Source organism: Pseudomonas sp. MWU12-2345, assembly GCF_023242385.1.
Lineage (GTDB): Bacteria > Pseudomonadota > Gammaproteobacteria > Pseudomonadales > Pseudomonadaceae > Aquipseudomonas > Aquipseudomonas gingeri_D.
The window spans coordinates 229152-344494 of the sequence record NZ_JALLJA010000006.1 but is presented as its reverse complement, the minus strand read 5'-3'; the positions used below and the strand labels follow the sequence as shown (position 1 = coordinate 344494).

Here is a 115343-nt window from a genome sequence, read left to right as displayed (position 1 = left end):
CAAAGGCTTGAACGAATGTCAGTTGACAGCTTCTTTCAGTGCTTTGCCGGCTTTGAAACCTGGCTTTTTGGCAGCAGCGATTTCCAGCGTCTTACCGGTCTGAGGGTTGCGACCGATGCGAGCAGGACGGTCGGTCACGGAGAAGGTGCCGAAACCTACCAGTACAACGGAGTCGCCAGCCTTCAGAGCGCCAGTGACGGATTCGATGACTGCATCCAGCGCACGGCCAGCAGCAGCTTTCGGGATATCAGCGGATGCAGCGATAGCATCAATCAGTTCCGACTTGTTCACTCTAAGTCCCCTTATATCTATTGAGTATATTTCTAAGTTTTTGGGTGAAAGCTAAACCTGTGCTGAATGGCCTACAGACACTTAAGAGCCGCTTTATAACAAGGGCTCTAAAAAGCTGTCAAGGAAGCCACCCAGGCTTGATCCGTACTTAATGCGTGCTGATTCTTTCCTTAGAATCGGAGTCGCGCTTCTCATCTTTCGCGACGATCTCCGGAACCACATCTGGCAAGGGCTCCGGCGCGTATTGCAGCGCAATTTGCAGGACCTCGTCAATCCATTTAACCGGTTTAATCTGAAGATCCTGCTTGATATTGTCAGGAATTTCCTTCAGATCGCGCACATTCTCTTCTGGAATGATGACGGTCTTGATCCCACCACGATGTGCCGCCAGCAATTTTTCCTTCAAACCACCAATGGCCAGCACCTGACCGCGCAAGGTAATTTCACCGGTCATGGCCACGTCGGCACGCACAGGAATGCCAGTCAAGGCTGACACCAGGGCCGTACACATTCCTACACCAGCGCTAGGGCCGTCTTTCGGCGTCGCCCCTTCCGGCATATGGATATGGGTGTCGCGCTTCTCATGGAAGTCCAGGGGGATCCCCAGGCTCTTGGCGCGGCTGCGCACCACGGTCAACGCGGCGGTGATCGACTCGACCATGACATCGCCCAGGGAACCGGTCTTGATCAACTGGCCCTTGCCCGGCACCACGGCGGCTTCGATGGTCAACAACTCGCCACCGACCTGGGTCCAGGCCAGGCCCGTGACCTGACCGATCTGATCCTGTTGCTCGGCCAGGCCGTAGCGGAATTTACGCACGCCGAGGAAATGCTCCAGCAGGTCGGAGGTAACCTTGACCGAGAAGCGTTTTTCCAGGGAGTGCTCTTTCACCGCCTTGCGGCAGACCTTGGCGATTTGCCGCTCCAGCCCCCGCACACCGGCTTCGCGGGTGTAGTAGCGAATGATGTCGCGAATCGCCTCGACCTCGAATTCCAGCTCGCCCTTCTTCAGGCCATTGGCCTGGATCTGCTTGGGCGACAGGTACTTGGTGGCGATGTTGATCTTCTCGTCCTCGGTGTAACCCGGCAGGCGGATCACTTCCATCCGGTCGAGCAGCGCCGGCGGGATGTTCATCGAGTTGGAGGTGCAGAGGAACATGACATCGGACAGGTCGTAGTCAACTTCCAGGTAGTGGTCGTTGAAATTGTGGTTCTGTTCCGGGTCCAGCACCTCGAGCAGCGCCGAGGCCGGATCGCCACGCATGTCGCTGCCCATCTTGTCGATTTCATCGAGCAGGAACAGCGGGTTGCGCACGCCAACCTTTGTCATCTTTTGTATCAATCTTCCTGGCATCGAACCGATATAAGTCCGTCGATGACCACGAATTTCCGCTTCGTCACGCACGCCACCGAGGGCCATGCGTACGAATTTTCGATTGGTCGCGTGAGCAATCGACTCAGCCAGGGAAGTTTTACCCACGCCCGGAGGCCCGACGAGGCACAGTACCGGCCCCCGAATTTTCTTCACGCGCTTCTGCACGGCGAGGTATTCGAGGATACGCTCCTTGACTTCGTCCAGGCCATAATGGTCCGCGTCGAGAATATCTTCGGCCCGCGCCAGGTCCAGGCGCACCTTGCTCTGGGCCTTCCACGGCACCTGCACCAACCAGTCGAGGTAGGAGCGCACCACGGTCGCTTCCGCGGACATCGGCGACATCTGCTTGAGCTTGTTCAACTCGGCCAGGGCCTTGGTCATGGCATCTTTCGGCAGACCGGCGGCATCGATGCGCTTTTTCAGCTCTTCGACTTCATTATGGCCTTCGTCGCTGTCGCCCAGTTCCTTCTGAATGGCTTTCATTTGCTCATTCAGGTAGTACTCGCGCTGACTGCGCTCCATCTGCTTCTTGACGCGACCACGGATGCGTTTCTCGACCTGCAGCAGGTCGATTTCGGCGTCGAGCAGGGCCAGCACGTGCTCGACACGGGCCGACAGGTCGACGATTTCGAGAATTTCCTGCTTCTGTTCGATCTTCAAGGCCATGTGCGCGGCCATGGTATCGACCAGGCGGCTCGGCTCGTCGATGCTGTTCAACGACGACAGCACTTCAGCCGGGACTTTCTTGCCCAACTGCACATATTGTTCGAACTGTGCCAGCAGGCTGCGGACAAAGACTTCGGACTCACGGTCCGGGGCATCGACCTCGTCGATCAGCGCCACTTCGGCGCGGCAGTAGCCGTCAACCTCGCTGAAACGCTCGACGGTGCCGCGCTGCTCGCCCTCGACCAGCACCTTGACGGTGCCATCAGGCAATTTCAGCAACTGCAATACGGTGGCGACTGTACCTACGCGATACAGCGCATCTTCGCCCGGGTCATCATCGGCAGGATTACGTTGGGCCAGCAGCAGGATCTGCTTGTCGCCCGTCATCGCGGCCTCGAGGGCTTCGATAGATTTCTCGCGCCCCACGAACAGCGGGATCACCATGTGCGGATACACCACGACATCACGCAATGGCAGGAGAGGCAATTCGATGGTTGTCTTCATGATTTCGCCTCTACGGCGGCCGTACGGCCGGAAACAGATGGATAAGCTTGAAACCAAGATGGGGGCTTGTTCGGAAAAAAACAAGCGCCAAAAGAAAAGGGGCCCGAAGGCCCCTTGTCAGGTCACAGTCTGCCGCACTCAGGCGTCAGGCGCGGCCTTTGCCTGCAGCTCACTGTTCTCGTAGATGTACAGCGGCTTGGATTTACCCTCGATCACGCTTTCATCGATCACCACTTTGCTCACCTCGGACTGCGAGGGGATTTCATACATGGTGTCGAGCAGGACGCCTTCGAGGATCGAACGAAGGCCACGGGCACCGGTTTTACGCTCCAGGGCACGCTTGGCAACGGATTTCAGTGCATCGGCACGGAATTCCAGGTCAACCCCTTCCATTTCGAACAACTTGGCATACTGCTTGGTCAAGGCGTTCTTCGGCTCGGTGAGAATCTGCATCAACGCAGCCTCATCCAGCTCGTCAAGCGTGGCCAGGACCGGCAGGCGACCGACGAATTCCGGGATCAGACCGAACTTGACCAGATCGTCAGGTTCGACTTCACGCAGGGATTCACCGACCTTCTTGCCTTCTTCCTTGCTACGCACTTCGGCGCTGAAACCGATGCCACCACGGGTGGAACGGTTCTGAATAACCTTTTCCAGACCTGAGAACGCACCACCACAGATAAACAGGATGTTGCGGGTGTCCACTTGCAGGAATTCCTGCTGTGGGTGCTTGCGACCGCCCTGGGGCGGAACGGAGGCCACCGTGCCTTCGATCAACTTCAGCAAGGCCTGTTGCACGCCTTCACCGGAAACGTCCCGGGTGATCGACGGGTTATCGGACTTGCGGGAAATCTTGTCGATTTCATCGATGTAGACAATGCCCATCTGGGCCTTTTCCACATCGTAGTCGCACTTCTGCAACAGTTTCTGAATAATGTTTTCCACGTCTTCGCCCACATAACCCGCCTCGGTGAGGGTGGTTGCGTCAGCGATGGTGAACGGCACATTCAGCAGGCGAGCGAGGGTTTCAGCCAGCAAGGTCTTACCCGAGCCGGTCGGACCGATCAGCAGGATGTTGCTTTTGCCGAGCTCGACGTCGTCACTTTTCTTGTCACGCTGGTTCAGACGCTTGTAGTGGTTGTAGACCGCTACCGCCAGAACCTTTTTCGCACGCTCCTGACCAATCACATACTGATCAAGGATGCCGCTGATTTCTTTAGGCGAAGGCAATTTATGCGCGCTGCTTTCAGCCTGTGCTTCCTGCACCTCCTCACGGATGATGTCATTGCACAGGTCGACGCACTCGTCGCAGATAAAGACCGAGGGGCCGGCGATCAACTTGCGTACTTCATGCTGGCTTTTGCCGCAGAAGGAGCAATAGAGCAGCTTGCCGTTGTCCTCGCCGTTGCGGGTGTCAGTCATTCGTTCGATCCAAATCCGATAGGCTTGCAACACAAGATGAAGGCTATTGCGGGCTTTTTCAAGCCCGCTGGTGATCGGAACAGCCGACCAGCCCTATTTTGCGCTGCTTAATGTTAAGCGGGGCGCTTGTCGATCACTGCATCGATCAACCCGTAGTCACGCGCGGCTTCTGCGCTCATGAAGTTGTCACGGTTGGTATCGCGCTCGATTTCTTCCAGCGTGCGCCCGCTATGCTTGGCCATCAGCGTGTTGAGACGCTCGCGAATGAAGAGGATTTCCTTGGCATGGATTTCGATATCCGACGCCTGGCCCTGGAAACCGCCCAGTGGCTGGTGAATCATCACACGCGAGTTCGGCAGGCAGAAACGCTTGCCTTCGGCACCGGCCGTCAGCAGGAACGCGCCCATGCTGCACGCCTGGCCGATACAGGTGGTCGACACGTTTGGCTTGATGAACTGCATGGTGTCGTAGATCGACATGCCCGCTGTCACCGAACCGCCCGGGGAGTTGATATAGAGATGGATGTCCTTGTCCGGGTTTTCCGCTTCAAGGAACAGCAGCTGCGCACAGATCAGGTTGGCCATGTAGTCCTCTACCGGGCCCACCAGAAAAATCACCCGCTCCTTGAGAAGGCGCGAGTAGATGTCATAGGCGCGCTCGCCACGAGCGGACTGCTCGACAACCATCGGGACCAGGCCGCCTGCGGCCTGGATATCAGAGTTCTGCTGAATATAAGAATTACGGAACATGCTCTGCAGTCACTCCCAAATAGTCATGTCTTGAATACGCATAAGCCAGCGCGAGGCTGGCTTATGGTGTGTATTTCCAACGAGTCAGAAAATCAGTCGGCTTGTGGAGCTTCCACCGGCCTGACTGCTTCTTCGTAGGAGACCGATTTATCGGTCACATTCGCCTTCTGCAGAACAGTATCCACAACTTGTTCTTCCAGCACAACCGAACGAACTTCGTTCAGTTGCTGGTCGTTCTTGTAGTACCACGACACAACCTGCTCTGGCTCCTGGTAGGCCGAGGCCATTTCCTGGATCAGCTCACGCACGCGGGTTTCGTCAGGCTTGAGCTCGAACTGCTTGACCACCTCAGCCACGATCAGGCCCAGCACGACGCGGCGCTTGGCTTGTTCTTCGAACAGCTCGGCCGGCAGTTGGTCAGGCTTGATGTTGCCGCCGAACTGCTGAACGGCCTGCACGCGCAGACGATCCACTTCGTTGGACAGCAGGGCCTTCGGCACTTCGATCGGGTTGGCGGCCAGCAGACCGTCCATGACCTGGTTCTTGACCTTGGATTTGATCGCCTGGCGCAGCTCACGCTCCATGTTCTTGCGAACTTCGGTGCGGAAGCCGTCAATGCCGCTTTCCTTGATGCCGAACTGGGCGAAGAAGGCTTCGTTCAGCTCAGGCAGGGTCGGTGCGGACACAGTATTGACGGTCACGGTGAACTCGGCAGCTTTGCCAGCCAGGTCCAGGTTCTGGTAGTCAGCAGGGAAAGTCAGGCTCAGAACGCGTTCTTCACCGGCTTTAGCGCCTACCAGGCCATCTTCGAAGCCCGGGATCATGCGATTGGAGCCCAGCACCAGTTGGGTGCCCTTGGCGGAACCACCGGCGAAGACTTCACCGTCGACCTTGCCGACGAAATCGATGTTCAGCTGGTCTTCGTTCTGGGCGGCGCGATCGGCCACTTCGAAACGGGTGTTCTGCTTGCGCAGGATTTCCAGCATGTTGTCCAGATCCGAGTCCGCCACGTCGGCGCTCAGGCGCTCGACAGCGATGGAGTCGAAACCGGCAACGGTGAACTCAGGGAACACTTCGAACGTAGCAACGTATTCCAGGTCTTTGCCCTTCTCCAGCACTTTCGGCTCGACAGAAGGCTGACCAGCCGGGTTCAGCTTCTGCTCAACCACGGCTTCGTAGAAGGAGGACTGGATCACATCGCCCACGGCTTCCTGACGGGCATCCGCCTCGTAACGCTGGCGAATCACGCTCATTGGCACCTTGCCAGGGCGGAAGCCTGCAATCTTGGCCTTTTGGGCAGTCTGCTGCAGACGCTTGTTGACCTGGGTCTCGATGCGCTCAGCTGGCACGGTGATGCTCATGCGGCGCTCAAGAGCCGATGTATTTTCAACAGAAACTTGCATGGATATTCCTCGTTGCACAGACATTAGCCGGCCGTTTCCGACCTCAGAAGCAAGGGCAAGCATTCTAGAGGGTCAGACCCAAGAAGTCACCCTACTGAAAAGGGCTAAAAACAGCAGGTAATCATTGGGCATAGGCCACCCTTGAGCCAGGCGTCTCGGACAGGCGGTCACTCAATCACCTTTCTACTATATAGAAGAGCCGCGGGAGAGCATTGCGCCAGCACACCGACAGGCCCCGCAGGTCGGCGATCCGCCTTTTGCCTTGGCGGGTTAACAGTCAACCTGCGCCGCTTTATCATGCAAGCCAAGCACTGGAGCAACTGGCAACGATGACCTCACCAGGACGTTCGCCGCCACAGAAGCATGCCGCCAGTCATTCGCCTATTGCGTATCGCCAGGACATCGATGGCCTTCGTACCATCGCCATTATCGCCGTCGTTATATCCCGCACCTTGACTCGGCAAGACCAACCACGCCGCCAGGCAACCCTCTCCACCCGATAAAAGGACTGGAAGACTGCAGCCAAGTAAATTCCGATCGAGGCACAGAGACACCTTCACGAACAAGCTGGAAATGTGCCCAAGGCAACGAGGAATGGCGAAATTCGAGGCAATAAAAAAGCCGCTCAAGGCGGCTTCTTTACTGGGCCTTGCAAAAGTCAGCGGACCTTGGCGAAACCTGATGAAAAAAAACGCCAGATAATTAATCTGGCGTTTTTATTCGAATATGGGGTGGACGATGGGGATCGAACCCACGACAACAGGAGTCACAATCCTGTGCTCTACCAACTGAGCTACGCCCACCATATTGCCTGTTCAAAAAGACCGATCAGATCGACCTCCTTGTTAAGCCTCACCAACACCCAGCGGCCTTGATGAAACTTTATTTGGTGCGGATGAAGAGACTCGAACTCTTACGCCTCGCGGCGCTGGAACCTAAATCCAGTGTGTCTACCAATTCCACCACATCCGCGCATGAAGCCTTTAAAGCAAAAACGCCAGACTGTTAATCTAGCGCTTTTCGAAATATGGGGTGGACGATGGGGATCGAACCCACGACAACAGGAGTCACAATCCTGTGCTCTACCAACTGAGCTACGCCCACCATATTGCGTTACTTGTGCCAAAGCTGCCTAATGGCGCACCCGGCAGGACTCGAACCTGCGACCATCCGCTTAGAAGGCGGATGCTCTATCCAGCTGAGCTACGGGCGCCTTATTAATCTGTACTCGGTGACGACTACAAACCAAGTGCTTCAATCTTGCTGAGCCAGACATCAACTCTGCTCGACCTTCTCAACCAGTGCTAGGCTATGCCCGACAAGCGCGACAAATGTTATAGACGAGCCGAAAGATCGTCAACTCTTTTCTAAAAAAAATTCAGATATATAAAGGGCTTAGGGGAATATCCGGACCAAGCGCCTTTGCCCTCGCGCCACGACATGCGAGAATGCGCACTCTTTTTCAACCCCTCTCGATGGTTAATCACGCGTCATGACTGCACAACTAATCGACGGCAAAGCGATCGCCGCCCGTCTGCGCCAGCAGATCGCCCAACGTGTCGCCGAGCGTCGCCAGCAGGGCCTGCGTACGCCAGGCCTCGCGGTGATTCTGGTCGGCAGCGATCCTGCCTCTCAGGTTTATGTTTCGCACAAGCGTAAAGACTGCGAAGAGGTCGGCTTCATTTCACAAGCCTACGACTTGCCTAGCGACACCACCCAACAGGCGCTCACCGACCTGATCGATCGCCTCAATGACGATCCGCAGATCGACGGCGTGCTGCTGCAATTGCCGCTGCCCGAACATCTGGACGCCTCCAAGCTGCTGGAACGCATTCGCCCGGACAAGGACGTCGACGGCTTCCACCCTTATAATGTCGGTCGCCTGGCCCAGCGCATTCCGTTGCTGCGTCCGTGCACCCCGAAAGGCATCATGACCCTGCTGGAAAGCACCGGGGTCGATCTGTACGGGATGGATGCGGTGATTGTCGGCGCCTCCAATATCGTCGGTCGGCCGATGGCCATGGAGCTGCTGTTGGCCGGCTGCACCGTGACCGTCACCCACCGCTTCACCCGGGACCTGGCCGGCCACGTCGGCCGTGCCGATCTGGTGGTGGTGGCCGCCGGCAAGCCGGGCCTGGTCAAGGGCGAGTGGATCAAGGAAGGCGCCATCGTCATCGACGTCGGCATCAACCGCCAGGAAGACGGCAAGCTGGTGGGTGACGTGGTCTACGAGACCGCCCTGCCCCGTGCCGGCTGGATCACTCCGGTTCCGGGTGGCGTCGGCCCGATGACCCGCGCCTGCCTGCTGGAAAACACCTTGTATGCCGCCGAAACGCTGCATGCCTGAGGCGATGGAGCCCTCAGCGTTGCCACAACGCTGAAGGCCTTCACCCAACAAAAAACCGCCAATCGGCGGTTTTCTGTTGCCACAGGAACCCGACTCAGTCAGCCAGACGCCAGGTGGTCCCGCCCTTGCCGTCTTCCAGCACCACGCCCATGGCGGTGATCTGGTCGCGGATACGGTCGGATTCCGCCCAGTCCTTGTTGGCCCGTGCCGCCAGACGTGCCTGGATCAGCGCGTCGACTTCAGCCCCATCGACCCGCCCTTCGGCACCCGCCTGCAGGAAGTCGTCGGCTTGCAACTGCAAGACGCCGAGCACGCTGGCCAGCTCTTTCAGACGCGCCGCCAGACCGGCCGCCGCAGCCAGATCACTCTCGCGCAGACGGTTGATCTCACGCACCATCTCGAACAGCACCGCACAGGCTTCCGGCGTGCCGAAGTCATCGTTCATCACCCGGGTGAAACGCTCGACGAACGCCTCGCCACCGGCTGCCGGCACATTCGGCAGGCCTTTCAGCGCATGGTAGAAACGCTCCAGGGCGCCCTTGGCATCCTTGAGGTTGTCTTCCGAGTAGTTGATGGCGCTGCGGTAGTGGCTCGACACCAGCAGGTAACGCACGACTTCCGGGTGGTACTTGTCCAGCACATCGCGAATGGTGAAGAAGTTGTTCAAGGACTTGGACATCTTCTCGCCATTGATGCGGATCATGCCGCAGTGCATCCAGGCATTGGCGTAGGTCTTGCCGGTGGCCGCCTCGCTCTGGGCGATTTCGTTTTCATGGTGCGGGAACTCGAGGTCGCTGCCGCCGCCATGAATATCGAAGGTCTCGCCCAGGCAGCAGGTGGACATCACCGAGCACTCGATATGCCAGCCCGGACGCCCGGCGCCCCACGGCGACTCCCAGCTCGGCTCGCCGGGCTTGGTGCCTTTCCACAGGACGAAGTCCAGCGGATCCTGCTTGGCTTCGTCGACTTCGATCCGCGCCCCGATGCGCAGATCTTCGATTTTCTTGCGCGACAACTTGCCGTAGCCCATGAACTTGGCAACGCGGTAATACACGTCGCCATTGCCCGGGGCGTAGGCGTAACCCTTGTCGATCAGGGTCTGGATCATGGTCAGCATGCCCGGGATATGATCCGTGGCGCGCGGCTCCATGTCCGGCTTGAGAATGTTGAGGCGCGCCTCGTCCTCGTGCATCGCGGTGATCATGCGCTCGGTCAGCGCGTCGAACGACTCGCCGTTTTCGTTGGCCCGATTGATGATCTTGTCGTCGATATCGGTGATGTTGCGCACATACGTCAGGTCATACCCGCTGAAACGCAACCAGCGAGTGACCAGATCGAAGGCCACCATGCTGCGGCCATGGCCCAGGTGGCAGTAGTCATACACGGTCATCCCGCAGACATACATGCGCACCTTGTTGCCATCCAGGGGCTTGAAGACTTCTTTGCTCTTGGTGAGCGTGTTGTAGATCGTTAGCACAACGGCGTCCTTAAAGAATCACTGGCCCCACGAATCACGCAAGGTCACGGTACGGTTGAATACCGGAGCACCGGGTTTCGAGTCCTTGATATCCGCGCAGAAGTAACCTTCGCGCTCGAACTGGAAACGGTCTTCCGGCTGTGCATTGCCCAGCGAGGGTTCAGCACGACAACCCGTGAGAACTTGCAGTGAGTCAGGGTTGATGTTGTCCAGGAAACTGGCGCTGTCTTCGGCTTTCTCGGGGTTGGCCGAACGGAACAGGCGATCGTACAGGCGCACTTCGCACTCGACGCTGGCCGCCGCCGGCACCCAGTGGATCACACCCTTGACCTTGCGCCCTTCGGGGTTCTTGCCCAGGGTTTCAGGATCGTAGGAGCAGCGCAGCTCGACGATATTGCCGTCGGCATCCTTGATTGCTTCGTCGGCACGGATCACGTAGCTGCCGCGCAGGCGCACTTCACCGGTCGGCTCCAGGCGCTTGTAGCCCTTGGGCGGCTCTTCCATGAAGTCGTCGCGATCAATGTAGATCTCACGGGCGAACGGCAATGCCCGTACGCCCATGTCTTCTTTCGGGTGGCGCGGCAGTTCGAGATTCTCGACCTGGCCTTCCGGGTAGTTGGTGATCACGACTTTCAGCGGACGCAGCACGCACATGGCCCGTGGCGCGCTGTGGTCGAGGTCGTCGCGGATGCTGAATTCCAGCATGCCGAAGTCCACCACGCCGTCGGAACGGTTGGTGCCGACCATTTCGCAGAAGTTGCGGATGGATTTAGGCGTGTAGCCACGGCGCCGGAAGCCCGAGAGCGTCGACATGCGCGGGTCGTCCCAGCCGTTGACGTGCTTCTCGTCCACCAACTGCTTGAGCTTGCGCTTGCTGGTGATGGTGTAGTTCAGGTTCAGGCGGCTGAACTCATACTGCCGCGGATGCGCCGGCACGGGCAGGTTTTCCAGAAACCACTCGTACAACGGACGGTGGCTTTCGAACTCCAGGGTGCAGATCGAGTGGGTAATGCCTTCAATGGCATCCGATTGACCGTGGGTGAAGTCGTAGTTCGGGTAGATGCACCACTTGTCGCCGGTCTGGTGGTGATGAGCGTGGCGGATGCGATACATGATCGGGTCGCGCAGGTTCATGTTCGGCGAAGCCATGTCAATCTTGGCCCGCAGCACGCGGGCGCCGTCCGGGAATTCTCCGGCTCGCATGCGCGCGAACCAGTCGAGGTTCTCTTCTACCGAACGCTCGCGGAACGGGCTGTTCTTGCCCGGCTCGGTCAGGCTGCCACGGTATTCCTTGGCCTGCTCGGGGGTCAGGTCGTCGACGTAGGCCTTGCCGGCCTTGATCAGCTCCACCGCCCAGTCGTGCAACTGATCGAAATACTGCGAGGCATAGCGCACTTCACCGGACCATTCGAAGCCCAGCCACTTGACGTCGCTTTCGATGGCGTCGATGTATTCCTGGTCTTCCTTGGCCGGGTTGGTGTCGTCGAAACGCAGGTGCGTGACGCCGCCGAACTCCTGGGCCAGGCCGAAGTTCACGCAGATCGACTTGGCGTGGCCGATGTGCAGGTAGCCGTTGGGCTCAGGCGGGAAACGCGTCACGATCTGAGTGTGCTTGCCCGAGTCCAGGTCGGCCTGAATGATCGGGCGCAGGAAGTTGACCGGGACAGCCGGTCCGGTCTTGACGTTCGAGGTAGGGTCGACAGTGGGCTTGCTCATAGGATCCTTGGGCTTGCGGTTGCGCGGCCGGGGGCGGCCTGATCAATCAAAACGGCTATCATAGCCGATGCGATCAGGCAGCTGACAGTGGCGCGCCGAAAACGGCGGCTATTAATAGTGCCGGGATGAAAAAACCGCCTCGAAATTCCCGCGCCTCACGCTAAACTGCGCAACCTGGTCGTTTTATGCCAGATCGGTTCGGCCCCGCGAGCGGTACCCGCATGCCGAAACCCACGAATTCCTTCAAAGAGTAGCCAAGATGACCCAAGTCAAACTGACCACCAACCACGGCGAAATCGTCCTGGAACTGAACGCCGAGAAAGCCCCGATCACCGTGGCCAACTTCATCGAGTACGTTAACGCCGGCCACTACGAAAACACCGTTTTCCACCGTGTGATCGGCAACTTCATGATCCAGGGCGGCGGTTTCGAGCCTGGCATGAAAGAAAAGAAAGACAAGCGCCCAAGCATCCAGAACGAAGCCGACAACGGCCTGCCGAACGAGAAGTACAGCGTTGCCATGGCCCGTACCATGGAGCCGCATTCGGCCTCCGCGCAGTTCTTCATCAACGTCACCGACAACAGCTTCCTGAACCACAGCGCCAAGACCGTCCAGGGCTGGGGCTACGCGGTATTCGCCAAAGTGGTTTCCGGCACTGAAGTGGTCGACAAGATCAAAGGCGTGGCCACCACCATGAAGGCCGGCCACCAGGACGTACCCGCAGAAGACGTGATCATCGAGAAAGCAGAGATCGTTGAGTGATACTGCTGATTTCAGATTTGCATCTGGAAGAGGAGCGCCCGGACATTACCCGGGCGTTTCTGGATTTCCTCGCCGGACGCGCCCGTTCGGCACAAGCGCTGTACATCCTGGGCGATTTTTTCGAAGTCTGGATCGGCGACGATGCCATGACCCCCTTTCAAGACTCGATCTGCGCAGCCTTGCGCGCATTGAGCGACAGTGGCACGCAGGTTTTCCTGATGCACGGCAATCGTGACTTCCTGCTGGGCAACGCCTTTTGCAAAGCGGCCGGCGCGACCCTGCTCAAGGACCCGAGCGTGGTGCGGATGAATGACGAGCCGGTGCTGTTGATGCACGGCGACAGCCTGTGCACGCGGGACGAGGCCTATATGCGCCTGCGTCGTTATCTGCGCAACCCCATCACCTTGTTCATCCTCCGGCATCTGCCGCTGCGCACCCGCCACAAGCTGGCGCGCAAATTGCGCAGCGAGAGTCGTGCGCAGACGCGGATGAAAGCCAATGACATTGTCGATGTGACGCCGGATGAGGTGGTGCAGGTCATGCAGCAGCATGGCGTGCAGACCCTGATCCACGGCCACACCCATCGACCGGCCATTCACAAGCTGCAACTCGGCGCGCAGGCGGCAAAACGGATTGTGCTGGGGGATTGGGATCGCCAGGGCTGGGCCTTGCAGGTGGACGAGCAGGGTTTCCAACTGGCGGCGTTTGATTTCGTGCCGCCAGCCTGAACACTGACCTGTAGGGGCGTCGCTTGCCCGCGAATAGGCCCGCAAGGCTCCTACAGGTTTTGTGCCGTGCGTATTATCGTCAGTGCCCCGCGGCCGCCGGCCCGGCCTTCGCCGCGAACGGTGGCTTGGCCAGCCACACCAGCAACATCAAGCCCATGAAGCCCCAGCCCAGCAACGTAAAGTAATCCACGGTCGAGAGCATGTACGCCTGACTGGTGAGCACCTGATCCAACTGGGCATAAGCCCGGGTGCCCGCCCCACCGAGATTGCTCAGGGTGTCGCGCGTCGCGGGATCGAAGGGGGTAATGCTTTCACTGAGATAAGCATGGTGCTGGTCCGCCCGGCGAATCCAGATCCAGGTGGTCAGCGATGCGGCAAAGCTGCCCCCCAACGTACGCAGGAAAGTCGCCAGGCCGGCACCGTCGGCAATCTGGCTCGGCGGCAGGTCCGACATCAGGATGCTCAGGGTCGGCATGAAGAACAACGCCACACCGATCCCCATGAACAGTTGCACCATGGCGATATGCCCGAAGTCCACCTCGTTGGTAAAACCGGCGCGCATAAAGCAGCTCAGGCCGATTGCCAGGAACGCCAGGCCGGCGAGCAGGCGCAGATCGACCTTATTGGCGTATTTACCGACAAAAGGCGACATCAGTACCGGCAGGATCCCGATCGGCGCCACCGCGAGGCCGGCCCAGGTCGCGGTGTAGCCCATCTGGGTCTGCAACCACTGCGGCAGGATCAGGTTGATGCCGAAGAACCCGGCGTAGCCGAGGATCAGCACAATGGTCCCGATACGGAAATTGCGGTAGGCGAACAGCCGCAGATTGACCACCGGATGCTTGTCCGTCATCTCCCAGATCACGAACACCGACAGGGCAATCGCCGAGATGACCGCACCGATCACGATGAAGTTCGACTCGAACCAGTCCAGGTCATTGCCCTTGTCGAGGATCACCTGCAAGGCCCCGACACCAATGATCAAGGTCAGCAAACCGACATAGTCCATCGGCTGGCGACTGATCTCCACCGGCCGGGCCCTGAGTTGCTGGCGGACCACCATCGCGGCGAATACGCCGATGGGCACGTTGATAAAGAAGATCCACGGCCAGCTGTAGCTGTCGGTAATCCAGCCGCCGAGAATCGGCCCGGCAATCGGCGCGACCACCGTGACCATTGCCAATAGCGCCAGGGCCATGCCGCGCTTGGCCGGCGGATAGACCGCAATCAGCAGCGTCTGGGTCATCGGGTACAGCGGCCCGGCGACCAGCCCTTGCAGCACGCGAAAGCCCACCAGTTCAGGCATCGAGGTGGAAATACCGCAGAGGAACGACGCCATGACAAAAAGGATCGTCGCCCAGATAAACAGTTTCACCTCGCCAAAGCGCCGGCTCAGCCAGCCGGTCAGCGGCAAGGCGATAGCGTTGCTCACGGCAAAGGAGGTGATGACCCAGGTGCCCTGCTCCGAACTCACCCCCAGGTTGCCGGAAATGGTCGGCAAGGCCACGTTGGCGATGGTGGTGTCGAGCACCTGCATGAAGGTCGCCAGCGACAGGCCGATGGTACTGAGCAACAGGCTGGGGGGAGTGAAAGATGCGTTCGAGCTCATCGCGAATCCTTGGAAACGAGGCAGGTGCCGCGACGCTCGGGTCGCGGCTGGATTGGCGACTCAGCGTTGCGCGGTTTTCGTCGCGGTGGCGCTGTTTTCATGGATCAGCCGGGTAATTTCCGCATCGGCATCGGCCAGTTGCTGCCCATACACATCGGTGCTGAACGAAGCCTTCTGCGGCGGCTGCTGGGCCAGCACCGGGCCGCTCTGGTCATGCAGGTTGACCTCGACCTGGGTCGACAGGCCGACCCGCAGCGGGTGCTTGGCCAGCTCTTCGGCGTTGATGTGAATGCGCACCGGCACCCGCTGGACAATCTTGATCCAGTTGCCGGTGGCGTTCTGCGCCGGTAGCAAGGCAAAGGCACTGCCGGTGCCGGCGCCGAGGCTGTCGATGGTGCCGCTGAATTTCACCGAACTGCCATACAGGTCGGCCTCGATGTCCACGGGCTGACCGATGCGCATATCACGCAGCTGGGTTTCCTTGAAGTTGGCGTCGATCCACAGCTGATCCAGGGGAATCACCGCCATCAGCGCGGTACCCGGCTGAACCCGCTGGCCCAATTGCACGGTGCGCTTGGCGACATAGCCGGTGACCGGGGCAATCAGGGTGGTCCGCGCATTGGCCAGATAAGCCTGGCGCAGTTGCGCGGCCGCGGCTTTGACATCCGGGTGATTGGATACCACGGTGTCATCCACCAGGGCGTTGCTGCTGTTGAGTTGATGCTGGACGTTGTTCAGCGCGCTCTGGGCGGAGGTCAGGTCGTCACGGGCGTGGGACAGCTCTTCCTGGGAAATCGCGCCACCGGCCGCCAGGTTCTTGCGACGGGTAAAGTTTTCCTGGGCCTTCTGCACCGCTGTCTTCTGCTCGGCGACCTGGGCGCGTATGCCGTCGACATTGCTGTACAGACCGCGGACCTGGCGCACGGCCTTGGCCAGGTTGGCCTCGGCGCTTTGCAGACCGATCTTGGCGTCACTCGGATCGAAGTTCACCAGCACCTGCCCGGCATGCACCAGATCGCCGTCATCGGCACCGATGCTGACCACGGTGCCGGTCGCCAGCGGGGTGACTTCCACCACGTTGCCGTTGACATAGGCGTCGTCGGTGCTTTCGTTCCAGCGTCCGTAGACTTCATGCCAACCCCAGACACCGAGGCCGCCAAGGATCACCAGCAGGGTGAGACCGGTCAGCATGACCTTGCGCTTGCGGGAATTGCCAGCATCCTGGGTTGTTTCAGTAGTGTTCGTTGCAATGGCCATGGCAGGTACCTTGAATTAATAAGTCTGAGCCGAGGGGCGGGTGGCGTTCGAGGCGATGTTGTCAGCCTGGAAACCACCTCCCAGGGCCTGCATCAGTTCAATGGAGAGGTCGATCTGCTGGGCATTCAGGTCCGCCAGCTGACGCTGGGCCTGCAACAGGGTCTGCTCGATGGTGAGTACGTCCAGGTAGTTGCCGATGCCCGCGCCATAGCGCTGCAACACCGTGTTATAGGAGTCCTGGGCGATATCCGCCGCATGTTGCTGGGCCACGATCTGCTGGCCAAGGGCGCGCAGTTGCTGGAGGGTGTCGCTGACATCACCCAGGGCCTGGACCAGGCTCTTGTTGTATTGCGCCACCGCCAGGTCGTAGTCGGCGTCCTTGGCGTCGAGGCCGGCGCGCAGGCGACCGCCATCGAAGATCGGCAACGAGACGGTCGGCGCGATGCTGAAGAAGCGACTGGGGGAACCGAACATCGCATCTCCCAGCAACGACTCGCCACCGGCGGCGGCACTCAGGTTGAGGTTGGGATAGAAACGCGTCTTGCCGGCAGCGATATCCTTGCTCGCGGCCTCGACACGCCAGCGCGCGGCCACCAGGTCCGGACGCCGCCCCAGCAGTTCCGCCGGCAGCACCGAAGGCAAGGCCACGGCGCTCGGCTGGAGGATTTTCGGCCGGGCGATCTCATTGCCGCGATCCGGGCCCTTGCCCAGCAACACGGCCAGGGCGACCTTGGCGCTTTGCAGCTTTTTCCCGGCGTCGATCACCTGCTCTTCAGCCGTGGCGGCCAGGCTTTCGGTCTGCTGGTACTGGTAGTGGCTGTCGATGCCGGAACTCAGCCGACGCTTGCCCAGGTCCAGCAGCTTGTGGGTGCGCTGCAGGTCATCGTTGGCCAGGTCATAGACGATATGCGCCTGCCCCAGGTTGCTGTAGGCCCGTGCCACGTCGGCGGCCAGGGTCAGTTGCGCGGCCTGGCGGTCGACTTCGGCGGCGCGCGCCTGGCCCAACGCGGCTTCCCAGGCGTCACGCTGGCCGCCCCAGAGATCGAAGCTGTAGTTGAAGGTGACACCCGCCTTGCGCACGGTCTCGTAGAGGCCGCCGCGACCGGTGGGGTCCTGGTCCCGTGGCAGGCGCGAACGGGTGATACCGCCACTGGCATCGAGGGTCGGCGTCCGCGCCGCATCGGCGGCATCGGCCGCTGCGCTGGCCTGATGCGCCCGCGCGCTGGCGACCTGCATATCGGGGCTGTCGCGCAGGGCTTCGCGGATCAGGCCATCGAGTTGCGGATCGCCGAGGCTTTTCCACCAGTCGCTTTTCGGCCAGGCCGCCGGCGACAGGGTCACGCCCTTGAGGGATTGAGCGGCCTTGAGGTCTTTCGCCTCGAGGCTGACGCCTTCGGTGTTCAGGCCGCTGTAGCTGGCGCAACCGGCCAGGACCATCGACACGAACACCAGGCTGAAGCCGGTACGCAGGGTTTTACTGCTCATTTTTTTCACCCACCCGCAGCAGGGTGATCGAGTCCCCGGCCGCCAGCAAAATTTTCTTCAGGATCTCTTCCAGGCTCCGCAGCTCTTGCGGGGTGACAGCCCCTGCCAGTTCGTTCATCGCATCGGCACCGATTTCCGGCAAACGGTCGGCAAGGACCTGCCCCTGCGCCGTGAGCACCAGTTGCACCTGGCGCCGATCACCTTCGGAGCGCCGACGGGCGAGCAGATCTTTCTGCTCCAGGCGATCAAGCATGCGAGTCATCGAACCGCTGTCCAGGGACAGGTGGCGGCACAGCTCGGCCGGAGTATCGACCCCGAACTGGGCCATGATGATCAACACCTTGAACTGCGCGGCGGTGATGCCGTACGGCACCATATGGGCGTCGATGATCCGGTCCTTGAGCAACGCGGCACGGCCCAGGAGCAAGCCGAGATGGCAGTTGTGAAAGTCGTCCGGGGTGAAATGTTTCATTAGGCCACCAAAAGCTGCTTAGGCAGAGAGTTGGTGAGATATTACTGCTTAGGCAGCTAATATCAAAGCATTAGTTAGCAAGCTTTTTATTTACCCGATAAAAGGCCGAGGAAGGAATAGATAACTCTAGACACACCTTTGAATTCGATGTTTGATAACGGCACGGCTAGGCTTCCCTGACATACCTGACAAGGAGTCACAGGTGAAAAGCAGGGATTTGATCGCCGAACTGGAAGCCGCTGGCTGGATGCTGCAACGAATAAGGGGCAGTCATCATGTTTTTGTCCACCCCAGCAGCCCCCACTCGATCCCCGTGCCGCATCCGAAGAAGGATCTGCCGCTCGGGACCATCAGAAGCATCAGAAGCATCAGAAAACGGGCGGGCTTGTCATGAGCCCGTTCAGTCAGGAGACCATCATGCAATATCCCATCGCCATCGAATGGGGTGATGAACACACCGCCATCGGCATCCAGATTCCGGATATTCCGGGGGCCGTGACCGCCGGCGATACGTTCGAAGAGGCTTATAACGCCGCCCTGGAAATCGCCCACATCATGCTCGAGGAGATCGTTTCGAACGGCCAGCCCGTGCCGACACCCTCGCCCTCCTTCACCCATCGGAAAAATCCCGAGTTCGCGGACATGGGCTGGGGCATGCTGGAAATCGATATCTCGCCCTACCTGGGCAAGACCGAGAAGGTCAACGTGACCCTTCCCGGCTTTGTGATCCAGCGTATCGATCGTTACGTGCGCGACCACCGGATCAAGAGCCGCTCATCGTTCCTGGCGGACGCGGCGCTGGAAAAGCTGGTGCGCACTTAAACGCTGGCAACGGCCGGGACACCGCTGTGGAAGCGGAATTCGCTGTCGGGCGACTCGATCAGGTCCTGCTCGACCGCCCGCACCCGCTCGATGACCCGGCCGATGTCCTCGGCGTCGCCGTATTGGTAGGCCAGTTTCAGGTAACCCTGGAAATGCCGGGCCTCGCTCTTGAGCAGGCCGAAGTAGAATTTGCCCAGTTCTTCGTCCAGATGCGGCACCAGGGCCTCGAAGCGCTCGCAACTGCGGGCTTCGATAAAGGCGCCGACCACCAGGGTGTCCACCAGTTTGACCGGTTCGTGGCTACGGACCGCCTTGCGCAACCCCGAGGCATAACGACCGGCGGACAACTGCCGCAACTCGATCTTGCGCCGCTTCATCAGCCGCATGACCTGTTCGTGGTGCACCAACTCTTCCCGGGCCAGACGCGACATCAGGTTGATCAGATCGACATGGGAGTGGTACTTGGCGATCAGGCTCAAGGCGGTGCTGGCCGCCTTGAACTCGCAGTTCTTGTGATCGATCAGCAGCGTTTCCTGATCCGCCAGCGCCGCCTGCACCCAGCCTTGCGGGGTCGGGCAACCGAGGAATTCATGGATTTCCGGCAGATTCACAGGAAAACTCCCGTCACAGGAGAGGCTTGGCAAGGGCGCAACGCGGGAATAGTCGACATGGGGCTCACAAAAACCGGGGGGATCAGGCAGAACAAGGTCGCCGATTATACGGCGGCCGGAGCAGATCGCCAGTCGCCCTGCTTGATATGCATCAAGGTCGCAGTCGGCAGACTGCAACTATAGTTGTATCAAGTCGCCTTCAGACTTTCTCGGAGCACCCCGACCATGCAAGCCATCCGCAGCATTCTGGTGATACTCGACCCCGACCACGCCCACAGCCTGGCCCTCAACCGCGCCAAGCTGATCGCTGGCGTCACGGATGCGCACCTGCACCTGCTGATGTGTGATCCCAAGCACGACCACAGCGCCCTGCTCAGCCTGCTCAAGAGCCAGTTGCATGACGACGGCTACAGCGCCACGGCCGAACAAGCCTGGGACAAGACCATGCACGAGACCATCATCGGCGTGCAACAGGCCGAAGGCTGTGGCCTGGTGATCAAGCAGCACCGCCCCGACAGCCCGCTGAAGAAGGCCCTGCTGACCCCTTCCGACTGGAAGCTGCTGCGCTACTGCCCCTGCGCCGTATTGATGGTCAAGACCGAGACGCCCTGGTCAGGAGGCGTCGTTCTGGCGGCCGTGGACGTGGGCAATGCCGATGATGAACACCGACACCTGCACGCCAGCATCATTGATCACGGCTATGACATCGCCAGCCTGGCCAAGGGCAGCTTGCACGTGATCAGCGCCCACCCCTCGCCCATGCTGTCGGCCGCCGACCCGGTATACCAGCTCAGGGAAACCATCGAAGGCCGTTATCGCGACCAATGCCGGGATTTCCAGGGCCAATTCGATGTGGATGACGAACACCTGCATATCAAGGAAGGCCCCGCCGATGTGCTGATTCCCCATATGGCCCGCACGCTCGGGGCGGCGGTGACGGTGATCGGCACGGTGGCGCGCACCGGGATTTCCGGGGCACTGATCGGCAATACCGCGGAAGTGGTGCTCGATGCCCTGGAAAGCGATGTGCTGGTGCTCAAGCCCCAGGAAATCATCGATCACCTGGTGGAGACGGCGCCACGGCCCTGATCAGCCGCCCATGGCCTCCTTGAGGAAACCCGGGGCGATATAGCGCTGGTAATGCGCCTCGGACAGCAGGAAAAATTCCCGATCGATGGCGTCGCGCAGCTCAGGCAGGCCCCAGTCGCGAAACTCCGGCAGCAACACCATGCCATAGGCCTCCAACTGGCTGATCACCCGGGCGCCACGGGCAATCAACTGGTACGCCCAGCAATATTCCGACTGATGGGGCACGAAGCGGATCTTGCGGGCCTCCAGTTGCTGGCGCAGCCTGGACGGATCGAATACCTCGATCTTGGCCACCATGACCTGGACCAGCAATTGTTCCAGGCGCAACCAGACCGCACGCTTTTCTTCCTCGTTGTAGCCGTTCCAATGGATGACTTCATGGTGGAAGCGCTTGCAGCCGCGGCACACCAGATCACCGTAAACAGTGGAGCAGAGGCCGACGCAGGGGGTCTTGATGGTCTGATTGGACATGGGCAGGGGTCACGCGGAAAAGCAGAACAGGTCCGCATGTTAGCCCTTTGTCTAACAAGGGTCACCCCCGAACCTGTAGGGCCTAACTTACCTTTCTTTGGAATATGCCGTAGAATCGGCCTGCCTTTTTAGGCGCCAATGTCCGTTGGAAGCTGTTTTCAAAGCGTCACGAGCACAGTTCACCCTAGAGAACGGCGTTGGCGCAGGAATTCCCCCCGGAAGCCCCTGCGCCGACCCTCATCAGCCCCGTTCCGCAGGCGTAAAACTTTGAAAACAGCTTCTGTTGGAAATCGTGGAAACTCTGGCTAAGCGGCTCAAAAAGCCCCGCAGCGCATGAGTGCCGTGCATTTCTGGATGAGCGTCCCGGACACCCATTTGGGACCACTGATGAGGGTAATAACTGTGCTTGAAGCCTACCGCAAACATATCGAAGAGCGTGCAGCCCTGGGTATCGTGCCCCAGCCGCTTAACGCCGAACAAACCGCAGGCCTGGTCGAGCTGCTGAAAAATCCCCCGGCTGGCGAAGAAGCTTTCCTCGTTGACTTGATCACCAACCGCGTTCCGCCTGGCGTGGACGAAGCGGCCTACGTCAAGGCCGGTTTCCTTTCCGCCCTGGCCAAGGGTGAAGTCAAATCCCCCCTGATCGACAAGAAGCGCGCGGTAGAACTGCTCGGCACCATGCAGGGCGGCTACAACATCGTGACCCTGGTCGATCTGCTGGACGACGCCGAGCTGGCAGCCGTTGCCGCCGCGCAACTCAAGCACACCCTGCTGATGTTCGACGCCTTCCACGACGTCGCGGAAAAAGCCAGGAACGGCAACGCTCACGCCAAGGAAGTGATCCAGTCCTGGGCTGACGGCGAGTGGTTCAAGAACCGCCCGGTGCTGGCCGACAAGATCAGCCTGCGCGTATTCAAGGTCACCGGCGAAACCAACACCGACGACCTGTCGCCGGCTCCGGACGCCTGGTCGCGCCCTGACATCCCGCTGCACGCCCTGGCCATGCTGAAAATGGCCCGTGACGGCATCGTGCCTGACCAGCAAGGCGCCATCGGCCCGATGAAACAGATCGAGCAGATGCGCAACGACGGCTTCCCGATCGCCTACGTCGGTGACGTGGTCGGTACCGGTTCGTCGCGTAAATCGGCCACCAACTCGGTGCTGTGGTTCTTCGGCGACGACGTCCCTTACGTGCCGAACAAGCGCGCAGGTGGCTTCTGCTTCGGCAGCAAGATCGCCCCGATCTTCTACAACACCATGGAAGATGCCGGCGCACTGCCGATCGAGTTCGACGTTACCAACATGAACATGGGCGACGTGATCGACCTGTACCCCCATGCTGGCAAGGTCACCAAGCACAACAGCGATGAAGTCCTGACCACCTTCGAAATGAAGACCCCGGTCCTGCTCGACGAAGTCCGTGCCGGCGGTCGTATTCCGCTGATCATCGGCCGCGGCCTGACCGAGAAGGCGCGCGCTGAACTGGGCCTGCCACCTTCGACCCTGTTCAAGCTGCCGGAAGCTCCCGCTGAAAGCACCAAGGGCTACACCCTGGCGCAGAAAATGGTCGGCAAGGCCTGTGGCGTGACGGGCGTTCGTCCTGGCACCTACTGCGAGCCGAAGATGACCACCGTCGGCTCCCAGGACACCACTGGTCCGATGACCCGCGACGAGCTGAAAGACCTGGCCTGCCTGGGCTTCTCCACCGACCTGGTCATGCAGTCGTTCTGCCACACTGCGGCCTATCCGAAGCCGATCGACGTCACCACGCACCACACCCTGCCGGACTTCATCATGACCCGCGGCGGTGTTTCCCTGCGTCCGGGCGACGGCATCATCCACAGCTGGCTGAACCGCATGCTGCTGCCGGACACCGTCGGCACCGGTGGTGACTCCCACACCCGTTTCCCGATCGGCATCTCGTTCCCGGCCGGCTCCGGCCTGGTGGCTTTCGCCGCCGCCACAGGCGTTATGCCATTGGACATGCCGGAATCGATCCTGGTGCGTTTCAAGGGCAAGCTGCAACCCGGCGTCACCCTGCGTGACCTGGTTCATGCCATCCCTTACTACGCCATCCAGAAAGGCCTGCTGACCGTCGAGAAGAAAGGCAAGAAAAACGCCTTCTCCGGCCGCATCCTGGAAATCGAAGGCCTGGAAACCCTGACCGTCGAACAGGCTTTCGAGCTGTCCGACGCCTCGGCCGAACGCTCCGCCGCCGGTTGCACCATCAAGCTGTCGAAAGAGTCGATCGCCGAGTACCTGAAGTCGAACATCACCCTGCTGCGCTGGATGATCGGCGAAGGCTACGGCGATGCCCGCACCCTGGAGCGTCGTGCTCAGGCGATGGAAGCCTGGGTTGCCAACCCGGAGCTGCTGGAAGCCGACAAGGACGCCGAGTACGCGGAAATCATCGAAATCGACCTGGCCGACGTCAAGGAGCCTGTGCTCTGCGCGCCGAACGACCCGGACGACGCCCGTCTGCTCTCCAGCGTTGCTGGCGAGAAGATCGATGAAGTGTTCATCGGTTCCTGCATGACCAACATCGGCCACTTCCGCGCTGCGGGCAAGTTGCTGGAACAGGTCAAAGGCCAGTTGCCAACCCGTCTGTGGCTGTCGCCGCCGACCAAGATGGACGCTCACCAGCTGACCGAAGAAGGCTACTACGGCATCTACGGCAAAGCTGGCGCACGCATGGAAATGCCGGGCTGCTCGCTGTGCATGGGTAACCAGGCACGGGTAGAACCGAACTCCACCGTGGTCTCGACTTCGACCCGTAACTTCCCGAACCGTCTGGGCGACGGCGCGAACGTCTACCTGGCTTCGGCTGAGCTGGCGTCCGTGGCTTCGATCCTGGGTCGCCTGCCGACCGTCGAGGAATATATGGAGTACGCCGGTAAGATCGACAGCATGGCTGCCGACGTTTACCGCTACCTCAGCTTCGACCAGATCGCCGAGTTCCGTGAAGCCGCGGCGAACGCCAAGATTCCGGTCGTTCAAGCCTAAGCTGTACGCGCAATAGAAAAAGCCCCGACTAGTCGGGGCTTTTTTATGCCTGTCGGTTTTATACCTGCCGTTACTGACGCACCAGGCGCTGGTTCTGGAACGCAGCCGCTTCGGTACTGCGATACGGATTGATATCCAACCCGCCCCGTCGCACGTAACGCGCATACACCGTCAATTTTTCCGGTTTCAACAGGCGTTGCAGGTCGAGGAAGATCCGCTCCACACACTGCTCGTGGAAGTCCGAGTGCTGACGGAAACTCACCAGATACGCCAGCAGGCTCGCGTGATCCAGCGCCGCGCCGCGATACTCCACCACCACACTGCCCCAGTCCGGCTGGCTGGTCACCGGGCAATTGGACTTGAGCAAATGGCTGTGCACGCTCTCCTCGACAATCCGCGACGCATCGCAACGCAACAGTTCCGGACGCGGATGGGCGTAGTCACTGACACTGATCTCCAGGTCGTCGATGCACACACCCGGCAAAGCGACCACACCCTCGGCCTGCACCTCGCTCAAATGGCGGACCCGCACCCCCACCGGCTTGCCGGCAGCGGCCGACAGATCGGCACGCAGTACCGCTTCCAGACTGGCGGTATCAACGAACGGCGTCTGGTTCAGGGAGTTGAGGTACAGCTTGAAGGACTTGGATTCGATGATATTCGGCGAATCCGCCGGGATGCTGAACTCACCGATCGCCACCACCGGCTTGCCGGACGGCAACAACCAGGACAACTCGAAGCAGTTCCAGAAGTCCACGCCGACATACGGCAGGGTCTCGGCGCTCAGGCCCAGCTCGGCCCATTTGGCCGCCCGTGGAATCGGAAACAGCAAAGACGGGGTGTAGGTGGCGATGTACTCACTGGACTTGCCCAGTGGCGAATGTTCGGCGGCGGGATGCATGACAAAAACCTGACTGAATAAACCCCGCCAGTCTATCGCAATTCACCCGCACGCACGAAAACCCTGGGCCCGGCCGGGCCACTTCAAGGCGCAACCTTCACCGTCCCGACCATCCCCGCCTGGTAATGCCCGGGAATATTGCAGGCAAATTGCAGGTTCCTGGCCTGGCTGAAGGTCCAAGTCAGTTCGGCGGTCTTGCCCGGCTCCACCAGCACACTGTTGGGGTCGTCATGCTTCATCCCGTGCCCCATGGCCCCGTGATCCATGCCCGTCATATTCATGCCGGTGGCGGTCAACTGGCCGCCCTGCTGCATCTTGAGCATCTCCTGCTGGTGCTCGGCATGGGCCGCCGCATGGCCCAGGTTGAATTCATGCAGCAGATGACCTTTATTGATCAGCACGAAACGCACGGTTTCACCCGCCTTCACATCCAGTTCCTTGGCACTAAAGGCAATGTCGGTCATGGTCAATTCAACCGTACGGGTGGCCTTGCTCGGCGGCGCCGGCTGGCCGAAGTCGTAGCTCTCCGCGGGCGAGGCCAGGGCAGGCAGACTCAGGGCCAGCAAACCGGCCAGCAGCAAGCTGTTACGCAAAAACATAATCACACTCCAAGGGGATGGGCTCCAGGCTGTGTGAAACTGTAAGGCCCGCTCGCTGGCATTGAGCTGACCTTCAGATTACAACTTTGTCAGCTTGCCCCCCGGCCAGCGAGTGCGCGGTATAACGTTCCTGTGTCATTAGCCATGAGTCATCCATGAAACTGCTGATCGTCGAAGACCAACCGAAAACCGGCCATTACTTGCGCCAGGGCCTGAACGAGGCCGGCTTCAACACCGAACTGGTGGCCGACGGCACCACCGGCCAGCATTTGGCGCTGACCGGCGACTACGCGCTGCTGATACTCGATGTCATGCTGCCCGGTCGCGATGGCTGGCAAATCCTCCAGGCCGTGCGCAGCGCCGGCCTGGATATTCCGGTGCTGTTCCTGACCGCCCGCGATGCCGTCGAGGACCGCGTCCACGGCCTGGAGCTGGGTGCCGACGACTACCTGGTCAAGCCGTTCGCCTTTTCCGAACTGCTGGCCCGGGTCCGCAGCCTGCTACGCCGGGGCAGCGCGGCCACCCAGGAAACCCACCTGCAACTGGCCGACCTGCGCCTGGACCTGATTCGTCGTCGGGTTGAACGGGCCGGACAGCGCATCGACCTGACCGCCAAGGAGTTCGCCCTGCTGGAACTGCTGCTGCGGCGCCAGGGCGAGGTCCTGCCCAAATCCCTGATCGCGTCCCAGGTCTGGGACATGAATTTCGACAGCGACACCAATGTCATCGAAGTGGCGATCCGCCGTCTGCGCCTAAAGGTCGACGACGCCCATCCGCACAAGCTGATCCATACCGTGCGCGGCATGGGTTATGTCCTTGAAGAGCGCAACGCCTGATGCGCCGCCTGTCCCTGGGCAGTCGCCTGGCCCTGTTGTTCGCCGCTTGCACCGCCGTGGTTTCGCTGAGCGCGGGCGTACTGTTCAACCGTGCCAGCGAGTCGCACTTCATCGAACTCGACCAGCAACTGCTCGACGCGCGCCTGGCGGCCTTGCGTGGCAGCCTGGCGGGCGTCGGGAACCGCGACGACTTTCAGCAGCGCCGCGAACGGCTGCCGGCCGAACTCAACCTGAGTCCGGACCTGGCCTTGCGGGTCAGCGGCGCCGATGGCCAGCGCTGGTTCAATGCCGCGAATGCCCTGCCCGGCGACCTGCCGACGCAAGCCGGGCTCACCAGCCTGCGAATCGAGGGCACCGCCTATCGGGTCTTCAATGCCCCGCTGGACCCGAGCAAGGCCGACTCACCGCAACTGACCCTGATCCTCGATATCACCCATCACCAGCATTTCCTGCAACGCATGCAGCACCTGATCTGGCTGACGGTCAGCCTTTCGGCCCTGGCCACCGCCCTGCTCGGCGCCTGGGCAGCGCGCAGTGGCTTGCGCCCCTTGCGGCGCATGAGTGAAGTGGCCGCCGGGGTTTCGGCCAGCTCGCTGACCCAGCGCCTGCCCGAGGAACAGATGCCGCCGGAACTGGCGGAGCTGGCGCAGTCGTTCAATGCCATGCTCGCGCGCCTGGATGACTCGTTCCAGCGACTCTCGGCGTTCTCCGCCGATATCGCCCACGAACTGCGTACACCACTGTCGAACCTGCTGACCCACACCCAGGTCACCCTGACCCGGCCCCGGACGCTGGAGGACTACCGCGAAACCCTGCATAGCAACCTCGAGGAGCTGCAATGGATGGCGCAGCTGGTCAACGACATGCTCTACCTGGCCAAGGCCGACCACGGGCTGCTGACGCCCCGGCGTGAGGCGCTGGAGCTGGCCGATGAGGTGGATGCCCTGCTGGAGTTCTTTACCCCACTGGCGGAAGAGAATCGAGTGCGACTCAAGCGTGAAGGCCAGGCGAGTCTGGCGGGCGATCGCGGCATGCTGCGTCGGGCGTTGTCCAATCTGCTGGACAATGCCTTGCGCTTCACACCTGAGGGCGGCGAGATCGCGGTGAGGCTGGAGAATGTGCCGCAGGGCCTGCGGGTCAGCGTCGAGAATACGGGGGAAGGTATTGCCCCGGGATTGTTGCCGCAGCTGTTCGACCGTTTTTATCGGGCCGACCCGGCACGCCGTGAAGGCAGCAGTGAGCATGCGGGGTTGGGACTGGCGATTACCCAGTCGATCGTTAGGGCCCATGGTGGGCAGATTCGTTGTGAATCGGAGAGGGGCTGGACGCGGTTTGTGATCGAGTTGCCGTGCCAGGCTTGAGGGCCTCTTCGCGGGCAAGCCCTGCTCCTACAGTTTTCCGTCGTTCACAGAACTTGTGTACGCCACCGTACTGTAGGAGCAGGGCTTGTCGGATCGCCGCACCGCCGCGAAAAGGCCATCCCCGACTACGAATATCTCAGGGCGTGAGCAGGCTCGATCTTCGCCGCCCGATACGCCGGGTACAAAGTCGCTAGGAAGCTGAGAACAAACCCGGCCGAACAGATCAACACCACATCCCCCGCCTGCAACTGCGACGGCAGGTTACTGACGAAATACACGTCGGAACTGAAGATATGCTGCCCGCTGACCCGCTCGATCCAACCCACCATTTCACTGACATTCAGTGCTGCAATCACCCCCAGCACACCGCCGATCAAGGTCCCGACAATCCCGATCACCGTGCCCTGGACCATGAAGATCGCCATGATCTGCCGTGGCGTGGCGCCGATGGTGCGCAGGATCGCGATATCCGCGCCCTTGTCGTTCACCACCATGATCAGGGTCGCGATGATATTGAATGCCGCCACCGCGACGATCATCAGCAACAACAGGCCGATCATGGTCTTTTCCATCTTCATGGCACTGAACAGGCTGCCTTGGGTATGGGTCCAGTCATCGGCCTTGAAATCGCTGCCCAGGCCCGTGGCGATGTCCGTGGACACCTGCGGCGCCGCATACAGGTCCTTCACCGCCAGCCGCACGCTCTGCACCTGGTTCGGCTGCCAGTGCTGGATATCCGCCGCGTCGCTCATATGGATCAGCGCCATGGAGCCATCCAGCTCCGCACCGACCTTGAACACCCCGACCACGTTCAGCCGTTGCAGGCGCGGGGTAATACCGCCGGGCTCGGTGCTGGGTTCCGGGACAATCAGGGTCAGCTTGTCGCCGACATTGACCCGGAAGCGCCGCGCGGTGATCTCACCGATCACCACCCCGAACTCACCCGGTTTCAGATCTTCCAGGCGCCCCTGGACAATATGCTGGGCCACAATCGACACCTTGCCTTCCTGGGCCGGGTCGACACCACTGATCTGGATCGGCTGCATCGACCCCTTGTAGGAGAGCATGCCGTCCATTTCGGTAAAGGGCACCGCCGCCGTCACTTCAGGATTCTTCAGCGCCGCGTCAGCCACCGGCTGCCAGTCGTCGATAGGCTTGACGCCAACGATGGTGGCGTGGGGCACCATACCGAGAATCCGCGAGCTCATTTCCTTCTGGAAACCGTTCATCACCGACAACACCACGATCATCGCCAGCACGCCCAGGGCGAGGCCGATCATCGAGGTCATCGAGATAAACGAGACAAAACGGTTGCGGCGCTTGGCGCGGGTATAGCGCGTGCCGATGAAAATCGATAACGGTCTGAACATTCGCTGGCCACCGTAGAAAAATAATCGACCCGGCACCCGCGTCATTCAACGGGTGCAGGTCCTGGCGAATCAGATAGCGACGAGTTTGCCGTCTTCCAGGTGCAACACGCGATCCATCTGCCGGGCCAGGTTCATGTCGTGGGTCACCACCAGGAACGCCGTGCGCATCGAGGTGCTGAGTTCCAGCATCAAGTCCTGGATGCCCTGGGCAGTATGGTGGTCGAGGTTACCGGTGGGCTCGTCGAGCATCACCAACCCCGGTTTGTTCACCAGGGCCCGGGCAATCGCCACACGCTGGCGCTCACCACCGGACAGCTCCGACGGCTTGTGCTCCAGGCGATGGCCGAGGCCGACCCGCTCCAGCAAGGCCGTGGCGCGCTGACGGGCCTCGGGAATCGCGGTGCGCCCGATCAGCAGCGGCATGCAGACGTTCTCCAGCGCGGTGAACTCGGGCAACAGGTGGTGGAACTGGTAGACGAACCCCAGCGAGCGGTTGCGCAACAGGCCACGGGCTTTCTCACCCAGGGCGGAAAGCTCCTCGCCAGCCAGCCAGACGCTGCCCTGGGACGGTGTATCAAGACCGCCAAGCAGGTTGAGCAAGGTACTTTTGCCCGAACCCGAGCTGCCGACGATCGCCACCCGCTCACCGGCGTGCAGCTCCAGCTGCAGGCCCGACAGGACCACCACCGACTCCGGGCCTTCCTCGTAGGACTTGCCCAGGTCGCGGCAACTCAGCACTGCTTTTTCACTCATGCCCAACTCACTCATAACGTAGCGCCTCCGCAGGCTGGGTGCGCGCCGCACGCCAGGCTGGATACAGGGTGGCGAGAAAACTCAGGACCAGTGCCGCGCCGCAGACCATCAACACATCCTCAGCCATCAACTGGGACGGCAGGTAGTCGATGAAGTACACGTCGGCATTGAGAAACTTGTGCCCGATCAGGCGCTCCAGGGCGGCAATCGCGGCGCTGACGTTCAGCGCGGCGAGGATCCCGACCACCGCGCCGATCAGCGTACCGATCACCCCGATCACGGTGCCCTGGACCATGAAGATCGCCATGATCTGTCCCGGCGTGGAGCCCAGGGTGCGCAGGATGGCGATATCGCCCTTCTTGTCGTTCACCACCATCACCAGGGTCGAGATGATGTTGAACGCCGCCACCGCCACGATCAGCAGCAACAGCAGGCCGATCATGGCCTTTTCCATCTTGATCGCCTGGTACAGGTTGCCGTGGGTACGGGTCCAGTCACGGGCGTAGTAATGACCATCGCCCAACTGCTGGGCGATCTCCCAGGCCGTGCGCGGGGCCTGGAACAGGTCGTCGAACTTCAGCCGCAGGCCCTGGACCTGGTCCGGCTTCCAGCGATGCAGGCGCGCCAGGTCCTCGAGGTTGGTCACGCCCAGGTAACCGTCCAGCTCACCGGCACCGACATGGAAGATGCCGACCACGGTGAAGCGTTTCATCCGTGGAAACATCCCCGCCGGGGTCACCGTGACTTCCGGGGCGACGAAGGTCAGTTTGTCGCCGAGTCCGACGCCCAGCTTGGTCGCGGCCTTGTCGCCGATGACGATGCCAAAGCTGCCGGGGGTCAGCGCATCGAGTTGGCCCTGCTGCATGAACTGGTCAATGATCGAGACCTTGCGCTCCTGCGCCGGATCGATGGCATTGAGGATCACCTTCTGCACCTGGCCGTTGTTGGTCAACAAGCCCTGCATCTGGGTAAACGGCGCGACGGCCTCTACCTTCGGGTTCTTGAGGATCTTGTCGGCCAGTGCCGGCCAGTTGCTGATCGGCTCATCGGACTCGATGGTCGCGTGGGGCACCATGCCCAGCACGCGGGTGCGCATCTCATGATCGAAGCCGTTCATCACCGAGAGCACCACGATCATCACGACCACGCCAAGCGCGAGCCCGATCATCGAAGTCAGGGAAATGAAAGACACAAAATGATTGCGACGCTTTGCACGGGTATAACGCGTGCCGATAAATACGAAGAGTGGTCTGAACATGTCGGGGCTTGTTCGGAGGAAAAGAAGACGTCCTTGTGGCGAGGTAGGGTCAGCAGCTTTACACTCAGACCATCACCTCTGCCCTGGGTTCGCCATGTCGACATTAGATGAAGAAGATCGCCGCGAATACTACCGTATCGAGGACACGATCGCACTGGAAATCAGCCCCTTGTCCGCCCCCGAAGCGGCGAACAAGGAAGTGTTACAAGATGCTTCTCCGCTCTTCAACCTGCTGAGCGAACTGCACCTGAGCGAATTCGAGTCCCAGCACCTGCTGCGCCAGGTCAGCGAGCGTGACCGAAGCCTGACGGCCTTCCTCAAGGCCCAGAACAAGCGCATCGACCTGCTGAGCCAGGTGATGGCCTATTCGGTGCTAGGCGAGTTCGGCGAACCGCAACGGGTGACGCTTTCCGAAGGCGGCCTGGAGTTCGAACACCATATCGCTTATCCCGTCGGCAGCCACCTGGCGATCAAGATGGTGCTGATGCCCCAGGCGCTCGGGCTGTTGCTGCGGGCCAAGGTAACCCATTGCGCGCCCCGCCACTTCGGCACCTTCGACATCGGCACCGAGTTCGAAGCCTTGACCGATGCCCAGCGCCAGTTGCTGGCGCGGCATATCCTGCAGAAACAGGCGCAGGAGCGACGCCTGGCCCGGGAGCAGAGCGACCCCGAGGCCACCTGATCCCTGCGGCTGCAGCCAGCCTGCCGTCTTAACCTTGTAACCGTATTTTTTCTCCCTGAAGGAGCAGTCGTGACTCTGATTTATGGCCATCGTGGCGCCAAAGGTGAAGCACCGGAAAACACCCTGACCAGTTTCCAGGAATGCCTCAAGCACGGCGTACGCCGTTGCGAGCTGGACCTGCACCTGTCCATGGACGGTGAACTGATGGTCATCCATGACCCGACCCTCAAGCGCACCACCGACCGCCGCGGCAAGGTGGTCGAACACTCCGCCGCCGAGCTGGTGACCTATGACGCGCGCCAGGGCGGTCCGGGCTGGATCAAGCCCTGCCCGATTCCACGCCTGGAAGAACTGTTCGAACAGTGCGATTTCGAGCACTGGCAACTGGAAGTCAAGAGCGCCTCGCGCACCCGGGCGGCGACCACCGTGCTGGCGATCCGCGAAATGGCCCAGCGTTTCGGCCTGCTGGACAAGGTCACCGTCACTTCCAGCTCCCGGGAAGTGCTCAAGGCCGCCCTGGAACTGACCCCGGACCTGTCACGCGGACTGGTAGCCGAATATGCCTGGCTCGACCCGTTGAAGGTCGCCCAGAGTTATGGCTGCGAGATTCTGGCGTTGAACTGGACACTCTGCACCCCGGAACGCCTGATCAAGGCCCAGCGTCAGGGTCTGCATGTGTCGGTGTGGACGGTCAACGAACCCGCGCTGATGCGCAGGCTCGCTGACTTCGGCGTCGATAGCCTGATTACAGACTTTCCCGGTTTGGCCACGGCCACACTTGGCAAAGGCTGAAATCGGTCTCCCCGGCCGGCTCAGGCCACCGGCCGGAGCCGCTCAAAAAAGCCGGTTGAGACCATCGTACGCCGCTACCCGATAGGCTTCGGCCATGGTCGGGTAGTTGAAGGTGGTGTTGACGAAGTACTTCAGGGTGTTGTTCTCGCCCGGCTGGTTCATGATCGCCTGACCGATGTGCACGATCTCCGACGCCTGGTAACCGAAACAGTGCACACCCAGGACTTCCAGGGTTTCACGGTGGAACAGGATCTTCAACATGCCTTGCGGCTCGCCGGCGATCTGCGCCCGGGCCATGCTCTTGAAGAACGCCTTGCCCACTTCGTAAGGCACCTTGGCCTTGGTCAGTTCATGCTCGTTCTTGCCGATCGAGCTGATCTCCGGGATGGTGTAGATCCCGGTCGGCACGTCGTTGACATAACGCCAGCTGCCGTTGTCGACAATGCTGCCCGCCGCCGAACGCCCCTGGTCGTGGGCGGCACTGGCCAGGCTCGGCCAGCCGATCACATCACCGGCGCCGTAGATGTTCGGCACGCAGGTGCGATAGTTCTCGTCGACCTCGATCTGGCCACGGCTGTTGACCTTGACCCCGATGTTCTCCATGCCCAGCTTGTCGGTGTTGCCGGTCCGGCCGTTGCACCAGAGCAAGGCGTCGGCCTTGATCTTCTTGCCCGACTTCAGGTGCAGGATCACCCCGTTGTCCAGGCCTTCGACCCGGTCGTACTCTTCGTTGTGACGCACGGTGATGTTGTTGTTGCTGAAGTGATAGCTCAGGGCCTGGGAAATTTCCGAATCCAGGAAGCTGAGCAACTGGTCGCGGTTGTCCACCAGTTCCACCAGCACGCCGAGACCACTGAAGATCGAGGCGTATTCACAACCGATCACCCCGGCACCGTAGATGATCAGCTTGCGCGGCGTGTGGCCGAGGCTGAGGATGGTGTCGCTATCGTAGATACGCGGGTGGTGGAAATCGATATCGGCCGGGCGATATGGACGCGAACCGGTGGCGATGATGATGTGCTTGGCCACCAGTTTCTCGACCACCCCGTTTGAGCAGACCACTTCGATGGTCTGCTCGTCGGCGAAGCTGCCGGTGCCGAAGAACAGGTCAACCCGGTTGCGGGCGTAGAAGCCGGTGCGCGAAGCGACCTGCTTGGAAATGACCTTCTCGGCGCTTTTCAGCACGTCCGGGAAGGAAAACCAGCGCGGTTCACCAATGGCCCGGAACATCGGGTTGGTGTTGAACTGCATGATCTGCCGGACCGAGTGACGCAAGGCCTTGGACGGGATGGTCCCCAGGTGGGTGCAGTTACCGCCGACCTGGCGACGGCTGTCGACCATCGCCACCTTGCGCCCCGCTTTCGCGGCGTTCATTGCCGCGCCTTCACCAGCAGGGCCGGAACCCAGTACCACTACGTCGTAGTTGTAGACAGCCATGCGTACTCCTCAGAACAGGCCGAGGCACCCCTCTGGCACCTGCGGCTAAATCATGTCGCGGCCAGCGACATGAAGGATCAAATCTCGGTGTGCAGTCTATAGAAGCTTCAACGCCGCGCACATTAACCCTTGGTCGCGTCGTAGGCCAGCTTTGCCTGCACTACATGTTATGCCCGTCACCCTTGGCCAGGCGCTCGAACGCCTGATTTGTCCGTGTGACGAAACCTGTATCGGCACGCATCACAAAAAATGCGGCAATCATGTGTTTTTCCGCGTAATCCCAGCCACGCTCGGGCCCCAGTATCAGCAACAGCGTCGAAAAACCGTCGGCCATCAACGTCGACGGGTGAATCACCGTGACCGATGCCAGGTTGTGGGTAATCGGCGCGCCGGTCAGGGCATCGAAGGTGTGGGAATAACGCTTGCCGCCCTGTTCGAAATAATTACGGTAATCGCCCGACGTGGAAACGCCATAACCGTCGAGGGCGATGATCCGCTGCGCCACCTGCTCGTCATCCCGTGGCACCTCCAGGGCGATCCGCCAGGGACTGCCATCGGGTTTTTTGCCGACGGCCTTCAACTCGCCAGTGGCTTCGGCGAGAAAACTGTCCAAACCAAGTGCCTGCAAGCGCGCGACGATACGATCCACCGTATAGCCCGCCGCGATGCTGTTGAAGTCCACCTCCACGGCGGCATCCTTGCACAGCTGGTCGCCGTCAATCCGCAGATACCGGTGGCCGACACGCTGACGCACCTCGGCCAACCGTGCCGCGTCCGGCACCTTTTCCTCGCGCCCCTGCGGACCGAAGCCCCAGAGGTTCATCAAAGGCTCGACCGTCAGGTCGTAGGCACCGTCGCTGTCCAGCGACAACTGTTCACCGACGCGGACCAGTTCCAGAATAGAAGAGGGCATGACCTGGCAACTGTGGGCCGGTAGCTCGTTGAAGCGCTCGATATCCGAGTCGCCACGATAGGTCGACATCTGCCGGTCGACCTCGGCCAGGATCGCCTCGACCGCGGGCTTGACCTCGGCGACCGCCGGGCCGCCGGCATGCCGGACGTACTGGATCGAATAGGTGCTGCCCATGGTCGGGCCACCAAACTGCTCCAGCGAATCTGCGTTACCGCAACCGCCGAGCAGGACAAAAACACCGCTCAGCACCAGGGCGGGTAACAAAGGCATGGCAGGCTGTGGATTTGACATAGTCTGTAGAAAGGCCCTTTTCGAGGTTGACCATTATGCGTCAGATAGCCGCCTGCCTATTACTGATCTTCAGCTCGCTGACCTGGGCCGGTCCCGCCGAACGCCTGAAGGAAGCGCATTTCCCCAGCCAATGGCACAACGGCAGCGAAACCCTCGAACTCAAGGGGCAAAGCGTCCTCACCTACCTCTGGGCCGACGTCTATGCCGCCGCGCTGTATAGCCCCCCCGGCATCAGCGCCCGCCAGGCCGTCACCGAACTGCGCGACCTGCGCCTGGAGCTCTATTACTTTCGCGACATCGACCGAAGCGATGTCATCAAGGCCGCCACCGCCACCCTGCAACGCCAGCAAACAGTCGCTACCCTGGTCCGCCTGCAAGGCGAACTGGACAGCCTGCACCAGAGTTTCAAGGACATTCAGCGCGGTGATCGCTATGCACTCGACTACCGGGTCGGACAAGGGCTGAACCTGGAGCGCAACGGCCAGGTGATCTTCAGCAGTCGCGATCCGGAACTGGCCAGGGCGTACTTCGGTATCTGGCTGGCCCCGCAAGGCCTGTCGGATCCGTTACGGGAAACACTGTTGGCACAAAACCACGGCTGAAGCCGTCTAGATCAAGGGTTGTGCCACTTAGCCAGTAGCCTAGGTTTTTTGTTGCCTGATGACTCTAATACACATATCGTTACATAACTGTACTGCCAGCGTGCGTATGCCTGAAAGGTTCAGTAAGGACGAGCAAAGACGATGGATTGCTTATAAGACAGACAAAGAGAGTAAATAACATGGCCTCGAATACGGGCAAGGGCAAGGCGATTTTTCGCGTTGTCAGCGGCAATTTCCTTGAGATGTTCGACTTCATGGTTTACGGCTTTTATGCCACGGCCATCGCTAAAACCTTCTTTCCTGCCGACAGCGCATTTGCATCCCTGATGCTCTCGCTCGCCACCTTTGGTGCCGGCTTCCTGATGCGCCCGCTGGGTGCAATTTTCCTCGGCGCCTACATTGACCGCCATGGCCGTCGCCAAGGCCTGATCATCACCCTGGCGCTGATGGCGGCGGGCACGGTGCTGATTGCCTGCGTACCCGGCTATGCGACCCTGGGCGTTGCGGCACCGCTGCTGGTCCTGCTCGGTCGCTTGCTGCAGGGCTTCTCCGCCGGCGTGGAACTGGGCGGCGTCTCGGTCTACCTGGCCGAGATCTCGACCCCGGGCCGCAAGGGCTTTTTCGTCAGTTGGCAGTCCGCCAGCCAACAGGCCGCGGTGGTTTTCGCCGGCTTGCTGGGTGTGGGCCTCAACCATTGGCTGAGCCCAGAACAAATGGGTGACTGGGGCTGGCGCGTGCCGTTCCTGGTGGGCTGCATGATCGTTCCGGCAATCTTCCTCATCCGTCGCTCGCTGGAAGAAACACCTGAGTTCCAGGCACGCAAACATCGTCCGAGCCTGTCGGAAGTGATGCGTTCAATCGGTCAGAATTTCGGCCTGGTGCTGGCGGGCACGGCACTGGTGATCATGACCACCGTGTCCTTCTACCTGATCACCGCCTACACCCCGACTTTCGGCAAGTCAGAGCTGCACCTGTCGGACTTCGATGCCCTGCTGGTGACCGTCTGCGTCGGCCTGTCGAATTTCTTCTGGCTGCCGGTGATGGGTGCGCTGTCCGACAAGATCGGGCGCAAACCGTTGCTGCTGGCGGCGACCATCCTGGCGATCCTCACCGCGTATCCAGTGCTGTCCTGGCTGGTGTCGGCGCCAAGCTTCAGTCACCTGCTGATCGCCTTGCTGTGGCTGTCGTTCCTCTACGGCTCCTACAACGGTGCCATGGTGGTGGCCCTGACCGAGATCATGCCGGTCGAAGTGCGGACCACCGGTTTCTCCCTGGCCTACAGCCTGGCGACGGCGACCTTCGGCGGCTTTACCCCGGCGGTCTGTACCTATCTGATCCACGTGCTGGACAACAAGGCGGCACCGGGCATCTGGCTCAGTGCCGCGGCAATACTGGGGTTGATTGCGACCCTGGTACTGTTCCGTGGCAACAAGCATGAACTGCGCACGGCGCAGATGGCTGTGTCCAGCCGCGGCTGAGCAGACGCCTTCACCCGCCAGCAAACGCCCGCAATGCCGGCGCTTGCTGGTCACCTCGCGCGCAGCACGGACGTTGCGCGGCGGTTTGCCAAGGGCTCCCCGCCCATCACGGCCCCGGCCTTGACCATTCGGCCACACGCGACTCACCGGCAACCTTCAACGACTGGCTCCACCCCCCTCCCAGGGCCTTGTACAGGTTCACCTGATTGATCTCCCGGGCCAGCTCCAACTGCGACCATTTCTGCTGCGCCTCGAACAGCGAGCGATGGGCATCCATCGTCGAGAAGTAGCTGTCCATCCCCGCCTCGAAACGCAATCGCGACTGTCGATAGGCCTCCTGGTAGTCCTCCACCAGGCGCTTCTGCGCCGCCACCTGGGTGAGCATCTCCTGGCGGGCATTGAGCGCATCGGCCGCTTCGCGAAAGGCATTCTGCACCGTCGCCTCATAGGCCGCGGCCCGGCCATCGAATCGTGCATGCGCGCCATCCACCTGAGCCCGTCGGGCACCGCCATCGATCAGGGTCAGGGAGCCGCTCAGGGCGGTCGACCAGAACTGCGCCGGGGCGCTGAGCAAGCGGGAAAAGTCGCCGCTCAGGCTACCCAGCGCCGACGTCAGGGAAAAGGTCGGGAAGTAAGCGCTACGCGCCGCGCCGATATCCGCATTGGCCGCGCGCAGCAAGGCTTCGGCCGCCATGATGTCGGGGCGTCGGGTCATCAGCGAAGAAGGCAGCCCAGCCGGCACATCGGCGGTGGCCAGGGACTCGCCCAACACCCCACTGGGCAAGAGGGCCGGTGGCACCGGCTGACCGACCAGTACCCGCAGTGCATTCATGTTCTGCGCCACCTGCATGCGATAGGTGTTGATCTGCACCGCCGCGGTATTGGTTTGCGCATCGGCCTGATGCACATCGATCTGCGCACTGGAGCCCAGGTTGTAGCTCTTGCGCAGCAACTGCCCGTAGTGGTTCTGGGTCTCGTAGGTGGTCTGGGCGAGATCCAGCAGGTTCTGGCTGGCCTTGAGGCTCAACCACGTACTGGCGACCTCGCCGATCAGCGCCAGCCGAGCCGTCTGATAGTCCGCTTCGGAAGCTTCGAAGCGAGCGCCGGCGGCGCTTCTCTGGCTACGTATGCGCCCGAACAGATCCAGTTCGTAGGAGGTGAAACCGGCTGTCGCCTGAAAGGTATTGGCGATACTGCCCGCGCTGTCCCCACCACCCGGCGTGCGCACCAGCGGCGGCAACTTGCTGCGCCCGGCATAGGTATCGATGCCGATCGTGGGGAACAACGCCGACTCTGCACCGGCATAACCGGCCCGGGCTTCTTCCACGCTGGCGGCGAACTGGCGCAGGCCGCGATTGTTCTCCAGCGCCAGCTCGATCAGGGTCCGCAGCCGCGGATCGACGATAAACCCATGCCAATCGTGATCGAACGCCTCCCTGGCCGTACAACAGGCGCCTGCCGAACTGGCCGGCCACTGCTGGTCGATCGGCGCATCGGGCTTTTCATAGGGCGGGTCCAGCGAACAGGCGCTGAGCAGGAACAGGGACATCAGGCAAGTCGAAGGTACACAACGGTTCATGATCCACCTCTATCAACGCAGGCCCAACCAGGCTCGCAAGGGTGAAACCAGGGCATCCCACAGGCCGCCACGGGCCCCGGCCACCCGCGACAGGGGCTGTTTGCGCAATCGCGGCGCAGCCGGTCGATAACTCGATAGCGAGTCATGGGACGGCTCCCCGGATGGCCGGGAGAACGACGGCAGCGAACGACGCTCCCCCAGCAACGAACGGCGCAGCAGGGTGCCAAAGGCCATGGCCGGCTCCGCCTTGCTCGCCACATTGACGCTGGCATCACTGAACAACCGGGCGATAAGGCGCTGGCGCAGCCCCTCCTCGAGGTCGACAAAACGCAACCCCAGACGATCGTTGCCCTGGTTGCGCATGACCTCCACGGCGAGCCAACCGAGCGAGGGGATCCATAAGTGCCCGCGCACACCGGGCTTGATCAAGTCGGCAACGGCACAAGACAAGCACACCCCGCTGACCGAAATATCCACCAGACGCCCCGCAAAGGTTTTCGTCCCCAGTCTCAAGCCAGTGGCTTCATCAATGGGAAAGCGCTCTTCGCCATGCAGCCGCGGCCGGTCAACGCAGGCCACCAGCGTCGCCAGGTTGTAGATCAATGCGACCACGGTCCAGCACAGGTTGAACAGCATGTTGCCGTCAAAGGCCGCGGCCGTGGCAATGGCGGTGAACGCGCCCACCTGGGAGAACAGGATCAATGCCAGAAAGAACCCGAACAGCTTCCAGTGGATCAGGGTACGGGTGCGGTCGAGCCCCTTGGCGGTCACCTTGAAGGGGCGGCCGAACGGCCGAATCATTGCACTGGCAATCGTCGCGGTGACCGCCAGGGCCGCGACGATCTGCGTGACCTCGGTGAACACCGGCAGGGTTCGGCGTGCCGTGACCCAGGTGCCATAGCCCCAGAAAGCGATCAGTGCCGGCATGCCGAAAGCCAGGAAATCCAAGGGCCTGGCATAGAACCCGGCAATGCCGAAGTACCAGTAGAGCACCGGTGAGACCAGCAGCATCAGGATGAAGGGTTTGGAGAACCAGTGCATCAGGCCATGCAGGTAGTGCACTCGATCATTGAAACTGTAGCCACGGCCACGCAGCGGCCCCTCCTTCAACAGCGCGACCTGAAGGGTTCCCAGGCACCAGCGCGCACGCTGGTTGATGTACTCGGTCAGCCCCTCTGCCGACAAACCGATGGACAGTCGCTCGTTGAGCCAGCGGGTCACATAGCCTTGTTGCAGCAGGCGGCAGGTGGTGTAGATGTCCTCGCAGACCGAGCCGGTGGGAAAACCGCCGATGCGGGTAATCAGGTCACGCCGCACCACAAAGGAGGTGCCCACGCAGAACGCCGCGTCCCAGCCATCCTTGGCCGGCTGGAAAACATCGAAGAAGACTCGCTGCTCGTCCACCCAGCAATCGGACGAGCCGAGATTGTGCTGGATCGGATCCGGGTTGTAGTAGAACTGCGGTGTCTGCACCAGGCCTACCCGTGGGTCCTCGAACAATCCCAGGATCCGCATCAGGATCGGTTGCTGGGCAGCGAAATCGGCGTCCAGCACCAGAATGTACGGCGCATTGCTGCTGGCGGCCGACTGGCGCAATCCGTTGTTCAGATTGCCGGCCTTGGCGTGGGTATTGTCCGCACGCCGGGCATATTGCACCCCGGCCTCGGCGCAATAGTCACGCAACCAGTCACGCCGGGTATCGTCCAGCACCCAGACAGTGAAGTTGGGGTAATCGATGGCCTGGGCGGCAAGAATGGTTTTCTCCAGGATCTCCAGGCCTTCGTTGTAGGTGGCGATAAACACATCCACCGCCGGCACGTCGCGCCCGGCCGCCCGCAAGCGACGCTCGCCGGCATCGGCACTGGCCCGGTGATCGCTGCGACCGAGCAGGACGATAATGGAAAACAGCGTGTAACCGATGGCCATCAGCTCGAAGAACAGAAAGGCATAGGCCCATACCGTGGCAAATCCGCCATGCCCGTCGGGCAAGGTGTCGCGGATACGCCAGGCAGCGTAGTTGACCAGCAGCACCGCGGTGATCGCCCCAAAGCCGGCCCGCGCGCCCCATTGCTCGCGCCGGGTCAGGCAACTGAAGATAATCACCACCGCCAGGGTCCAGAAATTGATTTGCACAATCTGCAACGAGTCCAGTGCTTGCATATCAGTTCGCCTCCTGAGCGCCGGTAAAGGGGTTGACGCCGGTGGCCGCAATAGCTGCCCATGCCGTGGCGCCCAGATGAGGCAGGTGGTAGTAGAAGAAATCGTTGCGCGGCGAGTCCGGACCGATAGCCAGCCCGGTGCTGATTTGCGCCTGCGGCGTCGCGAAGAGCCAACCATGGCCGGCCTGCAACGCCAGCAATACCGACCACAAGGGCTGGGCCCGGTCGGGCAGACCACTCAGACGTGCCACCGCCGCGGCCTGGGCGGTGCCCTCGGTCCAGACGCCATCGGGGTTGCGGTTGAAGCCGTAACCGTCGGCGAAACGGTGGCTTTGATCGACAAAGGCAAACACCCGCCGCCAGTCCCGCGGCGGATCGGGAACCGCCAGCAGCGGCCAGAGCTGCGCGTCCAGCCCTGAGCGCAGGCGATCCGACGTTCGCCCATCCTCGCCGGTACCAATCAGAAAGCGCCCCTCACGGTCATCCCACTGGCTTTGCACGAAACCCAGGGCAACCTGCGCCTGGAGCCGCGCATCCGGGTCCGCCGTCAGGCGGTCGAGCGCGATCCAGGCGGCAACCAGGTCGATATTGTGCTCGGTGGACTTCCAGCCTTGCCGGACCTGCTGGTTGAGGTAGCCATAGACGCCGCCGCTGAAGCCCGCGGGTACCTGGGTGTCGTAGGTGTTCTGCTGGACCCAGTGCAGCACCCGCTGGGCCGCGGCAAGATAAGACGGTTCGGCGGTCTGGCGGAAAGCCTCGAGCAGCGCAAGCGCCCCCCAGGCCTGATTGCCGGTGGCACTGCTGACCTGGTAGGCATCCTGGCTCCAGGCATTGCGCTCAGTACTCCAATACCCCGCCAACGCTATGGCCTGGCCCTTGATCGGACCGGCCGCATAGGCATTACGCAAGCGCCCGTCGGCGTACTCGGGGTCATGTTCCACGGCTAACGCCAGGGCATCGGCCAGCCGGCGAGCGGACTGCGCCTTGCCACAGGCGAACAGGGCGATGCTGGCCAGGGCGTTGTCATAGGTGAAGGCCACCCCGCGTAGCGCCAGTATTGCCGGAGGCTGTCCATCCAGGGCCGGATAGCTGGTCAGCAGCACCGGACCGGTACCGGGATAGGCCTGTGTCGCCTGATCCAATGCGCCACAGGTGTCCGCCGCCAGTTGCCCCCGGGCTGGCACCGCCCAGGCCAGTTGCCCGAGCCCCAGCAACCACGCGCCGACCAGCCAGGCCACGCCGCGCCAGCGGCTCATTTCCCCACGACCTCGGCGGAAGCCCAGAGTCCGGGCTTGCACACCATGCTTCGTTGCCTGTCACTGAGATTCGCGGCAAAGGTGGCGACCACATACACGGAGTTCTGCTCGGCGTAGGGGAAAGGCACGCTGTAGGTTCCCGGCTGCAGGTCGGATGAGTGGGACAGCAGTTGCTCGACCTTGGCCGTCAGCGGCTCCTCCAGCCCGCGAATACTCACCTTCAGCACCGTGTCACGATCGATTTTGCTCGCCACCCGCTCGGGAAAGACCGCGATGACGTAGCTCTCCCCACAATTGGTCGCGCGCACCAGGGTCGAGCCGGCGCGCACCAGCGTACCTTGGGGCGCCACCACCTCCTGGACCGTCCCGGCGGAATAGGCCACCACGTCATAGCCGGACATCAGTTTGATCCGGCTGTTTTCCGCCTCGATCAAGCCGTCGAGCTTTTGCAGCTCCTGCTCCACCGTGGAGCGGTTGCGCTCCTGGTTGTCCAGGCTCAGCTTCAAGGTGACCAGATGCGAGCTGAGGTCGAACATGCGCAACTGGTCAGGGTCCAGGTAGACCTGCTGGTTGGCCGCGCTCAGATCACCATTGCTGATACCCAACTGTGACCTGACGCTCTCCGCGGCGCCCTGCAACGAGGCCAACTGGGCTTTCGACGAGTCGACCAAGGCATTACTGACCGCTCCCTGGCGGAACAACTCGAGATTGCGCTCCACCGTATCCTGAGCTTCTTTCAAGCGCGCGCTGGCGGCGTAATTTTCGGCCCGCAGGGCTTTCTGGCCGAACAGTTGGCGGGTATGGAAAGCCGCCTGGTATTGCTGGCTGATTTTCTCCAGCGCCTGGTAGTACTGCTGGTCATGTTCGAACTGGCTGAGGGAAGACGACAACTCCTGCTCCAGGCTCAAGCGCCGGGTTTGCAAGGTCAGCAAGGTGTCTTGATTGGCCCGGGGGTTTTCCACCACGGCCAGTTGCTGTCCCTCGACAAAGGAGGTGCCCGACTTGATGCTGAGGGAACTCACCACGCCATCGATGGGTGTGGTCAGCAAAATCACCGGGGCATTGAGGATGGCCCGCGTGGCCGACGTCGATAACAACGGCATGAACAAGGTCGACAACAACAGCCACAGGATAAAGACCAGGATGCCCACACCCACCAGTCGGGGTAGCAGGGACAATGGAAAGTGCCTTGTGCGCTCTTCGGTCATGTCAGGTTCTCCCGATAGGACATGAAGACATTCATTCTCAACAAGCAGCCAGTAGCCGCACGTTATCGTGAAAGGCATAAAGCAGGTGTTACCAGCAAAGATGTCCCATCATCAGGCCACTACTTGATCTGCCTGATTTAGTTGGTTTCTTAGTGTTGTGAGCAGGAATGATATTCCTGTCTTTTTGGAAGTTGGCATCCGCTCATAGTGACCACTTATCCACTACTTATGTTGCCTGTTTATGACCGAAAGGAACCTGGCGACTTCCACCCTTGCCTGATGGCTAAACGCAGGCATTTTGATAGCTATCCCTTGGAATAGTTTGGGCGTTGTCAGTGGCGACACTAAGTTCAGTTTTTCCCAGTGTCAAGCGCCCGAACATCGGAAACTTGATGACGCCAATTATGTAGCACCCCGTAAATGGGATCCATTAAATGGACGACCCCCACCCAATGATCAGCAACCAATTATTTTCTCTAGTATTTTAATTGCCTGGAAAAACAAAATGAAAAACACCTCTATATTGATATGATTTCAGCAAAACAACCTACCAGATGAAAGCGATATAACAACACCGCCCCGCTCAAAGCATCGAAACAACACCTGTTATAAATCCGTCACTCAGGCCCCAATGAAAACGCCCCGACAAGTCGGGGCGTTTTGATGTGCAGCTATTGCTTAGCGCGGGAACGCAGGCGGGTTGACCCCGGCCATGTCTTCCATCACGCGAACCACCTGGCAGCTGTAACCGAATTCGTTGTCGTACCAGACGTACAGGACAACACGGTTATCGTTGCAGATGGTCGCTTCAGCGTCGACCACACCAGCGTGGCGCGAACCGACGAAGTCGGTGGAGACCACTTCCTGGGAATTGACGAAATCGATCTGCTTGTGCAGATCCGAGTGCAGCGCCATATAGCGCAGGTACTCGTTCATCTCTTCGCGAGTGGTGGCTTTCTCAAGGTTCAGGTTGAGAATGGCCATCGATACGTTTGGCGTCGGCACACGGATCGCGTTACCGGTCAATTTGCCGGCCAGTTCAGGCAAGGCCTTGGCGGCAGCGGTGGCGGCACCGGTCTCGGTGATCACCATGTTCAGCGCGGCGCTACGGCCACGGCGATCGCCCTTGTGGAAGTTGTCGATCAGGTTCTGGTCGTTGGTGTACGAGTGAACCGTTTCAACGTGACCGTTGACGATGCCGAACTTGTCGTTGACGGCCTTGAGCACCGGCACGATGGCGTTGGTGGTGCAGGACGCCGCGGAAACGATCTTGTCGTCGGCGGTGATTTCGCCATGGTTGATGCCATGCACGATGTTCTTCAGCTTGCCCTTGCCCGGTGCGGTCAGGACAACGCGGTCGATCCCCGGGCAGGCCAGGTGCTGGCCCAGGCCCTCGGCGTCACGCCATACACCGGTGTTGTCCACCAGCAGGGCGTTCTTGATGCCGTACTGGGTGTAGTCCACCTCGGTCGGGTTCTTCGCGTAGATGACCTGGATCAGGTTACCGTTGGCGGTGATGGTGTTGTTTTCTTCGTCAATGGTGATGGTGCCGTTGAAGGAACCGTGCACCGAGTCGCGACGCAACAGGCTGGCGCGCTTGGTCAGGTCGTTCTCGGCGCCCTTGCGCACCACGATGGCACGCAGACGCAGGCCGTCGCCGCCACCGGTTTTCTCGATCAGGATACGGGCCAGCAGGCGACCGATACGACCGAAACCGTACAGCACCACATCAGTGCCCTTGCGACCGCCAGCGCTTTGCTGGCCAACCACATCGGCCAGTTCTTCGCGAACGAACTGTTCGGCGCTACGGCCGTTGCCTTGCGTCTTGAATTTCACGGCCAGCTTGCCCAGGTCCACCGAAGCGGCACCCAGCTTGAGCTCGCTCATCGCCTTGAGCAGCGGGAAAGTCTCGTGGACGGACAGTTCGACATCATCACTCTGACGATGGCGAGCAAAGCGGTGAGCCTTGAGAATCGCGATGACAGACTGGTTGATCAGGCTGCGGCCATAGATCGAACTCACCACATTGTTATTGCGGTAGAGCTGACCGATAAGCGGGATCATCGCTTCTGCAAGCGCTTCACGATCAATCCACTCACCAAGACACTGGTCGGGCTTCTGAGTCACGGGAACCTTCCACATGTAGGGGCTGAAAAAAGGGGCTACATTATGCCGCCGAGTGGCCCTGCGAGCAATGCGCGCCTGTCGTGCATCCAGCAACAAAAACCCTTTTGAAAAAAACGCACCCCGCGCCAGCCCAGTAAATACGCGGCTTGCAGCAGGGCACAAAATGAGTGCTCATGGGCGACTTGTCCGTAACCCTCCAAAACATACGCCCGATACGGCACTACATAATGGGTCGAAAAGCGCTATTTTTTGTCTTAGCCACTACATTTCCCTCAATGCGTAATAGAAACAGTCTGCAACTGACAGGCGGCACCCGGGACCGTTACAATTACCGACTTTGTCGCAACGCTTGGAGCTCAACCTTCCGTGCCCGTTCTGCGTCTACCGCTTCTCCCTGCCGCGGCAGGTAAACAGCACTGGGGCAATCTCCCCGGTGCCGCCCTGAGCCTGGCCATTGCCGAGGCTGCCAGCGCTGCCAAGCGCTTCACCCTGCTGCTGACCGCCGACAGCCAAAGTGCCGAACGGCTCGAACAGGAGCTGAGTTTCTTCGCCCCGGACTTGCCGGTGCTGCATTTCCCGGACTGGGAAACCCTGCCCTACGATCTGTTTTCGCCGCACCAGGACATCATCTCCCAGCGCATTGCCAGCCTTTATCGGCTGCCGGAGCTGGTCCATGGCGTACTGGTGGTGCCGATCACCACCGCCCTGCATCGCCTGGCGCCGACCAAGTTCCTGCTGGGCAGCAGCCTGGTGCTGGATATCGGCCAGAAGCTCGATGTGGAGCAGATGCGTACGCGGCTGGAGGCCACCGGCTACCGTTGCGTCGACACGGTCTACGAGCATGGCGAGTTCGCCGTGCGTGGCGCCCTGATCGACCTGTTCCCGATGGGCAGCAAACTGCCCTACCGCATCGACCTGTTCGACGACGAGATCGAGACGCTGCGCACCTTCGACCCGGAAAACCAGCGCTCCATCGACAAGGTCGATTCGGTGCGCCTGCTGCCGGCCAAGGAGTTTCCGCTGCAGAAAGAAGCGGTCACCCGCTTCAAGGCGCGCTTTCGCGAACGCTTCGATGTCGACTTCCGCCGTTGCCCGATCTTCCAGGACCTGAACAGCGGGATCACCCCCGCCGGTATCGAGTACTACCTGCCGCTGTTCTTCGAGGAAACCTCGACCCTGTTCGACTACCTGCCCCAGGACACCCAGGTGTTCTCCCTGCCGGGCATCGAGCAGGCGGCGGAAAACTTCTGGAACGATGTGCGCAACCGCTACGAGGAGCGTCGCGTCGACCCGACCCGGCCACTGCTGCCACCGGCCGAGCTGTTCCTCCCGGTGGAAGACTGCTTCGCCCGCCTGAAAAGCTGGCCGCGGGTGGTCGCCAGCCAGCAGGACGTGGAAACCGGCATCGGCCGTGAACGCTTCGCCGCCCGTGAACTGCCGAACCTGGCGATCGAGGCCAAGGCCAACCAGCCGCTGGCGGCCCTCTCCGCGTTCCTCGACGAGTTCCCTGGTCGCGTGCTGTTCACCGCCGAATCCGCCGGGCGCCGGGAAGTCCTGCTGGAACTGCTCGAACGCCTGAAACTGCGGCCGAAGACCGTCGACAGTTGGCCGGACTTCGCCGCCGGCAAGGATCGCCTGGCAATCACCATCGCGCCGCTGGACGAAGGCCTGGTGCTGGACGATCCGGCCCTGGCGCTGATTGCCGAAAGCCCGTTGTTCGGCCAGCGCGTGATGCAGCGCCGGCGCCGGGAAAAACGCGCCGACGCCAACAACGACGCAGTGATCAAGAACCTCACCGAGCTGCGCGAAGGCGCACCGGTGGTGCATATCGACCACGGTGTCGGCCGCTACCTGGGCCTGGCGACCCTGGAGATCGACAACCAGGTCGCCGAGTTCCTCACCCTGGCCTACGCCGAGGGCGCCAAGCTCTATGTGCCGGTGGCCAACCTGCACCTGATCGCCCGCTACACCGGCAGCGACGACGCCCTCGCCCCGCTGCACCGGCTGGGCTCGGAAACCTGGCAGAAAGCCAAGCGCAAGGCCGCCGAACAGGTCCGTGACGTCGCCGCCGAACTGCTCGACATCTATGCCCGCCGCGCCGCCCGCGAAGGTTATGCGTTCGCCGACCCGAAAGCCGACTACGCCACCTTCAGCGCCGGCTTCCCGTTCGAGGAAACCCCGGACCAGCAGACCACCATCGACGCCGTGCGCGCCGATATGCTCGCGCCCAAGCCGATGGACCGCCTGGTCTGCGGCGACGTCGGCTTCGGCAAGACCGAAGTGGCCATGCGCGCGGCGTTTATCGCCGTGCACGGCGGCAAGCAGGTGGCGATCCTGGTGCCCACCACCCTGCTCGCCCAGCAGCACTACAACAGCTTCCGCGATCGCTTCGCCGACTGGCCGGTGAGCGTGGAAGTGATGAGCCGCTTCAAGTCCGCCAAGGAAGTGAACGCCGCGGTGGCCGACCTCGCCGAAGGCAAGATCGATATCGTCATCGGCACCCACAAGCTGCTGCAGGACGATGTGAAGATCAAGAACCTGGGCCTGGTGATCATCGACGAAGAACACCGTTTCGGCGTGCGCCAGAAAGAACAGCTCAAGGCCCTGCGCAGCGAAGTCGACATCCTCACCCTGACCGCCACGCCGATCCCGCGCACGCTGAACATGGCGGTATCGGGCATGCGCGACCTGTCGATCATCGCCACCCCGCCGGCGCGCCGGTTGTCGGTGCGCACCTTCGTCATGGAGCAGAACAAGAGCACGGTCAAGGAAGCCCTGCTGCGCGAATTGCTGCGCGGCGGCCAGGTCTACTACCTGCACAACGATGTGAAGACCATCGAGAAATGCGCCGCCGACCTCGCCGAACTGGTGCCGGAAGCGCGCATCGGCATCGGCCACGGGCAGATGCGCGAACGCGATCTCGAACAGGTGATGAGCGACTTCTACCACAAGCGCTTCAACGTGCTGATCGCCTCGACCATCATCGAGACCGGCATCGACGTGCCGAGCGCCAACACCATTATCATCGAGCGTGCCGACAAGTTCGGCCTGGCCCAGTTGCACCAGCTGCGCGGCCGGGTCGGACGCAGTCACCACCAGGCCTATGCCTACCTGCTGACCCCGGGTCGCCAGCAGATCACTTCCGACGCGGAAAAACGCCTGGAGGCCATCGCCAATACCCAGGACCTCGGGGCCGGCTTCGTGCTTGCCACCAATGACCTGGAAATCCGTGGCGCCGGCGAACTGCTGGGCGACGGTCAGAGCGGGCAGATCCAGGCGGTAGGCTTCACCCTGTACATGGAAATGCTCGAACGTGCGGTCAAGGCCATTCGCAAGGGCGAGCAACCCAACCTCGACCAGCCCCTGGGCGGTGGTCCGGAAATCAACCTGCGCCTGCCGGCACTGATCCCCGAAGACTACCTGCCGGACGTGCATGCACGACTGATCCTCTACAAACGCATCGCCTCGGCGACCGACGAAGAGGGTCTCAAGGACCTGCAGGTGGAGATGATCGACCGTTTCGGCCTGTTGCCGGAACCGACCAAGAACCTGGTGCGCCTGACCCTGCTCAAACTGCAGGCCGAGCAGTTGGGTATCAAGAAGGTCGATGGCGGTCCGCAAGGTGGGCGCATCGAGTTCGCCGCGGACACCCCGGTCGATCCGCTGTCGCTGATCAAGTTGATCCAGGGCCAGCCCAACCGCTACAAGTTCGAAGGTGCCACCCTGTTCAAGTTCATGGTACCGATGGAACGTGCTGAAGAACGCTTTAATACACTGGAGGCGCTGTTCGAACGCCTCACCCCGAAAACTGCCTGAAGGACGCCGTATGCGCCTGATACCCTCGCTGGCCTTGTTGTTGGTCCTGATCGCCCCGGCGGCGTTGGCCGACGAGTTGTATCAGATCGAAATGATCCTGATCCGGCAGAACCTGGAGCAACCCTTCCAGAGCCAACCGGCGCCCGAGGATTGGGCCAAGGGTGCCAAACCGGTCACCGCCGACCAGGAGCGCACCCCCAGCCTCAATGAGATGACCGCCAAGCTCGGCGCCAGCGGCAACTACGAGGTGCTGCTGCACAAGGCCTGGCAGCAACCCCTGAGCGACCAGCCGAGCCTGGTCTCGATCACCGAAGGCCAGGAACAGTTCGGCCAGTTCCCGGTAGAAGGTACGCTGAGCCTGACCCTCAAGCGCTTCACCGACGTGCAGGCACAGTTCTGGGTCAACCAGTTCGACAGCAACGGCGTGGTCAGTGCCAGCGAACGCCTGAACCAGACCAGCCAGACCAAGAACGGTCAACTCAACTTCCTCGATGCCGGCCACCTCGCCCTGCTGCTCAAGGTGACCTCACTCGCCGCATCGAAACGCGAAGCGCCGTCACAGAATCTCGACCAGTGAACGTCCGATGCCCTCGTCCCTGACGCCCGCCCTGACCAAACCGCTCGCCGCGTCCTGGGTCAGTCGCTTCAAGGAACAGAGCCTCGAACGGGGCCGGCGCTACGCCCTGGAAAACCGCGTGAGGATCGTCCAGGCCGGCGACAGCACCATTACCGCCAGTTGCGAAGGCTCGGGCGGCAATACCTATCGCCAGACCATTCACCTGCGTGAGTCCGCCAAAGGCACGCTGCTGGTGGTCGACGCCACCTGTACCTGCCCGGTGCGCAGCTGCTGCAAGCACACCGCCGCGGTGTTGCTGCAGGTCCAGGAAACCCTGGCCTACCCGGCGGCGGAAAAAGACGCCCAATTGCTGGAAAAACTCCAGGCGGTACTGGATGCGCGCACGCCGTCACCCTTGCCACAACAGCAGATCGACGACCTGATGCCGGTGCCACGCCTGTGGCTGGCGAGCATCGAGTTCAGTGCCTTCGAGCCGCGCAACGGGCGGATGCAGCGCTATATCCAGCACCGTGCGGCCCTCTCCTTCGAGTACCTGGGCGAGTACGTCAGCGGGCAGAAAAACGCCGATATCATCCTGCGCCAGGAACACCAGAGCCTGCGTATCAAGCGTCAGCTTGACGCGGAAAAGGCCTGTCGCGAGCAATTGCGCCTGCTGGGGTTCAAGATCGCCACGCGCCAGAGCAAGGCATTGCCGGAAAGTGCCGGCGAGCTGTTCGAAATGGTCAATGACAGCGCCTGGCTGAATTTCACCCTCAACGAACTGCCGGGCCTGCGCGCCCAGGGCTGGGAATTGCAGATCGAGGAGGACTTCGGTTTCGACCTCAGCCCCGTGGAGGACTGGTACGCCACGGTCGACGAAGCCCCCGAACGCGACTGGTTCGACCTGGAGCTGGGGATCATCGTCAATGGCGAGCGCCTGAGCCTGCTGCCGATCCTGCTGAACCTGGTGCGCTCGCATACCGAACTGCTCAATCCCGAGCGCCTGGCCCGGCGCCGCGACGACGAACTGATCCTGGTGAATATCCCGGCCTCCCCCGCCGGCAACCACGGGCCGCTGCAAGTCGCCTTGCCCTATGGGCGCCTGCGGCCGGTGCTGAACACCCTGGGCGAGTTCTACCTGCAGGAGCCCGGTACCACCCGCCTGCGCCTGAGCCATGCCGATGCGACCCGGCTCAACCCGCTGGACGAGCTGTCGCTGCTCTGGGAAGGCGGCGAACAGATTCGTGGCTTCGCCCAGCGGTTGCGGGATATCCGCGACTACAGCGCGGCGATCCCCGAAGGCCTCAACGCGACGCTGCGCCCTTACCAGCACGAAGGCCTGAGCTGGATGCAGTCGCTACGGCAACTGGAAGTCGGCGGCATTCTGGCCGATGACATGGGCCTGGGAAAAACCTTGCAGACCCTGGCCCACATTCTCAGCGAAAAGCAGGCCGGGCGCCTGGACCGTCCCTGCATGGTGGTGATGCCCACCAGCCTGATTCCCAACTGGCTGGACGAGGCGGCGCATTTCACCCCGCAGCTCAAGGTGCTGGCGCTGTACGGTGCCGGACGCAAGAAGCATTTCGAGCAATTGCAGGATTACGACCTGCTGCTCACCACCTATGCCCTGCTGCCCAAGGATATCGAGCTGCTCAAGGCCCAGCCGCTGCACGTGCTGGTACTCGACGAGGCGCAGTACATCAAGAACCCCGGCAGCAAGGCCGCCCAGGCCGCCCGCGAACTGGATGCGCGGCAACGCCTGTGCCTGAGCGGAACGCCGCTGGAGAACCACCTGGGCGAGCTCTGGTCGTTGTTTCACTTTTTGTTGCCGGGCTGGCTGGGGGACGTGAAAAGCTTCAATCGCGACTATCGAACTCCGATCGAAAAACACGCCAGTGAAGTCCGCCTGCAACACCTCAACGGCCGGATCAAGCCCTTCCTGCTGCGCCGCACCAAGGAACAGGTGGCCACCGAACTGCCCCCCAAGACCGAGATTATCCACTGGGTTGAACTCAACGAGGCCCAGCGCGATGTCTACGAGACCATGCGCCTGGCCATGGACAAGAAGGTCCGCGCCGAGATCACCCGCAAGGGCGTGGCCCGCAGCCAGATCATCATCCTCGAGGCGCTGCTCAAGCTGCGCCAGGTCTGCTGCGACCTGCGCCTGGTCAACGACGCGCCCCTGCCCGCGCGCGGCAGCGCCTCCGGCAAGCTCGACAGCCTGATGGAGATGCTCGAGGAGTTATTCGACGAAGGGCGGCGGATCCTGTTGTTCTCGCAGTTCACCTCGATGCTGTCACTGATCGAGGTGGAGTTGCGTAAACGCGGGGTGGCCTATGCGCTGCTGACCGGGCAGACCCGTGACCGGCGCACGCCGGTCAAGGACTTCCAGAGCGGCAAGTTGCAGATTTTCCTGATCAGCCTCAAGGCCGGCGGCGTGGGGCTGAACCTCACCGAAGCCGACACGGTGATCCACTACGATCCGTGGTGGAACCCGGCCGCCGAACACCAGGCCACCGACCGCGCCTATCGGATTGGCCAGGAGAAGCCGGTGTTCGTCTACAAGATGATTGCCCGCGGCACGGTGGAGGAAAAGATCCAGCACCTGCAACGGGAAAAATCGGACCTGGCCGCCGGTGTGCTCGACGGCCGTCAGGCCGGCGACTGGCAGTTGCAGAACGACGATATCGAAGCCCTGTTCGCGCCGCTGCCGGACAAGAAAGCCGGTCGTTAACGGCCCGCCGCGAGCACCCGCGCCAGGGTCGACTTCACCTGGCCCATGCCGTCATGCAAGGCTTGCTCGATCTCGGCCATGGTGATCACCGCCGTCGACTTGCCCGCCGCCGGGTTCACCACCAATGCCAGGCAGGCATAGTCCAGTTCCAGCTCGCGGGCCAGTGCGGCTTCCGGCATGCCGGTCATGCCGACGATATCGCAGCCGTCGCGTTCCAGCCGGGCGATCTCGGCCACTGTCTCCAGGCGCGGCCCCTGGGTGCAGGCATAGACGCCATGACTACTATAGGCGCACCCCTCGGCCGCCAGCGCCGCAATCAGCTGTGCCCGCAGGCCTTCGCTGTAGGGATAGCTGAAATCGATATGGGTCACCTGCTCCAGATCATCGGCAAAATAGGTGTGCTGGCGACCGCTGGTGTAGTCGATCAACTGATGCGGCACACAGAAATGCCCGGTGCCCATTGCCGCATGAATCCCGCCCACGGCGTTGACCGCCAGGATCGCCTCGGCCCCCGCCTGTTTCAGCGCCCACAGGTTGGCCCGGTAGTTCACCTGATGCGGCGCAAAACGGTGCGGATGCCCATGACGCGCCAGGAACAGCACTTCACGCCCGGCGTATTCACCGATCTGGATATCCGCCGAAGGGACGCCGTAGGGCGTATCCAGCGTCAACGACTGACGAATGCTCAAGCCTTCGAGCTGGGTCAGGCCCGTGCCGCCGATAATCGCGTAAACCGTCATGCGGGATTCCTCAGTCAATCAGTTGAGCATCTTTAAGCGCCATCAACGCCGACAACCAGCGTGGATCCTGGCGATAATCGGTGCGGGCGAACCCCTGGCCGCGCATCCGCGCAATACGCGGCGACGGCTGGACCTTCAGGCGCTGGGCGGCACTCAAGGCCAACTCGGCGGCCGCACGGTCGTTGCACACCAGGCCCATGTCACAGCCGGCGGACAACGCCGCTTCGATCCGGCTCGCGGCGTCGCCAACCACATGGGCACCGGCCATCGACAGGTCATCACTGAAGATAACCCCGTCAAATTGCAATTCGCCACGCAGGATCTCCTGCAGCCAACGGCGCGAGAAACCGGCGGGTTGCGCATCGACCTGTGGATAGATGACATGGGCCGGCATCACCGCAGCAAGCTGTTTGCTCAAGCGGGCGAAAGGCAGCAGGTCATTGACGCGGATCTCATCCAGGCTGCGCTCATCGGTGGGAATCGCCACATGGGAGTCGGCTTCGGCCCAGCCATGGCCGGGGAAGTGCTTGCCGGTGGCGGCCATGCCGGCGCTGTTCATACCGCGGATAAAGGCTCCGGCGAGCAACGCCGCACGCTCGGGATCCCCCTCGAAGGCGCGGCTGCCGACCACCGCGCTGCGCTGGTAGTCGAGGTCCAGGACCGGCGCAAAGCTGAGGTCCAGGCCCACCGCCAGCACCTCGGTCGCCATCAGCCAGCCGCACTGCTCGGCCAGGTATTCGGCGTTCGGATTGTCGGCAAGCGCGCGCATCGCCGGCAAGCGTACGAAGCCCTGGCGCAGGCGCTGCACCCGTCCGCCTTCCTGGTCGACCGCCAGCAGCAGGTCCGGGCGCACGGCGCGAATCGCCGCGCTCAGTTCGCGAACCTGGCGCGGGTGCTCGATATTGCGCGCAAAGATAATCAACCCGCCGACTTGCGGCTGGCGCAACAACTGGCGATCTTCAGCCGTCAACCAGGTACCGGCGACGTCCACCATCAGGGAGCCTTGCAGGGCAGTACTCATAGGGAATCCTTGGACAAAAGTGCCCATTGCCCTCGCGGACCTGCACGCCAGGCGGCGACAGACAGGCACGGCAACGCCTTGCCATGGACAGCGCCAGGCAAGCGGGAACGGGCAAGGGAGGCTTGGAACAAAAAGAAATCAGGCATGGGCGGCAGCTTAGCGGATCAAAGCCGGCGCGCCCACCCGTACCTTATCAAACCTTGGCAGCCGCAGCCGGTGCCGGTGTCGACTTGCTGCGCGGGCGCAGTTGCGCCGCCGCCATGGAGGCATCGGTGACACCGCTGTCGGCACGCATGCCGGCCGCGAGGAACGGCACCATCAGGCGCATGACCTGCTCGATGGAGGTATTGACCCCGAAGTCGGTCTCGGCAATCGCCCGCAAGGCCTTGATACCCGACATGCTGAACGCCGCCGCGCCGAGCATGAAGTGCACGCGCCAGAACAGCTCGATCGGTGGAATCCGTGGCGCGGCATCGTTGACCAACAGCATATAGCGTCGGAACACCTTGCCGTACATGTCTTCCAGGTAACGCCGCAGGTGGCCCTGGCTCTGGCTGAAGGCCAGGCCCAGCAAACGCATGAAGATCGACAGATCGTTACCACTACGCGGTTGTACCACCAGCGCCTGCTCGACGAGGATTTCCAGCAGCTCTTCCAGCCCGGGCTTGACCTCGGGTTTGGCCTGGCGTCGCTCCAGCTCACGGTCGAGGCTGATGCAGAACGGGCCGAGGAAACGCGAGAACACCGCCTGGATCAGGGCCTTCTTCGAGCCGAAGTGGTAGTTCACCGCCGCGAGATTGACCCCCGCCTTGCTGGTGATCAACCGCAATGAGGTCTCGGCGAAACCTTTTTCCGCGAACAATTGCTCGGCAGCATCGAGAATGCGTTCAACGGTTTCCGACTGGGCCATGGTTACTCCGCCTGACAAACACTTGTTTGAAACATACGTTTCAGCCCTGGGAATGTCAAGTCTGGCGGTCCGTTCGTGGCCCACCGGTCGAGCATTAAATCATACAAATCCTGGCCTGTAGCCATCCTCGGCGGCCATAGCCCGGAGACCGTCCGGCGGACACGAGAAAAAGGAGGATTGCCAAGCGCCTTGCACTGTATATAATCCCAGTCACTGTATAAAAAGACAGAGCGCTCAACATGATAAAACTGACGCCACGCCAAGCCGAGATTCTGGCCTTTATCAAACGATGCCTGGATGACAATGGTTATCCGCCGACCCGCGCGGAAATCGCCCTGGAGCTGGGGTTCAAGTCACCGAACGCGGCCGAAGAGCACCTCAAGGCCCTGGCCCGCAAGGGTGCGATCGAAATGACCCCGGGCGCATCCCGCGGCATTCGCATCCCCGGCTTCGAAGCCAAGAGCGATGAATCCACCCTGCCGATCATCGGCCGCGTGGCTGCCGGTGCGCCGATTCTCGCCCAGCAGCACGTCGAGGAATCCTGCAACATCAACCCGACCTTCTTCCATCCCCGGGCCGACTATCTGTTGCGCGTTCACGGCATGAGCATGAAGGACGTCGGCATTTTCGACGGTGACCTGCTGGCCGTACACACCTGCCGCGAAGCCCGCAACGGCCAGATCGTGGTGGCGCGGATCGGCGACGACGTCACCGTCAAGCGCTTCAAGCGCGAAGGCAGCAAGGTCTGGCTGCTGGCGGAAAACCCCGAGTTCGCCCCCATCGAAGTCAACCTGAAAGACCAGGACTTCGTCATCGAAGGTTTGAGTGTCGGCGTTATTCGCCGCTGAAGGAGGCGTCATGCAATTCCAGCAAACCCCACAACATGCACAACTTTCCCTGTTCGAAGCGTTCATGGCGCAACCCCTCGCGCCCCTGCTCAAGGAGGTGGTCGAAGCCCCCTGGAGCACTGAGCCAGAAGTGTTCAGTGAGCTGTCGTTGCGGGGCGCTGCCGGGAGTTGCCTGAGCCTGCTGGCACCGATCCTGCGGGAGTTGAGCCAGGATCAGGAGGCCCGCTGGCTGACCCTGATCGCCCCGCCAGCCAGCCTGACCCAGGCCTGGCTGCGGGATGCCGGACTCAACCGGGAGCGGATTCTGCTCCTGCAACCCAGCAGCGCTCAAAACGCCCAGCAATTGACCTGTGAAGCCTTGCGCCTGGGCCGTAGCCACACCGTGGTCAGCTGGCTGAACCCGCTGAACGCCAGTGCGCGCCAACAACTGATCAGCGCGGCTCGCCAAGGCGATGCGCAAAGTCTGAATATTCGTTTGGGCTGACGGATTGAGCGGCCGTCAGGGCCGGTGTGGCATGCTGATCGCTCAGGGCTTCTCCAGGACAGAGAAGCCGATCTGAAACGTCATCCAGCGTCGAACGAGCCTCGGTTTCAATGAAGAACCCGTGGCCCGCCGTCGTCTTTCTCGATTTCACCTTCGGCCAAACGCCCAGCCATCTGCACGCCGACGCTCAACATGGCCTTGGCCACCTCGACATGCTGGCCCTGCAGGAACGCCTTGGCATCTTCGGAAAAGTTAAGGGTCACCAGAGAACCTTCGTCCTCGGCCCGGCGCAGCTCGATGCGGCCGTCCGGCAGCTCGACAATTTCTAGAAAGGACGTAGGCATAGTGTCAGTTCTCCACGAAAGGCCATTATTGTATCAGTCATCAGCGGCACCTCGCAGGAGAACTGAAGCGCTTTCTTTACCACTTGATGAACATCTGACAGATGGAGACTACTTTTTTCAAAGAAAAAGGCGACAAAATAATCGCCCTCTGTTCATCCATATGCCCGTTCAATCACTCAGCACTCGTTGAGCCCATCGCGAAAACGGATCGCCAGCGCCTTCAGGTTCTGCCGCCAGCTCTCCAACTCCTCACGCCCCAGTTCGGGCGCCTCGTCCTCATCCAGGCTCACCGCCACGATCAACGGCTGCAACACGTCGCCCTTGACCTTCCTGGGGGCCTGGGGCGGCAGATACAGCGCGGCGTGGGCACTGATCAAGCGGGCCAGCCAGGTTTGCGGGCCATGGGCCAACTCCACCAGCTCGGCCATTTCCGGAATGGCGATCGCCTCCAGCACTTCGCGGGTCAGCAATAACTCGGCCCGCGGCGCGGCGGCCTGGGGCAGGCGGTAGAAGCCGGCAATCTCATGGCAGAGCCCGAGCAGCGCACCGTATAGATGAAACACCGCGGCTTCGCGCTCGGCCTGGATCAGCGCCAGGGCATTCATCGCCCCGCTCGTCTCGGCCTTGCCCAGGGCTTCCAGGGCCAGGCCGGCGTAAAAAATCTTCTGGTTGGTACGGGTATAGAGTTCGTTGGCCATGACGGCGCGCTCCAGGGAAAAAGGCCACAGGCAGGTCAGTCAGTTTCAGGGATCGACCAAGTTCGCCGCAAGCCAAAAAAGACAAAGGCCGCGTGAAAACCCAAGTTTTCACGCGGCCCCGGTGCTCACACCCGATCAGCGGATCAGGTGCTCAGCTTACGAGCGCTTGTCTTCCACCGTCCATTTGCCGCCGTCGTAGAACGCCTTCCAGCCGGTCGGCTTGCCTTCCACTTCGGTCTGCACGTACTGCTCCTTGGTCTTGCGACTGTAGCGAATGACCGATGGACGACCGTCCGGGTCCTTCTGCGGAGCATCACACAGGAAGTGGTACTTGGGATCGATCTCGTCCTTGTGGGGAAGGATCTCGATCACCAGCGGCGCGCGGGTTTCACGGTTTTTCGGGAACTGGCTGGCGGCCAGGAACAGGCCGGAAGCACCGTCACGCAGGATATAGGTGTCGTTGACCTTATCGCACTTGAGTTCCGGCATCTTCACCGGGTCCATCTTCGGCGGCGCCGCGTCACCGCTCTTGAGCAGCTTGCGGGTGTTCTTGCAGGTCGCGTTGGTGCACCCGAAGAATTTGCCGAAACGGCCAGTCTTGAGTTGCATCTCGCTACCGCACTTGTCGCATTCCAGGCTCGGGCCTTCGTAGCCCTTGATGCGGTAGCTGCCTTCTTCGATCTCGTAGCCGTCGCAATCCGGGTTGTTACCGCAGATGTGCAGCTTGCGCTTCTCGTCCAGCAGGTAGGCGTCCATCGCCGTGCTGCAGATCGGGCAGCGATGCTTGCCGCGCAGCACCAGGGATTCCGATTCACCCTCGTCGTCGGCGGCGATTTCATCCCCCGGCACCAGGTTGACGGTGGCCTTGCAGCGTTCCTTGGGCGGCAGGCTGTAACCCGAGCAGCCGAGAAACACGCCGGTGGAGGCGGTGCGAATCTGCATCGGCCGGCCGCAGGTCAGGCACGGGATGTCAGTCATCACCGGCTGGTTGGCGCGCATGCCGCTGTCAGGGCTTTCCGCCACTTCGAGCTTTTTCTTGAAGTCGCCGTAGAACTCGTCGAGCACGTTCTTCCAGTCACGCTCGCCTTGGGCCACGTCGTCGAGATGCTCTTCCATGCTGGCGGTAAAACCGTAGTCCATCAGGTCGGAGAAGCTTTCCGAAAGGCGCTCGGTGACGATGTCGCCCATCTTCTCGGAGTAGAAGCGACGGTTGTGCAGCGCCACATAACCACGATCCTGGATGGTCGAGATGATCGCCGCATAGGTCGAAGGACGACCGATACCGCGCTTTTCCATTTCCTTGACCAGGCTGGCTTCGGAGTAACGGGCCGGCGGCTTGGTGAAGTGCTGGGTCGGATCGAGCTGGATCAGCTTCATCACCTCGCCCTGGGCCATGTCCGGCAGCACATCGTCGTCGCCCGGCTTGCTCATCTGCGGCAAGACACGGGTGTAACCGTCGAACTTGAGGATACGGCCCTTGGCACGCAGCTCGAAGTCACCGGCGGCGACGCTGACGGTGGTCGACAGGTATTGCGCCGGCAGCATCTGGCAGGCCACGAATTGGCGCCAGATCAGCTCGTAGAGGCGCTCGGCATCACGTTCCATGCCCGACAGCTTGCTCGGGTCGGTATTCACATCCGAAGGACGGATGGCTTCGTGAGCTTCCTGGGCGCCGGCCTTGCTGCTGTAGACGTTGGCGTTTTCCGGCAGGTACTTCGCGCCGAACTCGCCTTCGATATAGGTCCGCGCCATCGCCACGGCATCAGCCGAGAGGTTGGTGGAGTCGGTACGCATATAGGTGATGTAGCCCGCTTCGTACAAGCGCTGGGCCATCATCATGGTTTTCTTCACGCCGAAGCCCAGGCGGTTGCTCGCGGCCTGCTGCAGGGTGGACGTAATGAAGGGGGCCGACGGCTTGCTGCTGGTCGGTTTGTCCTCGCGCTTGGCGATGGTGTAGGCCGACGCCTTGAGCTTCTCCAGGGCCGCCATGGCCTGGGCTTCATTCAGCGGCTTGAACGCCTCGCCCTTCTCCCGCGCCACTTCGAAGCGCACCTTGGCGCCCTTGGCGGTGCCGAGGTCGGCGTGGACTTCCCAGTACTCTTCGGGGTTGAACGCACGGATCTCGCGTTCACGCTCGACCACCAGCTTCACCGCCACCGACTGTACGCGACCGGCGGAGAGGCCACGGGCGATCTTCGACCAGAGCAACGGCGAGACCATGTAACCCACGACCCGGTCGAGGAAGCGGCGGGCCTGCTGGGCATTGACGCGATCGATATCCAGTTCGCCGGGCGCCGAGAAGGCTTCCTGGATGGCTTTCTTGGTGATCTCGTTGAACACCACGCGCTTGTAGCGGCTGTCATCACCACCGATGGCTTCGCGCAGGTGCCAGGCAATGGCTTCCCCTTCGCGGTCCAAGTCGGTTGCGAGATAGATGGTGTCGGCATCCTTGGCCAGGCGGCGCAGCTCCTCGATCACCTTCTCCTTGCCGGGAAGGATCTCGTAGCGAGCTTTCCAGCCGTGATCCGGGTCGACGCCCATGCGCGAAACCAGCTGCTTGCGCGCCTTCTCCTTCGCCGTCAGCACGGGGGCTTCGCCAACCGCCGCCTTGCCGCGCTTGGCAGCGGGCTCTTTGGTGGCACTCGCCGAACCGCTGGTGGGCAGGTCTCGGATATGGCCGATACTCGACTTCACCACGTACTGGGTACCCAAGTACTTGTTGATGGTCTTGGCCTTAGCCGGGGATTCCACAATGACCAGCGATTTGCCCATGGATCAGAAAATTCCTGAATGCTAGAAGTGAGAGGCGGCCTGCGCCTGACGCGGCACCGCTATATATAGTGGCTACAAGGTGAGGTCAAGCGCAGGGTTCTGCGCGACCTCTCCTCAAGGCCTTGAAAAAAGGCTCGGTTCAGCTTGCACCAAAGCAAAGCGCGGGACCTGTTCGCCGTCAACCTCGACCGACTCCAGGAACATGCTCAAGGGACGTACCCAAAAGCCGTAATCGCCATACAGGGCTTGGTAGAACACCAGTTCCTCGTCGGTCTCGGAGTGCCGCGCAACGTTGAAAACACGGTACTGCGGCCCCTTGTAATGCTGATAGAGCCCGGGTTCCAATTTCATGTATCGGCTCCTTACAAATAAAAATAAAAAAATTCGGAAAAACAAAAGCCGGGGCACCAGGCCCCGGCTTCCTTCGACGAGACGCTTAGACGCGTTCGAAGACGGTGCTGATGCCCTGGCCGAGGCCAATGCACATGGTGGCCACCCCAAGGGTACCGCCATTCTGCTTCATCACGTTGAGCAAGGTGCCGGAAATCCGCGCACCGGAACAACCGAATGGGTGGCCCAAGGCAATCGCGCCGCCGTGCAGGTTAACCTTCTCGTTCATCTTGTCGAGCACTTTCAAATCCTTGAGCACCGGCAGGGCCTGTGCGGCGAAGGCTTCGTTGAGCTCGAAGAAGTCGATGTCGGAGATGGCCAGGCCCGCACGCTTGAGCGCTTTCTGGGTCGCCGGTACCGGACCATAGCCCATGATCGCCGGATCCACACCCGCCACGGCCATGGAACGGATCACCGCCAAAGGCTGGATCCCCAGGTCCTGGGCACGCTGGGCCGACATCACGATCATGCACGAGGCGCCGTCGGTGATCTGCGAGGAAGTCCCCGCCGTCACGGTGCCGCCCTTGGGGTTGAACGCCGGCTTCAAGGCCGCCAGGCTTTCCAGGGTGGTTTCCGGACGAATGGTTTCGTCGTAGTCGAACACCTTCAGGAAGCCGTTCTCGTCATAACCCTGCATCGGGATGATCTCGTCCTTGAACTTGCCTTCCACGGTGGCCTTGTGAGCCAACTGGTGGGAGCGCACGCCAAAGGCGTCCTGCTGCTCGCGGGTGATACCGTGCATCTTGCCGAGCATTTCCGCGGTCAGGCCCATCATGCCCGAGGCTTTCGCCGCGTACAGCGACATGTGCGGGTTCGGATCGACACCGTGCATCATGCCGACATGGCCCATATGCTCGACGCCGCCGACGACGAAGACGTCACCGTTGCCGGTCATGATCGCCTGGGCGGCGGTGTGCAGCGCGCTCATGGACGAGCCACACAGGCGGCTGACGGTCTGGCCGGCAGCGGTGTGCGGGATCTGGGTCATCAGCGACGCCATGCGGGCGATGTTCCAGCCCTGCTCCAGGGTCTGGTTCACACAGCCCCAGATCACGTCCTCGACTTCGTTCGGGTCGACCTTGACGTTGCGTTCCAGCAGTTTGCTGATCAGGTGCGCCGACATGTCCTCGGCGCGGGTGTTGCGGTGCATGCCGCCCTTGGAGCGGCCCATCGGAGTACGACCGAAGTCGACAATCACGACGTCTCTAGGATTCAAGCTCATATCGTTCACTCTCGCTCTAGTGTGGGCGCTTAACCGAAGAACCGCTGGCCGGTCTTGGCCATTTCACGCAGCTTCGCGGTCGGGTGGTACAGCGCGCCCAGGTCGGCGTACTGATCGGCCAGGGCCACGAATTCGGCGACACCGATGGAATCGATGTAGCGCAACGCACCGCCACGGAAGGGAGGGAAACCAATACCGTAGACCAGACCCATGTCGGCTTCGGCGGCGGTTTCGACAATACCGTCTTCCAGGCAACGCACGGTTTCCAGGCACAGCGGGACCATCATCCAGTTGATGATGTCCTCGTCGGTCACTTCACGCTGCTCGTAGATGATCGGCTTGAGCACTTCCAGCACCGACGAATCGGCGACTTTCTTCTGCTTGCCGCGCTTGTCGGTCTCGTAGGCGTAGAAACCCTTGCCGTTTTTCTGACCCAGGCGATTGGCTTCGTAGAGGGCATCCACCGCCGAACGGCGATCGTCCTTCATACGGTCCGGGAAACCTTCGGCCATCACGTCACGACCGTGGTGGCCGGTGTCGATGCCGACCACGTCCATCAGGTAGGCCGGGCCCATCGGCCAGCCGAACTTCTCCATGATCTTGTCGATACGGACAAAGTCCACACCGGCGCTGACCAGCTTGGCGAAACCGCCGAAGTACGGGAACAGGATACGGTTGACCAGGAAGCCCGGGCAGTCGTTGACCACGATCGGGTTCTTGCCCATTTTCTTGGCGTAGGCCACGGTGGTGGCGACCGCTTCTTCGCTGGACTTCTCGCCACGGATCACTTCCACCAGCGGCATCATGTGTACCGGGTTGAAGAAGTGCATGCCGACGAAGTTTTCCGGACGCTTGAGGGCCTTGGCCAGCAGGCTGATGGAAATGGTCGAGGTGTTGGAGGCGAGGATCGCATCTTCCTTGACTTGGGCTTCCACTTCCGCCAGTACCGCTTGCTTGACTTTAGGGTTCTCGACGACCGCTTCAACCACCAGGTCGACGTGACCGAAATCACCGTAGGACAGCGTAGGACGAATGCCGTTGAGCACCTCAGCCATCTTCGCCGCGGTCATGCGACCTTTATCAACGCGACCGACCAGCAGTTTCGCGGCTTCCGCCAGACCCTGCTCGATGCCGTGCTCGTTGATGTCCTTCATCAGGATCGGCGTGCCTTTGGAGGCCGACTGATAAGCGATACCGCCACCCATGATACCGGCGCCCAATACGGCGGCCTGTTTCACGTCCCTGGCGATTTCGTCGTAGGCCTTGGCCTTTTTCTTCAGTTCCTGGTCGTTCAGGAACAGACCGATCAGGCTTTGCGCAGCCGAGGTCTTGGCCAGTTTCACGAAGCCGGCGGCTTCGATTTCCAGGGCCTTGTCACGCCCGAAGTTGGCGGCTTTCTGGATGGTCTTGATCGCTTCGACCGGGGCCGGGTAGTTCGGACCGGCTTGACCGGCAACAAAACCCTTGGCGGTTTCGAAGGCCATCATCTGTTCGATGGCGTTGAGCTTGAGCTTGTCCAGCTTCGGCTGGCGCTTGGCCTTGTGGTCGAGCTCGCCGGAGATGGCGCGCTTGAGCAGTTCCAGAGCGGCTTCCTGGAGTTTTTCCGGAGCAACCACGGCATCGACGGCGCCGACTTTCAGGGCGTCTTCGGCACGGTTTTCCTTACCGGCGGCAATCCACTCGATGGCGTTGTCCGCACCGATCAGGCGCGGCAGACGGACGGTACCGCCAAAGCCCGGGTAGATGCCCAGCTTGACTTCCGGCAGGCCGATCTTGGCGCTGCTGGACATGACGCGGAAGTCCGCGGCCAGGCACATTTCCAGACCGCCGCCCAGGGCGATGCCATTGATCGCGGCGACAGTCGGCACGGCCAGGTCTTCGAAATCGCTGAAAATCTTGTTGGCTTCGAGGTTGGCAGCGACCAACTCGGCATCCGGCAACTTGAAGTTGTCGACAAATTCGGTGATGTCGGCGCCGACGATAAACACGTCCTTGCCGCTGCTGACGATCACGCCCTTGACGGACGCATCAGCCTTGAGGGTGTCCACGGCCTGGCGCAATTCGCCCAGGGTTAGACGGTTGAACTTGTTGACGGACTCACCCTTGAGGTCGAACTTCAGTTCGACGATGCCACTTTCAAGAGCCTTAACCGTGATGGCTTTACCTTCGTAAATCATCAACTGATCTCCACGATATGGAAGCTGAACAGTACACGTCGGACGCGAGCGGATGGTACGGCACTGACGTTACCGTCGATGCTACGCCAAGCCGCCAGGCACACCCGCCAACGCGATAGTCGGGATTCTGTTTGGAGCCGTCTGATCAGACAAACGCTCAATTCATACGCCCGTTTGATTTGGGTGTGGACACCTTCACGGAATTCGCGGCAATTGTCAATTGCCGAAAACATTGCGAAAAAAACGACTTCCCGGTCATATTCCGGGCGTGAAAGCCCCCTGGGCGCCTGGCTTTATGGCCGCCCATTCAGCGAATCAATAGTGTAGCGGCGAGCGGCCGATCCCGCCTTGCGTCAAGCCAGGGCCTTGAGCACCGCCGCGATGGCCGGCAAGGCCTGGGCATCGCCGTGCTCGCCCCAATACACGGCGATCATCTGCTTGTCCGCCTCGATCTTGTAGGCGTTGTCTGGCAACGTGCGCAAATGCGCCAGCAGCTTGTCATCGGTCAAGATTTCCCGCCATTGGTTGGCCCAGACTCCCGGGGCGGTCTGCCAATAGCACCAGCACGGGCTATCGGCGCGCAGGCGCGGCCGATGGTATTGCGCACAGGGGCTCGGCGGCTCGTGAGGCAGCCAGTGCGGCCACTCCTGGGGCGCCAGTTGCATGCCCAGGCCGATGCGCCGTGCCTCCATGCGCACGGCCATCATCCCGCTCTGGCGGCGCGATGGACGCAACCAGGCCAGGGGGCTCAATACCAGCGCGAGGATTGACACCACTATCCATACCGTCATATCTAACTCTCTCGATTCTTGATGAGCGATGGGTTCGCCGCCGAACCAATCCGCTTGAAACCAGCCATACTTAAAGCTAATGCGATCCTCAGGAGTGCCTTTCATGAGCTACGAACACATTCTGGTAGCTGTCGACCTGACAGAAGAATGCGACCCGGTCATCAAGCGCGCACGCGAACTGTCGGTCAGCAGCGGAGCCAAGCTGTCCCTGGTGCATATCGTCGAGCCCATGGCCATGGCGTTCGGCGGCGACGTGCCGATGGACCTTTCGCAGTTGCAGCAACAGCAATTCGACCAGGCCAAGGAGCGCCTCGATCGGCTGATCGTCAAATACCCGGAGGTCTCGCGGGACAACTGCCACCTGACCTACGGCCAGCCGCGCCAGGAAATCCACCATCTGGCCAAGGAACAGCATTGCGACCTGATCGTGGTCGGCAGCCATGGCCGCCACGGCCTGGCGCTGCTGCTGGGCTCCACCGCCAATGACGTCCTGCACGGTGCGCCCTGCGATGTGCTGGCGGTGCACCTGGTCAAACGCCCGACCTGATCCTACAGGTTCGCGCAAGTCATAAAATATCGGCAACACCAATAAAAAGCCCGGCCCCCACGCAAATGGGGCCGGGCTTTTTTTTGTCACTGGCCGATCATCAGGCGTCCAGCTCGGCCCAACGTTCCACCATCACTTCCAGCTCGACCTGGAGTTTTTCCAGCCCGGCGATGACCGCAGCGGTCTCCGCCGCCGGACGCTGATAGAACCCCGACTCGGCCATTTCGGCTTCAACGGCGGCAATCTGCTGTTCCTTGGCTTCGATTTCACCCGGCAACGCTTCCAGCTCGCGCTGCAATTTGTAGCTGAGCTTTTTCTTCGCCACCGGCTGTTCGACCGCTGCCGCAGGTGCCGGCGCAGCCGCCACTACCGCGGAGTTGAGCTCGGCCTTGCCGGATTTGTTCTCGGTCACACCGAGCAAACGCGGCGAACCGCCCTGGCGCAGCCAGTCCTGGTAACCACCGACGTACTCGCGCACCTTGCCCTCGCCTTCGAAAACCAGGGTGCTGGTGACCACGTTGTCGAGGAAAGCCCGGTCGTGGCTGACCATCAGCACGGTACCGCTGAACGTCAACAACACTTCTTCCAGCAACTCGAGGGTTTCCACATCGAGGTCGTTGGTCGGTTCGTCGAGTACCAGCAGGTTGGACGGTTTGCTGAACAACTTGGCCAGCAGCAGGCGCGCGCGCTCACCACCGGACAAGGCCTTGACCGGCGTACGCGCACGCTGCGGGCTGAACAGGAAGTCGCCCAGGTAGCTCAGCACGTGACGGCTCTGGCCGTCGATGTCGATAAAGTCGCGACCTTCGGCGACGTTGTCGATCACGGTCTTTTCCAGGTCCAGTTGATGGCGCAACTGGTCGAAGTAGGCCACGTCGATGCGCGTCCCCTCTTCCACCGTGCCGCTGGTCGGCTGCAGGCCATTGAGCATCAGCTTGAGCAAGGTGGTCTTGCCGGTGCCGTTGGCCCCGAGCAGGCCGATCCGGTCGCCACGTTGCAGGACCATGGAGAAATCCTTGATCAGGAACGGGCCACCCGGGTGCGCGAAGCTGACGTTTTCCAGCACCATCACCTGCTTGCCGGACTTGTCGGCGGTATCGAGCAGGATGTTCGCCTTGCCGGTGCGCTCGCGACGCTCGCTACGCTCAACGCGCAGGGCTTTCAAGGCGCGCACACGGCCTTCGTTACGGGTGCGGCGGGCCTTGATGCCCTGGCGGATCCAGACTTCTTCCTGGGCCAGGCGCTTGTCGAACAGCGCGTTGGCGGTTTCCTCGGCCGCCAGCGTGGCTTCCTTGTGCACCAGGAAGCTGGCGTAGTCGCCGTTCCAGTCGATCAGGCCGCCGCGATCCAGTTCGAGGATGCGGGTGGCCAGGTTCTGCAGGAAAGAACGGTCGTGGGTGATGAACAGCACCGCGCCCTGGAAATCCTTCAAGGCTTCTTCCAGCCAGGCGATCGCACCGATGTCCAGGTGGTTGGTCGGTTCGTCGAGCAGCAGCAGGTCCGGTTCCGAGACCAGTGCCTGGGCCAGCAGGACGCGCCGACGCCAGCCGCCGGACAACTCGGCGAGGGTCTTGTCGGCCGGCAGTTGCAGGCGACTCAGGGTGCTGTCGACCAGGGTCTGCAAGCGCCAGCCATCGCGGGCTTCAAGGTCGTGCTGGACATGCATGAGCTTGTCCAGGTCGGCATCGGTGACGATGTTCTGGCTCAGGTGGTGGTACTCGGCGAGCAACGCGCCGACCCCGTCCAGGCCCTCGGCAACCACATCGAACACGGTGCGATCGTCGGCCAGCGGCAACTCTTGCGGCAACTCGCCGATCTTGAGGCCGGGCGCACGCCAGACGGAGCCGTCATCGGGCTTTTGCACGCCCTTGACCAGCTTCAACATACTGGACTTGCCTGTGCCGTTGCGGCCGATGATGCACACCCGCTCACCACGGGCGATCTGCCACGACACCTTGTCCAACAACGGCATGGCGCCGAAGGCAAGGGACACATCGCTGAATTTGAGCAGGGTCATGAGCTTCTCCAAAAACCGGGCGCGCATTCTACCTGACTTGAGCCAGGAGGCGGCCGGCAATTTTATCGGCACCTCGGTTCAAGATGACAATTGGTATCAAGTTACGTACGGCAACCGGTAAAACGTTCTCCCACGGATGGCAAACAGCTAAGCTATTAGTAATCAGCCGCGGAATTTTCCACGGCTTGTCAGGTTTTATTTTCTCGGAACTCCCATGCGCAGCCGTCTGTTCAATTTTTTATCGTGTCTGCTTCTTTCTACCTGCGCTGTCCAAGCCGCCCAGGCGCTAGAGCTCTCCCAGCAACGCCAGTTTTACGATGAAGCCAAGCGCGCCCTCGCCAACGGCGACTCGGGCCCTTATTTCCGCTACCAGGACGCCCTCCAGAACTATCCGCTGGAGCCCTACCTGGCCTACGACGAGTTGACCGCGCGTCTGAAAACCGCGAGCAATGCCGAGATCGAGCAATTCCTCGCCGCCCATGGCGACCTGCCCCAGGCCAACTGGATGAAGCTGCGCTGGTTGCGCTGGCTGGCCGAACGCGGCGACTGGCAGCCCTTCGTCAAGTACTACGACCCCAAACTGAATTTCACCGAACTGGACTGCCTCTACGGCCAGTATCAGCTCAGCCATAACCTGCGCGCCGAGGGCTATGCCACGGCGGAAAAGCTCTGGATGACCGGCAAGACCCAACCGAGTGCCTGCGACGCCCTGTTCAGCAGTTGGGCCGCCGATGGCCAATTGACCGAACAGAAACGCTGGCAGCGCCTGAAACTGGCAGCCGATGCACGCAACTATGGCCTGGCCAGCAGCCTGGCCAGCGGACTGACCACCCTTGCGCCCCAGGGACGCCTGCTGATCGACGTGGCGCAGAAGCCGGAACTGCTGAGCCAATCCTCGCGCTTCCTTCCGGCGGATGAGGCCATGTCCGATGTCGTCGGCCTCGGCCTGCGTCGCCTGGCTCGCCAGGACCCGGACAAGGCCATGCCCCTGCTCGACAGCTATGCCGCGAGCATGCACTTCTCCCGTGACGAAAAGGTTGCGATCGCCCGCGAAATCGGCCTGACCCTGGCCCGCCGCTACGACAGCCGCGCACTGGAGATCATGACCCAGTACGACCCGGAGTTGCGCGACAACACCGTGACCGAATGGCGCCTGCGCCTGCTGCTGCGCCTGGGCCGCTGGGAAGATGCCTACCAACTGACACGCCGACTGCCACAGGACCTGGCGACCACCAATCGCTGGCGCTACTGGCAAGCCCGCAGCCTGGAGCTGGCGGAACCGGAAAATCCGCAAGCCCTGGTACTGCTGAAGAACGTCGCCCGCGAGCGCGACTTCTATGGTTTCCTGGCCGCGGACCGCTCGCAGACGCCTTACCAGCTGACCAACCGTCCCCTGGTGCTCAGCGCACAGGTGATGAACAAGGTCCGCAATACCCCGGGCATACTCCGCGCGCTGGAACTGCATGACCGCGGCCAGGTGGTCGACGGGCGCCGCGAGTGGTACCACGTCAGCCGTCTGTTCAGCCGTGATGAAATGGTCGCCCAGGCCAAGCTGGCCTATGACCTGAAATGGTATTTCCCGGCCATCCGTACCATCAGCCAGGCGCAATACTGGGATGACCTGGATATCCGCTTCCCCATGGCCCATCGCGACACCCTGGTGCGTGAAGCCAAGATTCGCGGGCTGCACTCGAGCTGGGTGTTTGCCATTACCCGCCAGGAAAGCGCCTTTATGGATGATGCCCGCTCAGGCGTGGGGGCCAGCGGCTTGATGCAACTGATGCCGGGGACCGCCAAGGAAACCGCGCGCAAGTTCAGCATTCCACTGGCCTCGCCGCAGCAGGTACTGGACCCGGACAAAAACGTCCAACTGGGGGCGGCCTACCTGAGCCAGGTGCACGGCCAGTTCAACGGTAACCGCGTGCTCGCGACCGCCGCCTACAACGCCGGCCCCGGCCGCGTCAGGCAGTGGCTCAAGGGCGCCAACCACCTGGGCTTCGACGTGTGGGTGGAAAGCATTCCGTTCGACGAAACCCGCCAATACGTGCAGAACGTGTTGTCATACTCGGTGATCTACGGTCAGAAGCTCAACGCACCACAGCCGTTGGTGGATTGGAACGAGCGCTATTTCGACGACCAATAATCTGGTTTTGTAGGAGCCGGCTTGTCGGCTCCTACAGTGACCGCGCCTGTAAAACCCTGCTATTCGAGCACCGTCACCGGCATCCCGACTTCCAGAACACCCTGGCCGTCATTGACCAGGTTCTGCCCGAACATCACATCGCCACCCTGCTCGCGGTAAGTCTTGAGGGTCGTCAAGGGCTCGCGGTCGGCACTGCGCTCGCCGGTCTGCGGATCGAGGGTGGTCAGGATGCAGCGGGAACAGGGTTTCACCACCCGAAACTCGACATCGCCGATGCGAATTCGCTTCCAGCCGTCTTCGGCAAAGGCATCGCTGCCCTCGATCACCAGGTTTGGCCGGAAGCGCAGCATTTCCAGCTCACGCCCGACCTTCTGCGACAGGTCATCCAGAGAAGCCTGGCCGATCAGCAGCAAAGGAAAACCATCGGCAAACGCCACCCGATCCTCTTCCCTGCCGTAGCCGGCCTCGGTGAGGCGGGCGCGCTCCAACGGCACATGCACCAGGCGGGTCGGCTTGCCGATAAACCCGCTCAGCCAGGCCGCCGCCTCATCGCCGGCATCCGGCACACGCAAGGTGTCGCTCCAGATGGTCACGCCACGCAAAGTGTCGTCCTTGCCGGGCAAGGCCACGTCCAGCGCCGAATGGCCGGGAGCACTCAGGGTCAGGCCGCAGGCAGAGTTCCACAGCGCCGACAACTGACTCATCTTGCCCACCGCGCGCTGGGTCAGAAAGCGCCCACTGGCCTCGTCCACCAGCATCCAGCGCCGGTCCCCGGCCAGGCCCAGCTCGTCCACCGGACTCTGGCGCAAGGCCTCGCCCCGGGCTGATTTCAACGGATATCGATACAGCGCGCTCAGACGCAACATGACCAGCTCCCGGAGAGACAAAACAGCGATTCTACAGGAGGACAGGCACGACGGCATTTTTGCGCTGGAACGCGATTTTGTGGGAGCTGGCTTGCCGGCGATGACGCCCGCAAGATCAATGCAAGGCTTACCGACCTCATCGCCGGCAAGCCGGCTCCTACAGGTTCAGCGGTGTTTGCAAGTCCGCGGGGATCAGGCGTTATCCAGCATCAACCGCTGACGTACCACATCCACCAACTTGTCCGGCTGGAACTTGGAGAGGAAGTTGTCGCAACCGACCTTCTTCACCATGGCATCGTTGAAGCTGCCGGACAACGAGGTATGCAGGACCACATACAGCCCGCGCAGGCGAGGGTCGTTACGAATTTCGGTGGTCAGGCGGTAACCGTCCATTTCCGGCATTTCCGCGTCGGTGAAAACCATCAGCAGCTTGTCGGTCATCACCGCACCGCCATCCGCCCAGCCCTTGAGCATGTTCAGGGCCTTCAAGCCGTCGCTGGCGATGTGCATTTTCACCCCCAGTTGCCCGAGGGTATCGCGCAACTGGGACAGGGCCACGTTCGAGTCGTCGACCAACAGCACTTCGCGGCCACGGGCCTGCTCCATGATCGGGTCGTCGAGCTTTTCACGGGACACCTTGGCGTTGTACGGCACGATCTCGGCCAGGACCTTTTCCACGTCGATGATTTCCACCAACTGGTCGTCCACCTTGCTGATGGCGGTCAGGTAATGCTGGCGACCGGCGCTGGTCGGCGGAGGCAGAATGGCTTCCCAGTTCATGTTGACGATGCGGTCCACGCCACCGACCAGGAACGCCTGCACCGAACGGTTGTACTCGGTGACGATGATAGTACTGTCGGGCCCCGGCACCAGCGGACGCATGCCGATCGCCTGGGACAGGTCGATCACCGGCAGTGTCTGGCCGCGCAGGTTGACCACGCCGCAGACAAACGGGTGACGCTGGGGCATCAAGGTCAACTTGGGCAGTTGCAGCACTTCCTGGACCTTGAACACGTTGATCGCAAACAGCTGGCGCCCCGCCAGACGGAACATGAGAATTTCCAGCCGGTTCTCACCCACCAGTTGCGTACGTTGATCTACTGTGTCGAGAATGCCGGCCATTAATGACTCCTGGGCTTGCTGCTGAAAGTGACATTGAATAGGTTATCGGCGGAGAATATCGGAGCTTGACCCTCCGGCCAAATACCGGTCAAAAGCATTGATGTCACATTAACATCATGCTTTACTCAGTTCACCCCCTCCTTGTTGCCATGCGCGACCGCAAATGACAGTCAGAGTTCCCCATACTAGGGGAATCCCCTAGCGACAATCAGGCCCAACCTGATATTCGCGATATCCAATAGCCATTAATGTGACGCCATTCTCATTGCATGAATGGAGTCAGGCTTTTGCTTTCGATTGCAGGACCTCGGCCAGACAGCCCGGTGAACACCTTCACCCATCGTGCTCAAGCCCTCTGGACCGCCGCTTCCGGTGAATTTCTGCGGACCTGCCCGCGGAGCTTTCGGGTGCCCGCCAACTTGCACCTGAGAACGAAATGCAATAGCTGTAATTCGAAACAATCAGAAACAGACTACAGACACACGCGCCCTGTCGGCATTAACTTTAAAACCGTTCGCCCCGTGCGACCTTCTATCGCCTGCCTATGCATTCAAGGAGATAAAGCATGCTGAACGGAAAAGAACGGCAAGCCAGCCTGCCGGAGTTCCTGGTCGAGGCCCAAGCCCTGCAAACGAAAATGCAGGAGTGCTGCCAGCACCTGGAACTGATCCGCAACGACAAGGACGCCATCGATTGCCTTCTCGTCTCGCTGCACACCCTGGCCATCTGCGCGCAAGGCCTGGGCGTACGCTCCATGGCCCGGTTCTCGCGCCAGATCCACGCCCTCTTGAGCCAGCCCCAGGACCCGCTCAACCTGCATGAAGACGCCTTGCTGGCCCTGCGCAATTGCTTGACGCTGCTGGCCTGGCAAGTCGAATTGATCGACCCGCGTACCGGTCAACTGGGCCTGGACGACGACGAAGAGTCCGAACTGATCACCGCGCTCGCCATCCAGACCGGCCAATATGGCTCCGCTATCACCGAGCCCAGGACCTTCACCCTGATCACCTTCCCCGAACGATCCGTTTGAACCGTTCGCCCTCCTCACGCCTTCGACCCGCCCTCTTCATACCTAAAAACGACAATAACAACTCCCCTCGAACTTTCAGGTTTCAGGTGATGGTTTTTTAATGCAAAAAGAATAACTAGCGTCTACGCGATAAAGCCCCCCGGAACAGCCATCAGGCTTCAGTTGGAGTAAGCTTGCCCAAGGGTATTTTGTGGAACAAACGTACGATAAAAGTTGACCACTCGGACATATACCGGCCGAGAGCGACTGCTCCCGAATCGCGTGCTACCATGCCGTTTATTCGCATATGTACTTGTACAGCTTAGTAATTTTGTAAACAGATATCAAAATGACATCATTGCGCAAAGTTTCTCACCCTGACACTGTTTCACCTCGAACGCACACATTAAACCGTACCCGTTTTTCAAACTTGGCCTGTCGGTTGTCCTGACGGTCTACCCGTAGCGAACATTCATCGGCTCCATACGCTATGTACGCCAGCCTCAAGTCATTCAAGCCTTGGCTCCCGTCTCGAAAAAATGCCCGCCGGCTGACAGTCGTGCTATGCGTCAGTTCGGCCATCGCCAGCCTGCTCATCTACTGCACATGTACAGGCTTCCCGACGGGATTGTTGATCCTCAACCTGGCCGCCCTGGCCAGCGTCTGGCTCCAGCACCGCGACGCCGGCACCTCCATCCAGTTCCAGCCGCAGGAACTGGCTGATCGCCTGCTCCAGGTGCAAGAGAACGAGCGGCATCGCCTCAGCCGCGAACTGCATGATGACATCGGCCAGTTGCTCACCGCGGCCAAGCTCCAGACCCAGTGGTTGCAACGGCGCTTGCCCGACGACCTGCAAAGTCACTGCGAGACCCTGGGCAACACCCTCGACGAAACCCTGGCCAAGGTTCGCGACGTTTCAGCCATTCTCAATCCCCGCCAGTTGACCAGCCTTGGCCTGGAGGCCAGTCTGCGCGCGCATTTGCTCAAGACCCTGGAAAACACCAGCGTGCTCTGGAGCCTGGAGTGTCACCAGCGACTGACCGGCATACCCGAGGAGATGGCGGTGACCGCCTTCCGCGTGACCCAGGAAGCCGTCACCAACATGCTGCGCCATGCCCAGGCGCGTAACCTGCTGGTGCGTATCCAGCGCTTGCCCGAAGGCTTGTCCCTGCACATCGCCGACGACGGCCAGGGCTTTTCGCCGGCGCGCAATCCCGGCGAGGCGGGCCAGCGCGGCATGGCCGGCATGGCTGAACGCATTGAACAGGCAGGCGGAACATTGACAGTCACCAGCGGACCCGGCAAAGGTACGCAGATCGAAGCACTGCTGCCCTGGGCGCCACGCGCCCTGGAACGCGCCAGCAAGAATAAGGCTCCATGACCTGCACCCTACTCCTGGTGGATGACCACTCACTGATCCGGGCCGGTGTCCGCGCCCTGGTACTGGATATCCCGGGTTACGCCGTGATCGGCGAAGCCAGCGACGGCGCGCAGTTGCTCGATGCCGTGGAACGGCTGAACCCGGACATCATCCTGCTCGACCTGTCCATGCGCGAAACCGGTGGCCTGGATGCCCTGCGCAAGCTCAAGGCGGTGCGCCCGCAGAGCAAGGTGCTGATCCTGTCGATGCACACCGACCCGCAATTGATCATGCAGGCCCTGGAAATCGGTGCCCACGGCTACCTGCTCAAGGACACCACCGCCACCGAACTGGCCCAGGCCCTGGATGCCCTGCGCAGCAACGAGCGCTACCTGAGCCCGGCCATCGCCCATACGGTGATCAACCAGGCCCTGACCCAGGTCCAGCGCAACCTGCCGGCCGAACGGAGCGCCAACCACAATCTGACCGGGCGTCAGTTGGAGATCCTGCGGCTGATCGTGCGCGGCAAGTCGACCCGGGAAATCGCCAATGGCCTGGGCCTGAGCATCAAGACCGTGGAAACCCACCGTTCGCAGATCATGAAACGGCTACAGATCTTCGACGTCGCCGGCCTGGTGCTGTTCGCCGTGCGTGAGCAGATCATCAGCCTCGACGACTGAGCAGCGGTGAATCCTCCGGCAGGTGCACCCGCAGGGCCGCCGGACGGACCTCGAAACGCAGGCTGTCGCTGAGCAAGGGCTCACCGTCGAGATTGAGGTACAACCCCTCGGACACCTTGATTTCGACCCAGGGCAGGCGAGCCCGGACAAACAGGTTGTCCAGCCCCCAGCCACCGGCCATCAACTCGCGCAAGGTCGCGATCATCTCCTGGGGGGCCGGCAGGATGCTGATATCGAGCATGCCGTCGTCGACCAGCGCCTCGGGGCACAGCGGGTGCCCACCTCCCGCCTGGCGACCGTTGCCGATGCCCAATGCCAGCAGATCGCCCTTCCAGTGGAAATCCGGCCCCTGCAGCTCGCCATAGGCGACATGCAACTCACTGAAACGGCTGAGGCCGGTAAACAGGTAGGCAGCGCCTCCCAGCAGTTTTTTCAGATCTTCCGAAGTATTGGCGGTGACCAGGCTGCCAAAGCCGCCGGTGGCCATGTTGAGGAATATCTGCTCGCCGACGCCGCCAAGGTCGATCGCCCGCGCCGGGACCTCAAGCAACGCCAGGGCCTGGGCCGGCTCCAGCGGCACACCGGCCGAACGGGCAAAGTCATTGGCGGTCCCCAGCGGCAGCAACACCAGGCTGGCGTCCACTTCGGCATTGGCCAGGGCCTCGGCGACATCGCGCAGAGTGCCGTCGCCGCCGCCGGCAATCAACTGCCGATAGCCCAGCGCCAGCGCTTCGCCGACCAGGCGCCGGGCATCGCCGGCCTCCCAGGTCAAGCGCACCGCCAGGTCCCAGCCCTCGGCCCGCTTACCCTCGACAGCGGCCCGCACAGCCTCGTTGAGGGCTTGTTTGCCATGCAGAATCAACAATGCCTTGCGCTCGTTCATGAGCCTTGTCTTCCTTCAAAGTGACCGTGAAAGATGTTGACCGCGGCCGAAGCAAAAAGACTCTCGACCCATTGAATTTATCTGCTATTTATGTAGTCCTAATACGAAAGAATTAGTCGGATTTTTTTTACAATAAGCCGTCATTTGGATAGCAGTCTGCTGTTTCATGCGCTTTACTCAACCCCATAACACCCATAGCAGGAAGCAAACACGAAGCGTCAGGTCGATGAAAATCGCAAGACGACAGTAGGAACACTCACGTGGATTGACGCTGTTCAATCTGCAAAATGATCAACCTTCAGGGATGGGGTCAGCGCAACAAAGCCTTGGTTTTTCTACTGAAACAACTGCCACGACATTTCGTAATTACCATTCACGATGGTAAGACGGGAGGGGGTTTATGCGCCTGCAGCCGGTTGACAGCCTATTCCTGACTCGACCCAGCATGGTCGAGTACTTCCTGTTCGGCATCCGCATGGTCCATGGCCTGACCGCGATGCTGCCGGGCCTGATGCTGCTGGTATACCTGGGCGAGCAAGATCCGACCGCCATCAAGAGCTACCTCACCCTGCTGCTGTTCTTCGGTTTCATCAGCGTGCTGATCTTCCAGGCGCTGGGCGTGTATGCCGAGACCATCTTCAGCAACCTGCTGCGTTTTCAACTCACACTCTTCGCCTGGTCATCGGCGTTCTGCCTGCTGCTGTTCATGCACCATGGTTTGTCACTGTTCAACTTCCTGACCAACACCGAACTGTTTATCTGGTTTATTTCAAGCCTGATACTGTTCGGTGTCGAACGCCTGGTTCTGCTGACCCTGTTCCAGCAACTGATGCAACGGGGTTTTTTCCTGCAGCACGCGGTTATCCTCGGCGCCACTGAAAACGGCCAGCGCCTGGCCGAATACCTGGCCCAGCACCAGGACATCCGCTCCGGGGTCATCGGTTTTATCGACGACCGCATCGGCCGCCTGCCCAAGACCCTGGTCAACCAGCCGCTGCTGGGCAACTCCAATGACCTGGAACGCCTGATCCGCGAAGAAAAGGTCACCCAGGTCCTGGTCGCCCTGCCCTGGTCGGCGGAAAACCGCATGGACTACATCATCCGCGAACTACGCCGCCTGCCGGTCAATGTGCTGCTGGTGCCGGACATGGTTGCCTTCCGGCATGCCCACAACCGCATCACCGAAGTCGCCAACCTGCCGATGTTCAACGCCTCCGAGGTTCCCCTGCGCGGCTGGTCGCCGATGTTCAAGCGCCTGGAGGACATGGTCCTGTCGAGCCTCGCACTGATCCTCTTGTCGCCGATCATGCTGCTGACGGCCCTGGCGATCAAAATCGACTCGCCGGGCCCGGTGCTGTTTCGCCAGAAGCGCTACGGCTACAACAACCGCCTGATCGAAGTCTTCAAGTTCCGCTCGATGCACCAGCACCAGAGCGATGCCAACGCCGAAACCCAAACCACCCGCGGCGATCCGCGGATCACCCGGGTCGGACGTTTTATCCGCAAAACCAGCCTCGACGAGTTGCCACAGCTGTTCAATGTTTTCATCGGCAGCATGTCGATGGTCGGCCCGCGCCCCCACGCCACGGCCACCAAGGCGGCGGGCATCCTGTTCGAGGAAGCGGTCAAGGAATACACCTCGCGCCACCGGGTCAAGCCAGGTATCACCGGACTCGCCCAGATCAACGGCTACCGTGGCGAAACCGACACCCTGGAAAAAATCGAAAAACGTGTCGAGTTCGATCTGGAGTACATCGAAAACTGGTCGATCTGGTTCGACCTCTACATCCTGTTCCGCACTGTTCCGGCAGTGCTCATGACCCGCGAGGCCTTCTGAATGGGCGTACTCATTCCCTGCATCATCGCCGGTGGCGCCGGCACCCGTTTGTGGCCGGTCTCCCGCGAGGCCATGCCGAAACCCTTCATGCGCCTGCCCGACGGCGAAAGCCTGTTGCAGAAGACCTTCCGCCGGGCCGCCGAACTGCCCGGTGTCCAGCGGGTACTGACGGTGACCAACCGCGAGGTGTTCTTCCGTACCCTGGATGACTACCGCCAGTTGAACAAGGCCGACGCGGCGCTGGACTTCATCCTCGAACCCTTTGGTCGCAACACCGCCCCGGCCATCGCCGCGGCGGCCTTGTATGTGGCCAGGCTCTACGGCGACGACGCGCAACTGCTGGTTCTGCCCGCCGATCACCTGATCAAGGACCTGGACGCCTTCGCCAAGGCGGTCGACAGCGCTCGACTCCTGGCCGAGCAAGGCTGGCTGGTGACCTTCGGCCTGGTACCGACCCACCCCGAGACCGGCTTCGGCTATATCGAGAAAGGCCAGGCCCTGGGCGATGAGGCGTTCCAGGTCGCCCGCTTTGTCGAGAAGCCCGATGCGAAGACCGCGCAGCAGTACCTCAATGGCGGCCGGTACCTGTGGAACGCCGGCATGTTCTGCATGCGGGCCGACGCCGTGCTGCGCGAACTGCGCGAACACGCCCCGGACGTCCTCGAGGCCATGACCGAGTGCCTGGCCCTCAGCCACAGCCGCGAAGGCAGCCAGGAACTTCAACTGGAACTGGATGGCAAGAGCCTGGCCCGGGCGCCGGACATCTCCATCGACTACGCCCTGATGGAACGCTCGCGCAAAGTCGTGGTGGTGCCCTGCCAACTCGGCTGGAGCGACATCGGTTCGTGGCAGGCGGTGCGTGAACTGACACCGGCCGATGCCCAGGGCAACCAGTGCAACGGCGAGACCGTGCTGCATGACGTCAGCAACTGCTACATCGATTCGCCCAAGCGCCTGGTGGGCGGCGTCGGGCTCAAGGACCTGATCATCATCGACACGCCGGACGCCTTGCTGATCGCCGACGGCAAACGCAGCCAGGACGTCAGGCTGATCGCCCAGGAACTCAAGCGCCAGGGCCACGACGCCTATCGCCTGCACCGCACCGTAACCCGTCCATGGGGCACCTACACCGTGCTCGAGGAAGGCAAGCGCTTCAAGATCAAGCGCATCGTGGTCAAGCCCAATGCGTCGCTGTCGCTGCAGATGCACCACCATCGCAGCGAACACTGGATCGTGGTCAGCGGCATGGCGCGAGTCACCAACGGCGACAACGAGTTCATGCTCGATACCAATGAGTCGACCTTTATCAAGCCGGGCAAACAGCACCGGCTGGTCAACCCGGGGGTGATCGACCTGGTGATGATCGAAGTACAGAGCGGCGAATACCTCGGCGAAGACGACATCGTGCGTTTCACCGATATTTATGGACGGGTTCCCGTCGAAACCAGCAAGACCTGAGACACCTGAAACAGTAGGAGCACCCACATGCGCGGACCCGGGTCCGTCAAGGGGGGTAACCATGCATAAAGGGAAGACTGACCAATGAACAAACTCCTGCTGATCCTCAGTGTTTTATTAATCAGCGCGTGCAGCATACCGGCCAAGGTGGCATTACCGGATAACGACGTCCTGCGCGAAGGTCACCGGGCCGGCGACGCCCTGGCCGGCAAGCCGCTGCCGGACCAGCGCATCCGCGCCGGCGACACCTTGCGTATCGTGCGCAATACCGGTGAAGCGCCGTCCATTTCCGCCTTCACCGCCAACTCGATCTACGAACTGACGCTGTTCATCGTGATGAATGACGGCAGCTTTTCCTACCCCTATGTCGGCAACGTCAAGGCCGCCGGCCTGACCCCCCAACAGCTGACCCTGATCCTCGAAGACAAGCTGAAGAATATCTACCAGGATTCGGCCCTGACGGTGAATATCTCCCAAGCCCCGAGCAACACCGTGTTCGTCGGTGGCTCGGTGCGCACCCCGGCCAGCCTGCCGGTGACCACCGTCACCACCCTGGAACAGGCCCTGATCGGTGCCGGCGGTCTGTTGCCGGTGGGCGACAGCCGCAATATCGCCTTGCTGCGCCAGGACGACGACGGTCGCTACAAGACCTACTTCTTCGACTATCGCGACACCATGCTCGCCGGCGCCAGCAACCGCGCACCGGTGCTGCTGCAACGCGGCGATGTGGTGTTCGTGCCCAAGTCCCATGTGGGCAACGGCATCGAGTGGGTCGACCTGTATCTGAACCAATTGATTCCCTTCCAGAAATCCATTGGCATCGGCGCGAACTACAACCTGAACAACTCCACCAGCACTGGCAACTGATCGTTAAGGACAACAGACATGATCAATATCCGCTCCTTCCGAGACTTGTTGCGCCTATTCTTCATCTTCAAGCGCGAAGTGAAAACCACTGTGCTAGTGACTTTCGTCGTCATCCTGCTGGGAGCCTTCCTGTTGCCCAACCGCTACGAGTCCACGGCCCTGCTGCTGGTCAAGCCGGGCCGGGACACCAGCACCTTGCCGATCGAGATCTCCGACCGCCAGGCAACTATTATCCCCAGCGCCCAGCGCGACCCGATCATCGATGAGGAACGCATCCTCACCGGGCGCCCGATCGCCCGGCTGGTAGCCGAGCAATACCTCGACGAGCTGTCCAGGGTACCGCCCCAGGAAGGCTTTATCGCCACCCTCAAGACCCTGGTCAAGAGCACGGTGCAGGGCCTGCTGGATGTCGGTCGCGGCCTGCTGCAACTGCTCGGTCTGGTGGAGAAGCAGACACCGGTCGAACGCCTCGCCGACCAGTTGACGAAGTACTTCAGCGTGACCCACGCCGTGGGCTCCTCGGTGATGGAAATCAGCTTCACCTGGAACGACCCGCAGGTCGCCCAGACCATCGTCAAGAGCTGGATCGAGCAGTATGAACAGGAACGCACCCGCACCCTGGGGCGTAAAAGCCTGTACGCCTTCTATGAAGGCGAAAGTACCGCGACCACCAAACGCATCCTCGACTACAAGAAACAGATCGAGGCCCATCTCAACGAGCTGGGAGCGGTGAGCATCGGCGAGCGCCTGAACGATATCTCGCGCAACCTCAACAACCTGCGCGGCGAGCACCTGAACACCACCCGTGCGGTGGCCTCGACCAAGAGTGGGCTGGACCGGATCAAAGCCCAGCTCGACAGCATGAAGAAAGAAATCAGCATCGGTCGGCAGATGAGCATCAACCCGGACCGCCAGGACCTGCAACAGCGGATCAACGCCAAGCAGATCGAACGCCAGGAAATGCTCCGCACCTTCAAGGAAGGCGCACCGCCGGTGAAGGCCATGGACAAGGCGATTGCCAACCTGGAAGACCTGCTCAAGTCGCAGAACGCGGTAGTCCAGCGCACCGATAACCTGGCGCCGAACCCGGTCTACACCCGCCTGCAGAACAGCTTCGCCGACCAGGAGGCCAGCCTCAGTCGCTTGCAGACCCAGGCCGCCCAGCAGGAAACCCAGCTCAACCAGTTGGAACAGGACCGCCGTCAGGCCCTGGCCCTGGAGCCGGAAATGGCCCGCCTGCAACGTGAACTCGATGCCGCGGAAAAGAGCTTCGCCCTGTACAGCACCAGTACCGAGAAAGCGCGGATCGACCGTGAACTGGACAAGAGCCAGATCAGCAACATCGCGGTGATCGAACAGGCCACCCTCAACGAAAGCCGGGTCTTCCCGAAAAGCCTGACCATGCTCTTGCTGGCCATTCCGCTGAGCCTGGGGGTCGGCCTGCTGGCCCTGTATTTCTTCTATCTGCTGGACCAGCGCATCCACGACGGCGACAAGATCGAGTCACGCTTCGGGGTCAAGATCTGGACCAGCCTGCAAGACATCAGCAACGGCAGCATCCAGCGTCGCACCGCGTTCACTGCCAGCATGTACCGGCTCTATGGGGTCCTGCCGCTGGAACAGGTCGCCGAACACGGACTGGCCATCGGCCTGACCTCGGCCCGGCGTGGCGAAGGGGTCAGCTTCGTCATCGAGCACCTGGCCAACCTGCTGCAGGAACGCGGCCATCGGGTCCGCGTCGACGGCCAAGGCCCGGCGCATCCGGGGGAAATCCTGCTGCTCAATGCCGGCGCGTTCTTCTCCAACCAGGAAGCCTTCGTGACCCTGCGCCAGGCCGACCTGATCGCGCTGATCATCGAAGCGGAAAGCACCACCGTACCGATCCTGGAAAATGCCCTGTCGACACTCAATACCGCGTTCAAGCGCGTCGACGGCATCATCCTCAATCGCCGGCGCTTCGAGATCCCCGAGCGTGTACTCAATACCCTGGCCCGCATCCGGAGCCATGCCTGATGCATATCGCCCTGATAGCGCCCCTGCCACCGGAACAGAATGGCATCGCCGACTACGCCGGGCATCTGAAAGCGGCGCTGGAAAACCTCGGGGTGCGTGTCAGCACGCCCCTGGCGGGAGTGGGCAACGACCCGCAACGGGCCAGGGAGCTTGTAGCGCAGGCATCGTGGCAGGGCATCGATCTGGTCCACGCCGAAATCGGGGGCGGGCGCCTGGCCGAGTTCCATGCTTTGAAGGCCCTGCGCGCACGCTTCCCGGCGCTGCCGCTGACCGCGACCTTGCATGACCCGGAACGCCTGGTCTGGCGCCGCGAGCGCTTGCCCTGGCCGCTGTCGCTGGCCGCACGGCTGCCTTCGCCGCTACCACAGATGGCCACGGTGCTGGCCGATCCGCTGTGCCTGTACGAAGAGCGGCAACTGGCCCGCAGCCTGACCCGCCTGGTGACACTCACCCATTCGGGCGGCCATTGCCTGCGCCAGCGCATGGGGTTGCGCAACGAACAGATGGCAGTGATTGCCCACGGTAACCTGGCCATCGCGGCAAAGCCCCTGCCCGCGCTGGAGCCGCTGCGACTGCTGTACTTCGGTTTCATCTACCGCGGCAAGGGCATCGAAGACCTGCTCGACGCCTTGGCCATCACCTTTACCCAGCAACCGGCTTTGCGGACCCGCGTGCGCCTGACCCTGGCCGGGGGCAGCGAGCCGGAGATGGCCTTCGGCCCTTCGGGCAGCTATCTCGATCAACTGCGCCAGCACATCCAGAGCCTTGGCCTGCAAGACAACGTCGACTGGCAACTGGACCTGCCGGCCGCCGAGATCCCCGCCGTAATCCAGGCCCACCACGTGATGGTGCTGCCGTACCGCGAGTCGAGCAAACTCAAACTGCTGGGCAGCCTGCGCGGGACCAGCGGCGCGCTGTCCTGGGCCGTGGCCTGCGGACGCGGCGTCATCACCTCGGACGCACGTTCCTTTGCCGAGGAAGTGTCCCAGGGCAACGGCGTGATTTTCCCCCAGGGCAATGTCACGGCCCTGGCGACGGAGCTGAGCCACTTGTGCGCCAAGCCGGAACTGGCGATCAGTTGGGCCGAACAGGCCAGCGCGATCGGCGCACAGCGGGTCTGGAGCCACACCGCCGAGCGCTTCCTGCAGTTGTTCCAACAGGCCTGCGGAGGACATCAAGATGTGGCGTAGAGCCTTTTTATGGTTCCCGGCCCTGTTGCTGATGGCGCTCGCCGTCAGCCTGATCCCCTGGAGTCCCCAGGTCGCCGCCCAGACGACGCTCAAGGCGCCCCGCGCGGTGGAGTGGAAAAACTTTCTCGGGGTCAACGCCCAGTTCCAGTATTTCGATCCGGACATCTACCAGAAACAGATGACGCAGCTCGATGCACTGGGCCTGAACTGGGTGCGCCTGACCCTGCACTGGTTCATCATCGAACCCGAACAGGGGGCTTTCCAGTTCAGCGAACTCGATGCTGCCATGGCGGCGATGAAGAGCCATGGCTACAACACCGTCGCCTACCTGGTCGGCTCGCCGCCGTTCGCCAGCAGCGCCCCGGCCGGCACCCCGAGCAGCGACCAGTATCCACCGACGGACTTCAAGCTGTTCGCCTCGCGCATGGTCACCCTGGCCCAGCGTTACCCCCAGGTGAGCACCTGGCAGGTATGGAACGAACCGAACATCATCTGGCGGCCCAAGGAAGATCCCGCAGCCTACTACCAGATGCTGAGCACCACCGCCGATGCCATCCGCACCCAGGTGCCGGGCAAAGCCATCGCCACCGCCGGCGTCGCTTACTTCGGCCAGATGCACAGTACCCCCGGCTTGATGCTCGACGCCCTGTTGGGCCAGGGACTGGCCGGCCAGAACATCATCGCTGCCTATCACCCCTATACCCAATTCCCGGAAGGCGACGACGCCGCGGCCCAGGACTTCCTGCTCAGGGGCAATGCCATGAACAGCGATCTGCACGGCAAGGGCGTCACCCAGGTCTGGGCCACCGAATGGGGCTGGTCGAGCTATGACGGTCCCAAGGAAATGCAGGCACTGATCGGCGTCGACGGACAGGCCGACTACACTCTGCGACGCCTGGCCCTGATGAGCGCCATGGACTACCAACGGATCTTCCTGTTCAACCTCAGCGACCTCGATCAGCGAACCACCCCGCGCGACCAGCATTACGGCCTGCTCGACCTCAACGGCGAGCCGAAGCCGGTGTATAACGCCCTGAAGAACTTCCTCACGGTCACCGGCCCGGCCCTCCAGCCGGCCGACGCCCCGTCGTCGAGCAATGCGCCCGCCGACCTCTACAACATCACCTGGACCCGCAATGACGGCGCCCATGTCTGGATGTTCTGGAGTGCCAGCGGCCAGAGCCTGCAATTGCCCGGTGTGACCCAGGCGACGCTGTTCGACCCGTTGACCGGCACCCAGACAACTCTGAGCGACAGCACAACCATTACCGTGCCGCTGAAAACCAGCCTGCAGCTATTGGTGTGGACGCCATGAAAATCCTCTGGACCCTGCCCTACCTGCCCTGGCCCACCACCAGTGGCGGCAAGACCCGGCAATTTCACCTGCTGCGCAGCCTCGCCGCGCGCGGGCATCGGATTACCCTGCTGGTGCAATCGAAAACCGACGTCGACGAGGCTACCCGCCATGCCCTGGCGCCGATTGTCGAACGCCTGATCGTGGTCCCGCGACGCTCGTTACGCAGCCTGAAAACCCTGCTCGGCGTGCTGCTCGCGCCCTACCCGATGCTGGCCACGATCAACGGCCTGGCGCCGCAGTTGCAGGCCCGGTTGCGCACCCTGCTGGAAGAAGACTGGGACGTGATCCAGATCGAGCACAGCTACAGTTTCCAGCCCTTCGAACAACCACTGCTCGATGCCGGCAAGCCTTTTATTCTCACCGAGCACAATGTCGAGTCGGCCCTCGGCGCCGCCAGTTATGACCGCCTGCCAGGCTGGATGAAGCCCTTCACGCAATATGACCAGCGACGCTATCGGCGCTGGGAAAGCCGGGTGTTTCGCCAGGCCGCCGAACTGATCGCGGTGACCCGCGACGACGCCACGGTACTGCGCCAGCAGACCGGCAAGCCGGTGGCGGTGGTGGTCAACGGCGTCGACACTGGCCTCTATGCCGGCGTCCAACCCGACCTCCACGCCCGACGCCTGCTATTTATCGGCAACTACGAATACAGTCCGAACCTGGACGCCGTCGAATGGGCCCTGGAGGAAATTCTCCCGGCCCTGTGGCTGCTCAATCCGGGGGTCCGTTTCGCCATTGCCGGATTCGGCTTGCCGGATGCCTGGCGCGCGCGCTGGACCGATCCGCGAATCGAATGGCAAGGTTTTGTCCCCGACCTGCGCACCCTGCAAAGCAAAGCCTCGGTGTTCTTCGCACCGCTGCGCCAGGGCGGCGGCTCCAAGCTCAAGGTGCTGGAGGCCATGGCCGCCGGCCTGCCGGTGGTCACCACCGGCCAGGGCGTGTCGGGACTGAAGGTCGAAAACGGCCAACACTATCTGGGCAGCGAAGACCCGCAAGCCCTGGCCCGGATGCTCGCCGAACTTCTCGAACACCCGTCGCGCCTGCACCAGATCGCCGAAGCCGGCCGGGCCTACGTCAAGGCCGAACACGATTGGTCCGTGGCCGCCGCACAACTGGAAGCGGTCTATAACCGCCTCCCCCACCTCAAGGAAGCAGAATCCGTATGCGCATAGGTCTGGATTATCGCCCGGCAGCGGGTTACACCCACAGCGGCATCGGCCGTCAGAACCTGGCCCTGGAGCAAGCCCTGCGCGCCCATCCCGAGGTGAGCCTGCAACTGTTCGGGGTAGCTCCGGAGGATCACCCGATCCGTCGCCGCGTCCACTGTCCGAAATGGGGCTCGCCCTTGTTCGGCGTACACCGTCTGCCGATACGCCTGCGCTTCGAGGCCGGCTTCCTGCCCGGCGCGTTGCGCGAAGCCGGGATCGAGGTCTACCTCTGCAACTTCAACATGGGCCTGCCGCCAGGGCGCAAGCCCGCCGGCATGCGTTATGTGCTGCAACTGCATGACCTGTTCCAGCTGACCCTGCAAAACAGCCACGGTTCGAAACTCAAGGAACGCGTCTACCGGGCCACCGACCGCCTCTCCATCGGCCATTCGGTAAAGGTCGCCGACCGGATCTGGACCCCATCGCAATACACCGCCGACGAACTGGTCAAGTTGTTTCCCGAAGCCCGCGACAAGGTCCGTGTGTTGCCCAACCTGGTCACCGGTTTCGTCGGTGAGGCCGCCGACATCAGCGACCTGCAAGTGCCTGAACGCTACTGGCTGGCCGTCGGCACCCGTGAGCCGCGCAAGAACATCCCCTGGTTCGTCAGCGCCTGGCACGCCGCCCGCCAGCAATCGCCGCAGGTACCGGAGTTGGTGCTGATCGGCGCCCCCGAGGACCTGCCCGCGTCGCTGCAACACCTGCCGGGCCTGCATTACCTGACCGGCCTCAGCGATGCACAACTGCACGGGGTGTACCAACAGGCCGAGCGTTTGTGGCAACCGTCTTATGCCGAAGGTTTCGGTCTGCCGGTGATCGAAGCCCTCAGCGTCGGCACCCCGGTGGCCGTCGCCAGCGGGTCGGCGCTGGACGAAATCACGCCACCGCACAGCCCGCGCTTCTCGCCCACTGACGGCCCGGCCCTCAGCGCGCTGATGATCGGTCTGGCCGACGCCCCCGCCGAGGACCCCGAGGCACTTCGGACCTGGGCCGCGGGTTATGGCACCGCGGCCTACCAGGAGCGCTTCAACCACCTGATCGAGGAGCTGAAATAATGCCCTTGGCGCTGCCCATCGCCCTGTTGTTCGGATTGCTGTTCGGCATCCTCGCCTGGCTGCTGCCGCCGTTCAAGGTGGCGGTCGTGCTGGTCGCCATCGGCGGCGTGGTGACCATCATCCGCCATCCGCTCTGGGGCCTGCTGCTGTTCAGCGTGCTCGCCACCTTCCTGCCCTACTCGACGATCCAGGTCGGCCTGCGTACCACGGTGTCCGAGGCCCTGATCCTGCTGGTCTGGGGCAGCGTGCTGGTACAAAGCCTGTTCAACAACCTGCCGCAAAAAACGCCCCTGCTGCGCACCGAGCGCTGGCTGGTGGCCTTGATGTTGTTCAGTGCCTTTCCGTTTATCGTCGGCCAGTTGACGATCAACGCCGAAGGTAACGGCCTGGTGAACTGGATCCGCTGGCTGCTCAACCTGTCGGTGCTGTTCCTGGTGCCCCGCCTGCTCGATCAGCAAAAGGCTCGCGAGCAGGTGGTCACCGGCCTGCTGCTCGGGACCCTGTTGCTGTTGCTGCTGTCGATCCCGGTGTTCCTCAAGAACGGTAGCGCCACCGGCATGACTCCGATCCTGGCCGCACTCGGCTATGGCAGCATCGAGGTGCTGGGGGACAGCCTGTCGGCACTGTCCAATCGCATGGGCTCGCCCTGGATGCACCCCAACGCCCTGGGTGGCGCCATGACCCTGCTGCTGCCATTGGCGTTCTGCTACGGGCTGGCCCGCCAAGGCTGGAGGCGCACGCTGGGCCTGGCGGTGGCAAGCCTGGGCGTGATCGGCCTGCTGCTCTCGGGCTCACGCGGGGCGCTGGTCAGCCTGCTGATCGTCCTGTTCTGGATGGCCCGCAAACGCGTGCCCTACGCCGGTCAGGTGATCCTCGCCGGCCTGGTGTTCGGCAGCCTGCTGCTGATGTTCTACCCGCCGTTGCAGGACCGCCTGCTGGGGCTCTTTTCCAGCAACGACGCCAGTACCAATGTGCGTTTCGACGAATACTCACACTTCCCCAACGCCATGGCCATGTTCCCCTTCGGCATCGGCTTCAAGGTCGAGCCGCCCGTGCCCGGCACCGGCCTGTGGGGTATCTCCAACCTGTGGCTGAACTTCATCTACAAACTCGGCGTGCCGGGTCTGGTCCTGTTTGCCGCGGTGATCTGGAGTTGGTGGAGCGACACCCGCTCTTCCCTGGCCGCCTTCCAGTTGAACGAAGACAACGCCATCTGGCTCGGCACTACCTGCGGCTTGATGGCGGCGCTGCTCAGCGGCTTCTTCGACCACTATTTCAGCTTTACCAATGTGCTGATCGCCCTGTTCTGGCTGATGCTGGGCCTGAACCTGCACGAAACACGGCGTCTCAAGCTCAAGGCCACCCCTCTGCCAGGAATCCACCCATGAAACACCGCATATTCCACTCGTTGAACCTGAGGCAGGCCCTGCCCGAATACGCCGAGAAGATGGGCGTAGGGCTGGAGGAACTGGAAGGCAGCTACCAGTGGATGCTGGAAAACGACGTGTGTTTCGAACAGCCGCTCAAGGGCAATATGCTGTGTTTCATCAGCTACCTGAACATCGAATCGCGAATCGAGCCGCCCCTGGCCCGGCGGTTCTATGCCTTGCTCGGCCGCGAGGTCAAGGGCGAGCTGATCCCGTTGTACGGGATCAACTGGCCGACCCTGCGCGACCGCATGCTGCGCGGCTGGGAACTGGCCTACAACATACTCATCTGCAAGATTCCCAGCCATACGCTGAGGCTGCTCTGGTTGCGCGCGGGCGGGGCGAAGATCGGCAAGGGCTCGACGGTCTGGCGCAACACCGAGGTGCTGGGGGTGAACAACCTGCGCATCGGCAACGACAGCACCGTCGGCTGGCATTGCCAACTGGATGCCCGTGGCGGCCTGATCATTGGCGACCATGTGACCATCGCCTCCCACGTGCTGATCATTGCCGGCGGCCATGACGTCCAGGCCCCGGAGTTCTGGGCGGTCGGCGGGCCGATCTATATCCGCGACTATGCCTGGATTGCCAGTCGCGCCCTGCTCTCGTTCGGTGCCGATATCGGCGAAGGCGCGGTGGTCGGTGGCCAGTGCGTGGTCTCCAAGCCGGTTCCGGCCTACGCCATCGTCGGCGGGCCGGACGCGGCGATCAAGGGCGAACGTTGCCGCGGCCTGAACTACAAGGTGGGCGGCAAAGGCCTGTTCACTTTGTTCCATTGAGCCGCGGGCATGCCTGACTCGAAACTGCTCGGTTCCACCCTGTGGCTGACCCTGGCGACCCTCACCGGCCTCGTCGCCGGGTTCGCCCGCGAGTGGCTGCTGGTCGCCGCCTGGGGCGCCGGCGGGCGCAGCGACAGTTTCCTGGTGGCGCTGTTCCTGCCCGAAGCCTTGCGCATGGCCCTGGCGGCCGGCCTGCTCAGCGCGGCGGCGCTACCGCTCTACCAACAACGCACCGCCACCGAACAAACCGCCTGGCTTGGCGCGATGGCCCCCCGGCTGCTGCTCTGCGGCCTGCTGCTGGCGTTGGTGCTGGGCGTCGGCTCACCATTATGGGTTCGGCTGATCGGACCGGGACTCGACAGCGACGGCTACGCACTGGCCGGGGCCAGTCTGCATTGGCTGGCCTGGTGCGCCCCCGGGTTTATCCTGCATGCCTTGTTCTGCGTGCCCTTGCAGGCCCGTTCACGTTTTGTCCTGGCCGGACTCGGCTCGCTGCTGTTCAACCTGCCGCCGGTGTTGTACCTGGCCTTCCTGCGCCAGGCCGCCACTCCGACCGGCCTGGCCAGTGCTTGCGTACTGGGCAGCCTGCTGATGCCGACGCTGCTGCTGCCGGCCTTGTACCGCGGCGGCTGGAAACCCTGGCAACTTGGCCACGCACCCGGCGCCGTCAAAGAACTGCTGCAACGCATCGGCCCGCTGCTCAGCAGCAACCTCGCCAGCCAGGGCCTGGCCCTGCTCGAACGCATGGTCGCGTCGTTGCTCGGCGAAGGCGCCGTGACCTGGATCAACCTGGCGCGCAAACTGATCAACCTGCCGCTGATCGCCCTGATGAGCCTGAACCAGGTGCTGCTCGGCCTGATGAGCGGCAGCCAGGGCAGCGAACGCCTGGACCTGCTGCGCAAGGGCCTGGCCAGCGCCAGCCTGCTGACCCTGCCCGCCGTGGTCGGGCTGATCGGTGCCGCCGGGGCCCTGGTCAGTCTGCTGCTGCCCCAGCAGGCCGCCGACAGCCCGCTGCCGGAACTGCTGGCCTGGTTCTCGATCCCCCTGGTCTTCGGTGCCTGGAACGCCCTGCTCGCCCGCTACGCCTACGCCGCCGGCGACACCCGCCTGCCACTCACCTGCGAACTGACCGGCAGCCTGCTCAATGCCCTGCTGCTGGCGGTACTGCCGTATTTCCTCGGATTGATCGGCATCGCCCTGGCCGCCATCTGCGGGGTGATACTCACCGGCCTGCTGCTGATCCGCCGCCAACAGTTGCAAACCTTGGTACCGTGGCGCAGCCACGCCTTGCTGGGGTTGGCAGTGATGGTCGTGGCCGCGCGGGTCCTGCATCCGCTGCACGGCATCTGGTTGCAACTGGGCCTGAGCAGCCTGTGCAGCCTGATCCTGCTGATTGCCCTGGCGGCGTGGTTGCGCCCCTGGCGCGCCCTGCCCGGCTGAACCTGGAGACCGAACAATGTCGACCCCTCAAGTGGCCGTAGTGATTCCGACCTACAACGGACGCCGCGACCTGGAACGCCTGCTCGACTCCCTGGCGCTCCAGACCGCGACCTTCGACACCCTGATTGTCGACTCCAGCTCCAGCGACGGCACCTTCGAGCTGGCCTGCGCGCGCTGCCCACGGGTGCAACGCATCGACAGCAAGGACTTCAACCATGGTGGCACCCGCCAATGGATGGTCGAACACAACCCCGGCTACGAGCTCTACGTGTTCATGACCCAGGATGCCTACCTGGACGATCCCGACGGCATTGCCAATATCGTCCGGCCGTTTGCCGACGAGCAGGTCGGCGCCGTCTGCGGTCGGCAACTGCCACACCTGGATGCCACGCCCCTGGCCGAGCACGCCAGGTTGTTCAACTACCCGCCGGACTCCCAGGTCAAGAGCCTGGCCGACGCCCCCCGGCTGGGCATCAAGACCGCCTTCATCTCCAATTCCTTTTCCGCCTATCGGCGCCAGGCACTGATGCAGGTCGGTGGCTTCCCGCAGCATGTGATCCTGTCGGAAGACATGTACGTCGCCGCGAAAATGCTCCAGGCCGGCTGGAAGGTCGCCTACGAAGGCAGCGCCCGTTGCCGGCATTCCCATAACTACAGCCTCGGTGAAGAGTTCCGACGTTACTTCGATATCGGCGTCTTTCACGCCCGCGAGCCGTGGATCCGCCAGCAGTTCGGCGGGGCCGGCGGCGAGGGCCTGCGCTACGTGATCTCGGAGCTGAAGTTCCTCGGCCCCGCCCGTTGCCTGGCCTGGCCCGGCTCACTGTGGCGCAATGCGGTGAAACTGCTCGCCTACAAACTGAGCCAGCAAGAGCGGCATCTGCCCAGGCGGCTGAAAAAGAACCTGGGCATGTACAAGCGCTACTGGGACAGCCCGCACGCCTGACTTGGCAGACCTTCAAACGATGAGGATTTTTCCGATAACCATCAGCGAACAACCCCAATTGACCCAGAGACGAAATAAGGCGAACTTCTTCAAGCTCTTTTTATCGAGCGAATAACACTCTGGACCTGAACCATCGAGGAAGCATATTCACATGGAAGTCGAGCTACAGCACTGCGCGGCACCGCACTTGAGCGCCGCGGCCCACGAGCCGGGCCATCACGACGCCAAACCGCAACGCCCGCCCCGCCATGACAAGGCCAAGACGATCCGTACCCCTGGAGGCGATGCTATGGAACCCCGAATCACAGAGCTGGAAACCCGCTTCGAATACATCCACCGTGACCTCAATGAGGTGCGCAACGATGTGAAATCCATCAAGGGCCGACTCACCTACATAGCCGGCGCCGCGGCGGTCATCGGCGCGCCCCTGGTCTGGATTGCCAACAATCGCATGGACCAGATCCTGCTGCTGCTGACCTCCTGACCTCACCCGTTACCCGCGTCGCGCCGCCGGGGCGCGCCCGGGAACCTCGCGACCTCAAAGGTTGCGGCCAGCGCCGGGCGGGCTTACAGCGAAATCGGCTTACGTCCGGCAAACGAATGCGCCAGGGTTCCGCCGTCCACCAGTTCCAGTTCCCCACCCAGTGGCACGCCATGGGCGATACGCGAGGTGATCAGGCCTTTATTGGCCAACAGTTGGGCGATGTAATGAGCCGTGGCTTCGCCTTCAACCGTCGGGTTGGTGGCGAGGATGATCTCGGTAAAACTGCCCTGCTCTTCGATGCGCGCCAGCAGTTGCGGGATACCGATCGCTTCCGGACCGAGGCCATCGAGGGGCGACAGATGTCCCTTGAGCACGAAATAACGGCCACGGTAGCCCGTCTGCTCCACGGCATAGACGTCCATCGGGCCTTCGACCACGCACAGCAAGCTGTCATCACGCCGAGGGTCGGCGCACTGTGGGCAGAGGTCGTCTTCGGTGAGCGTGCGGCACTGGCGACAGTGGCCGACGCCTTCCATGGCCTGGCCCAGGGCCTGGGCCAGGCGCGAGCCGCCACTGCGATCACGTTCGAGCAGTTGCAGGGCCATGCGTTGGGCGGTTTTCTGGCCGACGCCGGGGAGTACCCGCAAGGCATCGATCAGTTGGCGAATCAGGGGGCTGAAGCTCATGGCAAAGGGTCCGACAGAACACGAGACGCGGTTTATAGCCGCGCCTCAAGCCAGCGTCCGGGGATCACGCTGGAACACAATTCCTTGTAGGAGCGAAGCTTGGTCCGGCGTCGTTCCGACGAAGAAGCCCTCGGACCGCTAAAAGCTTCGCGGCGGTGCGGCGTCCCGACAAGCCACGCTCCTACAAGGTAAGGCAACTGGCGCCTTAGAACGGCATCTTGAAGCCCGGCGGCAGCTGCATGCCGGCGGTCATGCCGGACATCTTGTCCTGGCTGTTGCTTTCAATCTTGCGCGTCGCATCGTTGAACGCCGCGGCGATCAGGTCTTCCAGCACTTCCAGGTCTTCGTCCTTCAGGCTCGGGTCGATGCTGACGCGCTTGACGTCATGACGACCGGTCATCACCACGGACACCAGGCCGGCGCCGGATTGACCGGTCACTTCGGCGTTGGCCAGTTCTTCCTGCATCTTGGCCATCTTTTCCTGCATCTGCTGCGCCTGCTTCATCAGGCCGGCCATGCCACCTTTCATCATGGGAATCACCTCAAGAGTTACATGTACAAAGAGATGCAAGGCAAAGGCCTGGCATCGTTCAGTTATTAGCCCTGGACCACCAGGGCATCGACAGGTTCGATTGTATCGCCACGGATCACCGCACCGAACTGTTGCATCATCTGCCGGATAAGCGGGTCGGCATGAATCGACGCCACCGCTTCGTCCTGGCGTTCGTGGCGCCGACGGGAAGCCGCCTGGGCCGGGGTTTCCTGCTCGGGCTTGATCAGCTCGATGGTCAGCTTCAGCGCACGCCCGTGATACTGGTTCAGGGCGTCATTGAGACGGCGTTGCTGCGTGGCGTTGAACAAGGCGCTATGGGCCGGGTCCAGGTGCAGCAACCAGTCGTCACCGCTGACCGCCATCAAGGTGCAGTTGGCCGCGATGCTGCCGGTCATGCCAGAAACCGGCAGTTTCGGGAACAATTCCAGCCACTCCAGCGCCAGGCCGGTGGCCGGGGCCGCCGCGGGTTGCGGCTCGGGCTCCGGGGCCGGATCGGCGGCGTGCTCGCTGGCCAGTTCGTCGAGATAGCTGTAGGCCGAATCGATATCCGGCTCGATATAGTCTTCATCCAACGGCGGCTCGTCGTCCAGGTCCGGACCCGGCGTCGCGGCCTCCACCTGGGCGGGCGTCGGCTCGGGCAGGGTCGCGGCGACCCACTCGGGCGCATCCGGAACCACGCTGTCCGGCGTCGGCAGCGGCATGGCCGCCAGCTCCGGCTGTTCGGCGACGGTTTCCAGCACCGGTTCGACAGCAGGCTCCTGCAGTATTTCCTCGGGCTCGACCGGATCGTTCCACGGCAGATCCACGACCTCCACCGCCGGGACAACGGGCTCGGCCGGTGGCGGCGCGGCCGCCACGACAGGGGTCACCACCGGCACGGCTTCGACCGGCGCAGCAACGGGCACCGGTTGCGCGGCAATCGGCGCTGCCACTTCGGCAGGCGCAGCCGCTACCACCGGCGTCTCGGCAACAGCAGCGACCACGGGTGCCACAGGGGCGGCTGGCGCGGCAACGGCTGCGCCAGCCACACTCTGTGCGGAATCAACTGTGGCCTGGCTGATCCCCACTGGCTTTAGCGGCGGTCTCGGCGGCGCCGTACTGTCGGCCGGACGGAACGCCAGCATGCGCAGCAGCACCATCTCGAAACCGCCTCGCGGGTCTGGCGCCAGCGGCAGGTCGCGCCGGCCGATCAAACCCATCTGGTAATAAAACTGCACATCTTCGGCCGGCAGGGCCTGGGCCAGCGCCAACACCCGGTCGCGGTCGCCATGGCCATTGTCGACACCCTCCGGCAACGCCTGGGCGATCGCCACGCGGTGCAGCACATTGAGGATTTCCGACAACACGCCGTTCCAGTCCGGCCCCTGTTCGGCCAGATGCCGCACCGCTTCGAGCAGGGCCTTGGCATCACCGTCGATCAACGCCTGCAACACGTCGAAGACCTGGCCATGGTCGAGGGTACCGAGCATCGCCCGCACATCGGCGGCCATGACCTTGCCTTCACCGAAGGCAATGGCCTGGTCGGTCAGGCTCATGGCATCGCGCATCGAACCGTCGGCGGCGCGTCCCAGCAACCACAGGGCATCCTCTTCGAACGGGACGTTCTCGACCCCGAGCACGTGGGTCAAGTGCTCGACCACCCGTTCGGGGGTCATGTTCTTCAGGGAGAATTGCAGGCAGCGCGACAAAATCGTCGCCGGAAGTTTCTGCGGGTCCGTGGTCGCCAGGATGAACTTGACGTAGGGTGGCGGCTCTTCCAGGGTTTTCAACAGCGCGTTGAAGGAGTGACTGGAGAGCATGTGTACTTCGTCGATCAGGTAGACCTTGAAGCGCCCGCGGCTCGGGGCGTACTGCACGTTGTCGAGCAGTTCGCGGGTGTCCTCGACCTTGGTCCGGCTCGCGGCGTCGATCTCGATCAGGTCGACGAAGCGCCCCTCGTCGATCTCCCGGCAGACCGAGCAGGTCCCGCAGGGGGTCGAGGTAATGCCGGTCTCGCAGTTCAGGCACTTGGCAATGATCCGCGCGATGGTGGTCTTACCGACACCGCGGGTACCGGTGAACAGGTAGGCGTGGTGCAGCCGCTGGCTGTCCAGGGCATTGATCAGAGCCTTGAGCACATGGGTCTGGCCGACCATTTCGCGGAACGAGCGCGGACGCCATTTACGTGCAAGAACCTGATAACTCATCGATAACCATCGCGTCGGGGAAGCGGAAGACCGCTAATGCTAGCGGAGCAGGGGTAAAAATGCATCCGGCATGGGATGCTAATCTGGTTAAGCTGCACTTTGTGCATGGATTGGCGGCCTTGTGGTGCTCCCGCCGGAGAGTTTGATGCGTGCAGTTTTTTACGCCCTGGCCTTGATGACCGCCCCTGCTTTCGCTGCCCCGGCGCCGTTGCGCTTCGCCGTGGCCGACAGTTGGAGCATGCCGATCATAGAGATCGAGCACGGACAACCGACCCAGGGTATTTTGTATGACCTGATGACCAGCCTGGCCCACCAGGTCGGCAGCCCGGCCGAGTTTCATGTGCTGGCCCGCGCCCGAGTGCAGAGCGCCATGGAACGCGGTGAAATCGATGTGCGCTGCTATGCCGCGCAATCCTGGCTACCGAACCAGTCCGGCGACTATATCTGGAGCATCCCCTTCCTCACCCAGCGCAACCTGCTGGTCAGCAAGGCCAAGCCGCCCAAAGCGATGACCCTGAAAGATCTTGAGCCACAACGACTCGGCACCGTACTGGGCTACTCGTACCCGGCCATACAGGCGCAGTTCGAAAGCGGTCGGTTCATCCGCGACGAGGCGCGCAATGAGCAACAGGTCCTGCAAAAACTTGAGGTCGGCCGCTACGCCTACGCCATCAGCAGCCAATGGGCACTGGACTGGTTCAACCAGACCCGCATGCCGGACCAACAGTTGCACGCGGTGACGGTCGTGCAGGAAGACGCCGTGGGCTGCTTTGTGCGCAACGACCCGGCCCTGCCGGTACAACGCATCCTCAGGACCTTGCTGCGCATGAAAATGTCCGGGGAAATCGACCGGACCATCCACCTCTATACCGGGCATGACGACCAGAGGGACGCGCTCGAATCAGGTGACACTGCGCCATAAGGCCGGTGGCTCGAACGCCTCGACCCAGGCCGGCACCTCGTCCGCCGACATCGGCCGAGCAATGAAATAGCCCTGCGCCACCTCACACCCCAGGCTCATCAGCAACCGACCATGCTCGGCGGACTCCAGCCCCTCGGCAATCACTTCCCGGCCAAACGCACGGGCCAGGCCGATCACCGCCGTGGTCAGGGCCAGGTCATCCTGGTCATGGAGAATATCGCGCACGAACGAGCGATCGATCTTGATGGTCTGGCTGGGCAGGCGCTTGAGGTAACTCAGGGACGAGTAACCGGTGCCGAAGTCATCCAGGGAAAAACGCACCCCCAGCGTCTGGCAGTCTTGCAGGCACTGGCTGACCCGCTGGATGTTCTCGATGGCCACCGACTCGATGATCTCCAGATCGAGCATATGCGGCGGCACCTCGGCGTGGCGCATCAGCAAGGCGCGCAGACGCTCGACGAAATCGCCACGCTGGAAATGCCGGGCGGCGATATTGAGGCTGACCGGCCACTCGTGCCCCGCCTGGCGCCAGGCCTGCATCTGCGCCATGACCTGGTCCATGACCCATTCGCCGATATCGATGACCACATCGGTCTGGGCCACCAGCGGCAGGAACGCCTGGGGCTGGAGCAGACCTTCGTGCGGGTGCTGCCAGCGCATCAGCGCCTCGAACCCGACCACGCTGCCGGTGCGCATATTGACCTTGGGCTGATAGACCAGGCGGAACTCACCATTGGCCAGGGCCTGACGCATCAATGCCACGGTCTGGTGAGTGGCCTTGACCTCCTGGTCCAGGGACACGTCGAACAAATGGAAACGATTGCGCCCACCTTGCTTGGCCAGGTACATCGCCTGGTCGGCATGGCGCAACAGGGTATCGGCGTCCTCGTCATCGGAGGGAAACAGTGTCACGCCGATACTCGCATCCACATGGACGGTCTGGCCGAGTATCGAATAGGGTGCCGAAATGGCGCCGAGCACCCGTTGCAACGCGGCGTTCAGTTCCTCGGCGTCGTGCACATAACGCAGAATCAGCACGAACTCGTCACCTGCCAGCCGCGCCACCACATCCTCCCCGCGCATGATGCCGCGCAGGCGCTCCGCCACTTCCACCAGGAGCCGGTCGCCGCTGGCATGCCCATAGCCATCGTTGACCGCCTTGAAACCATCCAGGTCGAGCATGCAGACCGCCAGCGGAATGGCTTCGCGTCGGGAAAAATCCAGGGCCTGGTTCAGCAGGTCCGACAGAAACGCCCGATTGGGCAGGCCGGTCAGTACATCGTGCCCCACCCGCCACTGCAGGGTATGCAGCAGACGCAGCTTTTCGCTGACATCGAAACGGATCGACACATATTTGCGGACCTGCCCGGTGGCCTCATCCAGCAGCGGCACCATGGTGCTGTCGACCCAATACAGGGAACCGTCCTTGGCGCGGTTGCAGACTTCGCCTTTCCAGACCTGGCCCTGGGCGATGGTGCGCCACATATCGACAAAAAATCCGGACGGGTGGTAGCCGGAGTTCAAGATGCGGTGATTCTGCCCCAGCAGTTCATCACGGCTATAACCGGAAATCACACAGAATGGATCATTGACGTAGGTGATCCGCCCGTTCAGGTCGGTCTCGGAGAAAATGGCGGCGACGTCCACGACCCTGCGATACGTCTCATCCATGAATCAGCTCACCTGGGCGGCTAGAGGTTGTCCCGAATTCGCAGCACAACCGCGCCTGGCGGCATCGCCTGGCCGTACTTCGACGAAGATCAACTAGGATTAAATGAAGGCCATCATTGGCTGGGACAGGTATTTTTGGCTGTCCTGAGACAATGCGTTGTTCAGGGCTTATGACCGTCACGGCATGGACACCCAAGAAATGCCTGGATTTCCCGTTTCACAAATATTTCACCGGAAACCGGATCACCAAATACCTGTCCTAAATGCTGATTCTACGAATTACATCACATTATGCAATAGAAGGTGATGAACCATGGCGTTGTCTAATGTAAAGATTTATCGTTAAGTTCTTGATTCTAAATGGGAATTGAGCGATGGAAATTTCAAGTTTGGGTACGGCCATCAGGCGCTACCGCAAGGTAGCGGGGCTAACTCAGGCTGAACTCGGAGAGAAAACCGGTTTTGACCCTAAAACCATCAGCCGCTTCGAAACCGGCAGTTACACCCCCAGCGTCGAGGCCTTGTTCCTGTTTGCCGATGTCCTGGGGGTGAAGCTTAAAGCCTTTTTCACAGATCTGGCTGACGAAGACGAGCAGCGTGCCTACCTGTTCGGCGTCATCCACAACGCTCCCCCGAAGGACCTGGGAAAGCTGATCGCGGCGGTCGATCTAGCCTTGTCCAAGCCTTAGTCTCACGCCTGTCTGTTACCAGAATACGCTCGCCAAATGGCTACACACTGCGCTGCCCCACCCCGCTGCTGCGGGGCTGGGCGGACACCGTGGCGGGTTGCCGCCGCCCTTCCAGATTGAGCACCAGTACACTGCCCAAGACAATCGGGCCGCCGACCTGCGCGGCAAGACCCTGATCATGTGGCCCAACGGCTGCCCTTATCGCACGGCCCTGAAAAACTGGGTGCAGCCCCATGCCCCGCATCCAGCCTTTTCATCGATCTGCGCGACAAGCTTTTCCAGTTGGCGCATCTCGACGACCAGATGGGCAGCGTTTCTCCCGAGAAAACTCCCATGCTCCACCAACAGCAGACCAACGACCTGCACGCCCTTCATGGCGCTGGTCGCTTCGGCCCAAGCGACTTTTTTCTCGAGTTTGGAGTGAAAACCCTCGCTGTCGGAGGGGCCCAACTTACCGACCACATTGCTCAACTTGCTCATTGAAAAAGGCTGGCTGAGCACTTTGCACTCGATCAGAAGGGCGACCTGCCCGGAGGGGTGCAATGCCAATACATCGATTTCCCCGGGCACTTTCTGGCCACTCTCGTGCTCCAGGCGAGACTCCGTGGCTTGCCAATATCCGGAATCACTGACCCCACCGGCTTTCCAGCCGGCCTTGCGGAGCAATTGCACCGCGGCATTTTCAAAAGGCTGCGAGACATGCACGCGAAAGGACTCATCGTCCACAGGAGCCCCGCCATAGCCCACGTAGCGGAAAACAGAGTGTTCAACAAAACAATTCACGGAGTCGACTATGGTCATGACGCTTGTGGAAAATGTCCTGTCATCAATCCGCACGACAGGCCGCTCGACCAACATGTTCGAGGGATAGCTCCTCACTCGGTCCGGGTACCAGGACTCCTGCCAAAAACAAGCTTCGAGAGACTGTTTCGCAAGCACGGGGTCATCACCGAAAGCATCGGTGACAATAGGCAGATCCTCGAATAGCACCACGCCGGCCATGCGCTTCGACCCGGTCGACTTGATGTGACGCACACAGGCCAACAACACCAGCCGGGCATTGAGCCCAATCCAGAATGCCGGGTTCTTTCCGGCCAGCGCAAAGACCGTTCCGGCAAACAATTCAATCGTGGTGGAGTCACGCCCCGACAGGACGAGAGAGACGGCCTGGGAAAACCGCAAGAGGTCCTTCCAGATAACCGCTTTCGAATGTTCAAGCGTTCTCTGGTTTTCACCATAGGGCGCCGCCATGGTGTTCCACTGCCCCAGCAGCACCTGGTCAGCCTTGTCTGAAAACGCAAATCCATGGGACTTGAGACTGACCGCTTGAAAGTTGAAAACCTGGCTGCTCTCGTAGAGCTCTCTCAATTGCTCCCAGGCAATCGCCGCATTGACCAACTTGAGCAACTGGGCGGCGCTTCTATCAACGGCCAACGGTTCCTTGCGATTGGGCCATATGAGCGCGATCGTCGTTTTCAACGACGAGCCACACCAAGGCACCTTCTTGCGCCAGTTCTTCTGGCCGTAATAGAAATCGTCCACCGCCTCGATCAGTGCGGGAATGGCGAGTCTCGGGTCAACCCGGCGCGCCAGGGCATCCAGATCGTTCCTTGCCCATTCAATCGCCGACTGCCATTGCTCATCGCTCTGCAAGAGCCCCAGGCCTTGGGCGGCCAGGCTGTCCGACGTCCTGGAAAAGCAATGACGGCTCCCCGCGATGCTGGCTTTACGCAGCTTGTCGGCCAACTCGCGAGCCTGCTTGTAGATTCGTGAGGACGCCTGGAATGGATACCGTTCTCGTGCCATTTGCTGCCTCGCAATCCTGGCCAAAAACACGCTGTATCAATGGCACCAGAGTGCCACAAATCCATCGTCACACCACCCCAAGCCCCCTGAAAGCGACTACACGCCTTCTCTAGCGCGACCTTCGCCCCTTCAGCTATCCTGCCGACCAAATTAATTCAAAATGTAAGGGACTACGATGAAACATCATCTGCGCCAGCTATTGGCCGCAGTGGCGCTCAGCAGCCTCACTTTGCCTGCCCTGGCCGCCAGCTCTCCCGCTCCGGCGCCGACCGCCAGCACCCCGCCCCACCAAACGACTGAACAATGGCTGGCGACCCTCAAGCAGCAGCACGGCAATATCACCTTGCCCAGTGGCATTGCCACCCTGCAACTCAATGACGATTTCTACTACCTGTCGCCGGCCGACACCGAGCGTCTGCTGACTGAAGGCTGGGGCAACCCGCCCGGTCACAAGACCCTGGGCATGATCATTCCCAAGTCGACCAGCCCGCTGGCGGACAATGGCTGGGGCGTGATCGTCAGCTACAAGAACGACGGGCATATTTCCGACGATGACGCGGCCAAGATCGACTACGCCGACCTGCTCAAGCAGATGCAGGCCGATGATGAGGAAAACAACAAGGAGCGTCACAAGCAGGGTTATGCCGGCCTGTCGCTGCTGGGTTGGGCCGAGCCACCGAGCTACGACCAGGGCAGCCACAAGATGTACTGGGCCCGTGAGCTGAAGGCCGACGATGCGCAACAGACCACCCTGAACTACAGCATCCGCGTGCTGGGTCGCGAGGGAGTCCTGGAGCTCAACGCGGTGGCGGCGATGGCCGATTTGCAGACCATCAAGCTGGAAACGCCGAAGATTCTGGCGTTCACCAACTTCACCGACGGCAACCGTTATGCCGACTATGACTCCAAGACCGACAAGCTGGCACCCTATGGGCTGGCGGCGTTGGTGGCGGGCGGTCTTGCGGCCAAGGCCGGGCTGTTCGCCAAGATCGGCGTGATGCTGCTGGCCCTGAAGAAATTTATCGTGGTGGGACTGGTGGTGGTTGCCGGGTTCTTCCGCAAGTTGTTCAAGCGCTAACCCTTGTGGGAGCTGGCTTGCCAGCGATAAACGTCAACGATGACGCGGAGCGCCTGACGCCCCGCTCTCTTGCGACGACAATCGCGCGAGCAAGCCCGCTCCTGTAAAAAACACTCTGAGCGTTTCGGCACAATGGCCGAGCGCAACGGCACAACGACCCGTTCAGTCCCTCAATACACTTGTATCTCCTCTCCCTACCAAGACGAGATCAGCATGAAAACCCGATTTCTCCTCACCGCCCTCACCCTCGGCCTGAGCCTCAGCGCCCAGGCCGCCGACTTCACCCTCACCAGCCGCGACATCGCCAACGGCAAGCCGTTGAGCAGCCGCGAAGTGTTCCAGGGCTTTGGCTGCGAAGGCGGCAACACCTCGCCTGAACTGTCCTGGCAAAATGCTCCGGCCGGCACAAAAAGCTTTGCCATCACCGTCTACGATCCTGATGCTCCGACCGGCAGCGGCTGGTGGCACTGGACAGTCGTCAACCTCCCGATTTCCACCCACGAATTGCCCTCTGGCGCAGGCAACCCTACTGCCAGCCAACTGCCCGTAGGTGCCGTCCAGGGCCGCACCGACTATGGTCAATCAGGCTTCGGCGGCGCTTGCCCGCCGGCCGGCGATAAACCGCATCGCTATCAATTCACCGTCTGGGCCTTGAAGGTCGATAAACTGCCGGTCAATGAACAATCCAGCGGCGCCATGGTAGGTTACATGCTCAACGCCAACGCCTTGGGCAAAGCCACCCTCACCGCCCCCTACGGACGCTAGGAACCATGAACGCCCCCGCCGGCATCCAGCATCGCCAAAGCCGTATCGGCGCCAGTGTCATACAGGCGCGCCAGCCCCATGCACTGCAACGGGTGCCGATTTTCGTCACCACCCTGTGCCGTGTCCGCCAGGGCGAAAAGCTGATGGGCTGGGATGATCGGCAAATGCGCGTGGGTCCACGGCATCTGATCCTGATGCCGGCGGGGTGCGAAGTGGGGATCAGCAACTATCCCGGGGCACAGGGTTACTACATCGCCGATGCAGTGACCTTTCCCACGGAGTTGTTGCGGGCCTTCAGCGTTCGTTACAGCCAGCAGATCAATACTTTCCCCGGACGCGCGGCGACACAGGAGTTGTGCGTACCGCTGGATCGGCATACGACCCAGGCCTGGGAAAACCTGCTGGACTGCATCAACGCCGACTCGCCGGATGCCTTGCGCACGCATTATGCGGAAGCGGTGTTGTTGGCGTTGGCCCTGGGCGGTTGGGCCGGCCCGGTGCTACTGGACCGTCGAGATCCGCTGTGTGAGCGCGTGCAGCAGATTGTCATGAGCGATCCGGCACGGGACTGGACCGTTGCCAGTGTCGCAGAGCGCCTGAACCTTGGTGCGTCGACGTTGCGACGGCAGTTGGCGAACGAGGACGATAGCTTCAGCAATATCCTGGAGAACGTCAGGCTGGGGATGGCGTTGCAGTGGTTGCAGGTCACTCCGCGGCCCATCGGGGAAATTGCGGCAGCCAGTGGTTATGCTTCGGCTTCACGGTTTGCCGTGCGGTTTCGCAAGCATTATGGGTTGTCGCCGCGGGAGTTGCGGGCAGTGTTGTAATCCAAGACAAAGATAAACCCGCTAAATCTCTTCGTTTATTTCGATTCTATAAAGCGCCTTCTATTCAAAAAATAGAGTTGCAGACATGGCCTCATGCCGTTTTTCTCGCAACACTCTAACCCTGCATCACTAAATCAATAGTGATCGTTGAGCCGAACAGCAATCTCGAAAATAGAAACTCTTCGAAGACCGTTCGTCGCCTCACGAACAGAAGTTATCTTCATTTAGCGTATGAAACAACCTACAAAAAATCTGGCATTTCTTTTCATAAATCTCGTTTCAGTACCCTCCCCCGAACCGCGCTAAAAAATAGCGACTATGGCTGCCTTCCGAGAGTTCAGTAAAAATTCCTACAGACAAACTCGCTCGCATTTGACACAGCTTCAATATGAAAATTATAGTTATCACAGCAGCCAGCATCCGATAAAAAATAGCTGTTTACACCGAAAAACACTCATCTCAATTCAAGCACGACATAATCCCTGAACGAAAATCGATGATGGTTCCATTTCCATAAAGGATAACCCCATGCAAAGTCGAATTATTTTCCGTTCAAGTCGTTTGGCATGGCTTTTCATAAAAGAGCAACTCAAGGAGCCCATTGCCTTATTCTGGATTATTATTTCGCCGTGTGCCGCTTTCTATCTCCTGGCCCTGTCCAGAGGCTGGATGAATTCAGTCTCAGGGGATTACATCGAGCACACAGCCTGGTTCTATGCCTACATTTCTTCCAATGTTGCCTTGTTTGGATTCTCCTTTTACATCATAGGCCGTCGAGAAAGCGGCTACATTCGGTCATTCATTTACAATCACGAAGCGAAACGAATCTTTATCCTGGCCCAAGCCCTCGCCTACTCGGTCATTGCCATGATTTATTGCGTCGTGTTTTACCTTGCCACTCGCCCGCCCTTCGGTGCTTACTCCACCTTGGAACTCCTGGGTATTATTTCGAGATTTTATATTTGCTACCTACTATTCTGCTCAATCGGCATCTACTTCAGCTTCCTCCCACTAAACTTCCAAAACGCAAATACCCTATTCTCTATTTTTTCATTCGCCCTTCTGATCCTTGGTCTATCCGGTTCGCTTTCAACGACACCTTTACTTGAAGCTGTCAATCTGGGCAACCCCTTATTGCACGCCACCGAGCTGATTGAGAACGGTTTCAAAAGAAAAACGACATTCACCCTACTCACTTTATTTTTATTCGTTTCAAGCCTGCTTATCACTATCAAATTTTTGCGCATCAACCCTGTCTGGAGCCGCTACTAATGAAAAACCTAACGATAGATTCAATAGATTTCAAGTATCACGATCGAATAATTTTCGAAAACGCAACAATGACGATACGCCCCGGCACCATTATCGGGGTACTGGGTCCAAATGGATCTGGAAAAACGACACTCTTTGATATCATCTGCAAACTGAAGACGCCTTGTAGAGGGGATGTCCGAAACAGCTTCTCAAAAGAGCTCTATCTATCTCAGATACTCATGACACCGCCTGCACTACGCATGTTCGATATCTTCGAAATGACCAACCTGCTTTGCTCCTCTACACAGAATACCCAGTCGCAAACACTCCACAAGCTTTCACAATGGAGTCCCGGCATCATCAATCGCTACAAAGAGATCTGGAAAAAAAAGTCTGCTTTATGCAGTTATGGAGAAAAGCGCTGGTTTTTTGCCCTTTCGCTCTTGTCAATAGACGCGGATCTCATCATCCTGGACGAACCCACTGCAGGTGTCGATCCAGAATTTCGTCACTATATCTGGCAGTGTCTGCACGGAGCAGCCAAAAGAGGTGCCGCTATTCTGGTTTCCTCGCACAATGTCGATGAAATTATTAACCACTGCGACTACTTTTATATGTTAAGTCAAAAGCGGTTCAAGCGATTTGACGACCGCCACACTTTCATGGAAACCTATGATGCGAAATCACTTGATGAGGCGTTTATAAAAGCTGCAGCTTTTTAAGGCAACGCCTCGACAGCCCTGAGCTTGAGCTCGGAAATATTTCATCATATTTGATTACTTGTCCGCCCACCAATCTATAAATACCATTCTCTCCATTCACAAAATACTACACACCCACTGGCACTTTCCTTGGTGCCGGGTATTTTCGCAACAACTGGAGATCATTATGAACGGCCACAACCTGACTTTTAGGAACAATCCGATATGGTATGTCGCTCAGCGAGCGATAAACAATGTGTCGTGGTTTATGAAGGATCAGGCGAACAGCACGAACCAACAGCGAAACAGAGTCCTTAATACCGTCAAATCAGGCGCCTTCGACCTACTGGGTGACGGGCAGGCGAAAGAAGTCGTACTGGCACCAACCGGCAACCCCACGCATGCCGATCCCTTGGTCACCGCCTACTGGTGCCCCTTTATTCAAGGCAACGTATTGCCTGGTTTTGTCGATATACCACGGCATAATCCACAGCATAATTTTGTATTCACTGCCGCCATGAACGGGTGCGCGCTGGTCACAACAACCTCTCCGGCCGGCAGCAACATGCTCAGAATTTATCATCACCAACATCCAGACAGCGCAACTATCAATCAACTGATCCTGGCCCAGGGACAATCCATTCTTTCCTGCATTGACGCCAGTGACTATTGCCGTAGCGACCAGAAATATCCTGCGCCCAACGCGTTCAACTTTCTGTTCTACAAAGAGGGCAAATGGAAGTATGTCGTGCAACCGCAAACTTTTAACATGCTGACCCATGAGGTGGCGCTGAATCCGGCCATGCAACCGAAGGTCGTGGATGTCTGATATAGCATTTTTCTCCCCACCCTTACCCCCTGGACAGCTCTGATATCACACGAGAGTCGTCAAACGAAGGTAACAGCCTTATAGAACATCCGGCCAGGTTCCGTGTGGCGTCCGGATTTGTGGCACGAGCCAGGGTGCCAAGGCTTCGGGTCGAATCTTGAATTTCGGACGCAGAAAATCGAAGCGCTGATCTTGATCTGGCACTCTGACTGATATTCAGGGGAATAAGCTTTGATGGGGAGCGTTATGGAGGCAACCCCACCAGCCACACCCCGGCACACAATGTTCCCGCTGTGGCTGCTTCCTTCCGGATCTGACCAGGTTCACGGGTAATCGTTGCGGGGCCTTGTATTACGGGGGTTAAGGCTGTTTAGGTTGCTTCCAATCATCCGTACCAACACTCGGCACGGACAGTCAGCACTTGGGGTGTAACCAGCACTGTCACACATTGCTGTCACACATCGGTGTCACACCATGGCCTATCTGATCCGTCGCGGCCCCTGTTATTACCTGAACCTCCGGCTCCCCCAACACCTGTACCCACGCTGTCACACCTTGCGTTTGAGCTTAAACGTTCGGCACCGGCAGAGCGCTCTATTCCTCGCTACCGCCCTCGCCCAGCAAGTACATGGACACCTGTCCGAACACCCTCTGGCAGACCTTCAGACGCTGCGTAGGCTTTGCACTCAATGGCGAGATGCATACCCTGCCCCATCCACAATGCATCGCTCACACCTGCCTATAGTCAAGCCCGCGAAACCAGTCGCTGATGGTCCCGCCCTGTCTACCCTGTCAAAGCTCTATATAGAAGAAGGGAAACGCGGCGGTACATGGAGAACCGTCAGTATCTTCGAGGTGGAACGTGCACTACGCGATCTGTTCGATCTGATGGGCAATATGCCCATCGAAGCCTTCGACACTCAACAAGCCCGACTGCTGAAAGAACGGTTGAGCCGCTGCCCGCAATACTTCGGCCTACGCCCCGAATTCGAAGGGAAGACTCTGCGACAGGTCGTCGAATCGGGTGGCACGCACAAGACCATCACGGCGGTAACGGTCAACAATCGACTACGCAAACTCTCGGCGTTTATGAACTGGTGCAAGGCCAACGGCTATATCACCGACAACCCACTGGCCGGACTCAAGATGATGACCGGTGCATCCAAGGAGGCCCGCTTGTCATTCGACAATGACGACCTACGCACACTCCTTGATCTGAACACACTCCAGGCTGAAGCACGCAAGCATCCATGGCGTTACTGGTTACCGCTGCTGGGTAGATGCACAGGAGCACGACTCGAAGAGCTTTGCCAACTGCGCGTGGATGACTTCATCGAACAACAAGGAATCCAGTGCCTACGCATCGACGACACCCATAAAGGACAGAACCTCAAGAATGCCAGCAGTCGTCGCTTACTCCCGATCCACCCCACCCTGATCGAACTCGGTCTGCTACGACACGTGGAGAAGGTCAGGACCAGCGGAGCAGATCGTCTGTTCCGTGAACTTGAACCCGTACGGGGAAAGCTAGGCCATGCACCGTCGAAGTGGTTCGGACGTTACAAGACAAAACGCGGAATCGTCGATCCCAAGAAAACCTTCCACAGCTTTCGGCACACGTTGATTGATGATCTCCGGGATGCAGGGGTCCAGGACTCGCTAATCAAACGTATTGTAGGGCACGAGGACGGCGCAGTGACATTCAGCATCTACGGCAGTCGCAGCCCATTGAGGGCTATGGTGGACGCACTGCGACAGATTGAACTGGCACCTCAAGCTCAAGCCATACAAACATTCATGGGTTCGGAGAGCAACGGTGAATGACATCCGCTTGCTGGTCGATATGACCCCAGGAAAATAAAAAAGGGGTGCATCTCAAAGCTGTTTCCACCGAGAAGGCACCCCAGACAATTACATCAATTCAAAAACAAATAATTAACACCACAGTACACCACCAACAAAACAGCGCCCACAACGTTTCAATCAAATAATCATTCAATACAAGCAAGCAAATCCCAAACAACATCATCACCCCCTAAAATTAAAAATAATTCTTGAAACTGTTTAGATTGGGACGATTTGGCCTCATACTCCACTCAACCAAAACGAAATTCCCGCTGATACCGATGATCACCGTCATTATCAGCAGGGATTAACTCAACCACAAAAAGGTACATTCGTAATGCCCATCAAGTATATTCACACCGCCATTGCCGCCCCAGGGGCTGGAAAAACGAGCGCCGTAATCAATAAGATTCCAGATTATATTGGAAGCGGGTACAACGTCATCATGGCGCTTCCAACTTTAAAATTAAACGACGACATTTTGAAAAGCATGAAAAAAGCGAATCTAACCCCTCTGATCATTAACAGTGATCAGGATGAAATCAAACACAATAAAACATCAGTAACAAGGGTCCTGGCCCAAGCGCTTAAGAGCAAGGCTCATCCGTTGATTATCACGACCCACGACTCCTTGAGACGTACCGACCCTATTCTTCTCAAAGGTTATATCCTGATCATTGACGAAATTCCCGAAATTATGGATATCAATCATTTCACCTTGAAATCCAAAGAAGCAGAAACAATCTTTGCAACCACCAAAGCTTTTAATAATCAACTGCAAATCAAGGATGGTCTGCTTACGGAAATAAAGGCTCGGGTAAAAACGTACAAATCATCAATGTCGAATAAGGATAACGCGTCTACATTATCGGCAGTTGAACATAAAATTTATGACACAATCTTGACCGGAAATATCGTACTCTTTGAAACTGAAAAAAGTGGTTTTATCAACTTCCACACTATTGTTGATAAAACCGTGTTTAATCAGATTGATCGGGCAAGGGAAACCCATATCTTGGCTGCGAATATTGAAGGGGGATTCTTTGACCTTTTTGCGAAGAGAATGGGCTACAAATACACACGCTCGAAGTTCACTCCAGAACCGTCAAAATATAACTGCCCCATCTATATTTATCCGATGTTAAACGGTAGCTGGTCAAAAACAAAAGTACTAGCAAATGAAGAAGGAAACCTGGGATACACTCATGACGGGCAGAACAATCAAATCATTGATCGGGTATTCGAAACAGCAATTCAGCATTCGCCCAATGAAAGCTTTTTGGTCATTCAGAACTCATGGTCTAAATTCAGCGAAAAATATCAACCATCGGCTCAAAAAGTGAATACTAAAATTAAATTTGTCCCGATGGATTGTCGCGGATTGAACTGTTATCAGGACAGCACCGCTGCCTTACTGTTGTTTTCCGGAAAACCAAGCCCAAACGATACAATCTGTCTAAAGGTTGTAGGTGACAGGTACGATATTAATTTAACTGAGCTAATTAAAGCTTGGATCGTTAGAAATAAGAATGAGGCAAGCTTGCAAGCTGTCACCCGCACTGCAATCCGGACTTGGGGAAATACCAAGCCGGTGTACTTTTACGTGCAGGATACAGAAGTCGCGAACTACTTCAAGCAAACGTATATGACGGACGCTATTATTGATCATCGTTTGGCGTTGACCATTTCTGCGAAACCAGACGGCCGGTCTAAAACCCCACCCGATGAAAAAACCAAAGCTATTAACTTCATCAAACATGGGTTCAATAACGGATTTAAACAAGCCGATATCAACAAGGCCGTGACGGAGCTTTGGAAGGTAGCAGAGAGAACTGCCCGTACATGGACAAAAAACGTACGCGAAAGCTTACCAGTCAAGCCTGCCGAAGGCCTGGAACAGTTCTTCGTATAATAGATTCCGCCCGGTGAAAGCTGGGCGGCTAGCCTGCATAAAAACGGCCGCATCCCTAAGAATACTTCTTAGAGATACAGCCAACTTTTAAAATCTTCAAGCATATTCTAAAACCAGAATAGCCATTCCAAGCACAGAGAAGATCAGAACGCACGAAGTGTGTTCTGCGCGAAGCGTGCACCTAGAACAACCTGACGAACTGAACACTATAGTGATTTTAGATTTCAAAACCACTAGAACCATCAATTCTCAGCAGACGGCTTGGATCTTCGAATACCGCTAAAAAACTAGGAGCATTTGAATTCTATCAAACCTTAAAATAGCAATCGGTTCATATGGGTCTACCCAGCCCTGCGGGTGCACTCGCAAGCTCGTGCATACCCATATCAACTTCGCAGAATCCTAGCAGTTCATTTAAACGCTTTTAACGGTATATACCTCCGAGAAGAGAGTCCGTTCCATTCGCCTACGGCGTTGTTTCGGGTGTACTTGACGAACACCAGAAACATCAAGCCCCCTCCTATGCAGCCATATCACATCCCCCTCGCCGAAAGCATCAATATTTTTATATAAATATTTTGCAGCATTTTGGTTTCCAAACATCTATCTCAGTTCTTCCTAGAAAACCAAACTTTAGCAGCACATCTGTTACACCAGTACACCAAAGCATCTGTTTTAGGCAGATTTTATTGGATGTCATTCACCAGACCATCCGGTACAAGTGCTATGTATCTTTCGCATACTTAGACGTTACACCATTCTATCTCATGCTCTATTAAATCAAGGGTATCTTGGATGACACAACAAAAGCGGCACACATGAAAAAGCCCCTAAAAGCGGGGCTTCGTACTACTGTGTTATCCGGCTTTCAAACCTAGCCAAATGCAGCAAGTATCAATAGTGAGGCAATAGTTACGACCACTGATGCAACTGTCCATTTGACCGAAGACAGAAAGGTGGTCTTACTGGCCATCCCGAACCTAAATCCTAACCCCCACAACCTCCACTTATTTGCCGAATACATCACCATCGGTGCAACAATAGCCGCAAGTATCCAGAAGAGCATACCAGGTTCTTGATTGGCCTTGGTTCCTGCAAGCGCAAACCGTGCAAATCCCGTAAGAACTACAATAACCATCAACGCGAATTTGTTCATAACATCCCCCTACAAATTGAGTAATTAGATCGACCCACATGATACGGTGACATCGGCGGTCCTTTCGTCAGGTTGCCAAACGATACGACCGGTCAAATCGGCGGGAATCCGATAGATCAGCTTAGTGTGATAGGTGATTAATGGATTGATAGGTTCGACTGCAACACCAAAGCCATCTCCACCAACCATTTCGACCTTATCAAACTTATAAGTCCTCCCACCTTTATGAATCATTACACTCCCCGGCGATGGATACCTGCTGGTAGTCGAAATGTTCTTGAAACTGGCGTTGAGAATCAGAAACCTTGAACCAGCCCACGATTGAGGTTCTAAGACGGGATTCAGAGTTCCGATCTTCCGACGTGCTACACAACCATTTGCAACAACCTGAAGGCCGCCTACATTCGCCGAGTTGCTTCTAGGATGTAAAAGCTGTTTTTGATAGGTCACATCATCATGAACCGTTTTGTCAAAGCTCTCTTTGTCGACATCGGCCCATGCATTGATCGCAACAAAGGCCAGTCCGCAGAACACCAATTGGCTGGGCACCATTGTCCTTACGCCCGTCAGATGGGCCGGTTGTAGGCTCAATGACGATAGAAGCATCCCGATGTGCCGTTTCATTTTGATCCGTTTCAGGGTTATGCATGGCCGATTGCCATGTGCTTCCAAATTTATCTGAAAATCAGATATCTGAAAAGCGGATATAGCGTGTAGGGCTATTTTCAATGGATAGCCGTATGCCCAAGGCCATTTACCGACCCGAATACGAGGTGTTTCTGACCTTGCTGAAAGACCGACGGATCAAGGCCGGTCTGACACAGGTGGAATGCTCAAACGCACTGGGACGCCCGCAGTCCTTCATGAGCGACGTGGAGCGAGGCACCCGCCGATTGGATATCATCCAGATTCACGACCTGTGTGAGGTGCTTGGATGCGACCTTGTGGAGCTGATCCAGGATTTTACCGATGGGATTCAAAGGATAAAGTGATACACCACCAGTGAGCTCGGGTCCTTGCTGGCCCAAGATGATGAAGCACCGTGATGTGGAGGCATCTTTACTTGGAAAATAGATATTCATCCCACATCAAGGAACACATCCAGTGCCAGACCGTGATGCCACCATCGCCGACGCCCTTGAGCTGATTGCACTCAATCAGAACGCGCTGGGTGCCGCGATAGAAGAGATTTCTCGTTGGGTCCTCGAACGCGGTAGCCAGAACGTCCACGTCAATGTCTTGTCGGCGCTACAAACAATCGACATCAACGCCGAAGGCATCGCCAACGCAATCAAATTGCTACGCCGTTAGCTATCAAAGAACTCTACTTGTCTGGTAGTCCGATAACTGCCCCCAGAAAGCTATCAAATATCTATTGCAGATAGATTTGTGATTCACATATCATAGATCTATCGAAACATATGATAAAGGATAGCTCACCATGAACGCCCACCTCTACTTGCGAGCCAGTACCAAGGATCAAGATGCCCATCGGGCCAAGGTCGTCCTGGAAGCATTCGCAGCTGACAAGGGTCTGACTATTGTCGACGTGTATGCAGAGAACATCAGTGGGACCAAGCTCAACCGTCCCGAGTTGATGCGTCTATTGGATGTTGCTCAACCCGGCGAGATCCTTCTGTGCGAATCCGTAGACAGGTTGAGCCGCTTGTCGCTGGATGATTGGGACAACCTAAAGGCACAGATCAAGAGCAAGGGCCTACGACTGATCATTGCTGACTTACCTACAAGCTGGGAAATGGCATCCAGTGGCATCAGCGGTGAAGTCATGCGGGTTATCAACAATATGCTGATCGACCTCATGTCCACTATGGCCCGACTAGATCAGCAGAAGCGCGTTGAACGTATCAATCAAGGTCTGGCAAACAAGCGTGCTGCTGATCCCGACTGGAAACCTACCGGGAAGTCCAAGGACACTGCGATGTGGGACAAGGTTGTAGCACTGATGGCTAAGCACCCAACCATGTCGGCTGATCAGGTAGCCAAGCTGGCGGACTGTGGCGTTGCAACCGTGTACCGGATCAAGCGTAAGACGAAATAGCCATTGTGGTGGTTCACATACCCGCCTAATGCATGCGTTGTCATACGTGGAGCTCTTGGGAGCAGATGAATTCTGGATAAACGTCCCTTTGCCACTGCCAGTGGCCATACGGTCGATTTCAGCCGGCAGAGCGGGTCAGTTTAGCATCGATACTGAAAGTTATGCCCGACTGACGGCTTCCGGGGGAGGTATGGTCGCCGCTCTATTGGAGCTGTTTTCCTGGTCAGAAATCGGTTATTTTGAACAGTAGCGTTGAGCCATCACCTAGCTGATTCATGTCGCGGATCCGCTTGGTTTAAAAATACCCCAACCGTGAGATTTTAGAATGAACAAGGATCTACAGGGAGCTATTGAAAAAGGGGACTTGATCCTTTTCTTGGGCGCAGGGGCTTCAAAGGGCTGCACCACTTCAAAAGGCCCAGTTTTGGACGGCTCTGGGCTGGCAAAATTTTTAGCCGACATTGGCGGATATAGTTACGATGATGAGCCGCTCGATGAGGTGTATTCAGCCGTTAGAGCAAAGCTTGGGGCAAGGCTAGACTCTAGCCTTGAAGACATATTCAGAAACGCAACTCCTTCTAGTGAATACAGCGACTTAGCCTCTTTTGCGTGGAGGCGTATCTACACACTGAATATTGATGACGCACTTGAAACTGCGTTGCGACTCACCAGAGTACAAAAGCTCCATATCCATTTATCTGCACAGGCAGTGATAGATCAGGATAGTTTTTTTGACAGACTTGACTATGTGAAACTGAACGGCACTATTGATCGACTTGACGAAGGAATCATATTCTCATCAAGCGATTATGCAAAGGCCACTACAAGATCGCTACCTTGGTATGAACAGTGCGGTTCCGACTTTATCAGATCTCCGATTCTTTTTATTGGAACAAAACTTAACGAGCCGCTTCTAAAGTTTCACATTGAACGCTATAAAAGTACTACAGGAAAAGCTCCAGGCCGAAGCTATGTAATAACCCCATCAGCTTCTGACTTTCAAAAAGCGTCGCTTTCCGAATACAACATTGAACACATTCCAGGAACTCTTAGCGACTTCACGAAATGGCTAAAAATGGAGTTCCCAAAGCCCCTAAAGCCTTTGGATCTAGCTATCGCGAGCATCCCTCAACTAGCAGAAATTATTTCATCGAAAGATACTAACCGATATGCGTCGTTATTCGATCATATTTTTCCAGTTAAGCGCACAACGATACCACCTCAAGGCCAAACGACAATCGGTGCTGCAATCCATGATTTCTATAAAGGCTTCCGACCATCGTGGATCGATATTGCAAATGAAATACCTGCGGCTCTAGATGTTTTAAGTAAAACCAAGGAAAGTCTAACTGCCGGCTTCAAAGCCAATAGCATTACACCTTTGATCGGTCCGGCAGGCTCTGGAAAAACCACTCTACTCATGCAACTATGTTATGAGATTTCAAATACCCCTGAGTGGGAAGTTTTCTACATAAATCAACCTATTGATGAGTTACAGGCAACCCTCGAAGCTATAGAGAAATCATCAAAGGCTCCAAGGGTGCTTATCGGCATAGATAATGTTGACTTCTTTTCCGACCAACTTAGAGATGTATTTTTCTCAAGACGGCTACAGAAAAGTATGCTCATTGGCGCTGAGAGGGAAAACATTTGGAAACGAAAAACCAGCGTAAAACTGGATCAGTTTTTCAACTCGCCAATAATTGTCGATCAGTTCAGCAAAGCGGATGCTGAGAAAATTCTCTCTAAATTAGAGATATATGGATCTTGGACGCGTCTTGGACAAATGACTCCCAAGCAGCGAACGGCGGAACTAATCGGTCGCGCCCAAATGCAGCTATTGATCGCTTTGCTTGAGTCTACTTTTGGCCTAGGATTTGGTCAGATTATTGCCAATGAATTTTCCGGACTAACCAAAGAAGATGAAATTGTTACTTTTATGGTTGTCGGCCTAATTACAGATAGAAAATTTGAGGCTCCAGCATCTCTAGTCGATCGTGCTCTAAGTGCTGCTGGCATACATAGTGGGACAACTATTATTTCCGAGAACTTAGCTGGCATTGTAGTAAATAGAGATAATAAGTTATCCGTACGCCATCCCGTCTACATCCGCTACGTACTCGACCACCTTGTAGATCCAACACTAACAATCAAAGCAATAGCCGCACTACTAGAGGCGTTCTCACAGTATAAAACCCCGGTCATTAAGCACGTTGACAAGCTTCACGCTTCCATATACAAAGGTCTAATTAACCATGCATTTCTGCGTGACGTGCTAAAAGGCCGAAGAAACTTAGTATTGCCATTATACAAATCGCTTGAAAAGAAATTCGAACAGGATGGGTTATTTTGGC

At 60.1% G+C, this 115343-nt stretch carries 96 protein-coding genes, 4 tRNA genes and 1 other RNA gene (1 of these 101 only partly in view); 50 read left to right on the top strand and 51 right to left on the bottom strand.

Annotated elements, in window-relative coordinates:
• Nucleotides 1-18: 18 nt before the first annotated feature.
• From M5C71_RS15375 to M5C71_RS15335, 9 genes are all read right to left on the bottom strand, one after another.
• On the bottom strand, nucleotides 19-291 hold the full coding sequence (locus tag M5C71_RS15375; protein WP_002552737.1) for an HU family DNA-binding protein: 273 nt from the start codon (nucleotides 289-291) through the stop codon (nucleotides 19-21).
• A gap of 148 nt (nucleotides 292-439) precedes the next feature.
• On the bottom strand, nucleotides 440-2836 hold the full coding sequence (gene lon, locus M5C71_RS15370) for an endopeptidase La (protein WP_103497809.1): 2397 nt from the start codon (nucleotides 2834-2836) through the stop codon (nucleotides 440-442).
• A 138-nt stretch (nucleotides 2837-2974) separates the two neighbouring features.
• Nucleotides 2975-4258 carry an ATP-dependent Clp protease ATP-binding subunit ClpX gene (gene clpX / locus M5C71_RS15365; protein WP_103497808.1) on the bottom strand — a complete coding sequence of 428 codons (1284 nt, stop codon included), beginning with the start codon at nucleotides 4256-4258 and terminating at the stop codon, nucleotides 2975-2977.
• Nucleotides 4259-4371: 113 nt separating this feature from the next.
• Nucleotides 4372-5007 carry an ATP-dependent Clp endopeptidase proteolytic subunit ClpP gene (gene clpP / locus M5C71_RS15360; RefSeq protein ID WP_017736926.1) on the bottom strand — a complete coding sequence of 212 codons (636 nt, stop codon included), beginning with the start codon at nucleotides 5005-5007 and terminating at the stop codon, nucleotides 4372-4374.
• A 92-nt stretch (nucleotides 5008-5099) separates the two neighbouring features.
• Complete coding sequence (gene tig, locus M5C71_RS15355) at nucleotides 5100-6410, bottom strand: trigger factor (protein ID WP_248768149.1); 1311 nt, start codon at nucleotides 6408-6410, stop codon at nucleotides 5100-5102.
• Between the two features lie 727 nt (nucleotides 6411-7137).
• A tRNA-His gene (locus M5C71_RS15350) sits at nucleotides 7138-7213 on the bottom strand.
• 84 nt (nucleotides 7214-7297) lie between these two features.
• Nucleotides 7298-7382, bottom strand: a tRNA-Leu gene (locus tag M5C71_RS15345).
• Between the two features lie 56 nt (nucleotides 7383-7438).
• Nucleotides 7439-7514: transfer RNA gene (locus M5C71_RS15340), tRNA-His, on the bottom strand.
• Nucleotides 7515-7546: 32 nt separating this feature from the next.
• Nucleotides 7547-7623, bottom strand: a tRNA-Arg gene (locus tag M5C71_RS15335).
• A gap of 279 nt (nucleotides 7624-7902) precedes the next feature.
• Here M5C71_RS15335 and folD point away from each other — a divergent pair.
• On the top strand, nucleotides 7903-8757 hold the full coding sequence (gene folD / locus M5C71_RS15330) for a bifunctional methylenetetrahydrofolate dehydrogenase/methenyltetrahydrofolate cyclohydrolase FolD (protein ID WP_103499462.1): 855 nt from the start codon (nucleotides 7903-7905) through the stop codon (nucleotides 8755-8757).
• A gap of 94 nt (nucleotides 8758-8851) precedes the next feature.
• On the opposite strand, the gene cysS is transcribed toward folD, so the two are convergent.
• Together cysS and M5C71_RS15320 are read right to left on the bottom strand one after the other, a co-directional pair.
• Nucleotides 8852-10234, bottom strand: coding sequence for a cysteine--tRNA ligase (gene cysS / locus M5C71_RS15325; protein WP_103499463.1), 1383 nt, complete (start codon nucleotides 10232-10234; stop codon nucleotides 8852-8854).
• 18 nt (nucleotides 10235-10252) lie between these two features.
• Nucleotides 10253-11950, bottom strand: a complete 1698-nt coding sequence (locus M5C71_RS15320) for a glutamine--tRNA ligase/YqeY domain fusion protein (protein ID WP_103499464.1) — start codon at nucleotides 11948-11950, stop codon at nucleotides 10253-10255.
• A 259-nt stretch (nucleotides 11951-12209) separates the two neighbouring features.
• Between M5C71_RS15320 and M5C71_RS15315 the strand changes: the two genes are divergently transcribed.
• Nucleotides 12210-12713 (top strand): peptidylprolyl isomerase, encoded by a 504-nt coding sequence (locus M5C71_RS15315; RefSeq protein ID WP_103499465.1) that lies wholly within the window; start codon nucleotides 12210-12212, stop codon nucleotides 12711-12713.
• A complete protein-coding gene (locus M5C71_RS15310; RefSeq protein ID WP_248768148.1) occupies nucleotides 12710-13441 on the top strand; it encodes a UDP-2,3-diacylglucosamine diphosphatase in 732 nt (243 codons plus the stop codon). The genes M5C71_RS15315 and M5C71_RS15310 overlap by 4 nt, the downstream gene beginning before the upstream one ends.
• 79 nt (nucleotides 13442-13520) lie before the next feature.
• On the opposite strand, the gene M5C71_RS15305 is transcribed toward M5C71_RS15310, so the two are convergent.
• From M5C71_RS15305 to M5C71_RS15290, 4 genes are read right to left on the bottom strand one after another with little or no spacing between them, the layout of a single operon-like run.
• Entirely contained in the window at nucleotides 13521-15050 is a 1530-nt protein-coding gene (locus M5C71_RS15305; protein ID WP_248768147.1) for a DHA2 family efflux MFS transporter permease subunit, read from the bottom strand.
• Between the two features lie 60 nt (nucleotides 15051-15110).
• A complete protein-coding gene (locus tag M5C71_RS15300) occupies nucleotides 15111-16307 on the bottom strand; it encodes an efflux RND transporter periplasmic adaptor subunit (protein ID WP_103499468.1) in 1197 nt (398 codons plus the stop codon).
• Nucleotides 16308-16322: 15 nt separating this feature from the next.
• The gene (locus M5C71_RS15295; RefSeq protein WP_103499469.1) at nucleotides 16323-17792 is read right to left on the bottom strand and encodes an efflux transporter outer membrane subunit; all 1470 of its coding nucleotides are present in this window, start codon (nucleotides 17790-17792) and stop codon (nucleotides 16323-16325) included.
• Complete coding sequence (locus M5C71_RS15290; protein WP_103499470.1) at nucleotides 17782-18264, bottom strand: MarR family transcriptional regulator; 483 nt, start codon at nucleotides 18262-18264, stop codon at nucleotides 17782-17784. Before M5C71_RS15290 ends, M5C71_RS15295 begins: the two co-directional genes overlap by 11 nt.
• Before the next feature lie 202 nt (nucleotides 18265-18466).
• Here M5C71_RS15290 and M5C71_RS15285 point away from each other — a divergent pair, with 202 nt between their 5' ends.
• Nucleotides 18467-18658 carry a type II toxin-antitoxin system HicA family toxin gene (locus tag M5C71_RS15285; RefSeq protein WP_248768146.1) on the top strand — a complete coding sequence of 64 codons (192 nt, stop codon included), beginning with the start codon at nucleotides 18467-18469 and terminating at the stop codon, nucleotides 18656-18658.
• A 23-nt stretch (nucleotides 18659-18681) separates the two neighbouring features.
• Nucleotides 18682-19086 (top strand): type II toxin-antitoxin system HicB family antitoxin, encoded by a 405-nt coding sequence (locus M5C71_RS15280; RefSeq protein WP_103499481.1) that lies wholly within the window; start codon nucleotides 18682-18684, stop codon nucleotides 19084-19086.
• Here the strand turns inward: M5C71_RS15280 and miaE are convergent.
• Nucleotides 19083-19697, bottom strand: coding sequence for a tRNA isopentenyl-2-thiomethyl-A-37 hydroxylase MiaE (gene miaE, locus M5C71_RS15275; RefSeq protein WP_178129745.1), 615 nt, complete (start codon nucleotides 19695-19697; stop codon nucleotides 19083-19085). The two genes, M5C71_RS15280 and miaE, sit on opposite strands and share 4 nt — an antisense overlap.
• A gap of 225 nt (nucleotides 19698-19922) precedes the next feature.
• Here miaE and M5C71_RS15270 point away from each other — a divergent pair, with 225 nt between their 5' ends.
• A complete protein-coding gene (locus tag M5C71_RS15270) occupies nucleotides 19923-20786 on the top strand; it encodes a universal stress protein (protein ID WP_103499474.1) in 864 nt (287 codons plus the stop codon).
• Here M5C71_RS15270 and M5C71_RS15265 read toward each other — a convergent pair whose 3' ends face one another.
• Nucleotides 20787-21257 (bottom strand): DUF1289 domain-containing protein, encoded by a 471-nt coding sequence (locus M5C71_RS15265; RefSeq protein WP_248744812.1) that lies wholly within the window; start codon nucleotides 21255-21257, stop codon nucleotides 20787-20789.
• 402 nt (nucleotides 21258-21659) lie between these two features.
• On the opposite strand from M5C71_RS15265, the gene acnB reads away from it, so the two are divergent.
• A complete protein-coding gene (acnB, locus tag M5C71_RS15260; protein WP_103499476.1) occupies nucleotides 21660-24260 on the top strand; it encodes a bifunctional aconitate hydratase 2/2-methylisocitrate dehydratase in 2601 nt (866 codons plus the stop codon).
• A gap of 70 nt (nucleotides 24261-24330) precedes the next feature.
• Here the strand turns inward: acnB and queF are convergent, their stop codons facing one another.
• Together queF and M5C71_RS15250 are read right to left on the bottom strand one after the other, a co-directional pair.
• Nucleotides 24331-25161, bottom strand: coding sequence for an NADPH-dependent 7-cyano-7-deazaguanine reductase QueF (gene queF / locus M5C71_RS15255; protein WP_103499477.1), 831 nt, complete (start codon nucleotides 25159-25161; stop codon nucleotides 24331-24333).
• Nucleotides 25162-25244: 83 nt separating this feature from the next.
• A complete protein-coding gene (locus tag M5C71_RS15250; protein ID WP_248768145.1) occupies nucleotides 25245-25760 on the bottom strand; it encodes a cupredoxin family protein in 516 nt (171 codons plus the stop codon).
• Between the two features lie 155 nt (nucleotides 25761-25915).
• On the opposite strand from M5C71_RS15250, the gene M5C71_RS15245 reads away from it, so the two are divergent.
• Together M5C71_RS15245 and M5C71_RS15240 are read left to right on the top strand one after the other, a co-directional pair.
• A complete protein-coding gene (locus tag M5C71_RS15245) occupies nucleotides 25916-26596 on the top strand; it encodes a heavy metal response regulator transcription factor (protein WP_103499479.1) in 681 nt (226 codons plus the stop codon).
• On the top strand, nucleotides 26596-27957 hold the full coding sequence (locus M5C71_RS15240) for a heavy metal sensor histidine kinase (RefSeq protein ID WP_103499480.1): 1362 nt from the start codon (nucleotides 26596-26598) through the stop codon (nucleotides 27955-27957). Before M5C71_RS15245 ends, M5C71_RS15240 begins: the two co-directional genes overlap by 1 nt.
• Nucleotides 27958-28082: 125 nt before the next feature.
• On the opposite strand, the gene M5C71_RS15235 is transcribed toward M5C71_RS15240, so the two are convergent.
• The 3 genes from M5C71_RS15235 to M5C71_RS15225 all read right to left on the bottom strand — a co-directional run bounded on the left by M5C71_RS15235 (nucleotide 28083) and on the right by M5C71_RS15225 (nucleotide 31338).
• The gene (locus M5C71_RS15235; protein WP_103498399.1) at nucleotides 28083-29327 is read right to left on the bottom strand and encodes a lipoprotein-releasing ABC transporter permease subunit; all 1245 of its coding nucleotides are present in this window, start codon (nucleotides 29325-29327) and stop codon (nucleotides 28083-28085) included.
• 69 nt (nucleotides 29328-29396) lie between these two features.
• A complete protein-coding gene (gene lolD / locus M5C71_RS15230; protein WP_177102479.1) occupies nucleotides 29397-30080 on the bottom strand; it encodes a lipoprotein-releasing ABC transporter ATP-binding protein LolD in 684 nt (227 codons plus the stop codon).
• 7 nt (nucleotides 30081-30087) lie between these two features.
• Nucleotides 30088-31338 (bottom strand): lipoprotein-releasing ABC transporter permease subunit, encoded by a 1251-nt coding sequence (locus tag M5C71_RS15225; RefSeq protein WP_103498397.1) that lies wholly within the window; start codon nucleotides 31336-31338, stop codon nucleotides 30088-30090.
• 94 nt (nucleotides 31339-31432) lie between these two features.
• Between M5C71_RS15225 and M5C71_RS15220 the strand changes: the two genes are divergently transcribed.
• Nucleotides 31433-32020, top strand: coding sequence for a PilZ domain-containing protein (locus M5C71_RS15220; RefSeq protein ID WP_103498396.1), 588 nt, complete (start codon nucleotides 31433-31435; stop codon nucleotides 32018-32020).
• A 69-nt stretch (nucleotides 32021-32089) separates the two neighbouring features.
• On the top strand, nucleotides 32090-32812 hold the full coding sequence (locus M5C71_RS15215; RefSeq protein ID WP_100939189.1) for a glycerophosphodiester phosphodiesterase family protein: 723 nt from the start codon (nucleotides 32090-32092) through the stop codon (nucleotides 32810-32812).
• A 42-nt stretch (nucleotides 32813-32854) separates the two neighbouring features.
• On the opposite strand, the gene sthA is transcribed toward M5C71_RS15215, so the two are convergent.
• On the bottom strand, nucleotides 32855-34249 hold the full coding sequence (gene sthA / locus M5C71_RS15210) for a Si-specific NAD(P)(+) transhydrogenase (protein WP_103498395.1): 1395 nt from the start codon (nucleotides 34247-34249) through the stop codon (nucleotides 32855-32857).
• Nucleotides 34250-34409: 160 nt separating this feature from the next.
• Nucleotides 34410-35432 (bottom strand): FAD:protein FMN transferase, encoded by a 1023-nt coding sequence (locus tag M5C71_RS15205; protein ID WP_248768144.1) that lies wholly within the window; start codon nucleotides 35430-35432, stop codon nucleotides 34410-34412.
• A gap of 56 nt (nucleotides 35433-35488) precedes the next feature.
• Here M5C71_RS15205 and M5C71_RS15200 point away from each other — a divergent pair, with 56 nt between their 5' ends.
• Together M5C71_RS15200 and M5C71_RS15195 are read left to right on the top strand one after the other, a co-directional pair.
• Complete coding sequence (locus M5C71_RS15200; RefSeq protein ID WP_177102481.1) at nucleotides 35489-36055, top strand: chalcone isomerase family protein; 567 nt, start codon at nucleotides 35489-35491, stop codon at nucleotides 36053-36055.
• 179 nt (nucleotides 36056-36234) lie between these two features.
• Entirely contained in the window at nucleotides 36235-37533 is a 1299-nt protein-coding gene (locus tag M5C71_RS15195; protein ID WP_152737324.1) for an MFS transporter, read from the top strand.
• A 106-nt stretch (nucleotides 37534-37639) separates the two neighbouring features.
• Here M5C71_RS15195 and M5C71_RS15190 read toward each other — a convergent pair whose 3' ends face one another.
• From M5C71_RS15190 to M5C71_RS15170, 5 genes are all read right to left on the bottom strand, one after another.
• On the bottom strand, nucleotides 37640-39112 hold the full coding sequence (locus M5C71_RS15190; protein WP_248768143.1) for an efflux transporter outer membrane subunit: 1473 nt from the start codon (nucleotides 39110-39112) through the stop codon (nucleotides 37640-37642).
• Between the two features lie 12 nt (nucleotides 39113-39124).
• Complete coding sequence (locus tag M5C71_RS15185) at nucleotides 39125-41272, bottom strand: glycosyltransferase family 2 protein (RefSeq protein WP_248768142.1); 2148 nt, start codon at nucleotides 41270-41272, stop codon at nucleotides 39125-39127.
• Nucleotide 41273: 1 nt separating this feature from the next.
• Nucleotides 41274-42527 (bottom strand): hypothetical protein, encoded by a 1254-nt coding sequence (locus M5C71_RS15180; RefSeq protein WP_247263001.1) that lies wholly within the window; start codon nucleotides 42525-42527, stop codon nucleotides 41274-41276.
• A complete protein-coding gene (locus tag M5C71_RS15175) occupies nucleotides 42524-43735 on the bottom strand; it encodes a hypothetical protein (RefSeq protein ID WP_248744808.1) in 1212 nt (403 codons plus the stop codon). Before M5C71_RS15175 ends, M5C71_RS15180 begins: the two co-directional genes overlap by 4 nt.
• A gap of 678 nt (nucleotides 43736-44413) precedes the next feature.
• Entirely contained in the window at nucleotides 44414-45877 is a 1464-nt protein-coding gene (locus tag M5C71_RS15170; protein WP_103496736.1) for a glyceraldehyde-3-phosphate dehydrogenase, read from the bottom strand.
• A 351-nt stretch (nucleotides 45878-46228) separates the two neighbouring features.
• Between M5C71_RS15170 and mfd the strand changes: the two genes are divergently transcribed.
• The 3 genes from mfd to M5C71_RS15155 are packed head-to-tail and all read left to right on the top strand — an operon-like array spanning nucleotide 46229 to nucleotide 52968.
• A complete protein-coding gene (gene mfd, locus M5C71_RS15165) occupies nucleotides 46229-49678 on the top strand; it encodes a transcription-repair coupling factor (RefSeq protein ID WP_103496735.1) in 3450 nt (1149 codons plus the stop codon).
• 10 nt (nucleotides 49679-49688) lie between these two features.
• On the top strand, nucleotides 49689-50255 hold the full coding sequence (locus tag M5C71_RS15160; RefSeq protein WP_152737319.1) for a CsiV family protein: 567 nt from the start codon (nucleotides 49689-49691) through the stop codon (nucleotides 50253-50255).
• A gap of 19 nt (nucleotides 50256-50274) precedes the next feature.
• Nucleotides 50275-52968 (top strand): DEAD/DEAH box helicase, encoded by a 2694-nt coding sequence (locus M5C71_RS15155; RefSeq protein WP_248768158.1) that lies wholly within the window; start codon nucleotides 50275-50277, stop codon nucleotides 52966-52968.
• Here the strand turns inward: M5C71_RS15155 and M5C71_RS15150 are convergent.
• The 3 genes from M5C71_RS15150 to M5C71_RS15140 form a co-directional block, all read right to left on the bottom strand.
• Entirely contained in the window at nucleotides 52965-53708 is a 744-nt protein-coding gene (locus M5C71_RS15150; RefSeq protein WP_103496733.1) for an S-methyl-5'-thioinosine phosphorylase, read from the bottom strand. The two genes, M5C71_RS15155 and M5C71_RS15150, sit on opposite strands and share 4 nt — an antisense overlap.
• Before the next feature lie 10 nt (nucleotides 53709-53718).
• The gene (gene nagZ / locus M5C71_RS15145; RefSeq protein ID WP_248768157.1) at nucleotides 53719-54717 is read right to left on the bottom strand and encodes a beta-N-acetylhexosaminidase; all 999 of its coding nucleotides are present in this window, start codon (nucleotides 54715-54717) and stop codon (nucleotides 53719-53721) included.
• 205 nt (nucleotides 54718-54922) lie between these two features.
• Entirely contained in the window at nucleotides 54923-55639 is a 717-nt protein-coding gene (locus M5C71_RS15140; RefSeq protein WP_103496731.1) for a TetR/AcrR family transcriptional regulator, read from the bottom strand.
• Nucleotides 55640-55878: 239 nt separating this feature from the next.
• Between M5C71_RS15140 and lexA the strand changes: the two genes are divergently transcribed.
• Both lexA and sulA read left to right on the top strand, forming a co-directional pair.
• Nucleotides 55879-56487, top strand: a complete 609-nt coding sequence (gene lexA, locus M5C71_RS15135; RefSeq protein WP_103496730.1) for a transcriptional repressor LexA — start codon at nucleotides 55879-55881, stop codon at nucleotides 56485-56487.
• A gap of 10 nt (nucleotides 56488-56497) precedes the next feature.
• Nucleotides 56498-56971, top strand: coding sequence for an SOS-induced cell division inhibitor SulA (gene sulA / locus M5C71_RS15130; protein ID WP_152737317.1), 474 nt, complete (start codon nucleotides 56498-56500; stop codon nucleotides 56969-56971).
• Nucleotides 56972-57078: 107 nt separating this feature from the next.
• Here the strand turns inward: sulA and M5C71_RS15125 are convergent, their stop codons facing one another.
• The 7 genes from M5C71_RS15125 to M5C71_RS15095 form a co-directional block, all read right to left on the bottom strand.
• Nucleotides 57079-57315, bottom strand: coding sequence for a hypothetical protein (locus tag M5C71_RS15125; RefSeq protein WP_100939176.1), 237 nt, complete (start codon nucleotides 57313-57315; stop codon nucleotides 57079-57081).
• A gap of 176 nt (nucleotides 57316-57491) precedes the next feature.
• The gene (locus M5C71_RS15120) at nucleotides 57492-58013 is read right to left on the bottom strand and encodes a DUF6586 family protein (RefSeq protein WP_103496728.1); all 522 of its coding nucleotides are present in this window, start codon (nucleotides 58011-58013) and stop codon (nucleotides 57492-57494) included.
• Nucleotides 58014-58169: 156 nt separating this feature from the next.
• A complete protein-coding gene (topA, locus tag M5C71_RS15115; RefSeq protein WP_177102493.1) occupies nucleotides 58170-60785 on the bottom strand; it encodes a type I DNA topoisomerase in 2616 nt (871 codons plus the stop codon).
• Between the two features lie 114 nt (nucleotides 60786-60899).
• Entirely contained in the window at nucleotides 60900-61136 is a 237-nt protein-coding gene (locus M5C71_RS15110; RefSeq protein ID WP_100939173.1) for a DUF1653 domain-containing protein, read from the bottom strand.
• 85 nt (nucleotides 61137-61221) lie between these two features.
• A complete protein-coding gene (fadA, locus tag M5C71_RS15105; RefSeq protein ID WP_103496726.1) occupies nucleotides 61222-62397 on the bottom strand; it encodes an acetyl-CoA C-acyltransferase FadA in 1176 nt (391 codons plus the stop codon).
• A gap of 29 nt (nucleotides 62398-62426) precedes the next feature.
• Nucleotides 62427-64574, bottom strand: coding sequence for a fatty acid oxidation complex subunit alpha FadB (gene fadB / locus M5C71_RS15100; RefSeq protein WP_103496725.1), 2148 nt, complete (start codon nucleotides 64572-64574; stop codon nucleotides 62427-62429).
• A gap of 353 nt (nucleotides 64575-64927) precedes the next feature.
• Nucleotides 64928-65365: a hypothetical protein gene (locus tag M5C71_RS15095; protein WP_248768141.1), complete on the bottom strand. Its 438-nt coding sequence runs from the start codon at nucleotides 65363-65365 to the stop codon at nucleotides 64928-64930.
• A 103-nt stretch (nucleotides 65366-65468) separates the two neighbouring features.
• Here M5C71_RS15095 and M5C71_RS15090 point away from each other — a divergent pair, with 103 nt between their 5' ends.
• Nucleotides 65469-65912: a universal stress protein gene (locus M5C71_RS15090; protein ID WP_103496722.1), complete on the top strand. Its 444-nt coding sequence runs from the start codon at nucleotides 65469-65471 to the stop codon at nucleotides 65910-65912.
• A gap of 100 nt (nucleotides 65913-66012) precedes the next feature.
• Here the strand turns inward: M5C71_RS15090 and M5C71_RS15085 are convergent, their stop codons facing one another.
• A complete protein-coding gene (locus tag M5C71_RS15085) occupies nucleotides 66013-67929 on the bottom strand; it encodes an ATP-binding cassette domain-containing protein (RefSeq protein WP_248768140.1) in 1917 nt (638 codons plus the stop codon).
• Between the two features lie 214 nt (nucleotides 67930-68143).
• Here M5C71_RS15085 and M5C71_RS15080 point away from each other — a divergent pair, with 214 nt between their 5' ends.
• The gene (locus M5C71_RS15080; protein ID WP_103496720.1) at nucleotides 68144-70072 is read left to right on the top strand and encodes a transglycosylase SLT domain-containing protein; all 1929 of its coding nucleotides are present in this window, start codon (nucleotides 68144-68146) and stop codon (nucleotides 70070-70072) included.
• A gap of 59 nt (nucleotides 70073-70131) precedes the next feature.
• Here M5C71_RS15080 and M5C71_RS15075 read toward each other — a convergent pair whose 3' ends face one another.
• Nucleotides 70132-70938 carry an MOSC domain-containing protein gene (locus tag M5C71_RS15075; RefSeq protein ID WP_103496719.1) on the bottom strand — a complete coding sequence of 269 codons (807 nt, stop codon included), beginning with the start codon at nucleotides 70936-70938 and terminating at the stop codon, nucleotides 70132-70134.
• Nucleotides 70939-71130: 192 nt separating this feature from the next.
• A complete protein-coding gene (locus tag M5C71_RS15070; protein WP_103496718.1) occupies nucleotides 71131-72060 on the bottom strand; it encodes a chemotaxis protein CheV in 930 nt (309 codons plus the stop codon).
• 565 nt (nucleotides 72061-72625) lie between these two features.
• On the opposite strand from M5C71_RS15070, the gene M5C71_RS15065 reads away from it, so the two are divergent.
• From M5C71_RS15065 to M5C71_RS15055, 3 genes are all read left to right on the top strand, one after another.
• Entirely contained in the window at nucleotides 72626-73090 is a 465-nt protein-coding gene (locus tag M5C71_RS15065) for a hypothetical protein (protein ID WP_103496717.1), read from the top strand.
• Nucleotides 73091-73559: 469 nt separating this feature from the next.
• Nucleotides 73560-74450 carry a sensor histidine kinase gene (locus M5C71_RS15060; RefSeq protein ID WP_103496716.1) on the top strand — a complete coding sequence of 297 codons (891 nt, stop codon included), beginning with the start codon at nucleotides 73560-73562 and terminating at the stop codon, nucleotides 74448-74450.
• Complete coding sequence (locus M5C71_RS15055) at nucleotides 74447-75109, top strand: response regulator transcription factor (protein ID WP_103496715.1); 663 nt, start codon at nucleotides 74447-74449, stop codon at nucleotides 75107-75109. The genes M5C71_RS15060 and M5C71_RS15055 overlap by 4 nt, the downstream gene beginning before the upstream one ends.
• On the opposite strand, the gene yegS is transcribed toward M5C71_RS15055, so the two are convergent.
• Nucleotides 75093-75992 carry a lipid kinase YegS gene (gene yegS / locus M5C71_RS15050; RefSeq protein ID WP_248768139.1) on the bottom strand — a complete coding sequence of 300 codons (900 nt, stop codon included), beginning with the start codon at nucleotides 75990-75992 and terminating at the stop codon, nucleotides 75093-75095. The two genes, M5C71_RS15055 and yegS, sit on opposite strands and share 17 nt — an antisense overlap.
• A 400-nt stretch (nucleotides 75993-76392) precedes the next feature.
• Between yegS and M5C71_RS15045 the strand changes: the two genes are divergently transcribed.
• The 13 genes from M5C71_RS15045 (at nucleotide 76393) to M5C71_RS14985 (ending at nucleotide 92050) form a co-directional block, all read left to right on the top strand.
• Complete coding sequence (locus M5C71_RS15045) at nucleotides 76393-77829, top strand: undecaprenyl-phosphate glucose phosphotransferase (protein ID WP_103496713.1); 1437 nt, start codon at nucleotides 76393-76395, stop codon at nucleotides 77827-77829.
• Nucleotides 77830-79287, top strand: a complete 1458-nt coding sequence (locus tag M5C71_RS15040) for a mannose-1-phosphate guanylyltransferase/mannose-6-phosphate isomerase (protein WP_103496712.1) — start codon at nucleotides 77830-77832, stop codon at nucleotides 79285-79287.
• An 84-nt stretch (nucleotides 79288-79371) separates the two neighbouring features.
• Entirely contained in the window at nucleotides 79372-80154 is a 783-nt protein-coding gene (locus M5C71_RS15035; RefSeq protein ID WP_103496711.1) for a polysaccharide biosynthesis/export family protein, read from the top strand.
• A gap of 18 nt (nucleotides 80155-80172) precedes the next feature.
• Nucleotides 80173-82167: a GumC family protein gene (locus M5C71_RS15030; RefSeq protein WP_103496710.1), complete on the top strand. Its 1995-nt coding sequence runs from the start codon at nucleotides 80173-80175 to the stop codon at nucleotides 82165-82167.
• A complete protein-coding gene (locus tag M5C71_RS15025; protein ID WP_152737308.1) occupies nucleotides 82167-83357 on the top strand; it encodes a glycosyltransferase in 1191 nt (396 codons plus the stop codon). The genes M5C71_RS15030 and M5C71_RS15025 overlap by 1 nt, the downstream gene beginning before the upstream one ends.
• 31 nt (nucleotides 83358-83388) lie before the next feature.
• Nucleotides 83389-84672 (top strand): beta-galactosidase, encoded by a 1284-nt coding sequence (locus M5C71_RS15020; protein ID WP_248768156.1) that lies wholly within the window; start codon nucleotides 83389-83391, stop codon nucleotides 84670-84672.
• Nucleotides 84669-85886: a glycosyltransferase family 4 protein gene (locus M5C71_RS15015; protein ID WP_103496707.1), complete on the top strand. Its 1218-nt coding sequence runs from the start codon at nucleotides 84669-84671 to the stop codon at nucleotides 85884-85886. Before M5C71_RS15020 ends, M5C71_RS15015 begins: the two co-directional genes overlap by 4 nt.
• Nucleotides 85877-86977 (top strand): glycosyltransferase family 1 protein, encoded by a 1101-nt coding sequence (locus M5C71_RS15010; protein WP_152737306.1) that lies wholly within the window; start codon nucleotides 85877-85879, stop codon nucleotides 86975-86977. The genes M5C71_RS15015 and M5C71_RS15010 overlap by 10 nt, the downstream gene beginning before the upstream one ends.
• A complete protein-coding gene (locus M5C71_RS15005) occupies nucleotides 86977-88365 on the top strand; it encodes an O-antigen ligase family protein (RefSeq protein ID WP_103496705.1) in 1389 nt (462 codons plus the stop codon). Before M5C71_RS15010 ends, M5C71_RS15005 begins: the two co-directional genes overlap by 1 nt.
• Nucleotides 88362-89183, top strand: a complete 822-nt coding sequence (locus tag M5C71_RS15000) for an acyltransferase (RefSeq protein ID WP_248744798.1) — start codon at nucleotides 88362-88364, stop codon at nucleotides 89181-89183. The genes M5C71_RS15005 and M5C71_RS15000 overlap by 4 nt, the downstream gene beginning before the upstream one ends.
• A 24-nt stretch (nucleotides 89184-89207) precedes the next feature.
• Nucleotides 89208-90623 carry a lipid II flippase MurJ gene (locus M5C71_RS14995; protein ID WP_248745000.1) on the top strand — a complete coding sequence of 472 codons (1416 nt, stop codon included), beginning with the start codon at nucleotides 89208-89210 and terminating at the stop codon, nucleotides 90621-90623.
• Between the two features lie 16 nt (nucleotides 90624-90639).
• Nucleotides 90640-91566, top strand: a complete 927-nt coding sequence (locus M5C71_RS14990) for a glycosyltransferase family 2 protein (RefSeq protein ID WP_103496703.1) — start codon at nucleotides 90640-90642, stop codon at nucleotides 91564-91566.
• A gap of 151 nt (nucleotides 91567-91717) precedes the next feature.
• The gene (locus tag M5C71_RS14985) at nucleotides 91718-92050 is read left to right on the top strand and encodes a hypothetical protein (RefSeq protein WP_247263002.1); all 333 of its coding nucleotides are present in this window, start codon (nucleotides 91718-91720) and stop codon (nucleotides 92048-92050) included.
• Nucleotides 92051-92133: 83 nt separating this feature from the next.
• On the opposite strand, the gene recR is transcribed toward M5C71_RS14985, so the two are convergent.
• The 3 genes from recR to dnaX all read right to left on the bottom strand — a co-directional run bounded on the left by recR (nucleotide 92134) and on the right by dnaX (nucleotide 95475).
• Nucleotides 92134-92736 carry a recombination mediator RecR gene (recR, locus tag M5C71_RS14980; protein WP_100939148.1) on the bottom strand — a complete coding sequence of 201 codons (603 nt, stop codon included), beginning with the start codon at nucleotides 92734-92736 and terminating at the stop codon, nucleotides 92134-92136.
• Nucleotides 92737-92941: 205 nt separating this feature from the next.
• Nucleotides 92942-93268, bottom strand: a complete 327-nt coding sequence (locus M5C71_RS14975) for a YbaB/EbfC family nucleoid-associated protein (RefSeq protein ID WP_100939147.1) — start codon at nucleotides 93266-93268, stop codon at nucleotides 92942-92944.
• A 65-nt stretch (nucleotides 93269-93333) separates the two neighbouring features.
• Nucleotides 93334-95475 (bottom strand): DNA polymerase III subunit gamma/tau, encoded by a 2142-nt coding sequence (gene dnaX / locus M5C71_RS14970; RefSeq protein ID WP_248768138.1) that lies wholly within the window; start codon nucleotides 95473-95475, stop codon nucleotides 93334-93336.
• 145 nt (nucleotides 95476-95620) lie between these two features.
• Here dnaX and M5C71_RS14965 point away from each other — a divergent pair, with 145 nt between their 5' ends.
• The gene (locus M5C71_RS14965) at nucleotides 95621-96397 is read left to right on the top strand and encodes a transporter substrate-binding domain-containing protein (RefSeq protein WP_248768137.1); all 777 of its coding nucleotides are present in this window, start codon (nucleotides 95621-95623) and stop codon (nucleotides 96395-96397) included.
• Here M5C71_RS14965 and M5C71_RS14960 read toward each other — a convergent pair.
• The gene (locus M5C71_RS14960; RefSeq protein ID WP_248768136.1) at nucleotides 96377-98068 is read right to left on the bottom strand and encodes a GGDEF and EAL domain-containing protein; all 1692 of its coding nucleotides are present in this window, start codon (nucleotides 98066-98068) and stop codon (nucleotides 96377-96379) included. The two genes, M5C71_RS14965 and M5C71_RS14960, sit on opposite strands and share 21 nt — an antisense overlap.
• Before the next feature lie 374 nt (nucleotides 98069-98442).
• Here M5C71_RS14960 and M5C71_RS14955 point away from each other — a divergent pair, with 374 nt between their 5' ends.
• Nucleotides 98443-98757 carry a helix-turn-helix transcriptional regulator gene (locus M5C71_RS14955; RefSeq protein WP_103496699.1) on the top strand — a complete coding sequence of 105 codons (315 nt, stop codon included), beginning with the start codon at nucleotides 98443-98445 and terminating at the stop codon, nucleotides 98755-98757.
• A gap of 198 nt (nucleotides 98758-98955) precedes the next feature.
• Here M5C71_RS14955 and M5C71_RS14950 read toward each other — a convergent pair whose 3' ends face one another.
• On the bottom strand, nucleotides 98956-100503 hold the full coding sequence (locus M5C71_RS14950; protein WP_248768135.1) for a hypothetical protein: 1548 nt from the start codon (nucleotides 100501-100503) through the stop codon (nucleotides 98956-98958).
• A 235-nt stretch (nucleotides 100504-100738) separates the two neighbouring features.
• Between M5C71_RS14950 and M5C71_RS14945 the strand changes: the two genes are divergently transcribed.
• The 6 genes from M5C71_RS14945 (at nucleotide 100739) to M5C71_RS14920 (ending at nucleotide 106017) form a co-directional block, all read left to right on the top strand.
• Nucleotides 100739-101641: a DUF2167 domain-containing protein gene (locus M5C71_RS14945; protein ID WP_248744790.1), complete on the top strand. Its 903-nt coding sequence runs from the start codon at nucleotides 100739-100741 to the stop codon at nucleotides 101639-101641.
• A gap of 213 nt (nucleotides 101642-101854) precedes the next feature.
• Nucleotides 101855-102406 (top strand): kinase inhibitor, encoded by a 552-nt coding sequence (locus M5C71_RS14940; protein ID WP_248768134.1) that lies wholly within the window; start codon nucleotides 101855-101857, stop codon nucleotides 102404-102406.
• 5 nt (nucleotides 102407-102411) lie between these two features.
• Nucleotides 102412-103233 carry a helix-turn-helix transcriptional regulator gene (locus M5C71_RS14935; RefSeq protein WP_103496693.1) on the top strand — a complete coding sequence of 274 codons (822 nt, stop codon included), beginning with the start codon at nucleotides 102412-102414 and terminating at the stop codon, nucleotides 103231-103233.
• A gap of 528 nt (nucleotides 103234-103761) precedes the next feature.
• The gene (locus M5C71_RS14930; RefSeq protein WP_248768133.1) at nucleotides 103762-104505 is read left to right on the top strand and encodes an ABC transporter permease; all 744 of its coding nucleotides are present in this window, start codon (nucleotides 103762-103764) and stop codon (nucleotides 104503-104505) included.
• A complete protein-coding gene (locus M5C71_RS14925; protein ID WP_103496689.1) occupies nucleotides 104505-105209 on the top strand; it encodes an AAA family ATPase in 705 nt (234 codons plus the stop codon). Before M5C71_RS14930 ends, M5C71_RS14925 begins: the two co-directional genes overlap by 1 nt.
• Nucleotides 105210-105375: 166 nt before the next feature.
• Nucleotides 105376-106017, top strand: a complete 642-nt coding sequence (locus M5C71_RS14920) for a hypothetical protein (RefSeq protein ID WP_248768132.1) — start codon at nucleotides 105376-105378, stop codon at nucleotides 106015-106017.
• 263 nt (nucleotides 106018-106280) lie between these two features.
• Here M5C71_RS14920 and ffs read toward each other — a convergent pair.
• An RNA gene (gene ffs, locus M5C71_RS14915) (signal recognition particle sRNA small type) lies at nucleotides 106281-106365 on the bottom strand.
• Between the two features lie 126 nt (nucleotides 106366-106491).
• On the opposite strand from ffs, the gene M5C71_RS14910 reads away from it, so the two are divergent.
• Both M5C71_RS14910 and M5C71_RS14905 read left to right on the top strand, forming a co-directional pair.
• Nucleotides 106492-107841, top strand: a complete 1350-nt coding sequence (locus M5C71_RS14910) for a site-specific integrase (RefSeq protein WP_248768131.1) — start codon at nucleotides 106492-106494, stop codon at nucleotides 107839-107841.
• A gap of 358 nt (nucleotides 107842-108199) precedes the next feature.
• Entirely contained in the window at nucleotides 108200-109774 is a 1575-nt protein-coding gene (locus M5C71_RS14905) for a hypothetical protein (RefSeq protein WP_248768130.1), read from the top strand.
• Nucleotides 109775-110648: 874 nt separating this feature from the next.
• Here M5C71_RS14905 and M5C71_RS14900 read toward each other — a convergent pair.
• Together M5C71_RS14900 and M5C71_RS14895 are read right to left on the bottom strand one after the other, a co-directional pair.
• A complete protein-coding gene (locus M5C71_RS14900; RefSeq protein WP_103498446.1) occupies nucleotides 110649-110930 on the bottom strand; it encodes a hypothetical protein in 282 nt (93 codons plus the stop codon).
• 24 nt (nucleotides 110931-110954) lie between these two features.
• The gene (locus M5C71_RS14895) at nucleotides 110955-111554 is read right to left on the bottom strand and encodes a hypothetical protein (RefSeq protein ID WP_247263311.1); all 600 of its coding nucleotides are present in this window, start codon (nucleotides 111552-111554) and stop codon (nucleotides 110955-110957) included.
• A 116-nt stretch (nucleotides 111555-111670) separates the two neighbouring features.
• Between M5C71_RS14895 and M5C71_RS14890 the strand changes: the two genes are divergently transcribed.
• From M5C71_RS14890 to M5C71_RS14875, 4 genes are all read left to right on the top strand, one after another.
• Nucleotides 111671-111922 (top strand): helix-turn-helix transcriptional regulator, encoded by a 252-nt coding sequence (locus M5C71_RS14890; RefSeq protein ID WP_103498447.1) that lies wholly within the window; start codon nucleotides 111671-111673, stop codon nucleotides 111920-111922.
• Nucleotides 111923-112034: 112 nt separating this feature from the next.
• Nucleotides 112035-112241, top strand: coding sequence for a hypothetical protein (locus tag M5C71_RS14885; protein WP_103498448.1), 207 nt, complete (start codon nucleotides 112035-112037; stop codon nucleotides 112239-112241).
• A gap of 130 nt (nucleotides 112242-112371) precedes the next feature.
• Nucleotides 112372-112989 (top strand): recombinase family protein, encoded by a 618-nt coding sequence (locus tag M5C71_RS14880; protein ID WP_248768129.1) that lies wholly within the window; start codon nucleotides 112372-112374, stop codon nucleotides 112987-112989.
• 325 nt (nucleotides 112990-113314) lie between these two features.
• Nucleotides 113315-115343, top strand: the 5' portion of a protein-coding gene (locus tag M5C71_RS14875) for an SIR2 family protein (protein WP_248768128.1). 437 nt of this gene lie beyond the right edge of the window; only the first 2029 of its 2466 coding nucleotides appear in the window; its start codon is at nucleotides 113315-113317; the stop codon falls past the right edge of the window.

Excerpts from the sequence above, each read along its gene's own strand:
- lon (WP_103497809.1), bottom strand. The coding sequence starts at position 2,836 with ATGAAGACAACCATCGAATTGCCTCTCCTGCCATTGCGTGATGTCGTG.
- clpX (WP_103497808.1), bottom strand. The coding sequence starts at position 4,258 with ATGACTGACACCCGCAACGGCGAGGACAACGGCAAGCTGCTCTATTGC.
- clpP (WP_017736926.1), bottom strand. The coding sequence starts at position 5,007 with ATGTTCCGTAATTCTTATATTCAGCAGAACTCTGATATCCAGGCCGCA.
- tig (WP_248768149.1), bottom strand. The coding sequence starts at position 6,410 with ATGCAAGTTTCTGTTGAAAATACATCGGCTCTTGAGCGCCGCATGAGC.
- folD (WP_103499462.1), top strand. The coding sequence starts at position 7,903 with ATGACTGCACAACTAATCGACGGCAAAGCGATCGCCGCCCGTCTGCGC.
- M5C71_RS15320 (WP_103499464.1), bottom strand. The coding sequence starts at position 11,950 with ATGAGCAAGCCCACTGTCGACCCTACCTCGAACGTCAAGACCGGACCG.
- M5C71_RS15315 (WP_103499465.1), top strand. The coding sequence starts at position 12,210 with ATGACCCAAGTCAAACTGACCACCAACCACGGCGAAATCGTCCTGGAA.
- M5C71_RS15305 (WP_248768147.1), bottom strand. The coding sequence starts at position 15,050 with ATGAGCTCGAACGCATCTTTCACTCCCCCCAGCCTGTTGCTCAGTACC.
- M5C71_RS15300 (WP_103499468.1), bottom strand. The coding sequence starts at position 16,307 with ATGGCCATTGCAACGAACACTACTGAAACAACCCAGGATGCTGGCAAT.
- M5C71_RS15295 (WP_103499469.1), bottom strand. The coding sequence starts at position 17,792 with ATGAGCAGTAAAACCCTGCGTACCGGCTTCAGCCTGGTGTTCGTGTCG.
- M5C71_RS15290 (WP_103499470.1), bottom strand. The coding sequence starts at position 18,264 with ATGAAACATTTCACCCCGGACGACTTTCACAACTGCCATCTCGGCTTG.
- M5C71_RS15280 (WP_103499481.1), top strand. The coding sequence starts at position 18,682 with ATGCAATATCCCATCGCCATCGAATGGGGTGATGAACACACCGCCATC.
- M5C71_RS15270 (WP_103499474.1), top strand. The coding sequence starts at position 19,923 with ATGCAAGCCATCCGCAGCATTCTGGTGATACTCGACCCCGACCACGCC.
- M5C71_RS15265 (WP_248744812.1), bottom strand. The coding sequence starts at position 21,257 with ATGTCCAATCAGACCATCAAGACCCCCTGCGTCGGCCTCTGCTCCACT.
- queF (WP_103499477.1), bottom strand. The coding sequence starts at position 25,161 with ATGCATCCCGCCGCCGAACATTCGCCACTGGGCAAGTCCAGTGAGTAC.
- M5C71_RS15250 (WP_248768145.1), bottom strand. The coding sequence starts at position 25,760 with ATGTTTTTGCGTAACAGCTTGCTGCTGGCCGGTTTGCTGGCCCTGAGT.
- M5C71_RS15245 (WP_103499479.1), top strand. The coding sequence starts at position 25,916 with ATGAAACTGCTGATCGTCGAAGACCAACCGAAAACCGGCCATTACTTG.
- M5C71_RS15240 (WP_103499480.1), top strand. The coding sequence starts at position 26,596 with ATGCGCCGCCTGTCCCTGGGCAGTCGCCTGGCCCTGTTGTTCGCCGCT.
- M5C71_RS15235 (WP_103498399.1), bottom strand. The coding sequence starts at position 29,327 with ATGTTCAGACCGTTATCGATTTTCATCGGCACGCGCTATACCCGCGCC.
- lolD (WP_177102479.1), bottom strand. The coding sequence starts at position 30,080 with ATGAGTGAAAAAGCAGTGCTGAGTTGCCGCGACCTGGGCAAGTCCTAC.
- M5C71_RS15225 (WP_103498397.1), bottom strand. The coding sequence starts at position 31,338 with ATGTTCAGACCACTCTTCGTATTTATCGGCACGCGTTATACCCGTGCA.
- M5C71_RS15220 (WP_103498396.1), top strand. The coding sequence starts at position 31,433 with ATGTCGACATTAGATGAAGAAGATCGCCGCGAATACTACCGTATCGAG.
- sthA (WP_103498395.1), bottom strand. The coding sequence starts at position 34,249 with ATGGCTGTCTACAACTACGACGTAGTGGTACTGGGTTCCGGCCCTGCT.
- M5C71_RS15205 (WP_248768144.1), bottom strand. The coding sequence starts at position 35,432 with ATGCCTTTGTTACCCGCCCTGGTGCTGAGCGGTGTTTTTGTCCTGCTC.
- M5C71_RS15200 (WP_177102481.1), top strand. The coding sequence starts at position 35,489 with ATGCGTCAGATAGCCGCCTGCCTATTACTGATCTTCAGCTCGCTGACC.
- M5C71_RS15195 (WP_152737324.1), top strand. The coding sequence starts at position 36,235 with ATGGCCTCGAATACGGGCAAGGGCAAGGCGATTTTTCGCGTTGTCAGC.
- M5C71_RS15190 (WP_248768143.1), bottom strand. The coding sequence starts at position 39,112 with ATGAACCGTTGTGTACCTTCGACTTGCCTGATGTCCCTGTTCCTGCTC.
- M5C71_RS15185 (WP_248768142.1), bottom strand. The coding sequence starts at position 41,272 with ATGCAAGCACTGGACTCGTTGCAGATTGTGCAAATCAATTTCTGGACC.
- M5C71_RS15180 (WP_247263001.1), bottom strand. The coding sequence starts at position 42,527 with ATGAGCCGCTGGCGCGGCGTGGCCTGGCTGGTCGGCGCGTGGTTGCTG.
- M5C71_RS15175 (WP_248744808.1), bottom strand. The coding sequence starts at position 43,735 with ATGACCGAAGAGCGCACAAGGCACTTTCCATTGTCCCTGCTACCCCGA.
- M5C71_RS15170 (WP_103496736.1), bottom strand. The coding sequence starts at position 45,877 with ATGTGGAAGGTTCCCGTGACTCAGAAGCCCGACCAGTGTCTTGGTGAG.
- M5C71_RS15160 (WP_152737319.1), top strand. The coding sequence starts at position 49,689 with ATGCGCCTGATACCCTCGCTGGCCTTGTTGTTGGTCCTGATCGCCCCG.
- M5C71_RS15150 (WP_103496733.1), bottom strand. The coding sequence starts at position 53,708 with ATGACGGTTTACGCGATTATCGGCGGCACGGGCCTGACCCAGCTCGAA.
- M5C71_RS15140 (WP_103496731.1), bottom strand. The coding sequence starts at position 55,639 with ATGGCCCAGTCGGAAACCGTTGAACGCATTCTCGATGCTGCCGAGCAA.
- lexA (WP_103496730.1), top strand. The coding sequence starts at position 55,879 with ATGATAAAACTGACGCCACGCCAAGCCGAGATTCTGGCCTTTATCAAA.
- sulA (WP_152737317.1), top strand. The coding sequence starts at position 56,498 with ATGCAATTCCAGCAAACCCCACAACATGCACAACTTTCCCTGTTCGAA.
- M5C71_RS15125 (WP_100939176.1), bottom strand. The coding sequence starts at position 57,315 with ATGCCTACGTCCTTTCTAGAAATTGTCGAGCTGCCGGACGGCCGCATC.
- M5C71_RS15120 (WP_103496728.1), bottom strand. The coding sequence starts at position 58,013 with ATGGCCAACGAACTCTATACCCGTACCAACCAGAAGATTTTTTACGCC.
- topA (WP_177102493.1), bottom strand. The coding sequence starts at position 60,785 with ATGGGCAAATCGCTGGTCATTGTGGAATCCCCGGCTAAGGCCAAGACC.
- M5C71_RS15110 (WP_100939173.1), bottom strand. The coding sequence starts at position 61,136 with ATGAAATTGGAACCCGGGCTCTATCAGCATTACAAGGGGCCGCAGTAC.
- fadA (WP_103496726.1), bottom strand. The coding sequence starts at position 62,397 with ATGAGCTTGAATCCTAGAGACGTCGTGATTGTCGACTTCGGTCGTACT.
- fadB (WP_103496725.1), bottom strand. The coding sequence starts at position 64,574 with ATGATTTACGAAGGTAAAGCCATCACGGTTAAGGCTCTTGAAAGTGGC.
- M5C71_RS15095 (WP_248768141.1), bottom strand. The coding sequence starts at position 65,365 with ATGACGGTATGGATAGTGGTGTCAATCCTCGCGCTGGTATTGAGCCCC.
- M5C71_RS15090 (WP_103496722.1), top strand. The coding sequence starts at position 65,469 with ATGAGCTACGAACACATTCTGGTAGCTGTCGACCTGACAGAAGAATGC.
- M5C71_RS15085 (WP_248768140.1), bottom strand. The coding sequence starts at position 67,929 with ATGACCCTGCTCAAATTCAGCGATGTGTCCCTTGCCTTCGGCGCCATG.
- M5C71_RS15080 (WP_103496720.1), top strand. The coding sequence starts at position 68,144 with ATGCGCAGCCGTCTGTTCAATTTTTTATCGTGTCTGCTTCTTTCTACC.
- M5C71_RS15075 (WP_103496719.1), bottom strand. The coding sequence starts at position 70,938 with ATGTTGCGTCTGAGCGCGCTGTATCGATATCCGTTGAAATCAGCCCGG.
- M5C71_RS15070 (WP_103496718.1), bottom strand. The coding sequence starts at position 72,060 with ATGGCCGGCATTCTCGACACAGTAGATCAACGTACGCAACTGGTGGGT.
- M5C71_RS15065 (WP_103496717.1), top strand. The coding sequence starts at position 72,626 with ATGCTGAACGGAAAAGAACGGCAAGCCAGCCTGCCGGAGTTCCTGGTC.
- M5C71_RS15060 (WP_103496716.1), top strand. The coding sequence starts at position 73,560 with ATGTACGCCAGCCTCAAGTCATTCAAGCCTTGGCTCCCGTCTCGAAAA.
- M5C71_RS15055 (WP_103496715.1), top strand. The coding sequence starts at position 74,447 with ATGACCTGCACCCTACTCCTGGTGGATGACCACTCACTGATCCGGGCC.
- yegS (WP_248768139.1), bottom strand. The coding sequence starts at position 75,992 with ATGAACGAGCGCAAGGCATTGTTGATTCTGCATGGCAAACAAGCCCTC.
- M5C71_RS15045 (WP_103496713.1), top strand. The coding sequence starts at position 76,393 with ATGCGCCTGCAGCCGGTTGACAGCCTATTCCTGACTCGACCCAGCATG.
- M5C71_RS15040 (WP_103496712.1), top strand. The coding sequence starts at position 77,830 with ATGGGCGTACTCATTCCCTGCATCATCGCCGGTGGCGCCGGCACCCGT.
- M5C71_RS15035 (WP_103496711.1), top strand. The coding sequence starts at position 79,372 with ATGAACAAACTCCTGCTGATCCTCAGTGTTTTATTAATCAGCGCGTGC.
- M5C71_RS15030 (WP_103496710.1), top strand. The coding sequence starts at position 80,173 with ATGATCAATATCCGCTCCTTCCGAGACTTGTTGCGCCTATTCTTCATC.
- M5C71_RS15025 (WP_152737308.1), top strand. The coding sequence starts at position 82,167 with ATGCATATCGCCCTGATAGCGCCCCTGCCACCGGAACAGAATGGCATC.
- M5C71_RS15020 (WP_248768156.1), top strand. The coding sequence starts at position 83,389 with ATGGCGCTCGCCGTCAGCCTGATCCCCTGGAGTCCCCAGGTCGCCGCC.
- M5C71_RS15015 (WP_103496707.1), top strand. The coding sequence starts at position 84,669 with ATGAAAATCCTCTGGACCCTGCCCTACCTGCCCTGGCCCACCACCAGT.
- M5C71_RS15010 (WP_152737306.1), top strand. The coding sequence starts at position 85,877 with ATGCGCATAGGTCTGGATTATCGCCCGGCAGCGGGTTACACCCACAGC.
- M5C71_RS15005 (WP_103496705.1), top strand. The coding sequence starts at position 86,977 with ATGCCCTTGGCGCTGCCCATCGCCCTGTTGTTCGGATTGCTGTTCGGC.
- M5C71_RS15000 (WP_248744798.1), top strand. The coding sequence starts at position 88,362 with ATGAAACACCGCATATTCCACTCGTTGAACCTGAGGCAGGCCCTGCCC.
- M5C71_RS14990 (WP_103496703.1), top strand. The coding sequence starts at position 90,640 with ATGTCGACCCCTCAAGTGGCCGTAGTGATTCCGACCTACAACGGACGC.
- M5C71_RS14985 (WP_247263002.1), top strand. The coding sequence starts at position 91,718 with ATGGAAGTCGAGCTACAGCACTGCGCGGCACCGCACTTGAGCGCCGCG.
- recR (WP_100939148.1), bottom strand. The coding sequence starts at position 92,736 with ATGAGCTTCAGCCCCCTGATTCGCCAACTGATCGATGCCTTGCGGGTA.
- M5C71_RS14975 (WP_100939147.1), bottom strand. The coding sequence starts at position 93,268 with ATGATGAAAGGTGGCATGGCCGGCCTGATGAAGCAGGCGCAGCAGATG.
- dnaX (WP_248768138.1), bottom strand. The coding sequence starts at position 95,475 with ATGAGTTATCAGGTTCTTGCACGTAAATGGCGTCCGCGCTCGTTCCGC.
- M5C71_RS14965 (WP_248768137.1), top strand. The coding sequence starts at position 95,621 with ATGCGTGCAGTTTTTTACGCCCTGGCCTTGATGACCGCCCCTGCTTTC.
- M5C71_RS14960 (WP_248768136.1), bottom strand. The coding sequence starts at position 98,068 with ATGGATGAGACGTATCGCAGGGTCGTGGACGTCGCCGCCATTTTCTCC.
- M5C71_RS14955 (WP_103496699.1), top strand. The coding sequence starts at position 98,443 with ATGGAAATTTCAAGTTTGGGTACGGCCATCAGGCGCTACCGCAAGGTA.
- M5C71_RS14945 (WP_248744790.1), top strand. The coding sequence starts at position 100,739 with ATGAAACATCATCTGCGCCAGCTATTGGCCGCAGTGGCGCTCAGCAGC.
- M5C71_RS14940 (WP_248768134.1), top strand. The coding sequence starts at position 101,855 with ATGAAAACCCGATTTCTCCTCACCGCCCTCACCCTCGGCCTGAGCCTC.
- M5C71_RS14935 (WP_103496693.1), top strand. The coding sequence starts at position 102,412 with ATGAACGCCCCCGCCGGCATCCAGCATCGCCAAAGCCGTATCGGCGCC.
- M5C71_RS14930 (WP_248768133.1), top strand. The coding sequence starts at position 103,762 with ATGCAAAGTCGAATTATTTTCCGTTCAAGTCGTTTGGCATGGCTTTTC.
- M5C71_RS14925 (WP_103496689.1), top strand. The coding sequence starts at position 104,505 with ATGAAAAACCTAACGATAGATTCAATAGATTTCAAGTATCACGATCGA.
- M5C71_RS14920 (WP_248768132.1), top strand. The coding sequence starts at position 105,376 with ATGAACGGCCACAACCTGACTTTTAGGAACAATCCGATATGGTATGTC.
- M5C71_RS14910 (WP_248768131.1), top strand. The coding sequence starts at position 106,492 with ATGGCCTATCTGATCCGTCGCGGCCCCTGTTATTACCTGAACCTCCGG.
- M5C71_RS14905 (WP_248768130.1), top strand. The coding sequence starts at position 108,200 with ATGCCCATCAAGTATATTCACACCGCCATTGCCGCCCCAGGGGCTGGA.
- M5C71_RS14900 (WP_103498446.1), bottom strand. The coding sequence starts at position 110,930 with ATGAACAAATTCGCGTTGATGGTTATTGTAGTTCTTACGGGATTTGCA.
- M5C71_RS14895 (WP_247263311.1), bottom strand. The coding sequence starts at position 111,554 with ATGAAACGGCACATCGGGATGCTTCTATCGTCATTGAGCCTACAACCG.
- M5C71_RS14890 (WP_103498447.1), top strand. The coding sequence starts at position 111,671 with ATGCCCAAGGCCATTTACCGACCCGAATACGAGGTGTTTCTGACCTTG.
- M5C71_RS14880 (WP_248768129.1), top strand. The coding sequence starts at position 112,372 with ATGAACGCCCACCTCTACTTGCGAGCCAGTACCAAGGATCAAGATGCC.